The organism is Salmonella sp. 741265050_HSA (genome assembly GCF_046569445.1).
In the GTDB taxonomy this organism is placed as follows: domain Bacteria; phylum Pseudomonadota; class Gammaproteobacteria; order Enterobacterales; family Enterobacteriaceae; genus Salmonella; species Salmonella enterica.
In genome coordinates, this window is the sequence record NZ_JBKFSV010000006.1 from 57,672 (window position 1) to 170,148 (window position 112,477).

The 112,477-nt window shown below is 51.6% G+C and carries 104 protein-coding genes, 1 tRNA gene, 1 pseudogene and 1 other annotated feature (1 of these 107 running past the window's edge); of the genes and pseudogenes, 51 read left to right on the plus strand and 55 right to left on the minus strand.

The genetic code is table 11. The features are described 5' to 3' along the window. On the minus strand, nt 1–659 hold the 5' portion of the coding sequence (gene tal / locus ACLD4F_RS13105; RefSeq protein WP_000130175.1) for a transaldolase. The gene continues 295 nt to the left of window position 1, outside the view; the window shows 659 of its 954 coding nt (coding positions 1–659); it begins with the start codon at nt 657–659; the stop codon falls past the left edge of the window. Nucleotides 660–927: 268 nt separating this feature from the next. Here tal and ACLD4F_RS13110 point away from each other — a divergent pair, with 268 nt between their 5' ends. Both ACLD4F_RS13110 and yaaA read left to right on the plus strand, forming a co-directional pair. Next, nucleotides 928–2,358, plus strand: a complete 1,431-nt coding sequence (locus ACLD4F_RS13110; RefSeq protein ID WP_079944428.1) for an alanine/glycine:cation symporter family protein — start codon at nt 928–930, stop codon at nt 2,356–2,358. 78 nt (nt 2,359–2,436) lie between these two features. Continuing rightward, nucleotides 2,437–3,210 (plus strand): peroxide stress protein YaaA, encoded by a 774-nt coding sequence (gene yaaA, locus ACLD4F_RS13115; RefSeq protein ID WP_000906175.1) that lies wholly within the window; start codon nt 2,437–2,439, stop codon nt 3,208–3,210. Between the two features lie 93 nt (nt 3,211–3,303). Here the strand turns inward: yaaA and thrC are convergent, their stop codons facing one another. From thrC to yjjY, 6 genes are all read right to left on the minus strand, one after another. Continuing rightward, complete coding sequence (gene thrC, locus ACLD4F_RS13120) at nt 3,304–4,590, minus strand: threonine synthase (RefSeq protein ID WP_411010875.1); 1,287 nt, start codon at nt 4,588–4,590, stop codon at nt 3,304–3,306. Nucleotides 4,591–4,593: 3 nt separating this feature from the next. Further along, nucleotides 4,594–5,523: a homoserine kinase gene (gene thrB / locus ACLD4F_RS13125; protein WP_000241685.1), complete on the minus strand. Its 930-nt coding sequence runs from the start codon at nt 5,521–5,523 to the stop codon at nt 4,594–4,596. A 1-nt stretch (nt 5,524) separates the two neighbouring features. Beyond that, nucleotides 5,525–7,987, minus strand: a complete 2,463-nt coding sequence (thrA, locus tag ACLD4F_RS13130; RefSeq protein ID WP_001264677.1) for a bifunctional aspartate kinase/homoserine dehydrogenase I — start codon at nt 7,985–7,987, stop codon at nt 5,525–5,527. 25 nt (nt 7,988–8,012) lie between these two features. Further along, nucleotides 8,013–8,133, minus strand: a sequence feature (Thr leader region). Next, a complete protein-coding gene (gene thrL, locus ACLD4F_RS13135) occupies nt 8,069–8,134 on the minus strand; it encodes a thr operon leader peptide (protein ID WP_001575544.1) in 66 nt (21 codons plus the stop codon). Its footprint overlaps the feature before it by 65 nt. Before the next feature lie 213 nt (nt 8,135–8,347). Continuing rightward, nucleotides 8,348–9,034, minus strand: coding sequence for a tRNA/rRNA methyltransferase (locus ACLD4F_RS13140; protein ID WP_001266769.1), 687 nt, complete (start codon nt 9,032–9,034; stop codon nt 8,348–8,350). Between the two features lie 399 nt (nt 9,035–9,433). After that, the gene (yjjY, locus tag ACLD4F_RS13145; RefSeq protein ID WP_001541509.1) at nt 9,434–9,574 is read right to left on the minus strand and encodes a protein YjjY; all 141 of its coding nucleotides are present in this window, start codon (nt 9,572–9,574) and stop codon (nt 9,434–9,436) included. A gap of 95 nt (nt 9,575–9,669) precedes the next feature. Between yjjY and arcA the strand changes: the two genes are divergently transcribed. The 8 genes from arcA to sthE all read left to right on the plus strand — a co-directional run bounded on the left by arcA (nt 9,670) and on the right by sthE (nt 17,945). Next, on the plus strand, nt 9,670–10,386 hold the full coding sequence (gene arcA / locus ACLD4F_RS13150; protein ID WP_001194359.1) for a two-component system response regulator ArcA: 717 nt from the start codon (nt 9,670–9,672) through the stop codon (nt 10,384–10,386). 266 nt (nt 10,387–10,652) lie between these two features. Beyond that, nucleotides 10,653–10,967 carry a hypothetical protein gene (locus ACLD4F_RS13155; protein ID WP_000749516.1) on the plus strand — a complete coding sequence of 105 codons (315 nt, stop codon included), beginning with the start codon at nt 10,653–10,655 and terminating at the stop codon, nt 10,965–10,967. 384 nt (nt 10,968–11,351) lie between these two features. Then, nucleotides 11,352–12,023, plus strand: a complete 672-nt coding sequence (locus ACLD4F_RS13160) for a winged helix-turn-helix transcriptional regulator (RefSeq protein ID WP_000811635.1) — start codon at nt 11,352–11,354, stop codon at nt 12,021–12,023. Between the two features lie 338 nt (nt 12,024–12,361). Continuing rightward, nucleotides 12,362–12,907, plus strand: coding sequence for a fimbrial protein (locus ACLD4F_RS13165; protein ID WP_000482239.1), 546 nt, complete (start codon nt 12,362–12,364; stop codon nt 12,905–12,907). A gap of 70 nt (nt 12,908–12,977) precedes the next feature. Further along, nucleotides 12,978–13,661, plus strand: a complete 684-nt coding sequence (gene sthA, locus ACLD4F_RS13170) for a fimbrial biogenesis chaperone SthA (RefSeq protein ID WP_000680512.1) — start codon at nt 12,978–12,980, stop codon at nt 13,659–13,661. Nucleotides 13,662–13,706: 45 nt separating this feature from the next. Further along, entirely contained in the window at nt 13,707–16,244 is a 2,538-nt protein-coding gene (locus tag ACLD4F_RS13175) for a fimbrial outer membrane usher protein (protein ID WP_411010876.1), read from the plus strand. Nucleotides 16,245–16,261: 17 nt separating this feature from the next. Beyond that, entirely contained in the window at nt 16,262–16,819 is a 558-nt protein-coding gene (locus ACLD4F_RS13180) for a fimbrial protein (RefSeq protein WP_079944424.1), read from the plus strand. Between the two features lie 40 nt (nt 16,820–16,859). Beyond that, nucleotides 16,860–17,945, plus strand: coding sequence for a fimbrial major subunit SthE (gene sthE / locus ACLD4F_RS13185; protein ID WP_411010877.1), 1,086 nt, complete (start codon nt 16,860–16,862; stop codon nt 17,943–17,945). Between the two features lie 57 nt (nt 17,946–18,002). On the opposite strand, the gene creD is transcribed toward sthE, so the two are convergent. The 4 genes from creD to creA are packed head-to-tail and all read right to left on the minus strand — an operon-like array spanning nt 18,003 to nt 22,009. Then, entirely contained in the window at nt 18,003–19,352 is a 1,350-nt protein-coding gene (gene creD / locus ACLD4F_RS13190; protein ID WP_000920382.1) for a cell envelope integrity protein CreD, read from the minus strand. A 57-nt stretch (nt 19,353–19,409) separates the two neighbouring features. Next, a complete protein-coding gene (gene creC, locus ACLD4F_RS13195) occupies nt 19,410–20,834 on the minus strand; it encodes a two-component system sensor histidine kinase CreC (RefSeq protein ID WP_411010878.1) in 1,425 nt (474 codons plus the stop codon). Next, nucleotides 20,834–21,523 (minus strand): two-component system response regulator CreB, encoded by a 690-nt coding sequence (creB, locus tag ACLD4F_RS13200; RefSeq protein ID WP_001187046.1) that lies wholly within the window; start codon nt 21,521–21,523, stop codon nt 20,834–20,836. The genes creC and creB overlap by 1 nt, the downstream gene beginning before the upstream one ends. Before the next feature lie 12 nt (nt 21,524–21,535). Beyond that, nucleotides 21,536–22,009, minus strand: a complete 474-nt coding sequence (gene creA / locus ACLD4F_RS13205) for a protein CreA (RefSeq protein WP_000875811.1) — start codon at nt 22,007–22,009, stop codon at nt 21,536–21,538. A gap of 211 nt (nt 22,010–22,220) precedes the next feature. Between creA and robA the strand changes: the two genes are divergently transcribed. Further along, entirely contained in the window at nt 22,221–23,090 is an 870-nt protein-coding gene (gene robA / locus ACLD4F_RS13210; protein WP_000371685.1) for an MDR efflux pump AcrAB transcriptional activator RobA, read from the plus strand. Here robA and gpmB read toward each other — a convergent pair. Beyond that, on the minus strand, nt 23,087–23,734 hold the full coding sequence (gpmB, locus tag ACLD4F_RS13215; protein WP_000942363.1) for a 2,3-diphosphoglycerate-dependent phosphoglycerate mutase GpmB: 648 nt from the start codon (nt 23,732–23,734) through the stop codon (nt 23,087–23,089). The two genes, robA and gpmB, sit on opposite strands and share 4 nt — an antisense overlap. 48 nt (nt 23,735–23,782) lie before the next feature. Between gpmB and yjjX the strand changes: the two genes are divergently transcribed. Continuing rightward, on the plus strand, nt 23,783–24,298 hold the full coding sequence (gene yjjX, locus ACLD4F_RS13220; RefSeq protein ID WP_000554315.1) for an inosine/xanthosine triphosphatase: 516 nt from the start codon (nt 23,783–23,785) through the stop codon (nt 24,296–24,298). Between the two features lie 101 nt (nt 24,299–24,399). On the opposite strand, the gene trpR is transcribed toward yjjX, so the two are convergent. Both trpR and sltY read right to left on the minus strand, forming a co-directional pair. After that, complete coding sequence (gene trpR / locus ACLD4F_RS13225; protein WP_000192005.1) at nt 24,400–24,726, minus strand: trp operon repressor; 327 nt, start codon at nt 24,724–24,726, stop codon at nt 24,400–24,402. Between the two features lie 57 nt (nt 24,727–24,783). After that, nucleotides 24,784–26,721 carry a murein transglycosylase gene (sltY, locus tag ACLD4F_RS13230; protein ID WP_000373271.1) on the minus strand — a complete coding sequence of 646 codons (1,938 nt, stop codon included), beginning with the start codon at nt 26,719–26,721 and terminating at the stop codon, nt 24,784–24,786. Nucleotides 26,722–26,929: 208 nt separating this feature from the next. Between sltY and ettA the strand changes: the two genes are divergently transcribed. Then, nucleotides 26,930–28,597, plus strand: a complete 1,668-nt coding sequence (ettA, locus tag ACLD4F_RS13235; protein WP_000046770.1) for an energy-dependent translational throttle protein EttA — start codon at nt 26,930–26,932, stop codon at nt 28,595–28,597. A 117-nt stretch (nt 28,598–28,714) separates the two neighbouring features. On the opposite strand, the gene nadR is transcribed toward ettA, so the two are convergent. The 3 genes from nadR to serB all read right to left on the minus strand — a co-directional run bounded on the left by nadR (nt 28,715) and on the right by serB (nt 32,532). After that, nucleotides 28,715–29,947 (minus strand): multifunctional transcriptional regulator/nicotinamide-nucleotide adenylyltransferase/ribosylnicotinamide kinase NadR, encoded by a 1,233-nt coding sequence (gene nadR / locus ACLD4F_RS13240; protein ID WP_001532645.1) that lies wholly within the window; start codon nt 29,945–29,947, stop codon nt 28,715–28,717. A 150-nt stretch (nt 29,948–30,097) separates the two neighbouring features. Continuing rightward, on the minus strand, nt 30,098–31,480 hold the full coding sequence (gene radA / locus ACLD4F_RS13245) for a DNA repair protein RadA (protein ID WP_001029710.1): 1,383 nt from the start codon (nt 31,478–31,480) through the stop codon (nt 30,098–30,100). An 83-nt stretch (nt 31,481–31,563) separates the two neighbouring features. Continuing rightward, the gene (gene serB / locus ACLD4F_RS13250) at nt 31,564–32,532 is read right to left on the minus strand and encodes a phosphoserine phosphatase (RefSeq protein WP_001132983.1); all 969 of its coding nucleotides are present in this window, start codon (nt 32,530–32,532) and stop codon (nt 31,564–31,566) included. A 116-nt stretch (nt 32,533–32,648) separates the two neighbouring features. Between serB and ACLD4F_RS13255 the strand changes: the two genes are divergently transcribed. Next, nucleotides 32,649–33,293 carry a YtjB family periplasmic protein gene (locus ACLD4F_RS13255; RefSeq protein ID WP_000090067.1) on the plus strand — a complete coding sequence of 215 codons (645 nt, stop codon included), beginning with the start codon at nt 32,649–32,651 and terminating at the stop codon, nt 33,291–33,293. Between the two features lie 33 nt (nt 33,294–33,326). After that, a complete protein-coding gene (gene lplA, locus ACLD4F_RS13260) occupies nt 33,327–34,343 on the plus strand; it encodes a lipoate--protein ligase LplA (RefSeq protein WP_411010879.1) in 1,017 nt (338 codons plus the stop codon). 84 nt (nt 34,344–34,427) lie between these two features. Here the strand turns inward: lplA and ACLD4F_RS13265 are convergent, their stop codons facing one another. The 5 genes from ACLD4F_RS13265 to deoC all read right to left on the minus strand — a co-directional run bounded on the left by ACLD4F_RS13265 (nt 34,428) and on the right by deoC (nt 39,555). Then, nucleotides 34,428–34,919 carry an REP-associated tyrosine transposase gene (locus ACLD4F_RS13265; protein ID WP_000073956.1) on the minus strand — a complete coding sequence of 164 codons (492 nt, stop codon included), beginning with the start codon at nt 34,917–34,919 and terminating at the stop codon, nt 34,428–34,430. A gap of 206 nt (nt 34,920–35,125) precedes the next feature. Then, nucleotides 35,126–35,845, minus strand: coding sequence for a purine-nucleoside phosphorylase (deoD, locus tag ACLD4F_RS13270; protein ID WP_411010880.1), 720 nt, complete (start codon nt 35,843–35,845; stop codon nt 35,126–35,128). Between the two features lie 209 nt (nt 35,846–36,054). Continuing rightward, nucleotides 36,055–37,278 carry a phosphopentomutase gene (deoB, locus tag ACLD4F_RS13275; protein WP_079944421.1) on the minus strand — a complete coding sequence of 408 codons (1,224 nt, stop codon included), beginning with the start codon at nt 37,276–37,278 and terminating at the stop codon, nt 36,055–36,057. A gap of 51 nt (nt 37,279–37,329) precedes the next feature. Then, nucleotides 37,330–38,652, minus strand: a complete 1,323-nt coding sequence (gene deoA / locus ACLD4F_RS13280; protein ID WP_411010881.1) for a thymidine phosphorylase — start codon at nt 38,650–38,652, stop codon at nt 37,330–37,332. A gap of 123 nt (nt 38,653–38,775) precedes the next feature. After that, complete coding sequence (gene deoC / locus ACLD4F_RS13285; protein ID WP_001519713.1) at nt 38,776–39,555, minus strand: deoxyribose-phosphate aldolase; 780 nt, start codon at nt 39,553–39,555, stop codon at nt 38,776–38,778. 259 nt (nt 39,556–39,814) lie between these two features. Here deoC and ACLD4F_RS13290 point away from each other — a divergent pair, with 259 nt between their 5' ends. Continuing rightward, nucleotides 39,815–41,365 (plus strand): YjjI family glycine radical enzyme, encoded by a 1,551-nt coding sequence (locus tag ACLD4F_RS13290; protein ID WP_411010882.1) that lies wholly within the window; start codon nt 39,815–39,817, stop codon nt 41,363–41,365. After that, entirely contained in the window at nt 41,337–42,200 is an 864-nt protein-coding gene (locus ACLD4F_RS13295) for a YjjW family glycine radical enzyme activase (protein WP_001064943.1), read from the plus strand. Before ACLD4F_RS13290 ends, ACLD4F_RS13295 begins: the two co-directional genes overlap by 29 nt. A gap of 32 nt (nt 42,201–42,232) precedes the next feature. On the opposite strand, the gene ACLD4F_RS13300 is transcribed toward ACLD4F_RS13295, so the two are convergent. The 8 genes from ACLD4F_RS13300 to ACLD4F_RS13335 form a co-directional block, all read right to left on the minus strand. Beyond that, a complete protein-coding gene (locus ACLD4F_RS13300) occupies nt 42,233–43,006 on the minus strand; it encodes a metal-dependent hydrolase (RefSeq protein ID WP_000119005.1) in 774 nt (257 codons plus the stop codon). Continuing rightward, nucleotides 43,003–44,076 (minus strand): patatin family protein, encoded by a 1,074-nt coding sequence (locus tag ACLD4F_RS13305; protein WP_000531538.1) that lies wholly within the window; start codon nt 44,074–44,076, stop codon nt 43,003–43,005. Before ACLD4F_RS13305 ends, ACLD4F_RS13300 begins: the two co-directional genes overlap by 4 nt. A 123-nt stretch (nt 44,077–44,199) precedes the next feature. Next, a complete protein-coding gene (locus ACLD4F_RS13310) occupies nt 44,200–44,361 on the minus strand; it encodes a DUF1328 domain-containing protein (RefSeq protein WP_000490276.1) in 162 nt (53 codons plus the stop codon). Nucleotides 44,362–44,489: 128 nt separating this feature from the next. Next, the gene (osmY, locus tag ACLD4F_RS13315) at nt 44,490–45,107 is read right to left on the minus strand and encodes a molecular chaperone OsmY (protein ID WP_000178963.1); all 618 of its coding nucleotides are present in this window, start codon (nt 45,105–45,107) and stop codon (nt 44,490–44,492) included. A gap of 401 nt (nt 45,108–45,508) precedes the next feature. After that, nucleotides 45,509–47,098 carry a peptide chain release factor 3 gene (gene prfC, locus ACLD4F_RS13320; protein WP_000175965.1) on the minus strand — a complete coding sequence of 530 codons (1,590 nt, stop codon included), beginning with the start codon at nt 47,096–47,098 and terminating at the stop codon, nt 45,509–45,511. Nucleotides 47,099–47,189: 91 nt separating this feature from the next. Further along, nucleotides 47,190–47,867, minus strand: coding sequence for a pyrimidine 5'-nucleotidase (gene yjjG, locus ACLD4F_RS13325; RefSeq protein WP_000870686.1), 678 nt, complete (start codon nt 47,865–47,867; stop codon nt 47,190–47,192). Nucleotides 47,868–47,888: 21 nt separating this feature from the next. Next, nucleotides 47,889–48,335, minus strand: coding sequence for a ribosomal protein S18-alanine N-acetyltransferase (gene rimI, locus ACLD4F_RS13330; RefSeq protein ID WP_001092434.1), 447 nt, complete (start codon nt 48,333–48,335; stop codon nt 47,889–47,891). Continuing rightward, the gene (locus tag ACLD4F_RS13335) at nt 48,280–48,717 is read right to left on the minus strand and encodes a DNA polymerase III subunit psi (protein ID WP_000203996.1); all 438 of its coding nucleotides are present in this window, start codon (nt 48,715–48,717) and stop codon (nt 48,280–48,282) included. The genes rimI and ACLD4F_RS13335 overlap by 56 nt, the downstream gene beginning before the upstream one ends. 102 nt (nt 48,718–48,819) lie before the next feature. Between ACLD4F_RS13335 and rsmC the strand changes: the two genes are divergently transcribed. Both rsmC and ACLD4F_RS13345 read left to right on the plus strand, forming a co-directional pair. Beyond that, on the plus strand, nt 48,820–49,848 hold the full coding sequence (gene rsmC, locus ACLD4F_RS13340; RefSeq protein WP_001272293.1) for a 16S rRNA (guanine(1207)-N(2))-methyltransferase RsmC: 1,029 nt from the start codon (nt 48,820–48,822) through the stop codon (nt 49,846–49,848). A gap of 190 nt (nt 49,849–50,038) precedes the next feature. Continuing rightward, nucleotides 50,039–50,125, plus strand: a tRNA-Leu gene (locus ACLD4F_RS13345). A 31-nt stretch (nt 50,126–50,156) separates the two neighbouring features. Here ACLD4F_RS13345 and ACLD4F_RS13350 read toward each other — a convergent pair. Continuing rightward, nucleotides 50,157–50,393, minus strand: coding sequence for a DUF1435 domain-containing protein (locus ACLD4F_RS13350; protein ID WP_000941878.1), 237 nt, complete (start codon nt 50,391–50,393; stop codon nt 50,157–50,159). Between the two features lie 250 nt (nt 50,394–50,643). Between ACLD4F_RS13350 and ACLD4F_RS13355 the strand changes: the two genes are divergently transcribed. The 3 genes from ACLD4F_RS13355 (at nt 50,644) to ACLD4F_RS13365 (ending at nt 53,226) form a co-directional block, all read left to right on the plus strand. Then, nucleotides 50,644–51,708 carry a GGDEF domain-containing protein gene (locus tag ACLD4F_RS13355; protein ID WP_023218115.1) on the plus strand — a complete coding sequence of 355 codons (1,065 nt, stop codon included), beginning with the start codon at nt 50,644–50,646 and terminating at the stop codon, nt 51,706–51,708. Between the two features lie 120 nt (nt 51,709–51,828). Further along, a complete protein-coding gene (gene fhuF / locus ACLD4F_RS13360) occupies nt 51,829–52,617 on the plus strand; it encodes a siderophore-iron reductase FhuF (protein WP_108638916.1) in 789 nt (262 codons plus the stop codon). 150 nt (nt 52,618–52,767) lie between these two features. Then, the gene (locus tag ACLD4F_RS13365; protein ID WP_000058276.1) at nt 52,768–53,226 is read left to right on the plus strand and encodes a YbaK/EbsC family protein; all 459 of its coding nucleotides are present in this window, start codon (nt 52,768–52,770) and stop codon (nt 53,224–53,226) included. Nucleotides 53,227–53,276: 50 nt separating this feature from the next. Here ACLD4F_RS13365 and bglJ read toward each other — a convergent pair whose 3' ends face one another. Together bglJ and ACLD4F_RS13375 are read right to left on the minus strand one after the other, a co-directional pair. Beyond that, nucleotides 53,277–53,951, minus strand: coding sequence for a DNA-binding transcriptional activator BglJ (gene bglJ, locus ACLD4F_RS13370; RefSeq protein WP_000431546.1), 675 nt, complete (start codon nt 53,949–53,951; stop codon nt 53,277–53,279). Next, nucleotides 53,912–54,637: a helix-turn-helix transcriptional regulator gene (locus ACLD4F_RS13375; RefSeq protein ID WP_076936325.1), complete on the minus strand. Its 726-nt coding sequence runs from the start codon at nt 54,635–54,637 to the stop codon at nt 53,912–53,914. The genes bglJ and ACLD4F_RS13375 overlap by 40 nt, the downstream gene beginning before the upstream one ends. A 711-nt stretch (nt 54,638–55,348) precedes the next feature. Here ACLD4F_RS13375 and ACLD4F_RS13380 point away from each other — a divergent pair. The 6 genes from ACLD4F_RS13380 (at nt 55,349) to opgB (ending at nt 61,084) form a co-directional block, all read left to right on the plus strand. Beyond that, entirely contained in the window at nt 55,349–56,125 is a 777-nt protein-coding gene (locus ACLD4F_RS13380) for a threonine/serine exporter ThrE family protein (RefSeq protein WP_001674846.1), read from the plus strand. After that, nucleotides 56,116–56,589, plus strand: coding sequence for a threonine/serine exporter (locus ACLD4F_RS13385; protein ID WP_000511329.1), 474 nt, complete (start codon nt 56,116–56,118; stop codon nt 56,587–56,589). Before ACLD4F_RS13380 ends, ACLD4F_RS13385 begins: the two co-directional genes overlap by 10 nt. 92 nt (nt 56,590–56,681) lie before the next feature. After that, the gene (dnaT, locus tag ACLD4F_RS13390) at nt 56,682–57,221 is read left to right on the plus strand and encodes a primosomal protein DnaT (protein WP_000098573.1); all 540 of its coding nucleotides are present in this window, start codon (nt 56,682–56,684) and stop codon (nt 57,219–57,221) included. A 2-nt stretch (nt 57,222–57,223) separates the two neighbouring features. Next, entirely contained in the window at nt 57,224–57,961 is a 738-nt protein-coding gene (dnaC, locus tag ACLD4F_RS13395; protein WP_000799924.1) for a DNA replication protein DnaC, read from the plus strand. 57 nt (nt 57,962–58,018) lie between these two features. Continuing rightward, nucleotides 58,019–58,510 (plus strand): DUF2501 domain-containing protein, encoded by a 492-nt coding sequence (locus ACLD4F_RS13400; RefSeq protein ID WP_024797791.1) that lies wholly within the window; start codon nt 58,019–58,021, stop codon nt 58,508–58,510. A gap of 282 nt (nt 58,511–58,792) precedes the next feature. Continuing rightward, complete coding sequence (opgB, locus tag ACLD4F_RS13405) at nt 58,793–61,084, plus strand: phosphatidylglycerol--membrane-oligosaccharide glycerophosphotransferase (protein WP_411010883.1); 2,292 nt, start codon at nt 58,793–58,795, stop codon at nt 61,082–61,084. Between the two features lie 133 nt (nt 61,085–61,217). Here opgB and ACLD4F_RS13410 read toward each other — a convergent pair whose 3' ends face one another. The 7 genes from ACLD4F_RS13410 to ACLD4F_RS13440 form a co-directional block, all read right to left on the minus strand. Continuing rightward, nucleotides 61,218–62,228, minus strand: a complete 1,011-nt coding sequence (locus tag ACLD4F_RS13410; RefSeq protein ID WP_411010884.1) for an SIS domain-containing protein — start codon at nt 62,226–62,228, stop codon at nt 61,218–61,220. A 17-nt stretch (nt 62,229–62,245) separates the two neighbouring features. Further along, nucleotides 62,246–63,307, minus strand: coding sequence for an SIS domain-containing protein (locus ACLD4F_RS13415; protein ID WP_000075417.1), 1,062 nt, complete (start codon nt 63,305–63,307; stop codon nt 62,246–62,248). Nucleotides 63,308–63,319: 12 nt separating this feature from the next. Further along, nucleotides 63,320–64,168, minus strand: coding sequence for a PTS system mannose/fructose/sorbose family transporter subunit IID (locus tag ACLD4F_RS13420; RefSeq protein WP_000178065.1), 849 nt, complete (start codon nt 64,166–64,168; stop codon nt 63,320–63,322). Continuing rightward, the gene (locus tag ACLD4F_RS13425; protein ID WP_000228866.1) at nt 64,146–64,925 is read right to left on the minus strand and encodes a PTS mannose/fructose/sorbose/N-acetylgalactosamine transporter subunit IIC; all 780 of its coding nucleotides are present in this window, start codon (nt 64,923–64,925) and stop codon (nt 64,146–64,148) included. Before ACLD4F_RS13425 ends, ACLD4F_RS13420 begins: the two co-directional genes overlap by 23 nt. Nucleotides 64,926–64,950: 25 nt before the next feature. Further along, nucleotides 64,951–65,412: a PTS sugar transporter subunit IIB gene (locus ACLD4F_RS13430; RefSeq protein WP_000634729.1), complete on the minus strand. Its 462-nt coding sequence runs from the start codon at nt 65,410–65,412 to the stop codon at nt 64,951–64,953. A 14-nt stretch (nt 65,413–65,426) separates the two neighbouring features. Beyond that, on the minus strand, nt 65,427–65,849 hold the full coding sequence (locus tag ACLD4F_RS13435) for a PTS sugar transporter subunit IIA (RefSeq protein WP_000820693.1): 423 nt from the start codon (nt 65,847–65,849) through the stop codon (nt 65,427–65,429). Between the two features lie 101 nt (nt 65,850–65,950). Further along, a complete protein-coding gene (locus ACLD4F_RS13440; RefSeq protein WP_411010885.1) occupies nt 65,951–68,716 on the minus strand; it encodes a sigma 54-interacting transcriptional regulator in 2,766 nt (921 codons plus the stop codon). A gap of 136 nt (nt 68,717–68,852) precedes the next feature. On the opposite strand from ACLD4F_RS13440, the pseudogene ACLD4F_RS13445 reads away from it, so the two are divergent. Then, nucleotides 68,853–68,927 (plus strand): annotated as a pseudogene (locus ACLD4F_RS13445) (GNAT family N-acetyltransferase); the annotation flags it as partial. A gap of 111 nt (nt 68,928–69,038) precedes the next feature. Here ACLD4F_RS13445 and tsr read toward each other — a convergent pair. Next, on the minus strand, nt 69,039–70,700 hold the full coding sequence (gene tsr / locus ACLD4F_RS13450; RefSeq protein WP_000919512.1) for a methyl-accepting chemotaxis protein: 1,662 nt from the start codon (nt 70,698–70,700) through the stop codon (nt 69,039–69,041). A 366-nt stretch (nt 70,701–71,066) separates the two neighbouring features. On the opposite strand from tsr, the gene btsT reads away from it, so the two are divergent. The 3 genes from btsT (at nt 71,067) to yjiA (ending at nt 74,482) form a co-directional block, all read left to right on the plus strand. Further along, nucleotides 71,067–73,217, plus strand: coding sequence for a pyruvate/proton symporter BtsT (btsT, locus tag ACLD4F_RS13455; protein ID WP_000379929.1), 2,151 nt, complete (start codon nt 71,067–71,069; stop codon nt 73,215–73,217). Nucleotides 73,218–73,311: 94 nt separating this feature from the next. Next, entirely contained in the window at nt 73,312–73,515 is a 204-nt protein-coding gene (locus ACLD4F_RS13460; RefSeq protein ID WP_000460616.1) for a YbdD/YjiX family protein, read from the plus strand. Between the two features lie 10 nt (nt 73,516–73,525). Further along, nucleotides 73,526–74,482 (plus strand): GTPase, encoded by a 957-nt coding sequence (yjiA, locus tag ACLD4F_RS13465; protein ID WP_000187838.1) that lies wholly within the window; start codon nt 73,526–73,528, stop codon nt 74,480–74,482. A 115-nt stretch (nt 74,483–74,597) separates the two neighbouring features. On the opposite strand, the gene ACLD4F_RS13470 is transcribed toward yjiA, so the two are convergent. Further along, on the minus strand, nt 74,598–75,566 hold the full coding sequence (locus tag ACLD4F_RS13470; protein ID WP_080108422.1) for a hypothetical protein: 969 nt from the start codon (nt 75,564–75,566) through the stop codon (nt 74,598–74,600). 141 nt (nt 75,567–75,707) lie between these two features. Between ACLD4F_RS13470 and hsdR the strand changes: the two genes are divergently transcribed. From hsdR to symE, 4 genes are all read left to right on the plus strand, one after another. Then, nucleotides 75,708–78,137: an EcoAI/FtnUII family type I restriction enzme subunit R gene (gene hsdR, locus ACLD4F_RS13475; RefSeq protein ID WP_411010886.1), complete on the plus strand. Its 2,430-nt coding sequence runs from the start codon at nt 75,708–75,710 to the stop codon at nt 78,135–78,137. 70 nt (nt 78,138–78,207) lie between these two features. Then, nucleotides 78,208–79,677: an N-6 DNA methylase gene (locus ACLD4F_RS13480; RefSeq protein ID WP_411010887.1), complete on the plus strand. Its 1,470-nt coding sequence runs from the start codon at nt 78,208–78,210 to the stop codon at nt 79,675–79,677. Then, the gene (locus tag ACLD4F_RS13485) at nt 79,677–81,416 is read left to right on the plus strand and encodes a restriction endonuclease subunit S (protein WP_023218595.1); all 1,740 of its coding nucleotides are present in this window, start codon (nt 79,677–79,679) and stop codon (nt 81,414–81,416) included. The genes ACLD4F_RS13480 and ACLD4F_RS13485 overlap by 1 nt, the downstream gene beginning before the upstream one ends. A 215-nt stretch (nt 81,417–81,631) precedes the next feature. Continuing rightward, nucleotides 81,632–81,952 carry an endoribonuclease SymE gene (gene symE / locus ACLD4F_RS13490; RefSeq protein ID WP_080210130.1) on the plus strand — a complete coding sequence of 107 codons (321 nt, stop codon included), beginning with the start codon at nt 81,632–81,634 and terminating at the stop codon, nt 81,950–81,952. Nucleotides 81,953–81,996: 44 nt separating this feature from the next. Here the strand turns inward: symE and ACLD4F_RS13495 are convergent, their stop codons facing one another. Next, nucleotides 81,997–83,850 carry a DUF262 domain-containing protein gene (locus tag ACLD4F_RS13495; protein ID WP_080210131.1) on the minus strand — a complete coding sequence of 618 codons (1,854 nt, stop codon included), beginning with the start codon at nt 83,848–83,850 and terminating at the stop codon, nt 81,997–81,999. A gap of 135 nt (nt 83,851–83,985) precedes the next feature. On the opposite strand from ACLD4F_RS13495, the gene ACLD4F_RS13500 reads away from it, so the two are divergent. Next, nucleotides 83,986–84,906, plus strand: coding sequence for a DUF5655 domain-containing protein (locus ACLD4F_RS13500; RefSeq protein WP_080108417.1), 921 nt, complete (start codon nt 83,986–83,988; stop codon nt 84,904–84,906). A 76-nt stretch (nt 84,907–84,982) separates the two neighbouring features. Here the strand turns inward: ACLD4F_RS13500 and yjiS are convergent, their stop codons facing one another. After that, nucleotides 84,983–85,147 (minus strand): DUF1127 domain-containing protein YjiS, encoded by a 165-nt coding sequence (yjiS, locus tag ACLD4F_RS13505; protein WP_000397917.1) that lies wholly within the window; start codon nt 85,145–85,147, stop codon nt 84,983–84,985. Here yjiS and ACLD4F_RS13510 point away from each other — a divergent pair. Beyond that, nucleotides 85,114–85,257 carry a hypothetical protein gene (locus ACLD4F_RS13510; RefSeq protein ID WP_079944412.1) on the plus strand — a complete coding sequence of 48 codons (144 nt, stop codon included), beginning with the start codon at nt 85,114–85,116 and terminating at the stop codon, nt 85,255–85,257. The two genes, yjiS and ACLD4F_RS13510, sit on opposite strands and share 34 nt — an antisense overlap. A 94-nt stretch (nt 85,258–85,351) precedes the next feature. On the opposite strand, the gene ACLD4F_RS13515 is transcribed toward ACLD4F_RS13510, so the two are convergent. Continuing rightward, entirely contained in the window at nt 85,352–86,722 is a 1,371-nt protein-coding gene (locus ACLD4F_RS13515; protein ID WP_079981626.1) for an NAD-dependent succinate-semialdehyde dehydrogenase, read from the minus strand. Between the two features lie 180 nt (nt 86,723–86,902). Continuing rightward, complete coding sequence (locus tag ACLD4F_RS13520; protein WP_001523711.1) at nt 86,903–87,856, minus strand: Rpn family recombination-promoting nuclease/putative transposase; 954 nt, start codon at nt 87,854–87,856, stop codon at nt 86,903–86,905. Nucleotides 87,857–88,334: 478 nt separating this feature from the next. Here ACLD4F_RS13520 and mdtM point away from each other — a divergent pair, with 478 nt between their 5' ends. From mdtM to hypT, 7 genes are all read left to right on the plus strand, one after another. Next, nucleotides 88,335–89,576 carry a multidrug efflux MFS transporter MdtM gene (mdtM, locus tag ACLD4F_RS13525; protein WP_001188918.1) on the plus strand — a complete coding sequence of 414 codons (1,242 nt, stop codon included), beginning with the start codon at nt 88,335–88,337 and terminating at the stop codon, nt 89,574–89,576. Between the two features lie 86 nt (nt 89,577–89,662). Next, on the plus strand, nt 89,663–90,934 hold the full coding sequence (locus ACLD4F_RS13530; RefSeq protein WP_411010888.1) for a DUF445 domain-containing protein: 1,272 nt from the start codon (nt 89,663–89,665) through the stop codon (nt 90,932–90,934). 219 nt (nt 90,935–91,153) lie between these two features. Continuing rightward, on the plus strand, nt 91,154–92,338 hold the full coding sequence (locus ACLD4F_RS13535; RefSeq protein WP_076728050.1) for an MFS transporter: 1,185 nt from the start codon (nt 91,154–91,156) through the stop codon (nt 92,336–92,338). A gap of 871 nt (nt 92,339–93,209) precedes the next feature. After that, entirely contained in the window at nt 93,210–93,881 is a 672-nt protein-coding gene (locus tag ACLD4F_RS13540; protein WP_000068752.1) for a nucleoside recognition domain-containing protein, read from the plus strand. Further along, entirely contained in the window at nt 93,878–94,339 is a 462-nt protein-coding gene (locus ACLD4F_RS13545; RefSeq protein ID WP_000211979.1) for a YjiG family protein, read from the plus strand. The genes ACLD4F_RS13540 and ACLD4F_RS13545 overlap by 4 nt, the downstream gene beginning before the upstream one ends. 12 nt (nt 94,340–94,351) lie before the next feature. Beyond that, a complete protein-coding gene (gene iadA, locus ACLD4F_RS13550; RefSeq protein ID WP_079942468.1) occupies nt 94,352–95,524 on the plus strand; it encodes a beta-aspartyl-peptidase in 1,173 nt (390 codons plus the stop codon). A gap of 118 nt (nt 95,525–95,642) precedes the next feature. Next, nucleotides 95,643–96,551, plus strand: coding sequence for a hypochlorite stress DNA-binding transcriptional regulator HypT (gene hypT, locus ACLD4F_RS13555; RefSeq protein ID WP_000383509.1), 909 nt, complete (start codon nt 95,643–95,645; stop codon nt 96,549–96,551). Between the two features lie 5 nt (nt 96,552–96,556). On the opposite strand, the gene ACLD4F_RS13560 is transcribed toward hypT, so the two are convergent. Together ACLD4F_RS13560 and ACLD4F_RS13565 are read right to left on the minus strand one after the other, a co-directional pair. Further along, nucleotides 96,557–97,291: an aspartate/glutamate racemase family protein gene (locus tag ACLD4F_RS13560; protein WP_076728047.1), complete on the minus strand. Its 735-nt coding sequence runs from the start codon at nt 97,289–97,291 to the stop codon at nt 96,557–96,559. 238 nt (nt 97,292–97,529) lie between these two features. Further along, the gene (locus ACLD4F_RS13565) at nt 97,530–98,060 is read right to left on the minus strand and encodes an Hcp family type VI secretion system effector (RefSeq protein ID WP_411010889.1); all 531 of its coding nucleotides are present in this window, start codon (nt 98,058–98,060) and stop codon (nt 97,530–97,532) included. 716 nt (nt 98,061–98,776) lie between these two features. Here ACLD4F_RS13565 and trpS point away from each other — a divergent pair. Beyond that, nucleotides 98,777–99,790, plus strand: a complete 1,014-nt coding sequence (gene trpS, locus ACLD4F_RS13570; RefSeq protein ID WP_079944407.1) for a tryptophan--tRNA ligase — start codon at nt 98,777–98,779, stop codon at nt 99,788–99,790. Here the strand turns inward: trpS and uxuR are convergent, their stop codons facing one another. Beyond that, nucleotides 99,791–100,564 carry a Uxu operon transcriptional regulator gene (uxuR, locus tag ACLD4F_RS13575; protein ID WP_000841654.1) on the minus strand — a complete coding sequence of 258 codons (774 nt, stop codon included), beginning with the start codon at nt 100,562–100,564 and terminating at the stop codon, nt 99,791–99,793. Between the two features lie 349 nt (nt 100,565–100,913). On the opposite strand from uxuR, the gene ACLD4F_RS13580 reads away from it, so the two are divergent. Then, nucleotides 100,914–101,579, plus strand: coding sequence for a dienelactone hydrolase family protein (locus ACLD4F_RS13580; RefSeq protein WP_079944406.1), 666 nt, complete (start codon nt 100,914–100,916; stop codon nt 101,577–101,579). Between the two features lie 16 nt (nt 101,580–101,595). Here the strand turns inward: ACLD4F_RS13580 and ACLD4F_RS13585 are convergent, their stop codons facing one another. From ACLD4F_RS13585 to ACLD4F_RS13595, 3 genes are all read right to left on the minus strand, one after another. Next, nucleotides 101,596–102,057: a DUF302 domain-containing protein gene (locus ACLD4F_RS13585; RefSeq protein ID WP_001654330.1), complete on the minus strand. Its 462-nt coding sequence runs from the start codon at nt 102,055–102,057 to the stop codon at nt 101,596–101,598. 204 nt (nt 102,058–102,261) lie between these two features. After that, the gene (locus ACLD4F_RS13590; protein WP_079944405.1) at nt 102,262–103,173 is read right to left on the minus strand and encodes an STM4504/CBY_0614 family protein; all 912 of its coding nucleotides are present in this window, start codon (nt 103,171–103,173) and stop codon (nt 102,262–102,264) included. Between the two features lie 359 nt (nt 103,174–103,532). Next, a complete protein-coding gene (locus tag ACLD4F_RS13595; protein WP_023209285.1) occupies nt 103,533–104,141 on the minus strand; it encodes a DUF1062 domain-containing protein in 609 nt (202 codons plus the stop codon). A gap of 487 nt (nt 104,142–104,628) precedes the next feature. Between ACLD4F_RS13595 and ACLD4F_RS13600 the strand changes: the two genes are divergently transcribed. The 3 genes from ACLD4F_RS13600 to ACLD4F_RS13610 all read left to right on the plus strand — a co-directional run bounded on the left by ACLD4F_RS13600 (nt 104,629) and on the right by ACLD4F_RS13610 (nt 107,650). Then, nucleotides 104,629–104,886, plus strand: coding sequence for a YjhX family toxin (locus ACLD4F_RS13600; RefSeq protein ID WP_001054380.1), 258 nt, complete (start codon nt 104,629–104,631; stop codon nt 104,884–104,886). A 4-nt stretch (nt 104,887–104,890) separates the two neighbouring features. Then, the gene (locus tag ACLD4F_RS13605) at nt 104,891–106,522 is read left to right on the plus strand and encodes a class I SAM-dependent methyltransferase (RefSeq protein ID WP_079944404.1); all 1,632 of its coding nucleotides are present in this window, start codon (nt 104,891–104,893) and stop codon (nt 106,520–106,522) included. 411 nt (nt 106,523–106,933) lie between these two features. After that, complete coding sequence (locus ACLD4F_RS13610) at nt 106,934–107,650, plus strand: YebC/PmpR family DNA-binding transcriptional regulator (protein WP_000532939.1); 717 nt, start codon at nt 106,934–106,936, stop codon at nt 107,648–107,650. A 196-nt stretch (nt 107,651–107,846) separates the two neighbouring features. Here the strand turns inward: ACLD4F_RS13610 and ACLD4F_RS13615 are convergent. Continuing rightward, nucleotides 107,847–108,946, minus strand: a protein-coding gene (locus tag ACLD4F_RS13615; protein ID WP_350427308.1) for an IS3 family transposase whose coding sequence is annotated in 2 segments (ribosomal slippage) — nt 107,847–108,691 and nt 108,691–108,946 — 1,101 coding nt in all. Because the reading frame shifts where the segments join, the coding sequence is not laid out codon by codon here. 201 nt (nt 108,947–109,147) lie between these two features. Between ACLD4F_RS13615 and ACLD4F_RS13620 the strand changes: the two genes are divergently transcribed. After that, a complete protein-coding gene (locus ACLD4F_RS13620; RefSeq protein WP_001581717.1) occupies nt 109,148–110,527 on the plus strand; it encodes a DNA cytosine methyltransferase in 1,380 nt (459 codons plus the stop codon). A gap of 31 nt (nt 110,528–110,558) precedes the next feature. On the opposite strand, the gene ACLD4F_RS13625 is transcribed toward ACLD4F_RS13620, so the two are convergent. Together ACLD4F_RS13625 and ACLD4F_RS13630 are read right to left on the minus strand one after the other, a co-directional pair. Next, nucleotides 110,559–111,251, minus strand: a complete 693-nt coding sequence (locus ACLD4F_RS13625; protein ID WP_411010890.1) for a SinI family restriction endonuclease — start codon at nt 111,249–111,251, stop codon at nt 110,559–110,561. Nucleotides 111,252–111,346: 95 nt separating this feature from the next. Then, nucleotides 111,347–112,477, minus strand: a 1,131-nt coding sequence (locus tag ACLD4F_RS13630; protein ID WP_411010891.1) for a tyrosine-type recombinase/integrase, incomplete at its 5' end; no start/stop codon positions are given.

Here is a 112,477-nt window from a genome sequence, read left to right on the forward strand (position 1 = left end):
GTTTCGTAACCATGCTGTTTGTAGTACTCGTAGATTTCCGTTACGGAAACCACGCCCGGATCTTCAGCTGGCGCATAGTCTTTCTTGTCGGTATTGGCTTTATACCAGTCAAGAATACGACCTACGAACGGCGAGATCAGGTAGACGCCCGCTTCGGCGCACGCACGCGCCTGCGCGAAGGAGAACAGCAGCGTCAGGTTACAGTTGATGCCTTCTTTTTCCAGCTGTTCGGCTGCGCGAATGCCCTGCCAGGTGGACGCCAGCTTGATCAGGATACGATCGTTGCTGATACCCGCATCATTGTAGAGTTTAATGATACGTTTTGCTTTGGCGATAGACGCTTCAGTGTCATAAGACAGACGCGCGTCAACTTCGGTAGAAATACGCCCCGGCACCAGCTTCAGGATTTCCAGGCCAATATTCACCGCCAGCTTATCGGTCGCGTCAACAACCTGCTGCGCGCGGTCGCTGCTCTGCTGTTTCGCCCAGGCGACAGCATCGTCAATCAGCTTACGATATTCCGGGATTTGCGCTGCGTTAAGAATGAGAGAAGGGTTAGTTGTAGCATCCTGCGGCTGGTACAGCTTCATTGCCGCGATATCTCCGGTATCAGCCACTACGGTGGTGAACTGACGAAGGGAGGTCAATTTGTCCGTCATGATAGAGTTTCTCTTTAAACAGCTTGTTAGGGGATGTAACCGGTCTACCCTGATGATAACACGACGCACTCACAGCGCAACCGCCTACATGCACCTGGCTGCCCTTGTGCACTGTTTGCGTATCTGCCGACGGTTGATGCGCAATTAAAGGATACCGCCGTATTTATGGTAAACTGCCGTTAATATTAGTCTGACAAGGTCATCTACATCATGGGTCACGCTTATACAGGATTATCAAAGCGTGCCGGCATCAACAAGAGGGACGTTAATGCCTGAGTTTTTCAGTTTTATTAACGAAATACTCTGGGGCTCGGTAATGATTTACCTGCTGCTCGGCGCAGGATGTTGGTTTACCTGGCATACCGGATTCATTCAATTTCGTTATATTCGCCAATTTAGCCGCAGTCTGAAAGGCAGCCTTAGCCCGCAGCCAGGCGGCCTGACGTCATTTCAGGCGCTGTGTACCAGCCTCGCGGCGCGGATTGGCAGCGGTAATCTGGCCGGCGTGGCGCTGGCTATCGCCGCAGGCGGTCCCGGCGCGGTATTCTGGATGTGGGTCTCGGCCATCATTGGCATGGCGACCTCCTTCGCCGAGTGTTCGCTTGCCCAGCTTTATAAAGAACGTGACCCGACAGGCCAGTTCCGCGGCGGCCCGGCGTGGTATATGGCGCGTGGGCTGGGAATGCGCTGGATGGGCGTGGTTTTCGCCCTCTTTCTGCTCGTCGCCTACGGGTTGATTTTTAATAGCGTGCAGGCGAATGCCGTCTCACGCGCGCTCCATTTCGCCTTCAACATTCCGCCGCTTATCTCCGGCATTGCTCTGGCGTTCTGTGCCCTGTTAATTATCATCCGCGGCATAAAAGGCGTCGCCCGCCTGATGCAATGGCTGATTCCCCTCATCGCGTTATTGTGGGTCGCCGGCAGCGTGTTCATTTGCCTCTGGCATATTGAGCAAATGCCTGGCGTTATCGCCTCGATAGTCAAAAGCGCATTTGGCTGGCAGGAAGCCGCGGCAGGCGCAGCCGGATATACGCTCACTCAGGCTATTACCAGCGGTTTTCAGCGTGGGATGTTCTCTAATGAAGCGGGAATGGGGTCAACGCCTAATGCGGCCGCAGCGGCAACGTCGTATCCCCCTCACCCTGTCGCGCAGGGGATTGTGCAAATGATTGGCGTATTCAGCGACACCATTATCATCTGTACCGCCAGCGCGATGATTATCCTGCTGGCGGGGAATCACGCGTCCCACTCGTCAACAGAAGGCATTCAGCTTCTCCAACATGCAATGGTTTCGTTGACCGGTGAATGGGGCGCCAGTTTTGTCGCGCTTATCGTCATTCTGTTCGCGTTCAGTTCTATCGTCGCCAACTATATTTACGCCGAAAACAATCTGTTTTTTCTGCGGTTACATAACGCAAAGGCCATCTGGCTATTACGCCTTGCGACGCTTGGCATGGTTATCGCCGGTACGCTTATCAGTTTTCCGCTGATATGGCAGCTCGCTGACATGATCATGGCCTGTATGGCCATTACCAATCTGACGGCGATTTTGTTGCTCTCACCGGTGGTGTATACCCTCGCCGGCGATTATCTGCGACAACGGAAACTGGGCGTAAGACCGCAGTTCGATCCGCGGCGCTTCCCGGATATCGAACCACAACTGGCGCCAGATACCTGGGATGCGGCATCGCGCGATTAAGCCGACAATCACAACCATCGGTCAACTCTGCGGCGTTTTTTTGCTAAAGTCGCAGAAAATTCCCTGCAAGGACTGGATATGCTGATTCTGATTTCACCTGCAAAAACGCTTGATTATCAAAGCCCGCTGGCCACGACCCGCTATACCCAGCCGGAGCTATTGGATCACAGCCAGCAGCTTATTCAACAGGCCCGCCAGCTTTCGGCGCCGCAAATTTCCAGGCTGATGGGAATTAGCGACAAACTGGCGGATCTCAACGCCACGCGTTTTCATGACTGGCAGCCTCATTTTACGCCGGATAATGCACGCCAGGCGATTCTGGCGTTCAAAGGCGATGTTTATACCGGTCTACAGGCGGAAACGTTCAACGACGCGGATTTTGATTTTGCTCAACAGCATCTGCGTATGCTCTCTGGCTTGTATGGCGTATTGCGCCCGCTGGATTTAATGCAGCCTTATCGTCTGGAGATGGGGATTCGCCTGGAGAATCCGCGCGGCAAAGATCTTTATCAATTCTGGGGCGATATCATTACCGATAAGCTCAACGAAGCGCTTGAGGCGCAGGGCGATCGGGTGGTGGTGAATCTGGCCTCCGAGGAATATTTTAAATCGGTGAAGCCAAAGAAACTGAATGCCGAACTGATTAAGCCCGTGTTCCTTGATGAGAAAAACGGCAAGTTTAAGGTGGTAAGCTTCTACGCCAAAAAAGCGCGCGGACTGATGAGCCGTTTTATTATTGAAAACCGCTTAACGAAGCCGGAACAGCTTACCGCGTTTGACCGTGAAGGGTATTTCTTTGATGAAGAAACCTCCACTCAAGACGAGCTGGTCTTTAAACGCTACGAGCAGTAACGACATCGCCGGATGGCGGTTACGCCTTATCCGGCCTACAAATCGACACCACCCCATAGGCCCGGTAAGCGACAGCGCCACCGGGCGCAATGGTTACTGGCGGGTCATCATCAGCTTACGCAGGGCGGCAAAATCCGCAGGCAGATGATGTGAAAGCAGCGGCAGATCGGCGCGTTCGGCGAGCGCTTCAGGCAATGCCAGCGTTTCTCCCAGAATGGACTCCACGCTTTCTTTAAACTTCGCCGGATGCGCCGTTCCGAGAAACAAGCCATACTCGCCAGGGTTTAACTGGTCGCATAATGCCCGATACGCCACCGCCGCATGAGGTTCCGAGATATAACCTTTCGCTTTCAGCTCGCGCATCGTCTGTTGTGTCGTAGAATCATCCACCGCCGCATAGCCCAGCTCAGTCAGGCGCCAGATTTTACGGCGGAATAGCTCCTCCACGCGCGGCCAGTTATTCGGCTGGCTGACATCCATCGCATTCGACAGGGTCGCCTGCGTCGCTTTCGGCGCCCACTTTCCGTCATGCAGAAAACGCGGCACAGTGTCGTTGACGTTGGTGGCGGCGATAAAACGTTTCACCGGTAGGCCTAACGACTTCGCCAGCAGCCCTGCCGTCAAATCGCCAAAGTTGCCGCTGGGGACGGAGATCACCAGTTGGTTACGCGCCCCCTGCGGCAGTTGCGCCACGGCTTCAAAGTAGTAGCAAATTTGCGCCAACAGGCGGCTGATATTAATCGAATTAGCCGAATTCAGCCCCAGCGCCGTTTTCAGTTCTTCGTCATCAAATGCCTGTTTCACCAGCGCCTGGCACGCGTCGAAATCGCCGTCGATCGCCACGGTTTCAATGTTGCCGCCCAGCGTACAGAACAGTTTTTCCTGCAACGGACTGATTTTACCGCGCGGGTAGAGAATGACGACCCGCACATTTTCCAGGCCATAGAACGCGTGAGCCACCGCCGCGCCGGTATCGCCTGACGTTGCGGTCAGAATCGTCACCGGTTTGTCGCCGCTGATATGCGTCAGCATTTGCGCCATAAAACGCCCGCCGAAGTCTTTAAAGGCCAGCGTCGGACCATGGAACAGCTCCAGGCAGCCGACATCGCTTTCTACCTGCGCTACCGGCGCCGGGAAAGCAAACGCCGCGCGGACACGCTCTTCCAGAATTTGCTGCGGTATTTCATCGCCAATAAATGCCGAGAGGATCTTTGCGCTACGGCTGACAAAGTCCTGGTTGAGCATCTCATCAATTTCCGTCAGGCTAAATTCCGGCAGATCGTGCGGAAAAAAAAGTCCCTGCTGTTTGCCCAGTCCTTGCGTGACGGCCTGCGCAAAGCTGACCTGCTCATTATGGTCTTTCAGATTATAGAGTTTCATTGATTATCCCACTACTCGTGCGCCCGCCGTATCCAGCCGGCAAATATGAACGAAGCCTTCCTGATTTTGCAGATAATGTTTGCTCAGCCAGTCCGCGACGCGCTGCGCCGTCTCCGGTTTATCACATAGCGCAAACAGCGTCGGCCCCGATCCTGAAATCCCGCTCGCCAGCGCGCCGATCTCCGATACCGCCTGCCGCGCCTGGCTAAAGCCCGGCAGTAAACGCGCGCGGTATGGTTCGGCAATAACATCTTTCATCAGCGCGGCGGCAAGCTGCGGCTGCCGCGAGTAACAGGCGTGAATAAAACCGGCCAGATGCCGTCCATGCGCAATGCAATCCTGACGGCGATACTGCGCAGGCAAAATGGCCCGTGCTTCTGCGGTGGAAACTTTAATGCCCGGATAAGCCAGTACCCATAGCCACTCATCAAAGCCCGGCACCTGCTGACTAATAATGCCGTTTTCTTCAATCATCAACTGCATACCGCCAAGAAAGCACGGCGCGACGTTATCGTAATGGATGCTGCCGGAGATACGGCCTTCCAGCTCGCCCATCAGCGCCAACAGACGCGTGTCGTTTAACGGTTTGCCGCAGTGCTCATTCATCGCGACCAGCGCGGCGACGACGGAACAGGCGCTGGACCCTAACCCGGAACCAATCGGCATATTTTTTTCCAGCGTCATCGCCACCGGGATGGTTTTCCCCAATGCCTGGCAAAAACGTTCCCAGCACTGATAAACAATATTTTCACGCGGCTCCGGCGGCAGTTTATCGGCAAATCGCCCCAGGTTATGCAGACGGAAATGGTCCGCTGCTTCAACGGATACCACATCGCCCAGCAACGTGCCGTCAACGGGTGTGACGGCCGCGCCCAACACGTCGAAACCGACGCTCATGTTCGCGCTGGAAGCCGGGGCATACACTTTCACCATGTTAAACTCCTAACTTCCATGAGAGGGTCCGTAACAGATCGGCAAACACGCCCGCCGCCGTCACATCATTGCCTGCGCCGTAGCCGCGCAGCACCAACGGCAAGGGCTGATAATAGTGGCTGTAGAACGCCAGCGCGTTTTCACCGTTTTTCACTTTGAAGAGCGGATCGTTACCATCAACTTCGGCAATCTTCACGCGGCACACGCCATCCTCTTCGATATTGCCCACATAGCGCAATACCTTACCTTCATCACGAGCTTTTGCCACACGGGCGGCAAACGCGTCGTCAAGCTGCGGCAGATGCGCCATAAAGGCGGTCACATCGCCGGAGGCGTCAAACTCGTCCGGCAACACCGGTTCAATCACGATATCGGAAAGCTCCAGCTCGCGACCCGTCTCGCGGGCAAGGATCAACAGTTTCCGCGCCACATCCATACCGGAAAGATCGTCGCGCGGATCGGGTTCGGTATAGCCCATCTCGCGCGCCAGCGCGGTCGCCTGTGAGAGACTCATCCCCTCTTCCAGTTTACCGAAAATAAAAGAGAGCGACCCGGAAAGAATGCCGGAAAATTTTTGCAGTTCATCACCCGCATTCAGCAGGTTTTGCAGGTTTTCGATCACCGGCAAACCGGCACCGACGTTGGTGTCATACAAGAATTTGCGCCGTGATTGCGCGGCGGCGAAACGTAGCTGATGGTAGTAGTCCATCGACGAGGTGTTCGCTTTCTTGTTTGGCGTCACCACATGGAATCCTTCACGCAGGAAGTCGGCATACTGGTCGGCCACCGCCTGACTGGAGGTACAATCAACAATCACCGGATTGAGTAGATGATATTCTTTCACCAGGCGAATTAAGCGTCCCAGATTGAACGGCGCGTTCGCTTGCGCCAGTTCCGCCTGCCAGTTGTCCAGATTCAGGCCATGCACATTGGTTAGCAACGCCTTTGAGTTTGCCACGCCGCACACGCGTAGATCGATGTGCTTGTTCTTCAGCCAGGTTTGCTGACGTTTAAGCTGTTCCAGTAGCGCGCCGCCGACGCCGCCGACGCCAATGACAAACACTTCAATCACCTGATCGGTATTGAACAGCATCTGGTGCGTTACCCGCACGCCGGTGGTGGCATCGTCGTTATTCACCACCACAGAAATGGAACGCTCAGAAGATCCCTGAGCGATCGCCACGATATTGATATTAGCCCGCGCCAGCGCGGCGAAGAATTTCGCTGAAATGCCGCGTAGCGTGCGCATACCGTCGCCGACAACAGAGATAATCGCCAACCGCTCAGTAACCGCCAGCGGCTCCAGCAGCCCCTCTTTCAGCTCCAGATAGAACTCATCCTGCATCGCACGTCGGGCACGCGCGCAGTCACTCTGCGGCACACAGAAGCTGATGCTGTACTCAGAGGAGGACTGGGTAATGAGCACCACCGAGATCCCGGCGCGAGACATGGCGGCGAAAACACGCGCCGCCATCCCAATCATCCCTTTCATTCCCGGGCCGGAGACGCTAAACATCGCCATGTTGTTAAGGTTAGAGATCCCTTTAACCGGCAGATTATCATCGTCGCTGGATGCGCCGATCAGCGTTCCTGGCGCCTGCGGATTGCCGGTATTTTTAATCAGACAGGGGATCTGGAACTGGGCGATAGGCGTAATGGTGCGAGGGTGAAGGACTTTGGCGCCGAAGTAAGAGAGTTCCATCGCTTCCTGGTAGGACATCGATTTCAGCAGCCTGGCGTCCGGCACCTGACGTGGGTCACAGGTATACACGCCATCGACGTCAGTCCAGATTTCACAGCAGTCAGCGCGTAAACAGGCGGCCAGCACGGCGGCGGAATAGTCGGAACCATTACGGCCCAGCACCACCAGTTCACCCTTTTCATTACCGGCGGTAAAGCCCGCCATCAGGATCATGTGATCGGCCGGGATCTGGCTGGCGGCGATACGGCGAGTCGATTCCGCGATATCGACGGTAGATTCAAGGTAATGGCCCACCGCCAGCAATTTTTCTACCGGATCGATCACCGTGACGCGATGTCCACGCGCCTCCAGGAGTCCCGCCATAATCGCGATCGACATTTTTTCGCCACGGCAAATCAGCGCGGCGTTGATGCTATCCGGGCACTGACCCAGCAGGCTGATACCATGCAAAACATGTTTGATCTGAGCGAATTCTTGTTCGACAACCATTTTCAACCGTGCAAGCGGGAATCCCGGCTGCGCGCTGGCAAGTCCTGCGAGCAGGTCAGAAAAAATACGTTCGGCATCGCTGATATTCGGCAAAGCATCCTGGCCGCCGATAGTTTTTTCAATCATCGCCACCAGATGGTTGGTAATTTTCGCGGGGGCGGAAAGTACGGTCGCTACCTGCCCTTGCCTGGCATTGCTTTCCAGAATATCGGCAACACGCAGAAAACGTTCTGCATTTGCCACTGATGTACCGCCGAACTTCAACACTCGCATGGTTGTTACCTCGTGATCTCTGGTCGAAAAAAAAGCCCGCACTGTTCAGGTGCGGGCTTTTTTCTGTGTTTCCTGTACGCGTCAGCCCGCACCGTTACCTGTGGTAATGGTGATGGTGGTAATGGTGGTGGTGCTGATGCGGTTCATGGATGTTGTGTACTCTGTCATTTTTATTTGTCTGTCTTGTATTCCTATATTGGTTAAAGTATCTGCCCGCCTAAGTCAATAAATTTTTAAATTGATCACATTCCGAAACTTGTTCATGTGCTGCTGGCGATATATTTATTTTCAACCAATTCCCCCTGTCACGGTCTCTTGCAACCAGACGTAATCTCTTATTATTTTAAAAATTACAGCACGTTATTTTGTTAGTTTTTTTTCAATATCATGGACCAAACGGTGCAACATTACCGTATCTCGCTGTCCCAGCAGGCCGATTCGCTGTTGTAGCCAGTCGGTTAATTTGTGGTCATCGGCTGCCTCCAGAGTCGTTAGCAGGCGTAAAAGGCGCGCGCGTAACGCCTGTAACTGCGATTCATCAGCAATATCAACGGATTCTGTGGTCTGTTGCATTAAACCTGCTAATTGATAGCAATACACCATGACTGCCTGACCCAGATTGAGCGAAGGGTAATCCGCCGCCATCGGCACGCCGGTCAATACATCCGCCAGCGCCAGCTCGTCATTGGTCAAACCGGAATCCTCACGGCCAAAAACCAGCGCGGCATGACGCATCCAGCGTGATTTTTCCTGTAATAAGGGAACCAGTTCAGCGGGCGAAGCGTAGTAATGAAATTTTGCCCGGCTGCGGGCTGTCGTCGCGACGGTAAAATCCACATCGTGGAGCGCGTCGGCAAGGGTGTGGAAAACCTCAATATTATCAATAATATCTCCAGATCCATGTGCGACCCAACGGGTGGCGGGCTCCAGGTGCGCCTGGCTGTCGACAATACGCAGGTCAGTAAATCCCATGGTCTTCATAGCCCGGGCGGCTGCGCCGATATTTTCCGCTCTGGCGGGAGCGACAAGAACGATTGTTACACGCATTTCATTACTCTTTTTGACTAATTTACAGGAAATTAGCTGGCGTTTGTAAGCATATTACGCTTCGCAAATTTACAAAATTTTAACGGATATCACTGAAAAAGCATTTTTGATTTCGTAAAAGACGCTACACTATTGCGTATCTGTACTATTGCTGTTTATGTTAACAGAACATCGTTATCCTGCTGTTTATTTAGGATAATTTAATTTAAAATAGATCCTGCTCTTTGGATTCATCGCATTTATTAGTTGGCTTACGTAACTAGTTGGAATATTGCAAATTTGTGATGAAAGCTAGCATTTAGCTACGATGATTTCATCAAACTGTTAACGTGCTACAATTGAACTTGATATATGTCAACGAAGCGTAGTTTTATTAGGTGTCCGGTACGTCTTAGCCTGTTATGTTGCTGTTAAAATGGTTAGGATGACAGCCGTTTTTGACACTGTCGGGTCCAGAGGGAAAGTACCCACGACCAAGCTAATGATGTTGTTGACGTTGATGGAAAGTGCATCAAGAACGCAATTACGTACTTTAGTCATGTTACGCCGATCATGTTAATTTGCGACATGCATCAGGCAGGTCAGGGACTTTTGTACTTCCTGTTTCGATTTAGTTGGCAATTTAGGTAGCAAACATGCAGACCCCGCACATTCTTATCGTTGAAGACGAGTTGGTAACACGCAACACGTTGAAAAGTATTTTCGAAGCGGAAGGCTATGATGTATTCGAAGCGACAGATGGCGCGGAAATGCATCAGATCCTCTCTGAATATGACATCAACCTGGTGATCATGGATATCAATCTGCCAGGGAAAAACGGTCTCCTGTTAGCGCGTGAACTGCGTGAACAGGCTAACGTTGCGCTGATGTTCCTGACGGGCCGCGATAACGAAGTCGACAAAATTCTCGGCCTCGAAATCGGCGCGGATGATTACATCACCAAACCGTTTAACCCACGCGAATTGACCATCCGTGCCCGCAACCTGCTGTCCCGTACCATGAACCTGGGTACCGTCAGCGAAGAGCGTCGTAGCGTTGAAAGCTACAAGTTCAACGGTTGGGAACTGGATATCAACAGTCGTTCACTGATCGGCCCGGACGGCGAGCAGTATAAACTACCGCGTAGCGAGTTCCGCGCGATGCTTCACTTCTGCGAAAACCCTGGCAAAATTCAGTCGCGCGCAGAGCTGTTGAAAAAAATGACCGGGCGCGAGCTGAAGCCGCATGACCGTACTGTTGACGTTACCATTCGTCGTATCCGTAAGCATTTCGAATCCACGCCGGATACGCCGGAAATCATCGCCACCATTCACGGCGAAGGTTATCGCTTCTGCGGCGACCTGCAGGATTAATTCGGCCCAAGCACCAAACCGTAAAAACAGCCGGTAAGTTATTCTTACTGGCTGTTTCTTATGCTCCCCTTCCGCTAAGCGGCCCCGCTTTCCCTCCTGACCTGCCGTTATGACGTACTCTTTTACATAAAAATTGTCGTATAGCGCTGTTTATCTCAGCTTGCGAAAGTTAAGGTAGTTTGTGTATTAACATTAAAGAGTAATACACGGGATTTGTTGGTCCCCAAAAAATAAGGGGATGCTCACAGGACGTGAGGTTTCACAGGATGAAAAAATCACCATTATGCTGCTACCTGTTTTGCGCAGCGATGTCAGCTTCATCAGCCGCGCTGGCTGCTACCGCGCCGGTCTCCGCAGGCGTTATTCATTTCAAAGGCCAGATTGTCGAATATGGTTGTAATCTTGCGCCTCACGATCGCAATATCGAGGTATCATGTTCGCGGAATAATATCCCCCATTTGCAGACAGTCGCCACACCGTCTGGAAACGCTATTTCGTTGATGAATGGAATCGCCACGGTACGGCACGTGTCGTTAAAAGATCATCCGGAGATTCAAAGTCTGATCGTCCAGTACCGCTAACCGCTTATGGCTCCCGCCGGGAGGAGTTCCGGCAGGCGGCGATTTCGCTCAGTAAAACGCCGCCCGCCTGCATTTTGTACTTTTCTCTCATTCGTATCCTCCAACAGCGATGTTCATCGCTTCGCTATCCTGTACGCTCTACGCGCTCGTTAAGCACGGTACCTATGATAGCTGCCATAAAATGATTGCAAATAAAATCATCACATTTACTATGGTTAACCTTAAAAACAGCGTTGTCGCTCATGCATTGATAAGGTGAATACATTGACTTAAATATTCTTGTTGGCTATTTTTATTTACTTAATTATAATTTTAAGTGAATATTAAATTTATGTTTACCTTTTAATAGTCAACCACTTTATCAGCCATAATAATGGGGAAGATATGAAGCAGTTAAACGGCGGGAATGTGTATCGTCCCACAGGGAAAGAAAAAAACCTGCAAGCCATTTTAAATATTCATCGGCACGTTATTCAAAACATATCCCCTGTCACTATTACGGCCGGTAAAACACTGGATATCAAGATTGATAATCAATCCCACATCCTGTTAATCACTAAAGGCGCTATTAAAGTATGTCGGCGTATCGACAGCATTGTAATGGGCTGCGGTGTCTCACCAATGATTTTAGGCCTTGTAGATGCCTATGCTGACTTATACCAGTTAGAAGAGAATTCAGACGTCTTTTTTATCGCCGAAACCACCTGTGAATATTATCCTGTCCCAGTAAAAGATTTTGTGGAAATAGCTGATGAAAAGCATCTCTGGCGTGACATTTCGAACATCCTGATGTACCGCATTGCTTTCATGACTAACCGTGACAGAAACCTTATCGGGCAGGACGCCTATAGCCAGATAAAAGCGCTGTTACTTGAACTGTGGTCGTATCCTGAAAGCTCACGATTTGAGATCAACGCACAGAACTTCATACAGCAGAGAACCGGGCTTTCACGCAGCCGTATCATGCAGGTACTTTCAGAACTAAAAGCGGGGGACTATATAAAAATACTGCATGGAAGACTGTTAGAGCTTCGAAACCTGCCGGTTTCATTTTAAACGGACAAGCGTCGTATATTCTTAAAAATAAAGCAATATAGAGTTAAATAAACCCTCCAGGAAATAATAACTATTATCAAAAAAGAGATCTTGCTCTATAAACCCAGTCATCAACCATACTTCTTTAGTGGTATTTTATTAAACTTTGTTACCGAGTCCGAAACTGGACTGCCGTTCAATATTGCATCAGAATTTTTATTGAGTTCATAGTTGATATACGTAGAATAGCCGCCTGCTTATCTACAGAACAGAAAGAAGCGCATACAGAGTAAAATATAATATTTTATTTTATATAGCTATCTTTATTTTTCAGCGAATAGAATCAGGCAACAATTAATATGTTTAATAAGAAAATTATCATCCTGGCAATGTTAACTGCCGTAGCATCCACACCGGTATTTGCCCAGAACACGATTACGTTCAATGGCAAAATTTACGATCAGGCGTGTACGGTTCAGGTTAATGGCTCCACGGATACCACCATTGATTTAGGTAATTACAGCAAAGAACGCATCGCGGAAAAAGGCGCCACAACCGATTACGTGCCGTTTACCGTAAGCCTGGTTAGCTGCCCGGAAGCAGGAACTGGCGTACCAACCCAGGCCATGTTCCGCTTCCACGGCGCAACAGATGATTCCAACCCAACGTACTTCAAAAACGCGGACGAAGGATCGGAAACGGGCGCCGCGGGTGTCGGTATTTCTATTCAGAACGCTTCACATAGCGATGTGACAGATAACACGGATGATGCCGCAGTAAACCTGCCAACCGACGGCTCGACAGCAGACTTTACCTATTACGCCGCCATGGCAAACGATGGTTCCGCAACCGTAACCGGTGGAGATGTTAGCACTCAGGTTACGTATACCGTTTCGTATCAGTAAGGCATTCTCATCCTGATGTGGACAGGCAGGATGCCAGTCCATAGCGTAAAACATCTTTACAGAGTAAAAAATGAAACACATAAAGAAATCCGTGTTGGCCGTATTACTGACAAGCCATGTTGCCCATGCCAGCATTGTTGTTGGCGGAACCCGACTGGTTTTCGACGGCAATAATGATGAGTCGTCAATCAATGTAGAGAATAAAGACAGCAAAGCGAATCTTGTTCAGTCATGGTTATCGGTTGCCGATCCCCAGGTCACAAATAAGCAGGCGTTTATTATCACCCCGCCTCTTTTTCGCCTTGATGCCGGGCAAAAGAACAGCATTCGGGTTATTCGCTCTGGCGCCCCTCTACCTGCAGATCGGGAGTCTATGTACTGGCTCAATATTAAGGGTATTCCTTCTATTGATGATAATGCCTCCGCGAACCGCGTGGAAATCTCCATTAATACCCAAATAAAGCTTATATATCGGCCGCCAGCATTAACAAAATCGACGCCTGATAGCCAGAGCCAGCAATTAAAATGGCAGACGGCAGGTGATGTTATTACCGTAAATAACCCCACTCCCTATTATATGAACTTTGCCAGTGTGACGCTTAACAGCCATGAAGTGAAATCAGCGACCTTCGTTCCGCCAAAATCATCAGCGTCATTTAAATTGGGTTCTACTGCCGCCCCTCATGGCACGGTAACGTGGCGATTAATCAGCGATTATGGGATGAGTTTAGAGCCGCATTCCGGTTCATTCTAGCCATTAACGACTTCACTTTACTTTTACCCTTTCAGGACTTTTACTGTGCAATTCTCCAGAGTAGAGCCCCGTTCTCAATTAGCGTTATCGTTTCTCTTTATATGCTGTTCCATAAAACCAGCGTTAGCGCATGATCATTTTAATCCATTATCGTTGGAAAATGATGAACCGGGCGTGGAGAATGTCGATCTATCGGTTTTCGAAAAGGGGGGGCAGGCAGAAGGCACCTATAATGTTGATATTTATATTAATAACGCCAGTGTTGAAACAAAAAATATTGCCTTTAAAAATAAAAAATCAGCAGATAATAAGCTCTCCCTACAGCCGTGTCTTAGCGTTGCACAACTCAAGCAGTGGGGCGTAAAAACAGAAAACTTCCCCGAGCTTCAAAATGACCCAAACGGGTGTACCGATCTTAGTCTGCTGGCTGGCACTGTAGCAAAGTTTAATGTCATCGGTAACCGGCTGGATTTAGCGATCCCTCAAATCGCGTTGATCGCCGACCCGCGAGAATTCGTCCCTACCAGCGAATGGGATGAAGGCATTAATGCTTTTTTGCTGAACTACAGTTTTACCGGATCGCAGGATCACGATATTGATGAAAACCGGACGGAAAATAGCGAATACGCTAACCTGCGCCCAGGTATTAACATTGGCGCATGGCGTTTTCGTAACTACTCAACCTGGAATCATGATAGCGATGGGCAAAATAGCTGGGACTCTGCCTACACCTATGTTTCTCGCGATATCGAATTTTTAAAAGGACAGCTGATCGCCGGGGAAAATAACACGCCCGCGGACGTCTTTGACAGTATTTCATTTAAGGGCGTACAGATCTCTTCTGATGACGATATGTTGCCGGACAGTATGAAAGGGTTCGCCCCGGTCATTCGCGGGGTGGCCAAAAGCAGCGCGCAGGTAACCGTTGAACAAAACGGTTATACCATCTACAAAACTAACGTTCCGGCGGGTCCATTCGCCATCAACGATCTTTATCCAACCGGCGGTTCGGGCGACCTGTACGTCACCATCAAAGAATCCGATGGTTCTGAACAGCATTTCATTGTGCCCTACGCCAGCGTTCCGGTATTACAGCGTGAAGGCCACCTGAAATACGACCTGACGGTAGGCCGCACGCGTTCATCAGATTCGCATTCCGCGCAACAGAATTTCGCAGAACTGACGGCCTTATACGGATTAGCAGGCGGCATAACCGCCTATGGCGGAATAGAGAGTACGCTGAGCAATGATGTTTATCATGCGGCGCTCATCGGGACAGGTTTAAACCTTGGCGATCTGGGCGCATTGTCTTTAGACGTCACCAATTCATGGTCAAAAATTAAAGCAGGCGATGTGGTTAGCGATACGCTTACCGGACAGTCCTGGCGTATTCGTTACAGCAAAGATATTCAGTCAACAGGCACCAATTTCACTGTCGCCGGCTACCGTTATTCGACCAAAGATTACTACGCTCTTGAGGATGTGCTGGATACCTATAGCGATAATAGTCACTATGATCATGTACGTAATCGCACCGACCTGTCGTTATCGCAAGACATTATCTACGGTTCCATTTCACTCACTTTATATAATGAAGATTACTGGAATGACACTCATACCACATCATTAGGTATTGGCTATAACAACACATGGCATAACGTAAGCTATGGCATTAACTATTCTTATACACTGAACGCCGATAATTCTCAGGATGAAGACGACGATACGGAAGACAGTAATGGCCAGCAAATTTCAATCAATATTAGTATTCCGTTAGATGCCTTTATGCCGTCAACGTATGCCACCTACAATATGAACTCCGCGAAAGACGGCGATACCACGCATACTGTCGGTTTAAACGGAACAGCGCTGGCACAGAAAAATCTCTCATGGAGCGTTCAGGAAGGTTATTCCTCTCAAGAGAAAGCCACCAGCGGTAATGTGAGCGCAACCTATAACGGGACGTATGCGGATATTAACGGCGGATATAGCTACGATAATCATATGCGCCGTCTGAATTATGGCGTTCAGGGCGGCGTACTGTTACATCGAAATGGCCTGACACTATCCCAGCCAATGGACGACACCATCATATTGGTTAAAGCCCCTGGCGCAGCGGGTGTCCCCGTGAATAACGAAACGGGCGTGGACACCGATTTTCGGGGTTATGCCGTCGTACCTTATGCTTCGCCTTACCATCGTAATGAAGTGTCTTTAGATACGACAGGCATTAGAAAAAATATTGAGCTCATTGATACCAGTAAAACGCTGGTGCCTACCCGTGGCGCGGTGGTCAGGGCTGAATATAAAACCAATATTGGTTACAAGGCATTGATGGTATTAACCCGCATAAACAATCTACCTGTTCCTTTTGGCGCGACCGTCTCGTCTTTAACAAAACCAGACAATCACAGCAGTTTTGTTGGTGATGCGGGGCAGGCCTGGTTAACCGGACTGGAAAAACAAGGGCGGTTATTAGTGAAGTGGGGACCAACAGCAGCAGACCGGTGTCAGGTCTCTTATCGTATACCGAGCTCCCCCTCCGCTTCTGGCGTAGAAATCTTACACGAGCAATGCCAGTGATTCTGGTGGGATAAAAGATGAATATGAACAGATTTGCTGCATTAGCCGCCCTGTTAACGTTCACGGGTATGGCGTTATGGTCGCCCTCGAGCAGCGCGGCATACAATACCGCAGATGCCGTAGACATTAACGTTACGGGATTAATTTATGCCGATCCGTGTACCGTGACGGTCCCCGACACGCTCTCTCTTGGACAATATGCCCGGGCGGATATCGCCGTGGCCGGTGGCAATACCGCCACCATTCCTTTCACCATAAAAATGACGAATTGCCCGGCAACGACCACAAAAGCCGCGATTTCATTTAATGGCGTACCTTATCCCGATCCGAATTATGCTTCTGCGATTTATGCAAACAACGCGGCCAATCCGGCGCAGGATTTAGGATTACAGCTTTTTAACCTGGACGGCAAAAGTCTGGTCAATCTGGCCAACAACGTCACTTACACGGTGGATATCAACAGTAATACCCATGAAGCCAATTTGCCTGTCGCCGCAAGGATGTATACCCCGTATGGAAAAGTCACGGCAGGGGATTTCACGTCCGTTGTGACGATCACTATCGCATGGCAATAACATCTTTCTATTTCACCTGGTATAAAAGCAGGAATTTTTCATGAGAAGGTTATATCTGGCGCTTATTCTGCTGTTCGCGTGTTCCGGTCATAGTTACGCCTCCTGTAAACGTTCCGGAAATGAAGGCGCGATCACTATCACCCCGCCGTCGCAGCTTGTGGTGGATAGCCACGCCTATACCGCAGGCGAAGTGTTGTGGCAATCGGGCTGGGTTTCCACCTCCGAAGTCACAATGGATGGCTGTAGTCGCGATTATAAGGTCGGTTTTTTATATGAACCCGGTAGCGCGCAGTCAAATACATCAGCGACAATCAATGCGAATGACGGGAACAACACGCCGGTATTTAGCACCGGGATTTCCGGCGTGGGCATTGCGATTAAAACCCAAACGAATGCTGGCCCTTACGATAATGTCATGCCAATCGATAATACCTACCATAATGGCGATGGCAATAAAACACACCATGCGATGGCTCCCGCCTACAATGTTGAACTGGTCGCCTTAGGCGGTCCGATCACCTCCGGTACCGCGACATTCCAAAGCCCACTGGCGCGCGTATCTTTTCGCGATAGCGCAACGGAAGACTCCGGCGGCGATATCCTGACCCATCTGTATTTGGGGAATACGCAATTGATTATGAAAGCGATGGGATGTCGGGTAGAAACACCTGCCATCACCGTTGATTTAGGCAGCGTCAATTTAGGCAGTTTCGCTAACAGTCAAACCGCGGGCACAGGCGAGCAGGATATCTTATTGACCTGCGAACAAGGCACCGCTATTTCCGCATCGTTAAGCGCCCAACCGGCCAGCGGAAACAATCCTGATAATTCAGTCATCCAGTTGAGCAATGCAAGCGCGCCAACCAGCGCAACCGGCGTTGGCGTACAGTTGGGTATTCAGGCGCCGGACGCCGGTTTCTTTACCGACAGTTTGCCAATCAATCAAAAAATTGATCTCTTTACTCACGCTATTACCACCAATGCCGATGGCAGCCAGACGGTTAACGGCGGAACCATGAATATGTCGACCACCCTGAAAATTAGCGCGCGCTACTATAAAACCGCCGCCACGGTAACGGCCGGGCAAGCGAATGCCACGGCAACATTAAACCTGACCTATAACTAACGGCATCACATTTTCTGGCGCTGCGCGGGAAAACGTTAACGCGCGCGCCCGTTAGATTTATTTCCACAAACGTAATTCGTCATCTTTTACTGGCGGTAATGACTTACGTTGCTGACAAGAGAGCGAATACCAGTCCAGATGGCGCGTCAGGAACATCACGCCGCCAAGCGCCAGTAGCAGAACGCCGGTACCCAGAAGCAACGAGCTATCTTCCGAACGCAGCAATCCCCACATTACGCCATCCAGCGCCAATAACGCTAACGTAAACAGCACGCTATTGCGCCATCCTTTCAGCACCGCCTGCAAATAAACGCTATTCATCAACGCGCCCACCAGGCTTGCGGCGATCCAGGCTGGCGTGAAACCGATATGTTCCGACAGTGCCAGCAACAGCAGGTAGAACATCACCAGCGATAACCCCACCAGCAGATACTGCATCGGGTGTAACCGCTGCCCCGTCAGGGTTTCGAAGACAAAGAAAGCCATAAACGTTAGCGTAATCAACAAAATGGCATATTTCGTCGCTCTGTCCGTCAGTTGATACTGGTCGGCTGGCGTCGATACAGCGACGCTAAACGCCGGTAAGTTGTCCCAATCCACCTTTTGCGCATCAGCAAACTGTTCGCCGAGATTCGTGGCAAACCGGCTGGTTTGCCACTGGGCCTGAAATCCCGAACCGCTGATTGCGCGTTTACCGGGAAGAAAATCCCCCACAAAATTTGGGTGCGGCCAGTTGCTGGTCAGGGTCATTTCACTGCTACGCCCGACGGGAACCAGTGAAAAGCTGCCGGTTCCGCTTAAATTTAGCGACATCGCCAACGTCAGGTTGCGCGTCGCCCACTGACTGTCCGGCAGCGGGATATGAATGCCCTCTCTACTTTCCGGTAAGCCGGTCCCCGGTTCTACAGTGAGCGTTTCACCATTCACCTGCGGCGCTTTTACTGCGCTGATACCGCGCGCATCGCCGACGCCCACGACGATAAAGGGCTTTCCAAGGGTAATGTTCGGTCTGTTCAGCTCATGCAGACGGGCCACATCAAACTCCGCCTTTATCGCCATATCGGTATGCCATACCTGCCCCTGATAAATACCTATTTTTCGCGCTTCAACGTTTTGATTGCCTTCGACCAATAGCGACTCCGGCAGCCAAAAATAGAGATAGCTGCGCTTATACTGGACCTCTTTCTCTTCTTCCAGCACGGTATAGAGCTCTGTCACCGGAACCGCCACCAGCGGGCCGACAACCTTTTGTGGGCCGCTGGTACTCTGACGAATAGCGGCTTCTACATGGCTTCGATAATCAGCACGTTCCACGATGGTGTGCCGTACCATCATCAGGGGAATTAACAGCAGGATCATGGCGCCGCCTAACGTAATCATTTTCCACAACAGGGGGGATTTCAACATAGCGTTCTCCTTTGCAATGCCAGCAGTGTAAGAACGCGATGTGGGGAGAATTTGAAGTTATGTGAAGTGACGGTGAAGTGTCAACGAGGCCAGCACGCCGCCTTCGGGACGATTGCACAACGTCACCTCACCGTTGAGGAGTCGCGCCGCCTCGCTGACAAACGCCAGCCCAAGCCCGCTGCTTTTACGCCCGTTTTCACGGGGCAACGAATAGAATCGGTCGAAAATGCGCGGCAGCGCAAAATCAGGAATACCACAGCCGGAATCCGTCACCTGCAGGATCGCTTTCTCCCCCATCGGCTGAGCGCTTAATGTGATAACGCCATTTTCAGGCGTAAAGTCGATGGCATTGTCCAACACATTGCCCAGCGCCTGCGCCAGAAGCTCCGCGTCGGCGACGACAACCAGCGAGGAAGGCCGTAGAGTAAGGGTGATCTTTTTTGCCGCCAACTGAATACTGCGCGCCTCGCTAAGCTGCGTAAATAGCTCATCAACAGCAACCGGCGCGAGAGGGATATCCTGTCGGTTTTCCAGCCGCGCCTGGCGCAGCAGGGTTTCTACCAGCGCCTGCATTCGCGTATTTTGCGCCAGTATATTCTCTGTAAAGCGGGTAACCACATCCGCGGGCGGTCCTTCACGCAGAATCTCCGCCGCGCCGCGTATCGCCGCCAGCGGACTTTTCAGCTCATGAGTCAACGCATACACGTACTGCTCAATCTCATTCTTGCCTTCCAGCTTAATGCGCATACTCTCCAGCGCCTGCGCCAGTTTACGCAGCTCGCTGCTGCCTAATGCAGGTAACGCAAGCGGGCGGTTTTCGGTGACAGAATCCGCATAGCGCGTCAACCGGGCGATGGAGCGGTTAATCCACCAGACCATCCCCGCGCCAATTGCCAGCGCAATTCCCAGTAAAACGGCGCTGGCCCACAGAATGCGCCGTTCGCTGCGCTTAATCACCGGCGCCATTGCCGCATTCGGTTTACCGACAGACAGGACGCCGATAATCCGTCCATCGCTGATTATCGGCGCGGCTACGTACATCACGGTGCTATTGGGATCGGCAGCATCTTTTGCCGTGCTGCGGGCGCCATACTGTCCGCGCAGCGTAAACCAGACGTCATTCCAGCGAGAATAATCCTGCCCCACCGCTTTGTTTTCCGAATCAAACAACACCTTACCCTGCGCATCCGTCATGTAGACATGGTATTCATTGCGCACTTTGACGATCCCGCTGATATTGGCGCGAAACGGGCGATGTTGCAGTTGGGCGAATGCCTTCGCCAACTGGCCGTCAGTCGGGTTGCCGGAAAGGAGATCGTCGCGGGCCAGCGCCGCCAGCAGCGTCGCGGTGTCAATCAGCGTCCCTTCCGTCGCGCGGCGGACGCCCGGCTTTATCTCCTGAACGAAGATAGACAGCACAAACACGGCGGCGACGGCGACAATAAGAAAGTAGCCCAGCAGCAAACGCATTCCGATGCGCATCAGACGCTCCTCAGGCTGTATCCCATTCCACGATGCGTGTTAATTGGCGAGAGATCCGGGTTGATCGCGCGTAGTTTAGCGCGCAGGGTTTTGATGTGTGTATCGACCGTCCGATCGAAGGTCTCCTGGGCATCAGACCAGACAATATCCATCAATTGCTGGCGCGAGTACACGCGCTCCGGCGACAGCAGCAGGGTTTTAAGGAGCAGAAACTCATAACGCGTCAGCGAGAGCGGCGTACCAAACCAGGCGATCTGCGCCGCCGGTTCATTGAGTTCAAAATGTCCGGTACGCACCACCGGCGACGGCGCAGCAAACTTTTTCACCCGGCGCAGCAGCGTGCGCACGCGGGCGCTCACTTCGCGCGGCGAGAACGGCTTGGCGACATAATCATCTGCACCGATCTCCAGACCAAGCAATCGATCCACTTCATCGCTACGGGCAGTCAGGAAAAGAATCGGCAGCGCAGGATGGCGTTCCAGCAACTGCCGACACAGCTCAAAGCCGCTGATATCCGGTAGTCCCACATCGAGAATCACCGCATCCGGCCGTTGCTGACGCGCTTTTTCCAGCGCGGGCAGCCCGCGAGCGAATAGCTCAACGGTAAACCCTTCCAGTTGCAGGGTGTAGATGAGCGTATCGGCGATTCCCTGTTCATCCTCGACTAACCAGACCTGCGGTTGCTGCATACTCTTTCCCTGTTATTGTCGCCACGGCATGACCGGCACCGCGCTGATGGCGTTCTTCGGCGACCCGTCGACCACTTTGTCGGAATAGGCCAGATACGCCAGCGTGTTGCGTTTCTCATCATAGAAACGCACGACCTGCAATGACTTAAATATCAATGAGGTGCGTTTTTTGAAAACCACCTCTCCCTGCGCCTTGCCGTTCTTAATTTTGTCGCTCAGTTCAATAGGCCCGACCTGCTGGCAAGAGATGGCGGCGTCAGACGTATCTTCCGCCAGCCCCAATCCGCCTTTTATGCCGCCCGTTTTCGCCCGGCTAACATAGCACGTCACGTTTTTGACATCAGGATCGTCAAAAGCTTCCACCACGATTTTATGGTCAGGACCGAACATTTTAAATACCGTATCGACTGAACCAATTTGTTCCGCGCGGGCGCTCTGCCCCAGCAGCAACAAAATTGAGAAAAGTACTAAGCTCTTGTATTTCATATTGTTACCATTCATAAAAGTTACGTTGCGTAATTATTAGACATTCTAAAATAAAATGGTTATAGATCACAGGATTAGAATAATTACCTGTCACGTTGCCTAAAAAAAGCATTTAAGCTCAAAAAAAACACTGAATGCTAAAAGAACAAAAAATGCTATTATCCTCTTACCTGATATCGGGTGCTCGTTGTTGAAAGGATGGGGATATTTTATGGATCAGGCTGGCATAATTCGCGACCTGTTAATCTGGCTGGAAGGTCATCTGGATCAGCCGCTGTCACTTGACAATGTGGCGGCAAAAGCAGGCTATTCCAAGTGGCACCTGCAGAGAATGTTTAAGGACGTGACGGGCCACGCCATTGGCGCTTACATCCGCGCCCGTCGTTTATCGAAATCAGCAGTGGCGCTGCGTTTGACCGCGCGTCCAATTCTGGATATTGCTCTTCAGTACCGCTTCGATTCTCAGCAAACCTTTACGCGCGCCTTTAAGAAACAGTTTTCCCAGACGCCAGCGCTGTATCGTCGCTCCTCGGAATGGAGCGCCTTTGGCATTCGCCCGCCATTACGGCTGGGCGAGTTTACCGTGCCGGAACATCAGTTCGTTACGCTGGAAGATACGCCGCTCCTTGGCGTCACGCAGAGCTATTCCTGCTCGCTGGAACAGATTTCCGACTTCCGCCACGAAATGCGCGTGCAATTCTGGCATGATTTCCTCGGTCATTCGCCAACTATTCCGCCAGTGCTTTATGGGCTTAATGAAACGCGCCCCAGCATGGAGAAAGACGATGAGCAGGAAGTATTCTATACCACCGCACTGCCGCAAGAGCAGGCCGATGGCTATGTTCAGTCGGCGCATCCTGTGCTGTTGCAGGGCGGTGAATACGTCATGTTCACCTATGAAGGGTTAGGAACCGGCGTGCAGGATTTTATCCTGACCGTTTACGGCACCTGTATGCCAATGCTGAATCTGACCCGTCGTAAAGGACAGGATATAGAGCGATACTACCCGTCAGAAGATACCAAAACCGGCGATCGCCCTATCAACCTGCGCTGCGAATTTCTGATCCCGATTCGCCGTTAACGCTGTAGCTCATCCAATGCAGGGGCGTCCAGATGCGAAACGTCCCCTGCGGTTTCTACCACCCACCCAGACGCCAGCCACTGACTTTCCTGGTAATCGATGCGGGAAATAGAGCAGTTTCGCAAACGTAACCGGCGTTCCGCCCAGGCGGGTAGTCCCAGTATAGTACTGACCAGACAGCCCAACGCGATACCGTGACTGACCAATAAAGGTCGGCTGCCCTGCGGTAGCTCCAGACAGGACGCCAGCGCGGCATGAACGCGATCACTCAACTCCTGCATCGATTCCCCGCCGGGAATGCGGCCATCCTGCGTGCCGTTGACTAACTGACGACGCCAGCCCTCTTCTTCTTCCGTCAGCGAATCGATCTGGCGCTTTTCCAGCACGCCCATATCGAGCTCGCGCAGGCGGGAGTCAAAGGTGATATCACATCCGCACGCCTGGGCGATAATCTCTGCCGTGCGTTTTGTGCGGCCTAAATCGCTGCTGATGATATGGGTGATGCCGAGGCTGCGGGCACGTTCTCCTACCTGCATGGCCTGCTGCTCGCCTTTTGCTGTCAGGGGACTGTCCGATTGGCCCTGAATACGTCGCTCGGCGTTCCACTGCGTTTCACCGTGGCGAACAAGGTATACCTGTAACATGTTTTTTTTCCGTTATACTGCGATAAATTTTTAAAACTGAGCTTAATTATGCACCAGGTTATCTCTGCGACCACCAATCCTGCCAAAATTCAGGCAATTCTACAGGCATTTGAAGAGATTTTCGGCGAAGGATCGTGCCATATTACGCCCGTCGCCGTCGAGAGCGGCGTACCGGAGCAGCCCTTTGGAAGCGAGGAAACGCGTGCTGGCGCACGAAATCGCGTGGGTAATGCGCGACGCCTGCATCCACAAGCTGATTTCTGGGTAGCCATTGAAGCCGGAATTGACGATGACGCCACCTTCAGTTGGGTGGTGATTGATAACGGCGTTCAGCGCGGTGAAGCGCGATCGGCCACGCTGCCGCTGCCCGCCGTCATTCTCGACAGAGTCCGCCAGGGGGAAGCGCTTGGCCCAGTGATGTCGCAGTACACAGGTATTGACGAGATTGGTCGCAAAGAGGGCGCCATTGGCGTATTTACCGCCGGAAAATTAACGCGCTCCAGCGTTTACTACCAGGCGGTGATCCTGGCGCTCAGCCCGTTTCATAACGCGGTGTATCGATAATTATTTACGCTATGTTGTAGGCCTGATAAGCACAGCGCCATCAGGCATTTCGCAGCGATGTTGCCGGATGGCCGCTTCGCCTTATCCGGCCTACAAGCAAATCAGGCGCTTTTCAGCAGTATCTGCTCAAGCCAATGACGCAGTTCAACCGGCGCGGATTTCAGACTGTTTGACCCGCGCGTGATGGTGGCGATGCCCGCCCCCAGCTCGGTTTTCAACTCGCGCTGACTCATTTCGCCACGCAGCAACTCCTCAATAATGCGCACGCGCGTTCCCAGCGCTTCACGCTCGTCCGGCGTAAGCATCAGTTGTAATAAAGGCAGATGCAGATCCTCTGCATATGCCTGACGGAGTAACTCCACAAAACGAAGCCACTCCTGATTACGTTGTTCGGCGATAGCCGATGAATAAGGGGAATGCTGGGTCATGTTATACCGCCGTTTGTACTGTTACACGAGTACAAATGATAACATAACCCGTCTGCATTAATACCGTTGCTGCCACTCAGAGTCGCTCATTAAGGCCTCTTTCTGCCCCATAAAGTGGCGATAGTAAGCGTCATAGGCCAGAACGTTTTTCACGTAGCCGCGCGTTTCCGAAAAGGGAATGCTTTCGACAAACGCTACGGCATCGATACGCCCGGCGCTATTGCCAAGCCAGGTGCGCACGCGCCCCGGCCCGGCGTTATACGCCGCCGAGGCGAAAATACGGTTATTACCAAACTGCTGATAGACATACTGCAAATAGCTGGTGCCAATGTTGATGTTGGTCTCCGGCTCCAGCAGTTGGCCGGGGCCGCGGTAGTCCGGAATCGAAAACATTTTCACCGTATGGGTGGCCGTTCCCGGCATAATCTGCATTAAGCCGCTGGCCCCTACCGGCGATTTTACTTTCGGGTTCCAGGCGCTCTCCTGGCGGGCAATCGCCATGGCATAGCTTTGTGAGATATCTTTTCCGCGGGTATAGCGGGTAAAAAGATCGTTATACGCCAGCGGGAAACGCTCCTCCAGATGATCCCACAGTTTTCCGGCGATCGTCGCCTGTACGCTCAGATCCCACCAGTGCTGGTTAAACGCATAGCGCGCCAGCTGCGCCTGTTCAGATTTACTACGGCTTTTTACCAGATTCGCCCATTCGCTGCGCGCCGTGTTATCCAGGTTCCAGTACATCAGCTCCCGTACACGCGCCATCTCCGGCCCCTGCGTCAACGCGCTGTTTACGTTGGCGGGCGCTTTATCGATTTTAAGCGTGTACTCTTCGCCTAAACGCTGCGCCGCGACCATCGGATAAAAACCGCGCTTCTGCATTAAAGCATGAAGGATCTCTTTCGCTTCGGCGTCACGACCGCGCTCCAGCAATAAATCCGCCTGCCAGTAACGCCACTCGTCTTTCTCTTTCGCCTCCATTGGCAGTCGGGCAAGCCAGGTATTGAGACCGCGACGATCGCCCATCCCCAGCGCCATACGCACGCGCCGCTCGATAAGCGACGTCGATTGCGAGCGCATAATCGCGTCATCGCGCCATTTCGCCTGCGCATCGGTCACATCGTTGCCCATCAGTCGCCAGGCAACGATATCGCGCAGCGCCTGCGTTTGTTCCTCATTAAGTTTCTGCGCCTGTACCAGCGAGGGGATCATCAGACGCGCATTTTCCGCGTCCTGGCGGGCGACGCTGGCAAACGCGACTTCCGCCATCTGGCGGGTAAAATCGGTGGCGCCGGTGGTGCGTGCGAAGGTCAACACGTTATTAGGATCATTAGCGAGGGTAATGATCGCTGAGGCGATCGTTTGATATTCCGCCGGCATCTGTCCGGCCAGCACCGTAACCAACCCCGTATTCCCGGCTTTCATCGCCAGCCGAATACGTTCCAGATACGCCAGCGGGTCTTGCTTGCCGGAGGCCCGCCAGACGCTGAACAGTTTATCGCAGGCATTCGGCTGACTTTTGCCGGTCAGCCAAAGGTCTTTCGCGCCCTGCCAGGCCGCTTCCGTTTGCCCGGTACTCCATTTCGCGTAGTAATAGTTACATTGCGCTTCCGTGGTGCCGGGTTTCTCCGGGCTAAACGCCAGCAAGCCGCGCCAGTCTTCACGACGCGCCAGCTCATTGACGAAGCGTGATTGCAGCGTACGCGCAGGCGGAAGCGTAGGATTGGCGCGCACAAACTGCGTGACAGCAATCGCCGGTTGGTTCATCAAATCGTCGGTGATCTTACGGTATTCCAGATACGGGTAGAGCGGATAATCTTTCAGACCCGGCATCATCTGCTCTACCACATCCATCTGGCGGTTGTCCCAGGCCTGCTTAATCTGCGCATAGCGGTTACGCTGCTCTTCCAGTGAGTCGGCCCGCGCGAGGTGACAAAAGGTCAGCAGGCATACGCTGGCGGCGACGAGACGCCAGACAAATGGTTTGGCTCTATCCACAAGCTCTTCCTCAATTGTTATCCAATGCAGCATCATGCCGCGTAATGAATTTATGCTAACCAGTCATAGCCATTTGCGCCACGTTACGGACACTTTTTTACTTTTATTGCGAGTGCGATCTGCTGGCTGGGCTTAGGCAGGGAAAAAGGCTACACTTCGCCTTTGACATCTATTCACCATCACGATAAACATAGAGGCGAAGTCCAACGTGGCTCAATTCGTTTATACCATGCATCGTGTCGGCAAAGTGGTTCCGCCGAAACGTCATATTCTGAAAAACATCTCGCTGAGCTTCTTCCCTGGCGCCAAAATCGGCGTGCTGGGCCTTAACGGCGCCGGTAAGTCCACCCTGCTGCGCATCATGGCGGGTCTCGATAAAGATATCGAGGGCGAAGCGCGCCCGCAGCCCGGCATTAAGATTGGCTACCTGCCGCAGGAACCTCAGCTAAACCCGGAACATACGGTACGCGAGTCGATTGAAGAGGCCGTTTCGGAAGTGGTTAACGCCCTCAAACGTCTGGATGAAGTGTACGCGCTGTATGCCGATCCGGATGCCGACTTCGACAAGCTGGCGGCAGAGCAAGGCCGGCTTGAAGAGATTATCCAGGCGCACGACGGTCATAACCTGAACGTGCAGCTTGAGCGCGCTGCTGACGCCCTGCGTCTGCCGGACTGGGATGCCAAAGTCGAAAAACTGTCCGGCGGCGAGCGCCGTCGCGTGGCGCTGTGCCGTCTGTTGCTGGAAAAGCCGGATATGCTGCTGCTCGACGAACCCACCAACCACCTGGATGCCGAATCTGTTGCGTGGCTGGAACGTTTCCTGCACGACTTCGAAGGCACCGTCGTGGCGATTACCCACGACCGTTACTTCCTCGATAACGTCGCCGGTTGGATTCTGGAACTTGACCGCGGCGAAGGTATTCCGTGGGAAGGCAACTACTCCTCCTGGCTGGAGCAGAAAGATCAGCGTCTGGCGCAGGAAGCGTCTGCCGAAGCGGCGCGCCGTAAATCCATTGAGAAAGAGCTGGAGTGGGTGCGTCAGGGCGCGAAAGGCCGTCAGTCGAAAGGTAAGGCGCGTCTGGCTCGCTTTGAAGAACTGAACAGCGTTGAGTATCAGAAACGTAACGAAACCAACGAACTGTTTATTCCACCAGGACCGCGCCTGGGCGACAAAGTCATTGAAGTCAGCAACCTGCGTAAATCCTACGGCGACCGCGTACTGATCGACGACCTGAGCTTCTCGGTACCGAAAGGCGCTATCGTCGGGATCATCGGGCCAAACGGCGCGGGTAAATCGACCCTGTTCCGCATGATGTCCGGTCAGGAGCAGCCTGATAGCGGCACCATTACGCTGGGTGAAACCGTCAAGCTGGCCTCGGTCGATCAGTTCCGCGACGCGATGGACAATAGCAAAACCGTCTGGGAAGAAGTGTCCGGCGGGCTGGATATCATGAAGATCGGCAATACCGAAATGCCAAGCCGCGCCTATGTAGGCCGCTTCAACTTCAAAGGCGTCGATCAGGGCAAACGCGTTGGCGAACTGTCCGGCGGTGAGCGCGGTCGTTTGCATCTGGCGAAGCTGCTGCAGGTGGGCGGCAACGTCCTGCTGCTCGACGAACCGACGAACGACCTGGATATCGAAACCCTGCGCGCGCTGGAAAACGCCCTGCTGGAGTTCCCTGGCTGCGCGATGGTTATCTCGCACGACCGTTGGTTCCTTGACCGTATCGCCACCCACATCCTGGATTATCAGGATGAAGGTAAGGTGGAATTCTTCGAAGGCAACTTTACCGAATACGAAGAGTACAAGAAACGCACGCTGGGCGCCGAGGCGCTGGAGCCGAAGCGTATCAAGTACAAGCGTATTGCCAAATAAATGTCTGAATGCCGGGTGGCGCTTGCGCTTACCCGGCCTACAAACCCAGCGATTCCAGTACGTTGTGAAACTGTAGGCCTGATAAGACGCGGTAAGCGTCGCATCAGGCATTGGTTCTTATCCCTGCTCGCCCATCATCTCTTTCACCAGTTCCACACAGCGCAAAAAGCGGCCATCGTAATCAGCCTCTTTAACGTGAACGAACTCAATGTTGTTCTCTTTCAGCATCTCGACCAGCAGGTTCTGGAACGCTTTGCGATCCACTGAACTGCCCAGGCTTCGCAGTCCGTCAGCTATCCACGGCGTATTATTCTCCAGCAAAATCACCAGGTCGAAGCGATACTCGTCGATCAGCGCCTGGACAAACGGATGCTCGCGCCCTTCGTATTTTTTGCAAAATGCCTGGGTGGTGACGAAATCGGTATCGATAAACGCCACTTTATTCGCATATTTCACTGCAAAATCAATATATTGCGCATGACCCAGCGCAATTTTATCGTAGTCGGAATACTGTAACGCCATCTCATCGCCGCCCAGATGCGAAAAGACATAGTCGCGGCCATATTCCCAGGCGCTGGTGGTATTAAAAATATTGGCGAGCTTATTGACCAGCGTAGACTTGCCGCTTGATTCCCCGCCCAGAATCGCGACGGTACGCACGAAAAACGGCTTCACTTCGGTAGGAATATATTCCCAGTAACGAAACGGATTTTCGCGGATTTGCGCCCCGCTGATATTCATAAACGTGCGTTCAGGATCGACCAGCACCGTCTCAATCCCTAAATGCTCAAGGTACTGCGGCGCATCAGCCTCTTCGGAAGTGTAGATCCAGCTCGGCTGTATTCCCTTCTCTGCCATAAACGCTTTAATGCCGTTGCTCCAGACGTCCCAGCCATGCGGATAAGGCTCCATCCCCTCTTCATTAAAGGCGTGGATACGAATATTTTTTTGGTATTTGAAGGTTTGCAATAACCAGCGCAGGCGATCCGACACGGTGGGCTGCTGCGACATGGCGCTATCCTCAAACAGCCCACGGTCGCGCGTATCGTCATAACCCATAATGATGTGCAACTCATCCACCTGGCTACAGGCGCGCTGGATCAAGTAGATATGTCCGGTATGCAATGGATAAAATTTACCGAACACCACGCCAATGTTTTTCTGCCGGCGGGGAAACTCCAGCCCGAGAAAACGGTGTAGCGCCTCCAGTTTTTGCGCGCTGGGGCTTTTGATTTTGGCGTTAAGTAACTGACTCAGATACCCCTTGGTCATACCGCTGGCGTCAGCCACCTGTTGCAGAGTGCAACCTTGCTGCTTAATCGCGGTTTTGAGATAGTCGAACGATGACACAAGAGCCTCCTGCTGGAAAAATCGCATAACACTGCCTGATGGCGCTTCGCTTATCAGGCCTACAACATCAATCCGTATCAATCCGTAGGCCGGATAAGACGCATTGCATCGCCATCCGGCAAATTATACAACATCACTACATACAGAGAATTATAAGTCGTCAAACACGCTTAACGCATCTGCGAGCTTTTTAACACCGAACACCTGCATGCCTTCCGGCGGCTTTTTCGGTACGTTGGCGGCAGGCACAATCGCCCGACGAAAACCGTGTTTCGCCGCCTCGGAAATACGCTCCTGCCCGCTCGGCACCGGACGAATCTCGCCTGCCAGCCCCACTTCACCAAACACCACCAGATCCTGCGGCAACGGCCTGTCACGCAGGCTGGAGACCATCGCCAGCAGTAAAGCCAGATCCGCGCTGGTTTCGGTGACTTTCACGCCGCCGACCACGTTGACGAAGACGTCCTGATCCGACATTTGCAGACCACCGTGTCGGTGCAGCACCGCCAGCAGGATTGCCAGACGGTTTTGTTCCAGACCGACCGCCACGCGTCTGGGGTTCGCCATCATCGAGTGATCGACCAGCGCCTGAATCTCCACCAGCAACGGTCGCGTACCTTCCCAGACGACCATCACTGAACTACCGGAAGTGACCTCATCGCCGCGGCTTAAAAAGATGGCGGACGGATTGCTCACTTCGCGCAACCCCTGTTCGGTCATGGCGAAGACGCCCAGCTCATTGACTGCGCCAAAGCGGTTTTTGTGGCTGCGCAGCGTGCGGAAACGAGAATCGGCGTCGCCGTCGAGCAATACTGAGCAATCGATACAGTGTTCCAGCACTTTCGGCCCCGCCAGCGACCCGTCTTTGGTGACGTGGCCGACCATCACGATCGCCACGCCGCGCGTTTTGGCGAAGCGCGTCAGGTAGGCGGCCGTTTCGCGGACCTGGGCGACGCTGCCTGGCGACGACTGGATGTCCGCCATATGCATCACCTGTATGGAGTCGATCACCATCAGTTTCGGCTGTTCTTCTTCGGCAATCAGGCAAATTTGTTCGATGCTGGTTTCCGACAGCATATTCAGATTCGCCGTCGGCAGGCCAAGCCGATGCGCGCGCATCGCCACCTGCTGTAGCGATTCTTCGCCGGTGACGTACAGCGTTTTCATCTGCTCGGCGAGCTTGCACAGCGTTTGTAGCAGCAACGTTGATTTGCCCGCGCCGGGATTACCGCCAATCAAAATGGCGCTGCCGGGTACCACCCCGCCGCCCAGCACGCGGTCAAACTCTTTAAAACCGGTAGAAAAGCGCGGCAGTTCCTCAAGACTGATGTCAGACAGTTTCTGCACTTTTGATACGCCCGCACTGCCGGCGTATCCGCTCAGACGTTCGTTACGCGCCACCGTCGGCGATGCGGCAAGGCGCACCTCGGTAATGGTGTTCCAGGCATGGCAGGCGCTGCATTGCCCCTGCCAGCGCGGGTAATCGGCCCCGCATTCATTACAAACAAAGGCGCGTTTGGGAGCTTTTGCCACGTTTTACCTCTTTCGTTAACGCTGTTGCCGGATGGCGCTGGCGCTTATCCGGCCTACGGTCGCCTTGCCATTGGGCAGGTTAATCATTTCTGGTTCATGCTGCCGGAGAGAATGCAAAACACGCCCATCAGGTCAGCGTGGCGGATCGTAATCTCCGTCTTTTCGTTTACTTTTGGCTTGGCATGGAAGGCAATACCTAACCCTGCCGCTTTGATCATTGGCAGATCGTTAGCACCATCGCCAATCGCCACCGTCTGCGCCAGCGGGATGTCATGCTCTTGCGCCAGACGAAGCAAGGTATTGGCTTTATACTCAGCATCCACAATATCGCCGATAACGTGGCCGGTAAATTTACCGTCCATGATCTCCAGCTCATTGGCGACTGCCGCCGTCAGACGTAGCTGGTCACGCAGATAGTCGGCGAAGAAAGTGAAGCCGCCGGAGGCGATAGCGATTTTCCAGCCAAGCGCTTCCAGTTTTAGCACCAACTGCGTTAATCCTGGCATTAGCGGCAGATTCCCGCGCACCTGGCGCAAAATATCGGCATCCGCGCCTTTCAGCGTCGCCACGCGGCTGCGCAGGCTGGCGGTAAAATCAAGCTCGCCGCGCATCGCGCGCTCCGTCACTTCAGCCACCTTCTCACCGGTACCGGCCAGCTTCGCGATTTCATCGATACACTCAATTTGGATCGCCGTGGAATCCATATCCATGACCAGCAGCCCCGGCGTGCGCAGATGCGGAATTTTACCCAGCGGCGCGACATCCAGCTGCGCCTCATGCGCCAGCCGCGTCGCACGCGGCGTTAGCGACCCCGCCAGACGAATGACCTGATAATCCTCCACGCACCAGGCGGCGACAATCACCATTGCGGCGCCCAGTTTGGTCTGATATTGAGTTAAACGCTGCTTATCCAGCCCGCGCCCATACAGCAGCCAACCGCTGCGGCCTGCATGGTAATCCAGAGGCATCACCTCGTCGCCGCTTAAAGAAAGAGGCAAACCAGGCCATAAAGAGACATCTTCAGGCAGATCGCACCAGGTAATGTTAGGCATTAAAGCTCCTGTAAATCGTTCAGGCCGGTAACCGCCCCGCGGAAAATAACGCATGAGGCTACCTTGTAACCATCGCTTCTGGCAACATTAAGCCTCAAATTTTCAGCAGGTGGAATATGGCTCGCGCAAAACTGAAATTTCGGCTGCATCGTGCAGTCATTGTATTGTTCTGTCTCACACTGCTCGTCGCGCTCATGCAGGGCGCGTCCTGGTTTAGTCAAAACCACCAGCGACAGCGCAACCCGCAGCTGGAAGAGCTGGCCCGCACGCTGGCGCGCCAGGTGACGCTCAACATCGCCCCGCTGATGCGCAGCGAAACACCGGACGAAAATCGCATCAACGCCGTGCTGCGTCAGCTCACGCAAGAGAGCCGTATTCTGGATGCTGGCGTCTATGATGAACAGGGCGATCTTATTACTCGCGCTGGTGAAAGCGTCAACGTGCGCGACAGGCTGGCGCTGGATGGCAAAAAAGCGGGCAGCTATTTTAACCAACAAATTGTCGAGCCTATCCAGGGGAAAAACGGCCCATTGGGCTACCTGCGTCTGACGCTGGATACCCACACGCTGGCCACCGAAGCAAAGCAGGTCGATAACACCACCAACATTCTACGCCTGATGCTGCTACTCTCGCTGGCGATAGGCGTGGTGCTGACGCGCACCTTGCTACAAGGTAAACGCACCCGCTGGCAGCAGTCGCCCTTCCTGCTAACGGCCAGCAAGCCTGTTCCGGAAGAGGAAGAGCGTGAGGAAAAAGAGTAAAATGACGGCTTAATAAAGGTAAGGAAAACCACCATGACAACATTACGCCTGCTTATTTCTGACTCTTATGACCCCTGGTTTAACCTGGCGGTCGAGGAGTGCATTTTCCGCCAGATGCCCGCCACCCAGCGCGTGCTGTTCCTGTGGCGCAACGCGGATACGGTGGTGATTGGACGCGCGCAAAACCCGTGGAAAGAGTGTAATACGCGGCGTATGGAAGAAGATAACGTCCGTCTGGCCCGCCGTAGCAGCGGCGGCGGCGCGGTATTCCATGACCTCGGTAATACCTGCTTTACCTTTATGGCCGGTAAACCGGAATACGATAAAACCATCTCCACCCATATTGTGCTCGCGGCGCTGAATTCGCTGGGCGTTATGGCCGATGCTTCGGGACGCAACGATCTGGTCGTAAAAACGCCGGACGGCGATCGCAAAGTCTCCGGTTCAGCCTATCGCGAAACCAAAGATCGCGGCTTCCATCACGGTACGCTGCTGTTGAACGCCGACCTCAGCCGTCTGGCGAACTATCTGAATCCCGATAAAAAGAAACTTGCGGCGAAAGGGATTACCTCCGTTCGCTCCCGCGTGGCCAATCTTACCGAGCTATTACCGGGTATCACCCATGAACAGGTCTGCCAGGCGGTCACGGAAGCCTTTTTCGCCCATTACGGCGAACGCGTCGACGCGGAAGTGATTTCACCGGATAAAACGCCGGATCTGCCGAATTTTGCCGAAACCTTTGCGCGCCAGAGCAGTTGGGAGTGGAATTTCGGCCAGGCACCGGCGTTCAGCCATCTGCTGGACGAGCGTTTCACCTGGGGCGGCGTCGAGCTGCATTTTGACGTCGAGAAAGGTCATATCACCCGTGCGCAGGTGTTTACCGATAGCCTGAACCCGGCACCGCTGGAAGCGCTGGCGGGGCGGCTGCAAGGGTGTTTGTACCGCGCGGATGTGCTGCAACAGGCGTGCGAAGCGCTGATAGCGACGTTTCCGGAACAGGAGAGTGAGTTGCGGGAACTGGCGAATTGGGTCGCACGGGCCGTGCGTTAAAGAATTGCCGGATGGCAGCTACGCCTTATCCGGCCTACAAATGAGTGCTTTCTGTAGGCCGGATAAGCAACGCGCCATCCGGCATTACCGCCACTCACCAGCGTCAAGATCCCTCACCTCCCCCGCCCAATCAACCGGGTAAACGCCATTGCGAACATCACGATGAAAGGTCGAAAACGGCCAGTCCTGCACCCGCCTTACCCAACCGTGCTTCACGGGGTTGAAGTAGAGGTAATCGGCATGTCGGCGAAAATCCTTTTCGTCGCGAATCGCGTGCTCCCAGAATCGTGGCTGCCACACGTCATGGCGCATTATCGATTTGGTAAATAACTTTTTAAGCTCCCGCCAGCGAGATGAAAAGTCACAATCGTTCTCAGGAAGCGTCCAGATGCAATGCAGATGCTCAGGCAACACGACAAAAGCATCAATTTGAAAAGGCTTCGTATTTTTCACTCGGCGAATAGCAGAGCGTAATTCCGCAATCTGGCGGACAAGTAAATCACTTTTCCGGTTTTTCAGATTAACCGTGAAAAACCAGGTGCCACCGTTAATGTAATAACGACGATAGTTCGACATTTTGTTCATTCCTTAAACAAAATCCAAACGTAACGGGTTAATAGCAAAAGGCAATGCGGAGAGGGTAATTCGGGAATGAGGCTCGCAGTATAAACAGCAGATTGCCGGATGGCGGCTACGCCTTATTCAGCCTACAAGTCGATCCGGTAACAACCGCAGGCCGTTGTAGGCCCGGTAAGCGAAGCGCCACCGGGCACAGCACAATCTTACTCTTTATCGCCCAGCAGTACGGATTCCAGTGCGATTTTGATCATGTCGTTGAAGGTCGTCTGACGCTCAGCGGCAGTGGTCTGCTCATGGGTACGGATGTGGTCGGACACGGTGCAGATAGTCAGCGCTTTCGCGCCAAACTCAGCTGCTACACCGTAGATACCCGCCGCTTCCATCTCTACGCCCAGTACGCCGTATTTTTCCATCACGTCGAACATTTCGCCGTCCGGAGAGTAGAACAGGTCTGCGGAGAACAGGTTGCCCACGCGCGCGTCTACGCCCAGCGCTTTTGCTGCGTCAACCGCGTTACGCACCATGTCGAAGTCAGCGATAGCCGCGAAGTCATGATCTTTAAAACGGATACGGTTCACTTTGGAGTCGGTGCAGGCACCCATACCGATCACCACGTCGCGCAGTTTGACGTCCATGCGCACAGCGCCACAGGAGCCGACGCGAATGATTTTCTTCACGCCGAAATCGGTGATCAGCTCTTTGGTGTAGATGGAGCAGGACGGGATACCCATACCGTGGCCCATCACGGAGATCTTACGGCCTTTGTAAGTCCCGGTGAAACCTAACATGCCGCGAACGTTGTTCACTTCGCGGACATCTTCGAGGAAAGTCTCAGCCATGTGCTTCGCACGCAGCGGGTCGCCCGGCATCAATACGACGTCAGCGAAATCACCCATTTCTGCATTAATATGTGGAGTTGCCATCTTCAGTTCCCTTTAAATTTGTTGTTATTGCCTGATGGCGGCTACGCCTTATCAGGCCTACAAAACGTGTGTAAAAACAGTGAAATACCCTAAGGATTTCGCGTTGTAGGAAGGCGACGAATTCGTGAATCCCCGGGAGCATAGATGAACTATGTGACCGGGGTGAGCGAATGAAGTCAACGCATCTACAGCGCGAAAGACAACAGGTATCACAGCATGTTTTTACCGTAGTCCATCGGCGATGTACCAAAGTAGGTCGCCAGCGTCTGGCCGATATCCGCGAAGGTTTCACGGTGACCTAAAGAGCCCGGTTTGACTTTTGGACCGTAGATCAGCACCGGAATGTGCTCACGGGTATGGTCAGTACCGGTCCAGCTCGGGTCACAGCCGTGGTCAGCGGTCAGGATCAGAATGTCATCTTCACCCACCAGCTCCATCAGCTCCGGCAGACGGCGGTCAAACAGCTCCAGACCTGCGGCGTAGCCCGCGATGTCGCGACGGTGGCCCCAGGAAGAGTCGAAGTCAACGAAGTTAGTGAAGACGATGGTTTTATCGCCCGCTTCTTTCATCTCTTTGAGGGTCGCGTCGAACAGCGCGTCCAGACCGGTCGCTTTCACTTTCTTAGTGATGCCGCAGTTGGCGTAGATGTCGGCAATCTTACCGACGGACACCACGTGGCCCTGTTTTTCATCGACCAGTTTCTGCAGCACGGTCGGCGCTGGCGGTTCAACGGCCAGGTCGTGACGGTTACCGGTACGCTGGAAGTTACCGGCCTTGTCGCCGATAAACGGACGCGCGATAACGCGGCCAATGTTATAGCCGCCTTCGGTCAGCTCTTCACGGGCGATTTCGCACAGCTCGTAGAGTTTATCCAGGCCAAAGGTCTCTTCGTGGCAGGCAATCTGGAACACGGAGTCAGCGGAGGTGTAAAAAATCGGCTTGCCGGTTTTCATGTGCTCTTCGCCGAGCTGGTCCAGAATAACGGTGCCGGAAGAGTGGCAGTTACCGAGATAGCCCGGCAGGTTGGCGCGTTTCACCAGCTTATCCAGCAGTTCCTGCGGGAAGCTGTTTTCGTGATCGCTGAAATAGCCCCAGTCGAATAGCACCGGTACGCCGGCGATTTCCCAGTGGCCGGACGGCGTATCTTTGCCGGAGGACAGTTCGTGCGCCCATGCGTATGCGCCAATAACGTCCGCGTTGCCGTCCATGCCGGCGGCAATTTTACCGGTAGAGCCTTCATGCGCTTTCACCAGACCCAGACGAGTCAGGTTAGGCAGATTCAACGGGCCTTTACGGCCATTGTCAGCGTCGCCTTTGGCGCAAGCTTCTGCGATGTGGCCCAGAGTGTCGGAACCTACGTCGCCAAAACGATCCGCGTCTTCAGTAGCGCCGATGCCGAATGAGTCCAGCACCATAATAAATGCACGTTTCATATCTTCTCCGTACTTAGTGCTTCAAAAATAATTGATCAGATCAGTATACAACTATTCAGTAATTCGACGATAGACCGAAGGTGTGCTTGCTGGCGCTTTATCGTCAAGGATAATTGCCGCTTTGACGGCCTTCGCCGCTTCCTGCCAACTGGTTTCGTCTTTGGCATGAATCACCGCCAGCGGGCGCTGCCCGTCGATGCTGTCGCCCAGACGGGCCATGTCGGTAAAGCCAACGCTGTAATCAATGGTATCAGACGCCTGACGACGCCCACCGCCCATCGAGACGACCGCCATCCCCAGCGCACGCGTATCCATTGCGCTGATAAACCCTTCGGTATCAGCATATACCGCTTTGCTCAACATGGCGGTCGGCAGGTATTTATCGTAATTCTCAACGAAATCGCTCGGCCCTTTCTGCGCGGCCACCATACGACCAAAGACTTCTGCCGCTTTACCGTTATCCAGCACCGCCTGCAGTTTGGCACGCGCTTCGGCGTCGTCTTTCGCCAGCTGGCCGGAGATCAGCATCTCCACACATAGCGCCATAGTGACGTCAAACAAGCGCGGATTGCGGTATTCACCGGTCAGGAACTGCACGGCTTCACGCACTTCCACCGCGTTACCGGCGCTTGAAGCCAGCACCTGATTCATATCGGTTAACAACGCCGTAGTGCGAACTCCCGCGCCGTTTGCCACGCCGACAATCGCTTCAGCAAGGGCTTCAGAAAGTTCATAGGTTGGCATAAACGCGCCGCTGCCGACTTTGACGTCCATTACCAGCGCATCCAGCCCTTCGGCCAGTTTCTTGGCGAGGATGGAACCAGTGATCAGCGGAATAGAGTCCACCGTCGCGGTAATATCGCGGGTGGCGTAAAAACGTTTGTCCGCCGGTGCAAGCGAGCTGGTTTGCCCAATAATCGCCATACCCACGTCTTGAATAATTTCGCGGAAACGGTTGTCGTCCGGGAAGATATCGAAGCCCGGGATCGCTTCCAGTTTGTCGAGCGTACCGCCGGTATGTCCAAGGCCGCGACCGGAGATCATCGGCACATAACCGCCGCAGGCCGCTACCATTGGCCCCAACATCAGAGACGTCACGTCCCCTACGCCGCCGGTCGAATGCTTATCGACAATCGGGCCATTGAGATTCAGGCTTTTCCAGTCAAGGACAGTACCGGAATCCCGCATCGCCATGGTCAGCGAAACACGCTCCGGCATGGTCATATCGTGGAAGAAGATGGTCATCGCCAGGGCGGCAATCTGCCCTTCAGAGATAGTATTGTCACGAATACCATTGATAAAGAAACGAATTTCTTCGTCACTCAACGCATGACCATCACGCTTTTTACGAATAATTTCTTGTGCGAGAAACACGGTACCCTCCTGAGGGAAAAGAGTAGAAGGCTTACATCGCCGGATGGCGGCTAACGCCTTATCCGGCCTACAGGCCTGGATTTGTAGGCCGGATAAGCGCAGCGCCATCCGGCAAATCAGAGCTTAGTAGCTGCTGGCGCTCTTACCGTCGCCGTGACCCAGCGCCTTCAGCAGGCTTGCCAGCAGGCTGGATGCGCCAAAGCGGTAGTGACGAGAATCTGCCCAGTCAGCGCCAAACAGTTCGTCTGCAATCGCGAGGAATTTCTGCGCGTCTTCCGCCGTACGTACGCCGCCCGCCGGTTTGAAGCCAACGGTTTTGGAAACGCCCATGTCGCGGATCACTTCCATCATGATGCGCGCGCTTTCCGGCGTAGCGTTTACCGGCACTTTACCGGTAGAGGTTTTGATGAAATCCGCACCGGCTTTGATGGAGATTTCAGAGGCTTTACGAATCAGCGCCTCTTCTTTCAGCTCGCCGGTTTCGATAATCACTTTCAGCAATACGTTCGCTGCGGCACAAGCGTCTTTACAGGCTTTTACCAGGTCAAAACCCACCTGCTCGTTACCGGCGATCAACGCGCGGTACGGGAATACCACGTCCACTTCGTCAGCGCCGTAGGCGATCGCCGCACGGGTTTCCGCCAGCGCAATATCGATGTCATCATTGCCATGCGGGAAGTTAGTCACCGTTGCAATGCGGATGTCCGGCGTACCTTGTTCTTTCAGAGTTTTACGCGCAATCGGGATAAAACGCGGGTAAATACAAATCGCCGCCGTATTCCCGACCGGGGTTTTTGCCTGATGACACAACGCGATCACTTTTTCATTGGTGTCGTCATCGTTCAGAGTGGTCAGATCCATCAGTTTGAGCGCACGCAGGCTGCTTGCTTTTAAATCAGTCATGACATTCTCCAACGGCATTGCCGTATAAAATTTCACCTTGCGAGTCTGTTAATATTCTAACATTCACTCGCGATTACACTTCGATATACATCACAGTTAATGAAAACTACGTACAAATTTGCATTACTGTAATGAGATCTGAATCAAATTATCCCGCCGTCACCGTCTGTTCTTCGAGCGATAAGCGCATCAGGATCAAAGTCGGTTTGCCGCCGTTTTCTACAATAGCGCATCGTCCCGGCATAAAGAGGAAACGAAGATGCCTGCCTCATGCGAAACTGCGCTCCAGCAGCGTTGCCAGCAAATTGTGACCAGCCCGGTGCTCACGCCTGAACAAAAACGCCATTTTCTGGCGCTGGAAGCTGAAAACGCCCTGCCTTATCCCCCCCTGCCGGAAGATGCCCGCCAGGCGCTGGATGAAGGCGTCATTTGCGATATGTTTGAGGGGCACGCCCCCTTCAAACCGCGCTACGTGTTGCCCGATTACGCCCGATTTCTGGCTAACGGTTCACAGTGGCTGGAACTGGAAGGCGCGAAAGATCTGGATGATGCGTTATCCCTACTCACCATTCTGTATCATCACGTTCCTTCCGTGACGTCCATGCCGGTTTATCTCGGCCAGCTTGATGCGTTGCTGCAACCGTATGTTAGAATTCTAACACAAGATGCGATCGATATTCGAATAAAACGTTTCTGGCGTTATCTCGACAGAACGCTGCCAGACGCCTTTATGCATGCCAATATTGGCCCTGCCGATACGCCTGTCACACGAGCGATTTTGCGCGCTGATGCCGAGCTAAAGCAGGTGGCGCCTAACCTGACGTTTATCTACGATGCGGAAATCACGCCGGACGATCTGCTGCTGGAGGTCGCCAAAAACATTTGCGAATGCAGTAAGCCACACATTTCCAATGGCCCTGTAAATGATAAAATTTTCACAAAAGGCCATTATGGCATCGTCAGTTGTTATAACTCGCTACCGCTTGGCGGCGGCGGCAGTACGCTGGTACGTCTCAACCTGAAAGCCGTGGCAGAACGCAGTACGTCTGTCGATGACTTCTTTTCACGCACGCTACCGCACTACTGCCGACAGCAGATCGCCATCATTAATTCACGATGTGAATTCCTCTATGAAAAGTCACATTTCTTTGAGAATAGCTTTCTTGTACAGGAAGGTTTGATCGATCCCGAACGTTTTGCGCCGATGTTCGGTATGTACGGGCTGGCGGAAGCCGTGAACCTGCTGTGCGAAAACGCGGGCCTGAACGCCCGTTACGGCAAGAATGAAACGGCAAACGAGCTGGGCTACCGTATTAGCGCCCAACTGGCGGATTTCGTCGAAAATACGCCAGTGAAGTATGGCTGGAAGCAACGGGCGCTGCTCCATGCCCAGTCTGGCATCAGTTCCGATATTGGCACTACGCCGGGCGCACGTCTGCCGTATGGCGATGAACCGGACCCTATCACCCATTTGCAAACCGTCGCGCCGCATCATGCCTTTTATCATGCCGGGATCAGCGACATTCTGACGCTGGACGAAACCATCAAGCGTAATCCGCAGGCGCTGGTTCAGCTTTGTCTTGGCGCGTTCAAAGCCGGGATGCGGGAATTTACCGCCAATGTCAGCGGCAACAATCTGGTGCGCGTCACCGGTTATATGGTGCGCCTGTCGGATCTGGCGAAATTTCGCGCCGAAGGCTCGCGCACGAATACCACCTGGCTGGGAGAAGAAGCCGCACGTAATACCCGCATCCTGGAACGACAGCCACGCGTAGTCAGCCATGAACAACAGATGCGCTTTAGTCAGTAAGATCATTGCGTTTTCCTGCGTCGATGGGCCAGGCAGCCGCCTGGCATTATTCTTACAGGGCTGCAATTTGCGCTGCAAGAATTGCCATAACCCGTGGACGATGGGACGCTGTAACGACTGCGGGGAATGCGTATCGCAGTGTCCGCACCACGCCCTCAGCGTTGATGGCGGGAAAGTGGTATGGCGGTCGGACGTCTGCGAGCAGTGCGATACCTGCCTGAAAATGTGCCCACAGCAGGCAACGCCAATGGCGCAGACCATGAGCGTTGACGATGTGCTGCGTCATATTCGTAAAGCATCGCTGTTTATTGAAGGTATTACCGTCAGCGGCGGAGAGGCGACCACGCAATTACCGTTTATTGTGGCGCTATTTACGGCGATCAAAGCCGATCCGCAGTTACAACGACTGACCTGCCTGGTGGACAGTAATGGTCAGTTAAGCGAGACCGGCTGGCAGAAACTACTGCCGGTTTGCGACGGCGTAATGCTCGATCTGAAAGCCTGGAAGAGCGAGTGTCATCACCGTCTGACCGGACGTGATAACACGCATATTAAGCACAGTATCCGCTTTCTTGCTGCGCAGGGAAAACTGGCGGAGCTGCGGTTGCTGGTTATCCCGGGTCAGGTGGACTATGCGGCGCATATTGATTCACTGGCGGCGTTTATTACTTCGCTGGGCGAGGTTCCGGTGCGCCTGAATGCCTTTCATGCGCATGGCGTCTATGGCGAAGCGAAAGCCTGGCCAGGCGCGACGCCGCAAGAGGTAGAACGGCTGGCAGACGGATTGCGCGCGCGTGGGGTGGCGAAGCTGATTTTGCCGGCGCTATATTTGTAAGCGTCGCCTGCCGGACGGCGGCTGCGATGCCCTCAGAGCCGAAATAAGGTAATGGTATTGCGATACAGCGTATCGGCTATCACCTCTGCGGGCTCCGGACGTAATTCGCAGAGCGCATCAAATACGCGCGCCGCCTGCTCCGGGCGATTCGGCTGCCCCTGAAACCCCTTTAGCGGCATATCCGGCGCATCGGTCTCCAGCAACAGCGCGTCCAGCGGCAACCGCGCCATAACATCACGGGTTTTACTGGCGCGCGGGTAGGTGATGGTGCCGCCGACGCCGATTTTATAGCCCAGTCGCACAAAGCGTTCGGCCTGTTGCAGACTGCCGGCAAAACCATGCACCACACCGGTTCGCGGCAGATCCTGGCGCTTTAAATGCATCGCCAGTTTGTCATGCGTGCGCCGCGAGTGCAGGATCACCGGCAGATCGTAGCGTTTTGCCAGTTGCAGTTGCGCGTCTAAAAATCGCTCTTGCCTGGCGAACTGCGGATCGTCGCGATAAAGATCGAGACCGATCTCGCCTACCGCCACGACGTTCTGTTGTTGCGCCAGCGCCTGTTGCAGCTTATCAGGATCGTCATCGGCATGACGCTCAATCACAATGGGGTGCAATCCCAGCGCAGCATAAAGCGACGGGAAACGCGCCGCCAGCGCCAGCACGCGGGGAAAGTGAGCCGCCTCGGTCGCCGGCACGATGATTTTTTCAACGCCCGCCTCACAGGCACGCTGAATACTGGCGCGCTCATCGCCCGTAAAGGGCGGGAAATCAAAATGGCAGTGTGTATCAATAAAGCGCCAGCTCACGCCAGATCCTCGTCGGTAAATGTGGTGTCGTTTGCCTGCGGCGCGCTAATGACCTCCGCCACATGCGTATCATTGGCCACCGGCGCCGGAGGCACGACCACCGTTTCCGGCACGGCAATCCGCGACGAATGGCGCAAGAGAGGCGGCGTTGCGGCGAGCAATTTACCAACGGTGGCAAGGAAATAACGCCCGCATAATTGCCCGGTTTTGTAATCCTCACGCAGCGCCGGGATACGGCTGCCCAGCGCCATGCTGTGCAGCGGTTTCGGCGGATAAATTTCAATGATCCGCAGCTTACCCGGCGGCTTTTCAATAAATTGTTGGATCGCGCTGTAGGACGTTTCATGATGCTGCACCAGGTTGACCAACGGCTGTAGACTGCTCTCTCCCAGCCAGCGCTCCATACGCTTAAACCACTGCGGCGTGTAATACATTTGCGAGGGTACGGTGCGGATCACCACAATGGTTTTCGCCCCCCGCTTTGCCGCCTCCTGAACCGGAATGGCGTCGCTAATGCCACCGTCCAGATAGTTGATGCCCTCTAACGTAACGCCGGTACGGTAGAAACCCGGTATGGCGCTGGAGGCGCGAATGATATCAAGCCAGTTTTGTTTTGTCGGCGAGAAATAGCCCGGCGTGTAATCATCCCCCCGGCAGGCGCACATATAAAAGGATTTTCCGCTGTCAAACAGGCGCGCTGCGGTATCCATCTGCAGCGGCATCCGGGCGGCGGTGGACTCCACCAGCCAGTCGAGGTCGATAAGGTTTCCTCCGCGTACAAATCGTAGCGGATCAAAAAATTCGCGCCTGGTGGTATAGCGCATAATGACTTTACGCCCGTAGCCGGGCTGGTTGCAGAGATACGCCGAGAGATTTTGCGCACCGGCTGATGTGCCGAAGTAGAGATGGAAAGGATTAAACTGCGCACGCATAAACTCATCCAGCACGCCTGCGGTAAAGATGCCCCGCTGCCCCCCGCCCTCACAGACCAGCGCCATACGGCCTGGCCGGAACGGTGTTAATGATAACGGCGCAATATTGCCGAGCGTAACCGGTATTCGCTGGCCCACCTCTGCCTTCCTGTTTTTCATTTTTTTCCAGGCTGACAAGGTAACGCAAAACGTTAACGGCTAAAACCGTAAAAGCCAGTCCGCTGGACTGGCTTGATAGCAATATATCTTTACAGCTGCCTGCTAGGGTCGTTTACGGCCCATGAACAGGCTGACCAGGAAGAGCACGATCCCGACAACGAAGACGATTTTCGCCGCGCCGGCAGCCGTACCAGCCAGTCCACCAAAACCCAATGCGGCGGCAATTAACGCGATAACCAGAAATATAATGCCCCAACGAAACATAAGCCTCTCCTTTACCATAGTTAATGTCGACCGCTAAATATGAGCGCTCAGGCTACTCATTCGCGATATTTTTAGTGTGGTGCACATTACGCCTCCCGACAAACGTCGGGAGGACGAATTACGACGAATTACTGAACTTTCAGATCGTTTTTAACACTTTTTACGCCATCAACGGCTTTCGCGATGCTTTCAGCGCGGTCGCTTTGTTCCTGAGTTTCAACAGTACCGGAGAGCTGTACGACGCCATCGGTCGTTTCCACTTTTACTTTACGGGAAGGGACGAGATCGTCCGCCAGCAACTTGGCTTTGACTTCACTGGTCGTGGCCGTATCGCCGGCATAACCTTTCACGGAACCTTCTTTATTGTCGCGAACGTGAAGTTTGTCGCTAACGGAGGTCACGCCTTCTACGCCTTTCGCCACTTTCACGGCGGCTTCAGCCTGCGCCTGGCTTTCTACAAAGCCGCTCAGGGTGACGACTTTCTGATTGGTTTCGACAGAAATATCGGTGCTTTTAATATTGTCATGGTCTACCAGCGCAGCTTTGACTTTCGCAGTGATAGCGCTGTCATCCATGAAGTTACCGACTTTATTCATAGAGCTATCGACTTTTTGCCCTGCGGTTTCGGTTCCGCTTTGCGCCTTGTCCGTTGTTGCGTTTTCTGCAAAGGCAGAACCTGTCGCAACAGCAGAGGTCAACATTACGGCCAGCAGAGTTTTAGAAATCTTCAGTCTTGTCATAGTCATCGATTTTGTCCTGTATAGTTTGCTCGTAATTTGAGCTCAGGCAACACGAGGTTGCATTGCTGAATGCGGTGAAACTCACCGGTTTCTGAAGTCAATGACTGGCATCACATTCGTGAATTTGTAACGACGCGTCGCCTGCCACCCTTCCGTTTCAGTTATTAATATCGTGACTGAAACAAATCTCAGCTTTAAGCTCTCATATTCACGCATTGAACAGGCATTAAAGCCGACATTTATGTCATCACTTTGTTAAATATAGATCACAATTTTAAAATCGCTTGTCGGTGCGTATAAAAAACAGGCAGATCGGAGAAAAAACGCGGGATTTAAGAACATTCCGTAAGCGGTTAAAAAGGCAGGGAAAGTACGAAGGCGCGACGGATGCCGCGCCCGGAAAGGGATCAGTGTTCGCGCGTTTTACGGAACTGAACGTCAGGGTAACGTTCCTGGGTCAGGTTCAGGTTAACCATCGTGGGGGCGATATAGGTGAGGTTGTCGCCGCCATCCAGCGCCAGCTGCGTTTCATTCTTACGCTTAAACTCTTCGAATTTCTTCGCATCGGCGCTTTCCACCCAGCGCGCCGTCGCCACGTTGACGGATTCATAAATCGCCTCAACGTTGTATTCGCTTTTCAGGCGCGCGACAACAACGTCAAACTGCAAAACACCCACGGCGCCGACAATCAGATCGTTGTTGGAGATGGGACGGAATACCTGAACCGCCCCCTCTTCAGAAAGCTGCACCAGCCCTTTCAGTAGCTGCTTCTGCTTGAGCGGATCTTTCAGGCGAATACGACGGAACAGTTCCGGCGCAAAGTTCGGGATACCGGTAAACTTCATCATCTCGCCCTGGGTGAAGGTATCGCCGATCTGAATGGTGCCGTGGTTATGCAGACCCAAAATATCGCCCGGGTACGCTTCTTCAACGTGCGAACGATCGCCCGCCATAAATGTTAACGCGTCGGAAATCACCACATCTTTGCCGGTACGGACCTGGCGTAGCTTCATGCCCTTCTCATACTTACCGGAAACCACGCGCATAAACGCCACGCGGTCGCGGTGTTTCGGGTCCATATTGGCCTGAATTTTAAAGACAAAACCGGTGAACTTCTCTTCTGAGGCTTCCACCGTGCGGGTATCGGTTTGACGCGGCATCGGCGCGGGCGCCCACGCCACTAAACCATCCAGCATATGGTCAACACCAAAGTTACCCAGCGCGGTACCGAAAAATACCGGGGTAATTTCCCCTGCCAGGAACAGCTCTTCATCAAACTCGTTAGACGCGCCCTGCACCAGTTCCAGCTCGTCGCGCAGTTGCTGCGCCAGGTCTTCACCGACGGCGGCGTCCAGATCCGGGTTATTCAGCCCTTTAACGATGCGCACTTCCTGAATGGTGTGGCCCTTACCGGTCTGATACAGATAAGTTTCATCTTTATAAAGGTGATAAACGCCCTTAAACAGCTTGCCGCAGCCAATCGGCCAGGTGATCGGCGCGCAGCCGATTTTCAGCTCATTTTCCACTTCATCCAGCAGCTCCATCGGGTCGCGGATGTCACGGTCGAGTTTGTTCATAAAGGTCAGGATCGGCGTATCGCGCAGACGGGTAACTTCCATCAGCTTACGAGTCCTGTCTTCAACGCCTTTTGCGGCGTCGATCACCATCAGACAGCAGTCCACCGCCGTCAGGGTACGGTAGGTATCTTCGGAGAAGTCTTCGTGCCCCGGAGTATCCAGCAGGTTCACCAGACAGTCGTGATACGGGAACTGCATCACCGAGGTGGTGATGGAGATACCACGCTGTTTTTCCATCTCCATCCAGTCAGATTTTGCATGTTGGCTGGAGCCACGGCCTTTTACCGTACCGGCGGTCTGAATCGCCTGTCCGAACAGCAACACTTTTTCGGTAATGGTGGTTTTACCGGCGTCCGGGTGAGAAATAATGGCAAAAGTGCGGCGTTTGGCCACCTCTTGCAAATAAGGAGACAACGTCATAGTCAAATCTTCTTGAGTAAGCGCGGCGTTTGACCACGCATGTTGAATACGAAAAATGCGGCTATTTTACCCATCAACCTGGGGGAGGCAATCAGTGTTTACACAGGAGCTGCTCCAGTTCGCTTAATGACGCCACAGTCCAGGTTGGATGAATACCCGCGGGCTGCTCGCGATGATGCGCGTTAAGCCAGCAGGTCGACAGTCCGGCGTTAATGCCGCCAAGAATATCGGACTCCGCGGTATCGCCAACCATTAATACGCGCGAGCGGTCAGGGTTCCCCGCCTGCTCCAGGGCGTAGTTAAAGATTTTCGGATCGGGCTTCGCGACGCCAACCTGCTCGGAAATCACCAGCAGATCGAAATACTCGCGCAGCCCGGTGCGCTCCAGACGAGTTTGTTGTAGCGCGGTAAAACCGTTAGTAATAATACCGATTTTAGCCTGCCCGCGAATCGCATTAAGTAGCGAAACCGCGCCCGGCAAAGGAGAGCAGATCTCCGCCATCGCACTAATAAAAGCGTCATTCAGCAGCCCCGGCGCAACGTTTAGCCGTTCAGCCCAACTTTGAAAGCGCGCGTGCTGCAATTGTAATGAGGTAATCGCGCCGTTCTGGTAATCCACCCATAGTGGCTTATTCACGGCCTGGTAATCCTGGAAATCCTCAGCGGTAAAGGTGACGCTATAGTCAAGGAACATCCGCTGTAAGCCGGTGAAAGAATCAAACGTAAACAGCGTTTCATCGGCATCAAAGAAAATCCAGTCCCACTTCATCATTACACCTTGCCTCTTTTATTACATGCTTATCGGTAACGCCATGATGATGGCGTCCTCATGCCCTTGTGCCGTGGGATAGTAATTGCGGCGAATCGTCGCCTCGTTAAACCCCAGACTTTCATACAGCGCGATGGCGGCAGCGTTAGAGGCGCGTACCTCCAGCCATAGCGTTACAACACCGCGCTTTTCCAGCTCATCAATCAGATGCTCAAGCAGCATACGCCCCAGTCCCCGACGCTGAAAATCCGGATCGACGGCAATATTGAATAGCGTCGCTTCGTCCAGCACCACCTGTGTAATGGCAAACGCGGCCATTCTGTCAGCAGCGGTCAGCTTAAGGTTGAGATACCGTTCGCCCTGGTTGCCGAAAAACGTTTTTTCGCTCCACGGAAACGCATGAGCGCGTTGCTCAATCTGCCAGGCTGCGGGGAGATCGGTCGTGCTGAGGATAGAAATCGTGTTCATGTTCGCAGATTTGTTGCCATAGTGCGGCGCGTGCCGCCGGGTTTGCCCGGAGTTCATTAAACGCCGGCGTCGTGACCTGAGCGCCTTCGAGTTGGAGCGGCGCGTCAGTTCCTAACCGCCAGCTATTACAACGGCTGCCCTGCGGCAGCATGGCGACGCGCTCAGGCGCCAGGGGTAAAACCTGATCGGGACTCACGGTCAACGCGCGTAAAATATCGCGCATTAGCGGCTCGTTCAGCGCGGGTAATTCCTCTGCAACCACGATCAGACGAACGTGCGCGGGAAGGGAAATCGCAATCTCGCCCTGTAGCGCGCCAGGACGTCGCAGCGCCCACTGCGTAATACCCAGTTGCTGTAACTGCCAGTCTCGTCGGGATGTCATAGCGAAACGCTCCTGTAATCAGGGGCGCAAATATAGCAAATCTGTCGAATCTCCGCCATCAAACTACTATAATCGCCGCCAGTCTGAATTAAGGAGCATTCCATGTCTGCTTTTACCCCGGCAAGTGAAGTCTTGCTGCGCCACAGTGATGATTTCGAACAAAGCCGTATTCTTTTTGCCGGAGATTTGCAGGATGACCTGCCCGCGCGCTTTGAATGCGCCGCCAGCCGCGCGTATACGCAACAGTTTCACCACTGGCAGGCGTTAAGCCGCCAGATGGGCGATAACGTCCGTTTTAGCCTGGTCGCGCAAGCCAGCGATGTCGCTGACTGCGATACGCTGATCTACTACTGGCCGAAAAATAAACCCGAAGCGCAGTTCCAGTTGATGAATATTTTGTCGCTGATGCCGGTGGGCAGCGATGTTTTTGTTGTGGGTGAGAACCGCAGTGGCGTACGCAGCGCCGAACCGATGCTGGCGGACTATGCGCCGCTGAACAAAGTAGATAGCGCGCGACGTTGCGGCCTTTACCATGGTCGTCTGGAAAAGCAGCCGCAGTTTAGTCTTGAATCCTGGTGGGCCGAGTACAACATCGACGGGCTGACCATCAAAACGTTGCCGGGCGTATTCAGCCGCGACGGACTGGATGTTGGTAGCCAACTGCTGCTGTCTACGCTGACGCCGCACACCAAAGGTAAAGTGCTGGATGTCGGCTGCGGCGCTGGCGTGCTTTCCGCCGCGCTGGCCAGCCATTCGCCGAAAGTGCGCCTGACGCTGTGTGACGTCAGCGCTCCGGCGGTGGAAGCCAGCCGCGCCACGCTTGCCGCTAATGGTCTTGAAGGCGAGGTATTCGCCAGCAACGTCTTTTCGGAAGTCAAAGGACGTTTTGACATGATCATCTCCAACCCGCCGTTCCACGACGGAATGCAAACCAGCCTCGATGCGGCGCAAACGCTCATTCGCGGCGCAGTGCGCCATCTGAACAGCGGCGGAGAGTTACGCATCGTGGCGAACGCCTTTCTGCCCTATCCTAAGATTCTGGATGAGACTTTTGGCTTCCATGAAGTCATCGCGCAAACCGGGCGCTTTAAGGTTTATCGTACCGTGATGACCCGTCAGGCGAAGAAATAGTTGGCCTGATAAGCGCAGCGCCATCTGGTTGCATGTGCCGGATGGCGACGCCAGGCGTCTTATCCAACCTACGTCTCGCGCCCATTTTTGCAGCAATCAATCTATCCCATGCAATTAACTATTGACGAATAGCTGAAAACCACTAGAATGCGCCTCCGTGGTAGTGATTCTTTTCAAGAATCGATGGTATGCGAAGGTGGCGGAATTGGTAGACGCGCTAGCTTCAGGTGTTAGTGTCCTTACGGACGTGGGGGTTCAAGTCCCCCCCCTCGCACCAATTATCTTATCCTTCCTTTGTCCCTTCATTTTCATCCCTGATTCCAGTTCATCATTGCCAACATCATGCCGCCAATAAGCGCTATACACGATGGCAGCAGTACAAAATGCCGTAATTGTTTGTGATACAACATCAGCGCAGACAGTAGCAATCCTGATACAATCAACAGCTTCAGCGCATAAGCTGACAGGCCGATAAACGCCAGTCCAACAATAATCACTCCAGGCAATAATACGCCCCATCCGCTGCCTAACGTTCGCTGCAACATGGTTTTACCTCTGGAATTGATAATGATAACCAATATCATATGATATATTTTCTCATTTGTCAGCCAGGGAGGAAGCTAAAGAGATGAGTTTTACTTAACGGTTGATGACACGTATTCAGTAAGGTGATAAATTGTCCGACTGTTAACGTAAAAACAACAACACCTCGCTTTAGGCGACCTTTTCTCATACGTTATTTTCATGTTGGCGCCCGATTCCGTGTATATCACCGATAAATAACGACAATTACCCATGACAACACCATCCTGGCGGTCGCTTCGTATTAAGAAGTATCAGTTTTCTTTACGTCTTTTCTTGTTTCTCAACGCCGTGTCGGCGCTATTTACTCTCGTTTTCCCCCTTTATCAGATCAATGTATTTTGCACGCCAATGATCGGGATAGTGGTCCTGAGCGTATTACTGTTGATATGGCATGGGAAATATGGACAAAAAAGAATTAATCTCCCCTTTATCTCCCTACTCTTTGGGGGAATATGGGCGGCGCATATTGCGCTAAAGTATCCGGCGTTAGGCCATTATGATTTCTCTTTTTTACTGATCTCCCTGCTTAGCGTTCTGTTTATCGGCTCGATAGCCTTTGCCGCGAATATCGTCGCGTTTACGCTCTATTCGCTACCGCCAGTCGCGGTCTGCCTGTGGCTGAACGGTAATGAACAAGGTTTGCGAATTGTCTATTTGCTGGCCCTGCCAATGGTGGGAATCGCTATTCAACATGTTATCCAGAAACGCTACGATAATTTTGCCCAACAGCTCATGTTTAAGCTGCTGGCCGAGCGGGAAACTCTCAATGGCCTGAGTATGCTTGATCCATTAACCGGCTTATATAACCGCCGTGGCCTGCAAAATCGGCTGGATACGTTACAGGCGCCGGGCAGCCATGAACACTACGTCCTGCTATTGGATATCGATCATTTCAAAGCGTACAACGATCACTACGGTCATATGATGGGCGATCAGGCGTTAATCCGCGTCTCAGCGGCAATTCGGGACGCCGTGCGATCGCGCGATGTCGTCTGCCGTTTTGGCGGGGAAGAATTTCTGGTGTTGCTGACCACCGCCGAACCACAGCAAGCCCGCGCTACCGCAGAACGTATCCGACAGGAAGTATACGATCTTAAAATCCCGCATATGTTTAACGAAAGCGTCGCCACCAATGTCACTGTCAGTATCGGCATTGCGCCCCTGACGGATCGCAATATCGGAGACGCTATCGAAAAAGCGGATAAAGCGCTCTACGAAGCCAAGCATCTTGGACGTAACCACATTCTGGTCAGCGACGACATGCGCGCCCTATGAATCCTGTTGGCGTAATCGTGCTACGCCAACAGCGTTAACCATAAACCGCTTGCCATCGTTTATCGCTATCGATAGGATTAGCAATCATTATCATTTAGATTAACATCATTAAACTGCGCTATGGCCTACCGTTCCGCACCGATTGCTGACGATATTATCTGGCGAGCCGCTCCCCAGCCGGAAGACGCCTCGCTGGCGGACGCAGTACGCGAGACGATCGCCTCTACCCGTGAGCACCTGTTGGACTTCATTCGGCTGGATGAAACGCCGCCGCCAACGGCGATGACTCTTGCCCAGTGGACGCGCCCCGCGACGTTTCGTTCATTGCTGGCCGCCTATTCCGATCACATCTATCGACACACGCCAGGCCTGCCACGTGAAAATAAGCCGTTACTCTCCCTGTGGGCGCAATGGTATATCGGGCTGATGGTGCCGCCGCTGATGCTGGCATTACTGACGCAAGCGCGCGCTATCAATGTCTCGGCAGAACATATTCACGTTGAATTTCATGAAACCGGGCGCGCCGCGTGTTTCTGGCTTGATGTGCATCAGGATAACCTGGCAACGGAGCGTTCCCCGGAAGAACGAATGGAAACGCTGATAGTCTCCGCACTACAGCCGGTCATTCAGGCGCTGGAGGCGACTGGCGACATCAACGCGAAACTTATCTGGAGCAATACCGGTTATTTAATCAACTGGTATCTGACTGAGATGAAACCGCTGCTTGGCGAAGCCCTGCTGGCAACGCTACGCCAGCGCTGTTTTTTTGAAAAGCAGCTATCCGACGGTCAGGATAACCCGCTGTGGCGGACCGTCGTAATGCGCGACGGTCTTCTGGTACGCAGAACCTGCTGCCAACGTTACCGCTTACCTGACGTACAGCAGTGCGGCGACTGCACGCTAAAGTAAACCGCTTTACGTTGCCTTCAGTTATCGTCACGGCTTACTGCTGCTGGCCTGTCACATTATTATATTTACAGCGGCGCTCTCCGTATGCCAAATTACGTTTTGCCATTTTTGGGTCTACCGTGGCTATTGGTAAGGTCTCAGGAGAGAAGAATGAGTCTGCAATCTGTACGGCAATTTCTGGCCGATCATGCTCCCGATATTGAAATTATCGAATTAAATCAAAGTACAGCGACTGTCGAACTGGCAGCCAAAGCGCACAACGTAGAGCCAGGGCAGATAGCTAAGACGCTCTCGCTTAAAGTAAAAGACACCATTATCCTGGTGGTCGCGAAAGGCGATGCCCGCCTGGATAATAAGAAGCTTAAAACCACTTTCGGCGCAAAAGCCCGTATGTTGAGCAGCGATGAAGTGGTCAATGCAACCGGACATCCTGTCGGAGGCGTATGTCCCTTCGGGCTGGAGCACCCGCTGCCCGTTTATTGCGACATCTCTCTGAAGGGGTATAACGAAGTCTTGCCTGCCGCAGGCGCCACGCACAGCGCGGTACGCATCACGCCGGAAAGAATGGCTGAACTGACATCGGCGACCTGGGTAGACGTGTGCCAATAACGTGCCTGACACCCGGATTCCCCGAACAAGCACGGCGCATCCGGCACGGGCTATACCCGATGCTGGAGCGCGGTAGCATCTCCGGCGCGCAGATATAACAGAATATCCGCCGCATCGAGTAACCCGGCATCAGAACTCACGCCCAGCTTGGACATCACATTAAACTTATGCGCCCGGATAGTCTTAATGTTACGTTCTAACTGGACGGCAATTTGCGGCATTGAGTAGCCGTTCGACATAAAACGCAGAATCTCCCGCTCGGTTGGACTAAGCATACAATTCTGGTGAAGTTCCCAAAGATTGTCTGTACGCTCCGTTGTCCGCCGGGCGCTATTAAGCGATGTAAATAAGGCATCCTGTAAAACATCCAACGGAGACGCTTTGCTGATGACTCCATCCAGCGGCAGCGGGGATAGCGCGCTGATTAAGCGGGCTTCAGCATCATCATCGGCAATCACCAGACGTCGCATATGGGGATAATTTATCGCCAGTTCCGTCAGGCTGGATAATCCTGTCCGGCGTTCAGTTCTTAACGCAGAAAGAGAAAAAATAACGGCAGAAAACGGCGTCTTTAGCGCAGCCTTATAAAACGCGGATGGTTTTGAAAAAATATGAAGCGTATGTCGGCAATCCGGCATTGCATCAAATAGCCCTTTAATACCAATGGTGCTCATCACGCATTTTTCTACGAGCGCAACATTTCTCTTGCTGATTCTGTTTTCCATTCCATGGTTTCTCCATATACCGAAGGTAGGTTCAATTCTCTGGCTCCCTGAGAACTGTTTATCCATGCATACATCTCTGCATTACTGTGTATTGATAAGCGTCGCATGGCGCTATTTTTTTGGGCGCTAATTGTTTTATTACTTTTTTTAAGTAACGCCGCAATTTGGTTAATGCCCCACCCTTTTCCTAAAAGGCGTAATACTTTTCGTTCAGACAGCGTAAGGACAATCGGCCTGTCGCGGGACTCCTGAATTTCAGACGGCACCTGAGGCGATAATAACGTTTTGCTTATTCTTTCTGAGCGAGCGTTTCCCGCACGGATAACGCTAATAAGATTCTCAATTGGCTCTTCGTCTGAAAGCAAGGTGCTGACGGGGCCCATCAGGAGATCAACCGCATGTGGATAGCTGGATTTAGGAACCAGAAATACCCAATGTATGTCGCGATATTGCGAGAGTAAGCTATAAAAATATTCGCAGATAGCACGGGGAGAGGCATTGTTAACTGCTAAATCAGCAATAACTAAATTACTTCGGCGTAGTTGTAACAGCGTTAGCTCTTCTATCGTACGGCAATACGCCAGTTTATAATCGGGGAAATTACCTGTTATAGCCCCTTTAAGGCCTTCCTGTATAAGGGGGGTTTTACTGATAATAAGTCCATTTTTGCAGCATCCTGGCAGCATAATTCCTCCGCACCCACGCCGCCCCTTTTCATTGTCCCATTAATAAAAATACTATTAACAATGAGCGCAAAGAAATATAAGCCGAGTGGATTAATTATCCTTGTTTTATTTTTAAAAATATAACATTGATTGCGCTACAATCCACATAGCACAAAAACATGAAATCACTATCGCATAGTTACTCATAAAACCAGAAGCAAGACAATTAAATTAACTAAATTTGCACATTAGTAATTCTAACGAAACTCATCATATTAATAAATTTAAAATATGAGTTCATCCTTCATTCATATTGCTGAATCCTAAATTAAAAGCCCAACAATACTGACTGCCTCCCATAAAATTCATGTAATATCTGCAAATTACACTATGTCATGCCTACTTTTACGCCTGCTGCTCACGCCATTGTTGTAAAACGATTAATGCATATCGTTGATAAAATTCACCACATCATTGATTCAAAAATGAACGGCCAGGCAGGCATAATGTCTCTACTCTGGAAACGGACATACGAGAACCGTCGCCCATAAGGATATCCTGCCTGTGACAAAGCGCACGTCTCAGGAAAATTATGCGTTGCGCCTGGCGGTTGACGTTTTTATCAACAAGAAATTGATCTTAACCAACGCCACCATGCCTGCGCTTCGTGTTAAAAAGAAAGCCTCTGTCATAGTGGCGGCGCATAGAATGTCTTTTCGGACAGGACGAGTCATGCAAGAAGAGCAATCAATTCAACGAGCAGTAACACGGTTATGTATTCAATGCGGGCTGTTTTTATTGCAGCACGGGGCGGAAAGCGCACTGGTTGATGAGCTTTCCACCCGCCTCGGTTTGGCGCTCGGTATGGATAGCGTCGAAAGCGCGATCTCCTCTAACGCCATTGTCCTGACGACCATTAAAGACGGACAATGTCTGACATCGACACGTAAAAACCAGGATCGCGGCATTAATATGCACGTCGTCACGGAGGTTCAGCATATCGTTATCCTCGCGGAACATCGTCTGCTGGATTACAAAGGCGTGGAAAAACGCTTTAGCCAGCTCCGCCCGCTGCGTTATCCGCGCTGGCTGGTGGCGTTTATGGTCGGTCTCTCCTGCTCCTGCTTTTGTAAGCTGAATAATGGCGGCTGGGATGGCGCGGTTATCACCTTTTTCGCCAGTATGATAGCCATGTATATTCGCCAGATGCTGGCGCAGCGGCATTTACATCCGCAGATCAATTTTTGCATTACCGCCTTTGTCGCTACCACGATTTCCGGACTGATGCTCACCCTTCCCGCCTTTAGCCAGACGCCCACTATCGCCATGGCGGCGAGCGTACTGCTACTGGTGCCGGGCTTTCCGCTGATTAATTCCGTCGCAGATATGTTTAAAGGACATATTAATACCGGGCTGGCGCGCTGGGCTATCGCCAGCCTGTTGACACTGGCCACCTGTGTGGGCGTAGTGATGTCAATGACAGTATGGGGGCTACGAGGATGGGTATAATCGACTTTTTACTGGCGCTAATGCAGGACATGATCTTGTCTGCGATCCCCGCCGTCGGGTTTGCGATGGTCTTTAATGTTCCCCACCGGGCGCTTCCGTGGTGTGCGCTACTGGGGGCGCTGGGTCATGGCTCGCGTATGCTGATGATGAGCGCTGGCTTTAATATCGAATGGTCGACGTTTATGGCTTCGCTGCTGGTCGGCAGTATTGGTATTCAGTGGTCACGCTGGTATCTCGCTCACCCTAAAGTGTTTACCGTCGCGGCCGTGATCCCGATGTTTCCGGGGATTTCCGCCTATACCGCGATGATTTCCGCAGTAAAAATTAGCCATCTGGGCTATAGCGAACCGATGATGATTACGCTGCTAACTAATTTTCTGAAAGCCTCTTCCATCGTTGGCGCGCTCTCAATTGGCCTCTCTGTACCGGGATTATGGCTGTACCGCAAACGCCCCCGCGTGTGATCGGTGGAACACCGCCTGCTGTTCTTACAGGTCTGTGTGGTACTATAAAAACAGTCGCCCTTCTCGGTTGTTGTTCCATATTGAGAAACATTATGTCTTCCAGAATTTTAACGTCGGACGTCATCGGTATTGACGCCCTTTTACACGATCATCATGCTGTGCTGGCGAAGTCAACGGGCGGCGCGGTAGCGGTATTCGCTAATAATGCGCCTGCGTTTTATGCCGTGACGCCTGCACGCATGGCTGAACTGCTGGCGCTTGAAGAAAAGTTATCACGTCCGGGAAGCGATGTGGCGTTAGACGCGCAATTTTACGAAGAACCCGAAGCCGCCCCCGTGGCGATTCCCTGCGGAAAATTCGCCATGTATCCCGCCTGGCAACCGGATGCGGATTTTCAGCGTCAGGCAGCCCTTTGGGGCGTGGCGCTTCGGGAGCCGGTCACCGCAGAAGAGCTGGCGGCGTTTATCGCCTACTGGCAGGCGGAAGGCAAGGTTTTTCACCATATCCAGTGGCAGCAAAAGCTGGCGCGCAGCGTGCAAATCAGCCGTTCCAGCAATGGCGGAATGCCGCAGCGCGACATCAATAGCGTCAGCGAACCTGACAATCATATTCCACCAGGTTTTAGGGGGTAACGATGAAAAATGTTGGCGACCTGATGCAGCGTCTACAAAAAATGATGCCTGCGCATATTACACCGGCGTTTAAAACGGGCGAAGAACTGCTGGCGTGGCAGAAAGAGCAAGGCGAGATCCGGGCGGCGGCGCTGGCGCGGGAAAATCGGGCGATGAAAATGCAGCGCACCTTTAACCGTTCCGGCATTCGACCGCTGCATCAAAACTGTTCGTTTGATAACTATCGGGTTGAGTGCGACGGACAAATGAACGCGTTAAGCAAAGCCCGACAGTACGTGGATGAATTTGACGGCAATATCGCCAGCTTTGTCTTTTCCGGCAAGCCGGGAACCGGTAAAAACCATCTCGCCGCGGCTATTTGTAACGAGCTGCTGCTGCGCGGAAAGTCGGTACTGATTATCACCGTAGCGGATATTATGTCAGCGATGAAAGACACGTTCAGCAATCGGGAAACCAGCGAAGAGCAGTTGCTTAACGATCTGAGTAACGTTGATCTGTTGGTGATCGACGAGATCGGCGTGCAGACCGAATCCCGCTATGAAAAAGTGATCATCAATCAAATTGTCGATCGTCGTTCCTCGTCAAAACGTCCCACCGGCATGTTGACGAACAGCAATATGGAAGAGATGACGAAAATGCTTGGCGAACGCGTCATGGACCGTATGCGTCTCGGCAACAGTTTATGGGTTAATTTTACCTGGGACAGTTACCGCAGCCGGGTGACAGGTAAAGAGTATTAAATTGCAACGTGCTCCAGGGCGAGACTACGCCTGGCAGGCATAACACAGGTGATTACCATGAATACAGCGAAACATGTTCTGTGCTGCGCGGCGGTCGCCTGCGTACTGTTTTCCACCAGCGGTATCGCCGCCTCCTGGCAGGATTCGCTTTCCAGCGCCGCCAGTCAGTTAAGCGCTCAGGGCGCGAACTCACAGCAGGGCGGGATGTCGCTTTCGGCGCTAACCGGTCTGCTCAGCAACGGCGCCCAGTCGCTCAGCGCCGATAATATGAATAATGCCGCCGGTATTTTGCAGTACTGCGCCAAACAGAAGCTGGCGTCCGCTACCAACGTGGAAAACGTTAAAAATCAGATTCTGAACAAGTTGGGGTTGGATACTACACAGCAGGAGCAGGACACTAACTACCTGAACGGCCTGCAAGGGTTGCTCAAGACGAAGGACGGCCAGCAGTTGAACCTCAATAATATCGGCAGTACGCCGCTGGCGGAAAAGGTGAAAACCAAAGCTTGCGATCTGGTGTTGCAGCAAGGGCTGAATTTCCTTTCCTGACTGCGTTTTTCTGACCGTGCGCCACGCTGGGACGTCCTGATAAAAGCCGTGTTTTGGCCCTTTACCCGCCAGCACGGCATTAACCCGACTTTTCCTTTCGTCTTTTCCTGTTATTAACCGCTATGTCAGGAAGTGATGCCGATCAAAAAAACAACTTTCTAAACTCATTCTAAATAATAGCGCCGTGTAAAGTCATTAGAATTGCAGCAATGTGACATCGCTATTACATTGTTAGAAATTTTTTCCTGCCAGCGATAAGCCTGGTTTATTGAGGATCGTCAGTTGTCCGAGTTGCTCTCTGTCGCTCTGTTTCTCGCCTCTGTGCTGATATATGCCTGGAAGGCGGGCCGTAACACCTGGTGGTTTGCCGCCACTCTCACGGTGCTGGGACTTTTTGTCATTCTGAATATTACCCTGTATGCCAGCGACTATTTTACCGGCGACGGGATCAACGACGCAGTGCTTTATACGCTGACGAATAGTCTGACGGGAGCGGGAGTCGGCAAATATATTCTGCCGGGAATCGGCATTGCCCTGGCGTTAGTGACGGTATTCGGCGCGCTGGGATGGGTACTACGCCGCCGCCGTCACCATCCGCATCATGTCGGTTACAGCCTGCTGGCGTTACTGCTGGCGTTGGGTTCGGTCGACGCCAGTCCGGCGTTTCGCCAGATTACCGAACTGGTAAAATCACAAATGCGCGATGGCGATCCGGATTTTGCCGTTTATTATAAAGAACCAGCAAAAACCATTCCTAATCCGAAGCTCAATCTGGTCTATATCTACGGCGAGAGCCTGGAACGGACCTATTTTGATAATGACGCGTTCCCCAATCTCACACCAGAGTTGGGCGCGCTGAAAAATGAGGGGCTGGATTTCAGCCATACCATGCAACTGCCGGGAACGGATTACACCATCGCCGGGATGGTGGCTTCCCAGTGTGGTATTCCGCTGTTTGCGCCGTTTGAGGGCAATGCCTCAGCGTCGGTGTCCAGCTTCTTTCCGCAGAATATCTGCCTCGGCGATATTCTGAAAAACTCCGGCTACCAGAACTATTTCGTGCAGGGCGCTAACCTGCGTTTTGCCGGGAAAGACGTGTTCCTGAAATCACACGGATTTGATCATCTGTACGGCGCTGAAGAGCTGAAAACGGTGGTGGCAGACCCGTCTTATCGTAACGACTGGGGCTTCTACGACGATACGGTGCTTGATGAGGCATGGAAGAAATTTGAAGCGCTTTCCCGCTCAGGCCAGCGTTTTTCGCTGTTTACGCTGACCGTAGATACTCACCACCCGGACGGGTTTATCTCACGCACCTGCAACCGCAAACGCTACGATTACGACGGCAAGCCCAACCAGTCCTTTAGCGCCGTAAGTTGCAGCCAGGAAAACATCGCCGAGTTTATAAACAAAATCAAAGCGTCACCGTGGTTTAAAGATACCGTTATCGTCGTCTCTTCCGACCATCTGGCGATGAACAATACCGCCTGGAAATACCTGAATAAGCAAGATCGCAACAATCTGTTTTTCATTCTGCGCGGCGATAAACCGCAGCAGGAGACGCTGGCGGTCAAACGCAACACGATGGACAACGGCGCAACGGTGCTGGATATTCTCGGCGGCGATAATTTTATCGGTCTGGGACGTAGCAGCCTTTCCGGGCAGTCGCTGTCGGAAGTGTTCCTGAATGTAAAAGAGAAAGTGCTGGCGATGAAGCCGGATATTATTCGCCTGTGGAATTTTCCGAAAGAGATAAAAGCGTTCACTATCGATCGGGACAAAAACATGATCGCGTTTTCCGGCAGCCACTTCCGCCTGCCGTTACTACTGCGCGTATCGGATAAGCGTGTTGAACCGTTACCGGAAAGTGAATACTCCGCTCCGCTGCGGTTCCAGTTGGCCGACTTCGCCCCGCGCGATAATTTCGTTTGGATCGATCGCTGCTACAAAATGGCGCAGCTATGGGCACCGGCGCTGGCGCTCTCCACCGACTGGTGCGTCTCGCAGGGGCAGCTTGGCGGGCAGCAAACCGTACAGCATGTCGATAAAGCGCAGTGGCAGGGTAAGACTGCGTTTAAAGACACGATGATCGATATGGAGCGCTACAAAGGCAACGTCGATACCTTAAAGATTGTCGATAATGATATTCGTTATAAAGCCGATAGCTTTATCTTTAATGTCGCGGGCGCGCCGGAGGAGGTGAAGCAGTTTAGCGGCATTTCCCGGCCGGAGTCCTGGGGGCGCTGGTCAAATGCGCAGTTGGGCGATGAGGTTAAAATCGAATATAAAGCGCCGCTGCCGAAAAAGTTTGATCTGGTGATCACCGCCAAAGCCTTCGGCGACAACGCGAATCGGCCAATTCCGGTACGCGTAGGCAACGAAGAACAGACGCTGGTGCTGGGTCACGATATGTCCACTATCACGCTGCATTTCAACAACCCGACGGACGCGAATACCTTAGTCATTGCGCCGCCCGCTCCCGTCGCCACCAACGAAGGTAATATTTTGGGCCATTCGCCGCGCAAATTGGGGATTGGCATGGTGGAGATCAAAGTGGTGAATGTTGAGAGTTAAAAGAGAAGGTCATATATGCCGGGTGGCGGCTGCGCCTTACCCGGCCTACACATCATCTTTATCAATAAACTGGCGCACAGGCCTGATAAGCGAAGCGCCATCAGGCACTGTATATGCTACACGCCCCTTTCTGTTAATAATCGAACTGACGGTAGTAACGACGAATATCCAGACTGTGGCCGGTATATTTCTCAAAGTGCGCCGCCAGTCGGTCAACTAACAATGTCGAAACAACACACGGCGCCATGATCCAGCGGAACTCATCATCAATACCGTCCAGCGCATACGCTTTCGGATCAATCACCACCAGGTTATCGGTAATCTGACTGGCGAAGCGCTCAACGCGTTCATCCAGCGCGCGGCATTTCCCTTCCCCTTTCACCAGAATGAGCGGCACCTCTTTTTCCAGCAGCTCCAGAGCGCCGTGGAAAAATTCCGCAGAGCTGACGGGGCGCGTGCGCTTCCACTGCATCTCTTCCAGGATACACATGGAGAACAGATAGACCTCGCCCCACATCTCCGCGCCGCCGACCCACATCATATAATCGCTGTTATGATAACGGCTGGCGATAGCATCAGCCTGCGGATCAAATTTTTGTTTCGCTTTCAGCAGATTCGCCGGCAGAATTTCCAGTTGGCTGGCGAAGCGATCGTAACTGGCGAATTCGTTATTGCGCGACAGCACGCGGAAAAACAGCCAGTACAGCAGCATATATTCATATTCCACGCCATTTTTGTGACGCATCGGAATATGCCATGTCGCCGCCTGCGCCAGCGGAGAGTCCGCATTTTTGGTAATGGCGACTACGCGTATTCCCTGCACTTTACACCACTCGGCGATCGCCACCGATTCTTTGGTATCACCGGATTTAGACAGCGTAACAACCACAGAGTCTTTATTCAGCCGCTTATTTCCTTTATGAATTAATTCTGCCGCCTGCTCAACATAAACCGGCAACGTTGTTAATTCTTTGGCAAATTCATTAATTGCCATCATTGGCGCCAGTGAACCGCCAACAGAGGCGAAAAATAAAGAACTGAACCCGGCCTGATAAATCTCGTCAGCAACCTGTTCTGCCTTCTGGCGCGCAGCGATGATCTCACGAGCACTCGTCAGGTACTCGCCCTGATTAAAACCCAACATATTTTTCTCCTGATTGTTCAGATTTTACTTTTTAAAACGCGATCGAAATCGTCAAAAATGCGTACCGAAAGGTCGATGCCTTTCAGTGAGGCGATATGAAACGCCATGAGTTGTACCGGTACAATCAACAGTAATGGCGAGAAATGGTGATCAACCGCTACATCCAGCGCAAGCGTCTGGTCATCCTGCGCCGCCTTCGCCAGCGTGAGAGTAAAGGTTTTGGCGACCGCAGGCGTCATATACTCCCGTAGCGCCCTGGAGCGCGCGTCGGGCCGGTCCTCAAAGAAGAACATCACGTGTTCCGCATTGGCTTCCAGATACGGGCCGTGCATATAGGCTTCCAGCTCAAACCCGCTTGAGGGAACACGCACCGTCTCGGTAAATTTAGTTTCCAACTCTTTTGCCACCCCAACCAGCGCGCCGTAGCCTATCGCCACAAAACGCGTCCCGTTTCGTAAAACGGACTGGTGCTGGTGAATAAACGCTTCCGTACGCACGATAACCAACGGCAGGGTTGCCGCGATGCGTTGAAGCTGCGCCACATACTCCTCGACCTGCGATTCCGTCAGCCGCTGCTGCTGACGGGCAATTAACAACGCGATAAGCAACAGATTCAGTACCGTCGCGCTAAATCCACGGGTAACAAAGCCGACGGACTCAATCCCGGTCAGAATATCCAGTGGATAATCGCTGGCCTTGCCAAAAGGGCTTTGCGGATCGGCGGTCAGAGCGAATACCGGACGTCCCTGCGCCTGAACTTTACGCATCGCCTCCAGGGTAGAAGCGCTTTTCCCGCTCTGGGAAATAGCAATAACCATATCGGCTTGCGGATCGCTATTCTCATAATGACTAAAGGTGTACGGCTCTTTAATATCGATAGAGATACCGCAGCGCTCAAAGAAATAACGGGCGCAAAAGGCGGCATTCAATGACGATCCGGTGGCTAATATCAGGATTCGTCGTAACGTTTTTTGGCTGGCGAACCGCGATACTTCTTCCAGCGACTGGCGATGGCGGAGAATAATATTCGCCAGGACGTCAGACTCTTCGTTAATATAGGTCAGCATGGTTGGTGACATTGTGTATCCCTCTTAAAATAACCCTATCCAGGAACCGAAAATTCCCACCAGCGCAATACCGCCAATGATGGTTAACGGTTTCACTTTTTTCCCTAACAGCCAGTACACAATGGCGAAGCTAATTAACGGCAGCAGACAAGGCATGATGTCGTTAATAATGTCCTGGACATGGGTTTTCGCCTCTCCCGTACCAAACGTAATGGGAATGGTGATATCAATCATGGAGGCCGTCATCGCGCCAACCACCATCAGACCGATAATCGACGCGCCATAGGTTAGGCTTTCCATCATTCCGCTTTGCTGAATACGTTGCAGTACGCCGGTTCCCAGCACATAGCCCCAGCGGGTAAAGAACCATCGGGCCAGAATATGCGGTACGTTAAACACCAGCAGAAATAAAATCGGCCCCAGAATATTGCCTTTCAGCGCCAGACTGGTACCGATGCCAGTGGCGATAAGACGCAATGTTCCCCAGAAAAAAGAGTCGCCAATACCCGCCAGCGGCCCCATTAACGACGCTTTGACGTTATCGATAGAACTGGCGTCCATCTCTTTCTGCTGGCTATTTTTCTCCTCCATCGCTACGGTAATTCCGAGGATCAACGTCACAATGTGCGGCGTGGTATTAAAGAAAGCCAGATGGCGTTTTAGCGCTTCGGCAAGATCTTCTTTTCGGCTATACAGTTTCTTTAATACCGGAATGAGCGTATAGACGAACGCCAGGTTCATTTGTCGTTCATAGTTCCAGGAAAACTCCATCTGGAATGACCGCCAGAAAACGCGGCGTAAATCACGCGCGGTGACCAGACCAGTGGTTTCCGCCTGCTGGCGGTCTTTATCAGAAATCATCTTCATCGTCATGAGACGCTCCTTGCGCAGGTGCCGGTTGCGAGGCCGCAAATTTCGGCATATTGACCATCACGACGGCGACGATCGCGCCAAGAATCGCAATACCCGTCACCGGAATTTTTAAATACGCCATTAAGACGAAACCGAGGAAAAAATAGGGGGCGACCTTTTTATTAATTAATAAGCGCGCCAGCATGGCAAAACCCAGCGCGGGAATAATACCGGTGGCAACGCTTAATCCATGTTTAATAAATTCTGGAATGGCATCCAGAAAACCTTTAACCATATTCACGCCCGCTAAATAAGAGACCGTGACGATAATCCCCAACGTCAGCGACAGCCCAATGCCGGAGATTAAATGCATACGCTCAATGCCCCGGGTATCCCCTACCTCAGCGTAAGCATCGGCTTTATGACAGAGCAACGGAATAAACATTCCGTTATAGATATTTTTCACAATTAACGCCAGTGTCGCGATAGGCAAACCTAATAACAGCGCGGTTTCCGCCCCGGCGCCGGAATTAATCGCAAAGGCCACACCTAAAATACCGCCAGTGACCACATCCGGCGGCAGCGACGCGCCCACCGAAAAGGAACCGATAAACGCCAACTCCAGCGTCGCGCCCATCACAATTCCGGTTTCCATGTCGCCCAGCACCAGTCCGGTTAACAGTCCGGTCACGATAGGTCTGGAAATCAGCGACGTCCCTAATGCATATTCAGACTGGGCGATAAACGCCACCAGTCCAAGTAAAAGCGCCTCTACCATAATATGTCCTCAGGAGGGTATCCGCTCAGGCAAAAAGTTGTTTACGATCGTTAGGCACCAGCCGAATTTCTATCTCTACTCCGCCAGCCGCCAGCTCCCGAAGTTGAGTCATTTCATCCGCTAACAGATTGATGGCTTTAGCAATATTCTGGCTCCCTTCACGTACCTTCGTGCCGCCTAAATTAATACTTTTAATGTCGGGTAATTCGCGCGCCAGCCGGTACGCATCCGCCACGGATTCAACAACAATAAAAAGTTTATATTTATCGGTAACGCCGCTTTTTATCGCTTCAATTGAATCGGCAATATTTTTAATAACCAGCTTCACCGCGGGCGGCTTCGCCATTTTAATGGTGGTTTTACGCAGGTCATCATTAGGTACGCTGTCGTTGGCAATTAAAATACAGTCGGCGCCAACGTACTGCGTCCAGGAAAAGGCGACCTGTCCATGTAATAAACGATGATCCACCCGTAAAAAAACAATCATGACGCTTCCTCCCCTTAAAAATCTTTATCGCTTTGCATGGCGCTGGTGATAGTTTGATTGCAGTACTGAATATTTTCTTTTGAATCCGCTAACGCCGTCATTATGGTATGCGTGGTATTGCCATCGTTTTCCGACATAAAGAGATCGATAACCAGCGGCAGGTTAATCCCTGCCAGCAGATGAAAATTTTCCCGTGATAAATAACGGACAAATTCATTATTCACGCTGCCGGCAAAAATATCGGTCAGCGCAATAATTTCATCTTCCGGCGGGATCCGGGCAATTAGCGTATCTACCTGCTGGCTTAAATCCACGCTCTCTTCAACGTAAGCGCACAGCGTCCAGACATTTGACCGTTTGCCTAAAATCAGCTCCACGGAGTTTAAAACCCCGCTGGCCAGCGTGCCGTGGCTGGCGAAAATATAATGTCTCTTCATCCTGACCTCTAAAACACATTCCACTGTGATAAAAGAGAGCAAGCGGCGTGCCAGAAAAAGTGGCGCGCCGAAAAAAGATGCGGGTTAACAGAGAGGAATCGTTAAAACTGTTGATCTTGCTCGATAAGTTCTGTTTCGAAGGTCAGAATATTATGGATATAGCCAAGCTCGGCGGTGGGGATTTTGACACTGTAGTTACTCTCAATGACACTAAACGCTTCCCGTAGCCGATTCAGTTCCTGTTCCGGACACTGTTGTCCACTATAAGCAGTAATGCCCGCATGGCGGATCAGACGCTCAATCAGGCAACTAATATGCACATAGAGCGCCACCTTTCTTTCATTCGAGACGGTAACGCCCGCCAGATGCTCATAGCGCAGCAGAAACTGCTCAACGTGGTTGATGACTTTGCTGGTGTCGAGGATGGTGACGGATTCGATCACTCGTCGGAGCGAGAAGTTTTTCAGCAGCAGGTTATTGATCTCCGCCACCTGCTCCGGCGTGGTCAGCGAACCAAACAGCCGCATCAGATAGTGATTCCCCTCGCCGGAGATCAGCGAGTCGAGCGAAATCCACGGCACGCTGGCGATGTGCGGATCCAGCGTGCCGACTATCGCCAGTACGTCGTAGCGCATAAATACCGGCTCCTGGGTTTTATTGCTCGCCAGCATCGCATAATCGCAGGCGACGACGTCAATCTCCAGCGCCTGCGGAATACTGGCGCTCAGTAATGCGCAAAGATTAGTCGCCACACCGATACCGGTCGCGCAGGTGGTCAGTATGGCGCGCGGTTTGTTGCTTTTCGGCCAGTAGAGCTGATACTCGACCGGCACATCCCGGGCGATATCGCGGGCGATCTCTTCAATAAAATGCCCCTGTAAAATACGCTCCCCGACATACAGGGCCATGCTGGTCGATACGTTGTTGATAATCGTCACCGGCGTGGAAAGCGCGCGATCAAAATGACGATGAATGGCCTTGAGCGATCCCATATCCACCAGAATCATCAGGCCAGAGGCGAGCGGGTGCCCTTCCAGATAGCGCATCACCTGCTGCGCTATCGCCTCCGGCGTGACGTCCAACGGCATATCGAACGATTCAAAAATCGTATTTTTCAGTAACCGGTTGGCGACGTTGGCGATACTGCTGGCGGTGGCATAGCCGTGCGCCAGAATCACCGCATGCGTCACCTGTTTTTGGTTGTTAGCCCCCTGTTTATGCAGCCAAAGCGCCAGCAGCAGCATATCAATGCGTCTCGGCTCCAGATCCAGCTTCTGGCCCAGCGTCTCCAGAATTTGTAAACAGAAGCTGTACAGCAGCGGATATTTCTGGGCGAGGAAGGCGTCCAGTTGGCGGATCTGCTCGCTGTTGAGACGAGAAGGCGCCAGTGCGGTACGATGGATTAAATAGTGGCTAAGCGCGTAAATACAGTTGCCGTTAAGCTGCATATTGAAACGCTTCTCCAGACGATAAAACTCTTCCCGCACCTGGCTTGTAATTAACAGCAACCGCTGGGAGTGCACATTATCGTCGCCGGTAAAAATCAGACGATCGAAGAGAACTTCAATTTCATCGCCCATTCTTTTTTGTACCGTCTCCCACCCCTCTTTCCCGCTACGTACCAGCTCGTACAGCGCCAGCACATGACACTGCGTATCATGGATCATGCCCTGCATCTCGTCGCGGGCGCGCAGCAGCCAGGTCAGGTTCGTGTCGGGCGAGATGCTCACCGGCGTGTCGTCCGCCAGCGATTCATTTAGTGACGGCAATGCCGACAGCATGGCATCCGGCAGATCGTGCAGCGACACGGTAACGGTTTCCTGCCCAGGCTTTTTCGCCCATGCCGTCGCCACCGCATACTTCACCACATTTTTCAGTTCGCCGACGTTGCCGCGATAAACATACTGATTGAGGATCTGCAACAAACGCGGTTTGAGGATAAGCGTGGCCGAGAGTTTTTTCGCCTCCGTCCAGAAAAACAGTAAGATCAGCGCCTCTTTTTCCTGGCGGCTGCGGTGCTGGAGATCCGGCAGGTTGACCTGAATCGGGATGCGCCGCAAAAATGTCGTCAGAAAGGTACTGTGTATCTCTTCGGTCGTCGCAAATACCAAACGTACCGAAACCGGATGCCCCTGCGCGGTGTCGCCTACCCGATAAATTTCACCACGATCGAGCCAGGTAAAGAGCTTCTCCTGCCCTTCGGCGCTCAGCCGGTGGACTTCATCCAGAAATAACATGCCGCCGTCAGCCGCCTCGAACGCGCCCGGTCTGTCGCTCTGCGCGCCGGTAAACGCGCCCTTCACATAGCCAAAAAGATTCGCCGCCAGCAGTTCGGGATTGCTCGCATACTGGGCGCAATTAAAACTGATAAATGGCGCATCCGGCGACAGAAGCGCCTGGGCGATGGCATATTCGTGCATGAGCTGCGCCAGATAACTTTTCCCGGTGCCGCTTTCGCCGGTCATCAGTAGCGGCAGTCCGCCGTCGGGATAAAAAAGCGCGGTTTTCAGTTGCTCAATCGGGCGCTTCAGGCTTTCGTTATGGCCAATCAACAGGGAAAAGTGATCGTCCGGCGCGCACTCCTGTTCCCCGTGCGCTAACAGCTCCGCGACGCTGGCGTATTCATTACGCGAAAGGGTAAAAAACTGTTGGCTAAATGCCTGCTTATGCAGGAAATAGACGGGACGGGTATTGATTTTGCAGAGCACGCCCTGCGCCACCAGTTGGTTCAGATAATGGCTGGCGGTATTGCGCTGCATATTAAAACGCTTCGCCAGATAGCGCGCGGTAAACACCTCACTGACATTTTCCGGATCAAAAAAATCCGTTTGGTTCATCAGGAAAGCAAGCAGGGCATCTTTGCGCATCGTATCCTCTCACGATTATCACATCAGCAATTATGATGCCGCGAAACAAGGCTCTCCTGTCGTGCAATCTCTTGCTTTATTCATTTTTTGTGGATCACCGCACACCTTCACTCAACGTTGGATTAGCGCGCGATATCAGAAAAGAGAGGAGGAAGCGGCGCACGGCCTGGCGTATAAATCACGCTGCGCCATGCGCCTGATGCTGGTTTAAAATCGGCCTGCGCGGACTGCCAGGCCTGATAAGCGAAGCGCCATCAGGCAAAAGTGTGAACATCTCATCCGGCCTACGATCATCTGTAGGCCGACTGTTCACCATACGCCCTTAAAACGTTTCCCAATTATCGCTGCCGTCGGCCACAGCGGCCTTTGGTGACGACACGGCTGCCGGGGTTTTTACCGCTGCCACATCACGCGCACGCTGCTGTTGCTGTTGAATACGGAACACCGCGACGGCCTGGGTCAGACGGCTGGCTTGCTCTTCCAGCGCCGCAGCCGCAGCGGCGGACTCTTCCACCAGCGAGGCGTTCTGCTGCGTTACGCGATCCATCTCCGCTACCGCCAGGCCCACCTGGTCGATACCACGGCTTTGCTCGTCAGACGCCGAGGCAATCTCGCCCATGATATCGGTTACGCGGGTAACTGCATTGACGATCTCATCCATGGTTTCACCGGCGCTTTCGACCAGCGTCGACCCCACATCAACACGGCTCACGGAATCCTCAATCAGACTCTTGATCTCCCGTGCCGCCTGCGCGCTACGCTGGGCCAGATTACGGACTTCACCGGCTACCACCGCGAACCCGCGTCCCTGCTCGCCTGCGCGCGCCGCTTCTACCGCCGCATTCAGCGCCAGAATATTGGTCTGGAAAGCAATACCGTCGATTACGCTGATAATATCGGCGATTTTCTGCGAACTGGAGGCGATATCGCGCATTGTTTGTACGACGTTATCCACCACTTTGCCGCCTTTTTGCGCTGTTTCAGAGGCGCTCAATGCCAGGTGACTGGCCTGACGGGCGTTTTCGGCGTTCTGTTTCACGGTCGCGGTCAGTTGTTCCATACTGGCGGCGGTCTCTTCCAGAGACGCTGCCTGCTGCTCAGTACGGGAAGAGAGATCGTTGTTGCCCATCGCAATCTCGCTGGCGCCGCTATAGATCGCATTCGCGCCGTTACGTACATCGCCAACGGTACGCATCAGTTCACTTTGCATATGACGCAGGTTTTCAGCCAACTGCCCCATTTCGTTAGAGCCTTCCACATCAATACGTTTCACCAGATCGCCGCTGGCGATATGACGAATACTTTCAATCAGACGATTCATCGGGGCGATAAGCGACAGTTTGATGCCGAACCAGACGGCGATAATGACCACCAGAACGGCAATCAGCACACTGACCAGTACCCACATCGCCTGGTTGTAGGAACTGTTGTTATCCTCAACAGCAATATCGTACAGACGATCGTTTTGCTGCATATAGGCCATGTACTGCTTCTCAAAAGCGTCCTGATAGCTTTGAGTCGGTTGATCAAAAAACTCGTTAATCTTACCCGCGCCAAGAAGCTGAATAAGCTCCGCCAACGCGCCGTGGTAGATATCATAGGTTCGTTTGATCTCAAGGAAAGCCGCTTCACTCTGACGTGGATCGCGCGGTAACGCCTCATACTGCGCCCAGTTTTTTTCGGTGAGCTTCAGCGTATTGGTCGCCCCCTGCATCAGTTCAGCGACAGTTGCGCCGCTGCCAATATTGCTCTGGTCCATCATCCAGCGGATACCCGCGCGATTCAGGGTATTACGCGTTTGCAACAGCTCCACCCAGGTTGCATTCAGGGCAGACTGCTGCTGACGAATGGTTTGCAATACGGTGAAGTTTTCTTTGTCATTCTTCAGCGAGTTGAAGAACAGCCCGCCGGATGTCAGTTGTAAAAGGCCAAATAGCGCCAATACCAGCAGTAAGCTGGTAACAATTTTAATTCGCTTTAACATGTTTTCTCTTTCCGCTAGACAGATACAGAATTTTCGGCCTGGAAAGGGAAAACTTTATGGGATGCGCGCCATTAATATCACGATTAGCTCAGTTAAGTCGTTATGACGCCCCGCGTAACGAGGATCGTCCCATTTTATATCGTGATCTCAATCACATAAAATAGCCCACGCCCTCCTCTGCGAAACCGCTTACCGGTACGTCCGACCGCTTAAACCGCCATACAACCACTCACTGATTTACCTAACTTTACGCGCGCGATGATCTGGCAAGATCCTCTCAGCATAGCAGTCAATCTACCTCCTCAAACACGAACTCAATATCCACCCAGCTTCGGCTGATAATTAAACTTACAACCAGGTTTTACTATGGATACGAAAAAGATATTCAAGCACATACCCTGGGTGATTCTCGGAATCATCGGTGCTTTCTGCCTCTCGGTTGTTGCCCTACGTCGGGGTGAACACGTGAGCGCCCTGTGGATCGTGGTCGCTTCCGTTTCCGTCTATCTGGTGGCTTACCGCTACTACAGCCTGTACATCGCCCAGAAGGTCATGAAACTCGACCCGACGCGCGCGACGCCGGCGGTTATCAATAACGACGGCCTGAACTACGTGCCGACTAACCGCTACGTACTGTTTGGTCACCACTTCGCCGCCATCGCCGGCGCAGGTCCGCTGGTCGGGCCGGTATTGGCCGCGCAGATGGGCTATCTGCCGGGGACGCTGTGGCTGCTGGCGGGCGTAGTGCTCGCGGGCGCAGTGCAGGACTTTATGGTGCTGTTCATCTCTTCCCGCCGTAACGGCGCCTCTCTTGGCGAGATGATCAAAGAAGAGATGGGTACCGTTCCAGGCACCATCGCGCTGTTCGGCTGCTTCTTAATCATGATCATCATCCTCGCGGTGCTGGCATTAATCGTGGTTAAAGCGCTGGCCGAAAGCCCGTGGGGCGTCTTCACCGTCTGCTCAACGGTGCCGATTGCGCTGTTTATGGGCATCTACATGCGCTTCCTGCGTCCGGGACGCGTAGGCGAAGTCTCCGTTATTGGTATCGTGCTGCTGGTGGCGTCTATTTACTTCGGCGGCGTGATTGCCCACGACCCTTACTGGGGCCCGGCGCTGACCTTTAAAGACACCACCATTACCTTCGCGCTGATCGGCTACGCCTTTGTTTCCGCGCTGCTGCCGGTATGGCTGATCCTCGCCCCGCGCGACTATCTCGCTACCTTCCTGAAAATCGGCGTGATCGTCGGTCTGGCGCTGGGGATTGTGATCCTCAACCCGGAACTGAAAATGCCGGCATTGACGCAGTATGTCGACGGTACTGGCCCGCTGTGGAAAGGCGCTCTGTTCCCGTTCCTGTTCATCACCATCGCCTGTGGCGCCGTCTCTGGCTTCCACGCGCTCATCTCTTCCGGTACCACGCCGAAACTGCTGGCCTGTGAGACCGATGCGCGTTTTATCGGCTACGGCGCGATGCTGATGGAGTCCTTTGTTGCGGTGATGGCGCTGGTGGCGGCCTCGATCATTGAACCGGGTCTCTACTTCGCGATGAACACCCCGCCGGCAGGTCTGGGCATTACCATGCCAAACCTGCACGAGATGGGCGGCGAGAACGCGCCGCTGATTATGGCGCAGTTGAAAGACGTTACCGCACATGCAGCGGCGACCGTCAGCTCCTGGGGCTTTGTGATTTCCCCGGAACAAATCCTGCAAACGGCGAAAGATATCGGTGAACCGTCAGTATTGAACCGCGCAGGCGGCGCGCCAACGCTGGCAGTAGGTATCGCGCACGTGTTCCACAAAGTCCTGCCGATGGCGGATATGGGCTTCTGGTATCACTTCGGTATTCTGTTCGAAGCGCTGTTTATCCTGACCGCGCTAGATGCGGGTACCCGTTCCGGCCGCTTTATGTTGCAGGATTTGCTGGGTAACTTCGTCCCGTTCCTGAAAAAAACCGATTCTCTGGTCGCGGGTATCATCGGTACCGCAGGCTGCGTCGGTTTGTGGGGCTATCTGCTGTATCAGGGCGTGGTCGACCCGCTGGGCGGCGTGAAGAGCCTGTGGCCGCTGTTCGGTATCTCTAACCAGATGCTGGCCGCCGTGGCGCTGGTGTTGAGCACCGTGGTACTGATCAAAATGCAGCGCACCAAGTACATCTGGGTGACGGTAATTCCGGCGGTATGGCTGCTGATCTGCACCACCTGGGCACTGGGCCTGAAACTGTTCAGCGCCAACCCACAGATGGAAGGTTTCTTCTACATGGCAAACCTGTATAAAGAGAAGATTGCCAACGGCACCAACCTGACCGAGCAGCAGATTGCCAACATGAACCATATCGTGGTGAACAACTACACTAACGCTGGTTTGAGTATTCTGTTCCTGGTAGTGGTGTACAGTATTATCTTCTACGGTTTCACCACCTGGATGAAGGTACGCAACAGCGATAAACGTACCGACAAAGAAACCCCGTATGTGCCCGTGCCGGAAGGCGGCGTGAAGATCTCTTCACACCACTAAAACTGATGCCGGGTAGCGCACAGCGATCCCGGCTAGTGTAGGCCGGATAAGGCGCAAGCCGCCATCCGGCTTTATTCATTAACAGGACGGCAGAATGTTTGATACTTTAGGTCAGGCAAAAAAATATCTCGGCCAGGCGGCAAAAATGTTGATTGGTATTCCGGACTACGACAACTATGTCGAGCACATGAAAACCAACCATCCCGACAAGCCGTACATGACCTATGAAGAGTTCTTCCGCGAACGTCAGCAAGCACGTTACGGCGGCGATGGCAAAGGCGGTATGCGCTGTTGTTAATGGAGAGACTATGACCCCGATTGCAGTTACCCTACTTACCGGTTTTCTTGGTGCCGGCAAAACCACCCTACTACGCCATATCCTCAACGAACAACATGGTTTTAAAATTGCCGTTATCGAAAACGAATTTGGCGAAGTCTCCGTTGACGATCAACTGATTGGCGATCGCGCCACACAGATCAAAACCCTGACTAACGGCTGCATCTGTTGTACCCGCTCCAACGAGCTGGAAGATGCGCTATTAGACCTGCTCGACAGCCGCGACCGCGGCGATATTGCTTTCGACCGCCTGGTGATTGAATGCACCGGCATGGCCGACCCCGGCCCGATTATTCAGACCTTTTTCTCCCATGACGTATTATGCGAACGCTACCTGTTAGACGGCGTGATTGCGCTGGTCGACGCGGTGCACGCTAACGAGCAGATGAACCAGTTCACCATCGCCCAGTCGCAGATAGGCTACGCCGACCGCATTCTGTTGACCAAAACCGACGTGGCAGGCGACAGCGAGAAACTGCGCGAGAGGCTGGCGCGTATCAACGCCCGCGCCCCGGTTTACACCGTGGTACACGGCGATATTGACCTGAGTCAGTTGTTTAATACCAGCGGCTTTATGCTGGAAGAGAACGTGCTGGCAAGCCAACCGCGTTTCCACTTTATTGCCGATAAACAGAACGATGTGTCATCAATTGTGGTGGAACTGGATTACCCGGTGGATATCAGCGAGGTTTCGCGGGTGATGGAAAACCTGCTGCTGGAATCAGCGGATAAACTGCTGCGTTACAAAGGGATGCTGTGGATCGACGGCGAACCCAACCGCCTGCTATTCCAGGGCGTGCAGCGTCTCTACAGCGCCGACTGGGACAGACCGTGGGGCGACGAAACGCCGCACAGCACGCTAGTGTTTATCGGGATCCAGTTGCCGGAAGACGAGATCAGAGCGGCGTTTGCGGGGTTAAGGAAGTAACCCGCATCAAGGCCATCACAGAATGATGGCCTTCAGAGCAGATATGGCACTCTCTATTCACCGTTACCATATTATATCTTCCACCAGCGCACCACTACATAATGATAAATACAAACTACCTTAACCACGAGGGGATATTATACTCCGGCAAAGGCTCCACACTATAAGTATCTCTCCTGTCGCTCCCTTTTTTGCAGGTGATCTCATAGAAACCCCACTTATCATTTTTATCCGAATAAAACACAGTATATTTATCAGTATTAAAACCAAAATATTTTTCGTTTTTATTCTTCACTTCCAATTCACCGCACTTTGCTTCATTGCGCCATTCATGGTTGATGGTCTTTTTTAGTACAAAATAAGCGACATCACCAATCAACATAGGAACAAGCAGAAACAAAAACATAGACATAATAAAAGCTCCTGTTAATGTAAAAATTCGATACCCTTTTGCTTTATCACCGTAACGCAGAAATAGCCCATAGCAAATAGGTTGTGATAACCACAGGAAAAACATAAGAAATGCGGTGGCTTTCCAACAATATTCTAACCATGGAGAAGAGGATAGCTCCAGATTACTGATTTGCCAGAAAATGCTGGCAGAGTAACTACTAGTAAAAGCAAAAACACCTGAAAATGCGGTAACCGCCAAGCCGATTATCTTAAAGGTTTTTGCTGTATTATTTCTGGCAAAATCTAAAATAGTCAAAATGCTACTAATGAGGATAGAGACTGAAAATAAAATAGCTAACCAATACGTTATGGTGTTGACAAACACATTAGCAGACAACAACAAAAGCAAAAAAATTGACCATGCAGTTAGCGATAGAATACCAGCAAACCGAGTCAATAAATGATCATTGTCTGTGCGTACAAAGAAACTGATATATTCCCTAACTCGATTTACTTGAGTGAAAGAGAATATTAGAACAGATACAAAGAGAAATGCAACCAGGTAACTTTTTAAAGGAAATTTATAGGGGATTAAATAGATTGCGATCACGCCATAGACAATCACCGCAGAATCTAATTTTTTCTGTTTAAAATGTTTAAGAAAGGATCTCCAAATCTTAATAACTTCCATATTAAAACCTTATATGTTGGGTACAGAATTCACGAATTCATCTAAAACAGAGACTTAACACCAATAATGCACACAGAGTGTAATGATTTCATCTGATTTTGTGTGTAGAATTTGCGCATCGCTATTCGATGAGAATCCCCAATGGCTGACCTGAACCTGAGTACCCTGACGGAAGCAGACATCATTACCAAACGCGTTATGCCCGCCATCCTTGATGCTGGCTGGAACGACACAACGCAAATCAGACAAGAGGTCAAACTCCGGGACGGTAAGGTCATCGTGCGCGGCAAAGTCGCGGCGCGTAGAACGGTGAAATCTGCCGATATCGTGCTCTACCACAAATTAAACATGCCGCTGGCGGTGATCGAAGCTAAAGCCAATAAACATGAAATCGGCAAAGGCATGCAGCAGGCGCTGGGTTATGCCCACCTACTGGATGTTCCCTTTGCATTTGCTTCTAACGGCGACGGCTTTATCTTCCACGATAAAACGGCAACTGGCGCAATTGAGCGAGAAATTACCCTCGACGAATTCCCAACGCCTGATGAATTGTGGCAAAAATACTGCCAGTGGAAAGGTTACACCGCTGCACAAATGCCGATCGTCACCCAGGACTATTACAACGACGGCAGCGAAAAGCGGCTGCGCTACTACCAGCTTCAGGCCATCAACAAAACGCTGGAGGCTGTGTCTAACGGGCAAAACAGATTGTTGCTGGTGATGGCGACGGGAACCGGTAAAACGCTGACGGCGTTTCACATCATCTGGCGTTTATGGCAGTCAGGCGTTAAAAAACGCATCCTGTTCCTGGCAGACCGAAACGTCCTTGTTGACCAGACCCGACTTGATGACTTTCAGCCTTTCGGCTCCGCGATGACCAAAATCACCGGGCGCACTCTCGACCCCGCTTTCGAAATCCATCTTGCGCTCTATCAGGCGTTAACCGGCAATGAAGAGCATCAAAAAGCGTTTAAGCAGGTTTCGCCGGATTTCTTTGATCTGATTATCATCGACGAATGCCACCGCGGCAGCGCCTCTGAAGACAGCGCCTGGCGTGAAATTCTGGATTATTTCAGCTCCGCCACCCAGATTGGTATGACCGCCACGCCGAAGGAAACTCACGAGGTCTCCAATAGCGACTACTTTGGCGATCCTATTTACACTTATTCGTTGAAAGAAGGGATCGAGGACGGATTTCTCGCCCCTTACAAAGTGGTTCGCGTCGATATTGATGTTGATTTACAGGGATGGCGGCCCGTACGCGGCCAGAGCGACCTCAACGGTGAACTGATTGACGACCGAATCTATAACCAGAAAGATTTCGACCGCACGATGGTCATCGACGAGCGAACTGAACTGGTGGCGAAAACCATTACCGATTACCTCAAACGCACCAATCCGATGGATAAAACCATCGTGTTTTGCGAAGACATTCCGCATGCTGAACGCATGCGCCGGGCGCTGATCAACCTCAACCCGGAGATGGTAAAACGTAACGATAAATATGTGATGAAAATCACCGGGGATGACGAAGAAGGGAAAGGCCAGCTGCAGAATTTCAGCGACAAGAAAAAAGAATGGCCGGTGATTGTGACCACCTCAGAACTCATGACTACCGGCGTAAACGTTAAGACCTGCAAACTGATCGTGCTGGACCAAACCATCCGCTCGATGACCAAATTTAAACAGATCATTGGCCGGGGTACCCGCATCGAAGAAAACTACGGCAAGCTGTGGTTCACCATTCTTGATTTCAAAAAGGCCACTGAACTGTTTGCCGACGAGCGCTTTGACGGTATCCCGGAAAAAGTGATGGAAGCCACGCCAGATGACATTGCCGACCCGGACTCCGGCTTCAACGAAACGCTGGAGGAAGAAACGCCTGACGTCTTTGCCGACGAAGATATCAACGGAGCAGACGAAGATCCTGCCTCCTACACCACCAGCCCGATGGACGACTCCGGCCCGTTGCCGGAAGAGGAAGACAACCGGGTCCGTAAATTCCACATTAACGGCGTCACCGTTGGCGTGGTCTCGCAACGCGTCCAGTATTACGACGCCGACGGCAGGCTGGTCACCGAATCCTTCAAAGATTACACCCGAAAAACCGTGCTCAAAGAGTGCGCCTCACTGGATGATTTTGTCCGGAAATGGCAAGATGCTGACCGCAAAGCGGCGGTGATCAAAGAGCTTGAATTACAGGGTATCCTTTGGGATGTTCTGGCGGAAGAGGTCGGCAAAGATCTTGACCCGTTCGACATGCTCTGTCATGTGGTGTATGGTCAGCCGCCGCTCACGCGCAAAGAGCGCGCAGACAATGTTCGCAAGCGTAATTATTTCACCAAATATTCCGATGCCGCGCAGACTGTACTCAGCAATTTGCTGGACAAATATGCCGATGCGGGCGTGGAAGAAATCGAGAATATTCAGGTGCTGAAGCTCAAACCGTTCGACCAGATGGGCACTCTGCAGGAGATCATCACCGACGGCTTTGGTGACAAAGGCACCTATATGCAGGCAGTGAGCGACCTGGAAAGCGAAATTTACCAGCTTCCTCCCCGCTCCGCCTGAACATCCTGATTACGCCACCTGCGGCCCGTCTGCCGCAGGTGGCTTTGTTTTTTTATAAAGGGACGACCCCATGTCAATCAGCTCGGCTATCAAATCATTACAAGACATCATGCGCAAAGATGCAGGCGTCGATGGCGACGCACAGCGTCTGGGTCAGCTCTCCTGGTTATTGTTCCTGAAGATCTTCGACGCCCAGGAACAGGCGCTGGAAATCGAGCAGGAAAAATACAGGCTGCCGATGCCGGAGCGCTACCTGTGGCGCAACTGGGCGGCCGATAACGAAGGGATCACCGGCGATAAACTGCTGGCGTTCGTCAACGACGACCTGTTTCCGACGCTAAAAGATCTGCCCGCGCAGATCGATATCAACCCGCGCGGCTATGTGGTTAAGCAGGCGTTCAGCGATGCCTACAACTATATGAAAAACGGTACCCTGCTGCGTCAGGTGATCAACAAGCTGAACGAGATCGATTTTACCCGCGCCAGCGAACGTCATCTGTTCGGCGATATCTACGAACAGATCCTCCGGGATTTACAGGCCGCAGGCAACGCGGGTGAATTCTACACCCCACGCGCCGTGACCCGTTTTATGGTCGAGCGCGTCGATCCGAAACTCGGCGAATCGATTATGGATCCGGCCTGCGGCACCGGCGGCTTCCTCGCCTGCGCGTTTGATCATGTTAAAAATCATTATGCGCACACGGTCACCGACCACCAGATCCTGCAAAGACAGATCCACGGCGTGGAGAAGAAACAGCTACCGCATCTGCTTTGCACCACCAATATGCTGCTGCACGGCATCGAAGTGCCGGTACAGATCCGCCACGATAACACGCTGAACAAACCGCTCTCCTCCTGGGACGAGCAGATGGATGTGATTATCACCAACCCACCGTTCGGCGGCACCGAAGAAGACGGCATCGAGAAGAATTTCCCGGCAGAAATGCAGACCCGCGAAACGGCGGATCTGTTCCTGCAACTGATTATTGAAGTGCTGGCGAAAAACGGCCGCGCGGCGGTGGTGCTGCCGGACGGCACGCTGTTTGGCGAAGGCGTGAAAACCAAGATCAAAAAGCTGCTCACCGAGGAGTGCAACCTGCACACCATCGTGCGTCTGCCGAACGGCGTGTTTAACCCGTACACCGGGATCAAAACCAACCTGCTGTTCTTTACCAAAGGCCAGCCAACCAAAGACATCTGGTTCTACGAGCACCCGTACCCGGCGGGCGTGAAGAACTACAGCAAAACCAAACCGATGAAGTTTGACGAGTTCCAGGCCGAGATCGACTGGTGGGGCAACGAGGCCGACGGCTTCGCCAGCCGCGTCGAAAACGAGCAGGCGTGGAAGGTCAGCATCGACGAGATAATTGCCCGCAACTTTAACCTCGATATCAAGAACCCGCACCAGGTGGAAACCGTCAGCCACGATCCGGATGAACTGCTGGCGCAGTACGCGAAGCAGCAGGAAGCAATCCAGACCCTGCGCCACCAGCTGCGCGATATTCTCGGCGCGGCGCTCTCCGGCAAGGAGGCCAACTGATGGCGGTGGAAAAACTGATTGTTGACCATATCGACACCTGGACCACGGCGCTGCAAACCCGCTCCAGCGCCGGGCGCGGCAGCTCGGGTAAGATTGACCTGTACGGCATCAAGAAGCTACGCGAGCTGATTCTGGAGCTGGCGGTGCGCGGCAAGCTGGTGCCACAGGATCCGAATGATGAACCGGCGTCCGAGCTGCTGAAACGCATTGCGGCGGAAAAAGCCGAGCTGGTGAAGCTGGGGAAAATTAAAAAACAGAAGCCGCTGCCGGAGATTAGCGAGGAAGAGAAACCGTTTGAGCTGCCGATTGGGTGGGAATGGGTACGGTTAGGTGATCTTGGATTTACGCAAACAGGAGGAACTCCGTCAAAATCTAAACCTGAATATTTTGGGAAAGATATTCCTTTTATTAAACCAGCAAATATCACTTCTCAAGGTGTCGATTACCAAGATGAAGGCTTAACAATACAAGGTGCGAATGAGCTTGGAAGACTTGCACCGGCTGGTTCAGTCTTAATGGTTTGTATTGGTACAATAGGAAAGTGCCAAGTTGTAAATCGACCATGTACATTTAACCAACAAATAAATTCAGTTACACCATTTATAGAGAATTCTGAATTTATATTTCTTTGTTTATCTTCAGCATATTTCCAATCGTTAGCTTGGTCTAAATCGTCAAGTACAACAATTGCTATACTTAACAAAGGAAAGTGGGAATCTTTATTATTACCACTCCCTCCATTAGAAGAACAATTAAAGTTAATTAAAACCGTTAAGAAACTCACGTCCCTCTGCGACCAACTGGAACAGCATTCCCTGACCAGTCTGGACGCCCATCAACAGCTGGTTGAAACCCTGCTAACCACGCTAACCGACAGCCAGAATGCCAATGAACTGGCCGAAAACTGGGCGCGTATCAGCGAACATTTCGACACGCTGTTTATCACCGAAGCCAGCATTGACGCGTTAAAACAGACCATTCTGCAACTGGCGGTGATGGGCAAACTGGTGCCGCAGGATCCGAACGACGAACCAGCCTCTGAACTGCTCAAACGTATTGCGCAGGAAAAAGCGCAATTGGTGAAAGACGGGAAAATTAAAAAGCAAAAACCATTGCCGCCGATTAGTGATGAGGAAAAACCGTTTGAGCTGCCTGAGGGGTGGGAATGGTCTAGATTAGATCATGTTGCATCGAAGATTACCGATGGTGATCATAAAACTCCACCACGCATTGCTGAAGGTTATAAATTACTTTCAGCCAAAAATATTCGCGATGGTTTTTTAGACTATGAAAACTGTGACTATATTTCAGAGTCTAGCTATATAAAATCCCGTGAAAGATGCTTACCTGAGAAAGGTGACCTATTAATCGTTTCGGTTGGCGGAACAATAGGAAGATCATCATTAATTACTGGCGACTCTGAATTTGCACTCGTACGTAGTGTTGCAATAATAAAACCATTAATTATTGAGCCAAATTTCTTAAAAATAGCTATGGACTCTCAGTTATTACAATCTATGATTCACTCGCACAAACGCGGTGGAGCACAACCTTGTTTATATCTTGGCGAAATAAGCAAATTTCTATTCCCTGTACCTCCATTAAAAGAGCAAAAAAGAATCGTTAAAACAGTTGATATATTCATGGGAATCCTTGAAACCTTAACTTTAGCATTCCAATCCGCCCAACAAACCCAGCTCCACCTGGCCGACGCTCTCACCGACGCAGCCATAAATTAACCGGCCCTCACAAACCAATAAAGCGGCTAAATAGCCGCTTTATTCCCATCACCAGAAATAATCCATCCCTGCATCCACGCCGTTATTTTCATTCATTTTCAGCTGGACTTTCCTTCTATTCCCTGATGATATATCCAGGTATTTTTCGCAAGACGCCCGTGCTGCAACACGAGCGCCTCGCTAATCACAATCACTATTTAACGAGAATAGCCATCATGACTACCCCGCATTCTATTGCAGAATTCACCAATCCAGAAGTCTCCCCGGCAAATAACCGTAAAGGCACCGTCAGTTATGCGAGCCGCTTTGAAGATCACCAGCATATTCCGGCGATTATCATGAAAGGCCAGTGGCTGGAAGCCGCCGGTTTTGCCACCGGCACCAAAATCGATATCAAAGTGATGGAAGGCTGTATCGTACTGACCGTGAAACCACCAGAGCCTGAGCTGGTTGAGTCTTTACGGCAAGTAAGCAAGCTGTCAGTACGTAAACAAAAGCAAGTTCAAACGTTTATCCGCGTGATTTCTTCTAAATAGGCAAGAAACCCAGGTGCGATTTAATTCGTACCTGGGTTGCAGTATCAGGCATCAATCTCGTCTGTTGCTGTCTCTAATTCAGCAACGTCATCCTGACTGATATTTTTCCCCATTGCCGCTTCGATCAATTTCAGCAATTGTTTTTTTCGATCGGCAAAAAATGCCTCGAAACTATCCTGCCGTAACAACGAAGGCTCAATAAAGTGGCTGCGTAGGATCGCATCCATCTCGGCATCCTCCAGACCGACCTGCGGATGCGTCTGGATCTGCGACAGATACTCAGCCGGAGATCTCCCACCAATCATTCGGTTGGCCTTATAGGAGATTGATGTTTTATTAATGATAGAGTTATACACTGCTGGACTAATACTATTATTCTCGCACCATATCTTGGGGAAAATATGGTGAATATCGAGTGCAATCTCGCCATAATCTAACTTTTGGATCGTCGACTTCCAGAAAAAGTCTTGAGCACCATTGCGTAGGATCAACACGCTTAGCGCTTTATACGCGGCGCTCAATCGGGAACGTAACGTCAATAAACGCCCGGGCTGGAATGATGCTTCATAAATGGTACGCGGTTCTTCACCGTCCCTCTCAATCCAGTTTAGTAACTCTTCCACATCGTTTGCGATACGTGTTTCTACCGCGCCGCCGTACAGTTCCCCCAGGACACCGCACCAGAACCAGCGCGCCAGTTTGTCATAAATTTTGGGCTCCAGCCAATTGCCTTGTAATTGCGATAATACTGCCGCCAGCGGCACAAGCTGCGTACGATAAGGAAGATCCCATGAGTGCATAAAACATTCATGATGGAGAAATTTAGCGGCAAGTAAGAAGCCTTTTTCCACATCGTCGGCCCAGCAATGATAATCTTCAAGAGAAAGCGCTAAGACTGAAACTCGTTTAGCACTTACTGCAGTAACTGATTTCCCTGTCTTCCCTTCGGCCAGATCGGCACGCCGTTTTTTTAGCGTATTCAATATGCTGATAGCCTGTAAAAAGTCAGTCGGCTCTACGCCCTGTAGGATAGCTTCTTTATTCAGTACATTTCGGCGGCCAAATTTTTGACGCAAATTACTGCCAAACCAGTCATCCCGAAGATTAAACCCATCAGCCGCAAAACTGGCGGTCACCAGTTCAAACACGGATAGTGGAACACCACCGGTATTAACCTTTTCAAACACCAGGCAAACGGCCTCTTTGCTAGTTGATTTACCCAATTTAATAACAGGCAGCAAATAGTTCCTAAAGGCATTCAGAATTTTTTCACGGAACTGCATATAAGTGAAAAACTTTTCTTGTGAACACTTATATAAATGACTTTCCCATGCATCAGAGTTGATAATTTGGTTACAAGGGAAAAATAATGCTTCGCACTCTTTTTGCACGGTAGAAAAATCCATTTCAACCGTTTCCCCAAATGAGTTAACAAAAGTTTTTATATCACGACCAAAATTCATCGTTACTTTTTTAGACTTTTCAACAGAAATAAAAGCTTCATCAAGCCTATTGTCCAGAGCGGCCTCAATATCAATATAATAAAAACGGTCTATCTGCTTTCCTTTCTCGTTAAAAGTCTTAACGGGCGTATCCAGCATCAGGACTTGAGTCAAGGATGTTAAACGTTGCTGGCCATCCAGAATCAACATCTCAGGCTCGGTTTTCTGCAATTCTACATTTTCAACGGGACGCACCTGGAAACGAACTTCTCCCCCAGTCTCCAGCAGCATAACCGCACCAACGGGAAAAGAACGGGCAATACTGACCAGCAAAGACCGCACATGCTCATCATCCCAAACCCAACCACGCTGGAAATCAGGCAACTGTACCCGTCCATCAGTAATCTGCCCCAGGATATCTTTTAAAGCAATTTTCGTCGTGTCAAACGTACTCATTCTGGCGCTCCTGCCATTTTCTCTTTTCAAATTAATAAATTACCACAAATAACATATCCTCAGACTCAATTTTATGCTTTCTGATTCTACTCTGTGCAGTATCATACCCGGTAATATGAAAGACAGGAGGGATCCATGAGCGATATCCAGCTTTTCCGCCTCGGTGGCGGGAAAGTACAAGAACTGCCGGGCAAAGCCGCAGCCATTGAAAAAGATCTGCAAATGCTGATCGAATCCCATATGGAAACGTTCCTTGGCGTCCGCTTTCTCGAGACCGAATACCACACGGGTAAAACCCATCGTGGGCGAATTGATTCCCTCGGCCTCGACGAAAATAACTGCCCGGTGATTATTGAATATAAGCGCCACAGCAATGAAAACGTCATTAACCAGGGGCTCTTTTATCTCGACTGGCTGCTCGATCATAAAGCGGAATTTCAGTTGCTGGTGATGGAGAAAATAAATAAAACCGCGGCCAAAGCCATTGACTGGTCCGGCACACGGTTAATCTGTATTGCCGCCGATTTTAATAAATACGACGAACATGCCGTTCAGCAAATCAACCGCAATATCAACCTGATTCGCTATAAGCTTTTTGCCGACGACCTGTTAATGCTGGAACTGGTTAACGCCGTGGTCGAAAATAGCCCTCAGTACATCATCGCGAACGGTTCCGTCAGCAGCGGTAAACGCCATACCCGCACGCAGCGCGAACAGCTCTCTTCGGCCTCTCCCGCGCTGCTTTCATTATATGAACAGCTAAAAAGCTATGTGCTCTCACTCAGTGATGAGGTTCAGTTTAAAGAGCTTAAGCTCTATGACGCCTTCCATCTCATTCGTAACTTTCTGTGCGTGGCTGTTTATCCCGTGACCGACCCACACCTACGCCTGTGGCTGAAAATTAATCCACAGCATATCCAGCTTGAAGAAGGATTTAGCCGGGACGTCACAAACATTGGCCACTGGGGAACCGGCGACGTCGAATTGATTGTGCGTAACGAACACGATCTGGATAAAGCCAAACTGCTGATCGAGAAAGCCTGGCAGGAAAATTAGCGTTCCAGGATATCCGCCTACTGGAGAGGTTAAGATAAGATTATCCAGCCTTTCCAGTTTTACTGGCTCTTATCTGTTATTCCACATCCTTCCTTTCCAACCCAATATCCCTTAACTGCTCGTCACTCATTCGCCGCAGCGCCTGACAGGCCCGCTTACGCAGCCACCACCTTTTTAGCGCCCGTCTGAGCTGCACAAAGCCAATGAATGGTTGTCTGGGGCGGTTCTCGTAAAATTCCATACCGGCCTCCGCATAGAACAGAAAATGCGGGCATCATGAATGTCTGTACAAACAATATCGGGATAAAAAGCACGGTTAGTGCAACGTGGATAAATAAGGGGGGCGATTGAAGGTGTTTTGTTCGCTTATTTCGTTCTGATTTAAGATCCGCGTCCTTCGCTGCAAAAAGCCAGGCCCCTCCCGTTTTCAGAGGGGCAACAGGGATTAGCGGCGCACCACTACCAGCTTCTGGTTCACAAACTCCTTAATCCCCAGATCCGATAGCTCGCGTCCGAAGCCCGAACGCTTAACGCCGCCGAACGGCAGCTCCGCTGCGGTGTCGGTCAGCCAGTTGATATAAACCATCCCGGTTTCAATCCGGGAGGCCATGCGTTTAGCACGCTCAATATCCTGACTAAACACTGCGCCGCCCAGGCCGTAGTGGGAATCGTTGGCGAGTTTTACCGCCTCGTCATCGTCTTTCACCACATACATCTGCGCCACCGGGCCGAAGAACTCTTCAAAGTACGCCGGGTTGTCACGCGTAATATTGGTCAGAATCGTCGGCTCAAAGAAGTTGCCTTTGCTTTCCAGCGGCTTGCCGCCAACGTGCAGCGTCGCGCCATTTTTCACCGCTTCCTCGACCTGTCTGGTCAGTGTATCCAGAGCATCTTTCGACGACAGCGGCCCTAGTTCGGTAGAAGCGTCCATCTGATCCCCCACCTTCACCTTCCTGAATGCCTCGGTGAACTGGCTGAGGAATTGATCGGCGATTTTCTCATGCAGGATAAAGCGCTTCGCCGCCGTACATACCTGCCCCGCATTAGTGAGCCGTGCCTGCACGCCAATTTTCACCGCTTTCTCAAGATCGGCATCGTCCAGCACGACGAACACATCGTTCCCGCCCAGTTCCAGCGTCGATTTTTTAATGTGCTTCGCCGCCTGTGCCGCCACGGCGCTCCCCGCTTTTTCAGATCCGGTCAGCGCCGCGCCCTGCACGCGCGGGTCGGCGATGATATTCGCCACCTGATCGGAGGAAATAAACAGGTTGGTCCATGCGCCTTCCGGCGCGCCGGCTTCACGCACCAGATGAGCAAACGTCTCGGCGCAGTGCGGTACGATGCTGGCATGTTTCGCCAGCACCGGGTTACCTGCGGCCAGGTTCGGCGCCAGCACACGCATCAACTGATAGTACGGGAAGTTCCACGGCTCAACAACCATGATGACGCCAATCGGATGATGTTCTACCCACGCGTCGCCAAACTCGGTTTTATAAGGCACCGGGGCAAGAAACTGCTTCGCGTTATCTGCATAATAGCGAGCGATCTGCGCACACAGTTTGACTTCGCCACGGCTCTGCTCGATGAGCTTGCCCATCTCCTGGCTAGCGATTTTTGCCAGTTCTTCAACACGGCTGTCGATCAAGTCAGCCAGCTTATGCAGTACCGGCAAACGTTGGTCAATCTCTCCCCTGGACCAGTCGGAGTGATAGAGCGCGTCAGCTTTTTGCAGCGCGGCTTCAATATCCGCGTCCGTGTGCGGGGGATACTCTTTAATGAGCTGATTATTGGCAGGATTCACTGTCTGGTAAGCCATATCACATGTCTCCTTGTTATCGTCATTAAGGCAGCCGGAAATGCCGCTCAGAACAATAAGGGTAGTAGAGATGGCTGGCGCTATCGGTAAAGTTCGGTATATTCGTGAGGTTATCAGCGATAATTATAGAGAGCGTTGCCCGGCGGGCACCGGGCCTGCAACATTCAGACTGGAACCGCGTTAGTGGCTAACATCCTGAAGCTCTTCAGCCGTAAGGCCGGTGAACCGCTGGACAGTCTCGCGGTCAAGTCCGTCCGCCAGCATCTGTTTGGCGATACGCAATGCGGCAACGCGCTGACCTTTTTCCAGCCCTTTTTCCAGCCCTTCCTCCAGACCAACCTGTCTTCCTTGCCGTTCCCCTTTTCTGCGATCCGCTGCACGGATCCTCTCTATCAGCGTCATCAGTCTCTCCTTAGTGTGCGGGACATGCCCTACCACATCACGAATAAACGTGGTGAAACGAGGCGTATGTCCGTGCTGAATCATAAGATAATTAAACAGCGCTTTAAGCTGCCTGTCATTAGCGCAACCAGTAACTAACAGCGAAGCAATCCGTTCAACCAGTCCCAGCAGGTCCCGCTGGCGGATATGTTTTTGGATGAGCTCCAGCAGCGCAATGCGGCGGTGCTGCATAATGTCATCATCCGATACCACCGTAATATCGACCAGCGGAAAGGCAGCGGCATAGAGTCTTCTTGCCACTTCCGGGTTCGCAAACTCATCCAGCCAGCACAGCGAAAAAGGATACGGGCTATCAACACCGTGATAAAACAGCATCGGCACCACCAGCGGAAGATGCTTATGCCCCGCATCCAGATGCTGTTGCATTGCCGCCATCGCATACCGCATCAGCCGAAACGCCATATGCGCATCCGGCGTACTCTGATGTTCAATCACGACATAGATATAACCGTCGCCCTCGCGCGTTTTCAGCGACCAAAGCACATCGGAATAATAGGCTCGCAGATTTTTTTCAATAAAACTGCCGGGCTCCAGCTTTAGCGTCCGCAGGTCGCAAAGCTGGCGTAACGACACCGGCAGATGAATCTCCATAAAATCGCGGGCGGTTTCCGGGTGGCGCAAAAAGGTTTTAAACACCGCATCATGCGGTGTTGAGGTCGTCGATTTTTTCATGGTGCTCCGTCACCCCAAACCAGGATGCTGCGACTCTACCTCCTGAAAATTCCTTTCTCATCCGTACCTTTTCAGCATTGCGAGGCGCGACGAAAGATAAATCCTGTTATCTGTAATGCACATGCATTTTCGGAACTGAACACGCAAAATACCAGCCTGCGCGCCCTGCCTTTATCTTTATTAACCAGACAAACTCTTTTGATTAACATCAAAATTTAATTACACTTAATGTGTATATTTTCCGTGCAACGTAAATTTCCCGAGGTGTGATGTGCTGATTGTTATCTGTAATCGCCACACGTTCTGACGAGATTCAGAACGCGTCTCTTCCTGTCTGTGTTTTCACCGGCAGCGTTTTTGATTACATGAAATTCAGTACATCCGCAGCCGCTGTTTCCATCGCCTGCCTGACGTCACGACGACGGTATTGAGTTTCGCTGTCCCATCATAGGGTTCTCCGACATGGAGCGCATTTTTTATGCAACGGATTATTCAGTTTTTCTCCCAACGCGCCACAACGTTATTTTTCCCGATGGCGCTGATTTTGTACGATTTTGCCGCCTATCTGACGACGGATCTGATTCAGCCTGGCATCATTAACGTCGTGCGCGATTTTAATGCTGACGTCAGTCTTGCGCCGGCCTCGGTCAGTCTCTATCTGGCGGGCGGAATGGCGTTGCAATGGCTTCTGGGGCCGCTATCCGACAGGATTGGCCGCCGGCCAGTGCTGATTGCAGGCGCATTAATTTTTACTCTCGCCTGCGCGGCAACGCTGTTGACGACCTCAATGACACAGTTTCTGGTTGCCCGTTTTGTGCAGGGCACCAGCATTTGCTTTATCGCAACGGTCGGCTACGTCACGGTACAGGAGGCCTTCGGTCAAACCAAAGCCATTAAGCTGATGGCGATTATTACCTCCATTGTGCTGGTCGCTCCGGTTATCGGCCCGCTCTCCGGCGCGGCGCTGATGCACTTCGTTCACTGGAAGGTACTGTTCGGTATTATTGCGGTGATGGGACTGTTGGCGTTGTGCGGCCTGCTGCTGGCGATGCCAGAAACGGTGCAACGCGGCGCGGTGCCGTTCAGCGCGGTGAGCGTACTGCGCGATTTTCGTAATGTGTTTCGCAACCCGATTTTTCTCACCGGGGCGGCGACGCTGTCGTTGAGCTACATCCCGATGATGAGCTGGGTGGCGGTGTCGCCGGTGATCCTGATCGATGCCGGCGGGATGAGTACTTCGCAATTCGCCTGGGCGCAGGTGCCCGTATTCGGCGCGGTGATCGTGGCCAATATGATCGTTGTGCGCCTGGTGAAAGATCCGACCCGACCGCGTTTTATCTGGCGCGCCGTACCAATTCAGTTAAGCGGGCTGGCGACATTGCTCCTCGGTAATCTTCTTCTGCCGCACGTCTGGCTTTGGTCTGTGCTGGGCACCAGCCTGTACGCGTTCGGCATTGGAATGATTTTCCCGACGCTGTTTCGCTTCACGCTTTTCTCCAACAACTTGCCAAAAGGGACCGTTTCAGCCTCGCTGAACATGGTGATTCTGACGGTGATGGCGGTGTCGGTCGAAGTTGGCCGCTGGCTGTGGTTTCACGGCGGGAGACTGCCATTTCACCTGCTGGCAGCGGTGGCCGGGGTGATTGTGGTCTTCACCCTGGCGACATTATTACAGCGCGTGCGCCAGCATGAGGCGGCAGAACTGGCCGCTGAGAAGTAAACACTCTGCCGGATAGAGGCTTATCCGGCACAGGATAATCTGATGTTTTTTGCACGTTCTTGCCGTCTGGCTCTATCCTTAACCCTATGAATAAAATCGCCGAACTCAAACGCGCCAAACGCCTGGCGCTCTCACTGTTGCTGATAGCCGCCGCGACGTTTGTAACCACGCTTTTCCTGCCGCCCAGTTTTTGGGTGCTGGGCGTAAAAGCTATTGCCGAAGCGGCGATGGTTGGTGCGCTGGCGGACTGGTTTGCCGTGGTGGCGCTGTTTCGCCGCATTCCCATTCCGTTTATTTCACGACATACGGCGATTATTCCCCGTAACAAAGACCGAATCGGCGAAAATCTTGGGCAATTTGTGCAGGAGAAGTTCCTTGATACGCAGTCGCTGATCGCGCTAATCCGCCGCCATGAACCCGCGCTGCTTATCGGAAACTGGTTCAGCCAGCCGGACAACGCCAGCCGGGTCGGGCAGCATCTGCTGCAAATTATGAGCGGCTTTCTGGAACTAACCGATGACGCCCGTATTCAGCGGCTGCTCAAGCGAGCGGTGCATAAGGCGATTGATAAAGTGGATCTTTCCGGCACCAGCGCCCTGATGCTGGAAAGCATGACCAAAAACGATCGTCACCAGGTGTTACTCGATACGCTGATCGCCCAGCTTATCGCCCTGTTACAGCGTGACAGCTCCCGAACATTTATCGCCAGACAGATCATACGCTGGCTGGAAACCGAGCATCCGTTAAAAGCGAAGATTCTGCCGACCGAATGGCTGGGAGAACACAGCGCTAAACTGGTCTCCGACGCGGTGAATTCTCTGCTGGATGATATCAGTCACGACCGCGCGCATCAGATTCGTCATGCCTTCGATCGTGCGACGTATAAGCTGATCGATAAACTTAAACATGATCCGGAAATGGCTGCCCGGGCAGAAAACATTAAAAGTTACCTGAAGGAAGATGAGGCGTTTAACCGTTATCTCGGCGAGATCTGGGCGGATCTGCGCCAGTGGTTAAAAACAGATATCAACGCCGAAGACTCGAAGGTGAAGCAGCGCATCGCTCATGCCGGACAATGGTTTGGCGAGACGCTGATCGCCGACGACGCATTACGCGCTTCGCTTAACGGTCATCTGGAACAGGCCGCGCACCGGGTCGCGCCGGAATTCGCCGCCTTCCTGACGCGCCACATCAGCGATACCGTAAAAGGCTGGGATGCGCGCGATATGTCGCAGCAGATTGAGCTTAATATCGGTAAAGATTTGCAGTTTATCCGCGTGAACGGCACGCTGGTCGGCGGCGCTATCGGTCTGGTGTTATATTTACTGTCGCAAATACCGGCACTGCTCAGTATCTAAGAAGGGGAAGGCGCAATTCTCGTTCAGATTAACTGCCAAACCCCGCACGTGGGAGGCATTAATTTAATGCCATTTCCCACCGATGCCCCTCTTCTCAATCCGTTATTCGCCTGCGCTTCACTTTCTTTTCTTGCAAATTTGAAACATTAATTTTACTTTTTATTATCATTTACAACAACAATTCGGCATTCCTGCCTTACTTTAGCAAAGAGAAAAACCATGGTTCATGCTCAGAGCGCTTCACCTCGCCATCCCATTTTTACGGCGCTTTTCGGTATGATGGTATTGACGCTGGGGATGGGAGTTGGCCGCTTTCTGTATACGCCAATGCTGCCGGTAATGCTGGCGGAAAAGCAGCTAACGTTTAATCAGCTCTCCTGGATTGCCAGCGCTAATTATGCAGGGTACCTGGCGGGAAGCTTACTGTTTTCCTTTGGCCTTTTTCATCTCCCCTCTCGTCTACGCCCCATGCTGCTGGCTTCGGCGGTCGCCACCGGTATTCTTATTCTGTCTATGGCGATATTTACTCAGCCCGCGGTCGTCATGTTGGTGCGCTTCCTGGCAGGCGTCGCGAGCGCGGGAATGATGATTTTTGGATCAATGATTGTGTTGCATCATACCCGCCATCCGTTTGTTATCGCCGCGCTCTTTTCCGGCGTCGGGGCCGGGATTGCACTGGGTAACGAATATGTCATTGGCGGTTTACATTATGCGCTTTCGGCCCATTCGCTATGGCTGGGGGCCGGAGCGCTCGCCGGTATATTGCTATTAATCGTGGCAATGTTGATTCCCCCCCGCGCTCATGCGCTGCCGCCTGCGCCCTTAGCAAGAATCGAAAATCAGCCTATGCCCTGGTGGCAACTGGCGCTGTTGTACGGTTTCGCCGGATTCGGCTACATCATTGTCGCTACCTATTTGCCGCTGATGGCGAAAAGCGCGGGCTCTCCACTACTCACGGCGCACCTTTGGTCGTTGGTCGGCCTGGCGATCATTCCCGGCTGCTTCGGCTGGCTGTGGGCGGCAAAACATTGGGGCGTCCTGCCATGCCTGACCGCGAATCTGTTGATCCAGAGCGCCTGCGTGCTGCTGTCTCTCTCCAGCGACTCGTTGTTGCTGTTAATACTGAGCAGTATTGGTTTTGGCGCCACGTTTATGGGCACAACCTCGCTGGTGATGCCGCTTGCCCGACAACTCAGCGCGCCGGGTAATATTAATTTGTTAGGCCTGGTGACGCTAACGTATGGTATTGGGCAAATTCTCGGTCCGCTCGCCGCCAGTCTGTCAGGCAATGGCGCGTCGGCAATTATCAACGCCACGCTTTGCGGCGCCGCGGCGCTCTTTTTTGCCGCGCTGATCAGCGCCGCGCAGCAGATAAAACAAAAACGGTTTGTGATACGTGAATAAGCGGTAGAGTAAACCCGCGCTATCTGCACCGGGTTGTATCTTTAACGCTGTTCGCGGCGCAATGTGGATCTGTTTTTTAATAGCACATCCTCAACACGTTATTTCAGGGTAAAGATGCCACTAAAAACTATACTTATTCTATGGTTATTAGTGCTATCAATCTGCCTATTATTTTATATACCCTTCATACTTCAAGTGGCTTCTGTGCTGGCTACGGATTACCCGGCCCATCCATGGGCCTCGCCCTGACGGGCCGTTGCTCACCCCAGTCACATAGTTATCTATGCTCCTGGGGACTCACTCCCTTGCCGCCTTTAAGCAACTCGAATTATTTTGGGTATATATCCCATTATGATGATTATCGCGCCCTTTCAAATCATCACAATTATAAATAAATCACATCATGAAATTAATTAGATGATTCGTTTTTTATTACCTGCCCGTAGGATTCTTAGGGCGCAAACTGACCCATCAGCGGCTACTGACCTGATCGTGACAATTCCTCTTAAGGCGTGAAAAATTACAGTAAAAAGTAAAATTTAGGTTAAAAAACCCTATTTTTTAACAACGATAATTAAGTGGCGTGAAATTGACTAACGTCAAATTTATTTCCTCTTTTTCCTGCTCCCGGCTCCGGTCTGCGTCAACACCTGTTTCTTTGCTTTTTTACCTCGCGTTATACCGTCCACGGTTCCCCGCGCCTCCGGCAGTAGCGAGGATGGTGATTTTTCGCGCTGCTATGCAAGAAACGCATAGCACGATACATACTTGCATTTTGTCCTTACCCTTATGGCTGATAAGGTCTTTCTGTTTCGGGCTTTTTGGCCTGTGGCTACAACCAACACATCATCAAAAAAATTCGGGGATCGCTATGGCGCAACAAGTGGACGGGGCGGCCATGCCGCTTGATACAGAAAAGGTCGGGATAAAGGGATACCTGGCGTTTTTTCTCACCATTATTTTCTTTTCCGGCGTATTTTCCGGAAGCGAAGGCTGGTGGCGCGTTTTTGATTTTACCGTACTCAACGGGTCATTCGGTCATGTGACCGGTACGCAGACCTTTCGCGGCGCGGGCGGAACGGGCGCGAAAGATGGCTTCCTTTTTGCGCTGGAGCTGGCACCGTCGGTTATCCTTTCTCTGGGTATCATCGCGATTACGGATGGGCTTGGCGGTCTGCGGGCGGCACAGCAATTGATGACGCCCATCCTGAAACCATTGCTTGGCATTCCCGGCATTTGCTCACTGGCGCTGATCGCCAACCTGCAAAATACCGACGCCGCGGCGGGTATGACCAAAGAGCTGGCGCAGGAAGGCGAAATCACCGAACGCGATAAAGTGATTTTTGCCGCCTGGCAGACCAGCGGCAGCGCTATTATCACCAACTATTTCTCCTCCGGCGTTGCGGTATTCGCCTTTCTGGGAACGTCAGTCATCATTCCGCTGGTGGTCATTCTGCTATTCAAATTTATCGGCGCAAACCTTTTGCGCGTCTGGATTAACATCGAAGAACGCCGTCACCCTGCGCAAGGAGCCCAATCATGACGACTCAGGTACGTAAGAATGTCATGGATATGTTTATCGATGGCGCACGCCGCGGTTTTACCATCGCCACGACCAACCTGTTACCCAATGTGGTCATGGCATTTGTCATTATTCAGGCGCTGAAAATTACCGGTCTGCTCGACTGGGTAGGCCATATCTGCCAGCCCGTGATGGCGTTGTGGGGGCTTCCCGGCGAAGCGGCTACAGTGCTTCTGGCTTCGCTGATGAGTATGGGCGGCGCCGTTGGCGTGGCGGCCAGTCTGGCTACCGCCGGCGCGCTAAGCGGCCACGATGTTACCGTACTACTGCCAGCCATTTACCTGATGGGAAACCCGGTACAGAATGTCGGCCGCTGTCTCGGTACTGCCGAAGTCAACGCCAAATATTACCCGCATATTATCGCAGTCTGCGCCATCAATGCGCTGCTGTCGATCTGGGTCATGCAGCTTATTGTTTAATAAGGAGTTATCATGCCTGATTTATCCGCCGCGGAGTTTACCTTGTTACAGGGTGCGCACCTGTTTGCGCCAGAAGACCGGGGCATCTGCGATGTTCTGCTCGCGAATGGCAAAATTATTGCCGTCGGCGCTGACATCCCCGGCGATATCGTACCGGACTGTGCGGTAATTAATCTTAGCGGCCGTATGCTGTGCCCGGGCTTTATCGACCAACACGTTCATCTGATCGGCGGCGGCGGCGAAGCAGGGCCGACGACGCGGACGCCGGAAGTCTCCCTGAGCCGCCTGACGGAAGCCGGGATAACAACGGTCGTCGGCCTGCTTGGCACCGACTCCGTCAGCCGTCATCCCGCGTCGCTGTTAGCCAAAACGCGAGCGCTAAATGAGGAGGGGATCACCGCCTGGATGCTCACGGGCGCTTATCACGTTCCGTCGCCGACCATTACAGGCTCGGTAGAAAAAGACGTCGCGCTGATCGACCGCGTCATTGGCGTGAAATGCGCAGTCTCCGACCACCGTTCCGCCGCGCCCGGCGGGAATCAACTCGCCAGCATGGCCGCCGAATCACGCGTTGGCGGCCTGCTGGGCGGCAAACCCGGTGTCAGCGTTTTTCATATGGGCAGCAGCAAAAAAGGGTTACAGCCGCTATATGACATCCTGGAAAACAGCGACGTGCCGATCGGTAAACTGTTGCCTACCCACGTCAACCGTAGCGAATCGCTTTTCGAGCAGGCGCTGGCGTTTGCGCTTAAAGGCGGCGTAATCGACATTACCACCAGTATCCCGGATCCCGTCGCGCCGGCGGAGGGCATTGCCAGAGCGGTAAAAGCCGGCGTCCCGCTTTCCCGGGTGACGCTCAGTTCAGACGGTAACGGCAGCCAGCCGCTATTTGACGCTGCCGGAAATCTGACGGGCATCGGCGTCGCGGGCTTCGAAAGTTTGCTGGAGACGTTGCAGACGCTGGTTAACCACTACGGATTCAGCCTGACCGATGCTCTGCGCCCGCTGACGACCAGCGTAGCCGCCTTCCTCAGTCTGGACGACAAAGGCGAAATCCGTCCCGGTAACGATGCGGATCTGCTCGTCTTTAGCGCAGATTTACGCATTGAGCAGGTGTATGCGCGCGGCAAACGCATGGTCAATGAGGGGAAAGCCTGCGTAAAAGGTACCTTTGAACCGGCGTAATTCCCGCTAGTTTCAGGCTGCCCCATCACGGCATTCTGAAAGAGGACGGGATAAGCGGTTGTCAGCCGCCCGAATGGACGTAGAATGCCCCTTCGGGCGGCTGACAGGATAACGGTAAATGGATGTAACTGGAGCAGGTTTGCACAATATTGAGACAAAATGGCTATATGATTTTCTGACGCTGGAAAAGTGCCGCAATTTCTCTCAGGCCGCCATTATCCGCAACGTATCGCAACCCGCTTTTAGCCGGCGGATTCGCGCCCTGGAACATGCCGTGGGCGTTGAACTGTTTAACCGACAGGTCTCGCCGCTACAGCTTTCCGAACAGGGTAAAATCTTTCACTCCCAGGTTCGCCACCTGTTACAGCAGCTGGAAAGTAATCTAACCGAACTGCGCGGCGGCAGCGATTATACGCTGCGTAAAATCAAGATTGCCGCCGCCCACTCGCTCTCCCTCGGCCTGTTGCCGACCATCGTTAAGCAGATGCCGACGCAGTTTACCTACGCCGTTGAGGCGATAGATGTCGACCAGGCGGTGGATATGTTACGTGAGGGGCAAAGCGATTTTATCTTTTCTTATCACGATGAAAACCTGCAACAAGCACCGTTTGATAATATCCGCCTGTTTGAGTCGAGACTGTTTCCGGTTTGCGCCAACAATGGCCGGGGCGAGCCGCGCTATACGCTTGAGCAGCCGCACTTTCCCCTGCTTAATTACAGTCAGAACTCCTATATGGGCCGGCTGATAAATCGTACCCTGACTCGCCATGCTGAACTGAGTTTCAGTACATTTTTCGTCTCTTCGATGAGTGAATTGTTAAAACAGGTTGCGATGGACGGCTGCGGAATCGCCTGGTTGCCCGAGTATGCTATCCGTCAGGAGATTACCGACGGACGCCTGATAGTGCTTGATGCCGACGAACTGGTTATCCCGATTCAGGCTTATGCTTATCGCATGAATACCCGCATGAGTCAGGTAGCCGAAACATTTTGGCGCGACCTGCGTGGGCTTCAGGCCGCGCTGTAAACACCTCAGGCGGTAAGGCGTTGTTCCCCGGTCAAAGAGGCGCGGGTGTCTGGCCAGGACTCATACCAACGAATCGCCGCGCGCACCAGCGACGCTGTGGAATCAATCATCGGGCACGCTATCGCGCGTTCATGTCCGGCCACAATAAGCGGAATTTCGGTACACCCCATAATAATTGCCTGCGCGCCACGGGCAATAAGGCTATCGATTTGCGGCAGCAGTAGCGCTTGCGCCGCAGTTTTATCGCCACGTTTAAGCGCATAAATAGCCTGCATTACCAACGCCTGCCCCGCGTCTTCTGGCTGAATTAACGTCAGCCCCCGCGCCAGAGCTTTCTTTTGATATAACCCGGTCGCCAGCGTCGCATTGGTCGCCAGCAGACCAACGTGCCGCGCCGATGGCGGAATATCCCCCAGGGTAGCGTCCAGAATGCTGATCATTCGCGCTTTCGCGACGTTCTGTAAATCATCAAACCAATAATGCGCAGTGTTGCATGGGATAACGATACACTCCGCCCCGGCGTCTTCCAGCATATGCAGATAACGCTCCAGATAACGGTATGGCGAAGGCCCGCCGGATAACAGACATGCTGTACGATCGGGAATATCAGGAATAGAGCTGACAATGAGCGGGATATGTTGTTGATCACAACTGGCATGTCGTAATTCAACAAATTTTTCCAACATATCCGCCGTTGCCGCAGGTCCCATCCCCCCCAGTATCCCAATGGTGTGTTTCATCGCTTTTCCCGCTTATTTACGTCAAGGTCAGAAACACACTATCAACTTGATGTGTATATAAAAAATGCCGTTTTATTAGCGGCTATGCGTAAAAATCATAACGGGTGTAATGGCCACGCGTTATCGCCTTTTCAGGCAATCGATTGGTTACATGTGCGCTCATCGACCTTCGCAAGCCGCTAAATGCCATTTCGCTATACCGCATTGCCCACTGCGAGTCCGCAAACTTGTTTTGTCCTCATCGCCACAGCGCCTGTCGGTGAAGGGGCCGCCGTGTTTTGCTTTTCGACGCTAATGCGGGAATATCCCAGCGAATATGGCTATAAACCAAATCCACGGTCTCCGTGGCGCTGCCTTCGGCGTCGCCATGATTGCTCATGCGTGAAATTCGCACATTGGTGAGCGTATAAATAATAAATGGCAGCATTGCGCCCTTATCACTACGGCATAATGTCAGCACGCCTTCTTTCACCGTTTTCCCGTTACAATAGTGCTCATAGAGGCCAGGCGTAGCAAGATCGACAGGCTTTGTCAGCGTCAATCCTCCAATATATGTCCCTCTCACTTCGTCGGACTCCCGTTTCGTCGGGTTGTGGTTGTAAGCAATAAGTTTTATTTGGTTTTCAAAACCTTTGATCCGGCTTTCGCCTTCAATACCGTCCAGTTTTAAATAGATGGCGTCCATCCCCCCTCCGTGATTATCATGCGGCAAAGCAGGCTGACAAGGACAGAACGCTAATAATGAAAGAACGTTCCATTTTCCAGCCATTTCGTTGGTGTCTCTGTATACCAGATTAAATACCGACAATCTGCTATAACTGGATTCTTGCTAAATACCTTCTGCCATCAACAATCCATTTTACAATAGCGCTACTGACCTGAAATCTATTACGCCTGGCATTCAAGCATCGTTTCCTGAATAACCATAGCCGCTATAAGAACCATATCAAAAAAGAAATATCAATATCATTTCTTATTTTTATCCGAGAAATTACTTAATTCCACAGAATCGGAATATAGACAATTCTTATTCCTTTTCACATCAATGGGTTTTTAGACTTTTGTCATATCGAAAACAACCATTCCAATAGAACATATTTACTATGTGAATATATTTAATGTTTTTATCGCGCACAGTGTTATCACAGTAATAAATGATTTGCATCAAAAATGCGCCTTTCAGCGCCACGTATTTTTGGGCAGCAAATTATAAAATCGCGTTTCAAAGTCAGTAACATGTTCTCTGTTCAGGCGATATGACTTTATGCCCGGACGACACGCCAGCCGCTTTACCCTTACGTTTAGTCGTGATACGTTAGATCACATGAACACGAAACGATCCAACGCTACGCAACGTCATCTCCGCTGGTGGCTGCCTTCCTGAAGGCGGCACGGATCACTATCCCTCTTTAAGTAGCCGCCGAAAGGCGGCTACTGTGTTTCGGGACGTCTTTCGGCTTTACAGTAAGCATAAAGGAGTCCTTAATGAACACCCTTCCCATCATTCTGACTGGCGATCGCCCTACCGGCTCGCTGCACCTCGGCCATTATGTCGGTTCACTGCGCCAGCGCGTCGCGCTACAGCAGGATCACCAACAGTATGTCCTGATTGCCGATCTGCAGGGACTCACCGATAACGGCAGTAATCCGCAAAAAATCCGCGATAATATTCCGCAAGTGTTAGCTGACTATCTGGCCGTCGGCATCGATCCCGCGCTAACGACGATCTGCCTGCAATCCGCGTTACCCGCCCTCGCCGAATTAACGGTGCTGTATATGAATATTGTTACCGTCGCCCGAGTGGAGCGTAATCCTACGGTAAAAAATGAGATTGCCCAAAAAGGCTTTACCCGTTCCCTGCCGGTCGGGTTCATGGCGTATCCCATTAGCCAGGCGGCAGATATCACCGCCTTTAAGGCCGAAATGATACCGGTTGGCGACGACCAATTGCCCATGATTGAGCAAACGAATGAGATCGTTCATAAGATGAATAGTCTTTTCTCCTCGCCGGTATTGCGACCCTGTCAGGCGCTCCTGAGCGATACGGGCCGTCTGCCCGGCATTGACGGCAGCGCCAAGATGTCGAAATCGCTCGGCAATACCCTGCTTCTTTCCGCCAGCGAAGAGACCATCCACCGTGCGGTCAGCGCGATGTACACCGATCCCAATCATTTAAAAATTAGCGATCCGGGAAAAATAGAAGGTAACGTCGTCTTTACGTGGCTGGATGCGTTCCATCCGGATAAAGCCAAAGTCGCGGCGATGAAAGCACATTATCAACAAGGCGGATTAGGCGATCGTGTCTGTAAAAATGAGCTGGAGACCTGCCTGCAAGAACTGATCGCGCCCATACGCGAACGACGGGCAACCTTTATTGCAGATAAGGGAATGCTAATGGAATTGCTGAAAAAAGGTAGCGAGCGGGCGCATGAGGTCACTCAAAAGACGCTACAGGAAGTGAAACGTGGACTGGGTCTGCCCACGCTATTCCAGGTATAATCAGGCATCAACGTTGTCCAGCGGCCATGACTCAAACAGATAGCCATCAAAGTAGATGTCATCAACATTGGAAAACTCCAGCAGACGCTGCTTCACGTTTTCCAGGTGCTGCCACATCGCCAGCTTCGCTGCGCGGGCGTCTTTCTTAATTAACGCCGCGAGGATCTGCTTATGATCGACCAGCCACTCCTTACGGTAAAGCGTATCGCCCAGATGGCTATGAAGCTGGAGCCACATCGGATTATTTTCACGCCATTGCCAGGACTGACGGAAGAGCTCTACCAACATACTGTTATGGGTCGCTTCGGCAATGGCCAGATGAAACTGCATATCGCCGCTTTCTGAGCCGCCCGGCGCGCTGGAGGCGAGCTCTCGCTCTTCCAGTTGTAACGCCTGGCGCATTTTAATGATGTCCTCGCGGGTGGCCTGCAGAGCGGCAAATTCAGCGATATTGCTTTCCAGCAACTGACGCGCCTGTAACAGTTCAAACGGCCCGGCGTCATTACAGTGATTGACGTCAGCGCCTTCCATCTCGTTATTATCCGCGCTGTCGAGCACGTAGATCCCGGCGCCGCGGCGGACTTCAACCAGACCTTTAATTTCCAGCATGATCAGCGCTTCACGCACGACGGTACGCGTCACATTGAGCCTCTCAGCGATCTCTCTTTCCGGCGGCAAGCGCTCCCCGGGGCGGTACGGCGTCTGAACAATCAGATCCCGTATCATTGCGCCCACTTCCTGGTAAGGTCTTTGCTGAGAAGTGTTTGATTTCATATTGGTCGTGCCCGTCCGATGCGATTTCCCGGTATCAGACTATAGCATTTGTAAAGAGGGATAGCACGCGTAGCACACCAAAAACGCGAAACTGGTCAACCAACAAAATAATAATGCGCCCCGTTTCGCTAGTGAGGCCAGATGAAAGGAAAGGCAATAGACAATACACGACTGATGTTCCACCTTTAGCCCTGATGCCTGAATATGAACAGCATATTGGTTTACCAATATAAAATTTATCAACCAAAAATCAGGCCATAAAATGTGTCTGTACATTGACAGGAACAATGCCTCTGACATAGCGTGATCGGCGAAAATCCAGCCGCTCTCTTTGTATCAAGAACGCGTTATGATAAAAGACACCGTGTTTTTCGCCCCAGGCGTATCCGGGGGAAGCAACGCCTCCAGTTTGTCGAGCCGCCATCGCCGGGCAGCGATTATTCTGCATGAAATTTATGGTATTAACGCTCATATCCAACGCGCAGGCCATGAATGGATGACGCGCGGATTCGACATCTATATTCCCGCGCTGTTTCCTCACCATACCCCCTTTCGCTATGAACAGCAGGAGGAGGCTTACCGTCACTTTTCAGCAAATGTCGGCTTTGATCCCGCCGTCGTTACCACATTACTCCACGAGCTCAGAACGCAGTACGAGACGCTAATCGTCGTAGGATATAGCGTCGGCGCAACGCTCGCATGGCTAAGTGCAGCCAGTGGGTTATGCGATGGCGTCATTTGCTATTACGGTTCCCGTATACGCCAGTACCTTCATCTTGCGCCTCTCTGTCCGGCACTGGTTATTATCGCGCGTTATGAGCCGGCGTTTGATCCCCTCGCCATGCGACAGGCGCTGGAAAAGCGCCCCCGGGTGCAGTGTAAAATGTACGATGCGCGGCACGGGTTCTGTGATGCTGATAGCGCCACCTTCGATGCCGCCTTATCGCATCAGGTAATGGACGATGTGACCGCATTTATTCGCGACATCACTCGTGCAAACACATCGCCCGATTGAAGCCAGATTTTCCGCTTCAGTGGAGACTTTTTTCAACGAGCTGTTCCAGTTTTTTCAAAGCCTGTATATCTGCGGCATCAAGACCATAACGTTGCAGCGTTTCAGCGGGATGATAACTGACTAACGTTCGCCCATCGGCTTGCTGGCTAATGAGCACCCGAAACGGTAAATCCAGCGCCAGTTCGGGATGCGCCAGCATGAGAGGCGTTCCGCCTTTAGGATTGCCAAAGACCAGAACCGTTGTCGGCGGCATTTTCAGGTTAACATTCTGTGCCGCTCTGGCATGATCAAATTCCCCAAATAACACCAGACCGTGATCGGCGACAGCGTGCATCAACCGCGCTCGGGTCTGCAAATAGTCATAAGCGCTGTAGGTTTTAACCATGGTTATCGCTCCATCCTCCGTTGCAAAGCCAGGCCTTATTAAGATTAACATCAGGGTTACCGCCAATAAAAAAGGCTTTAAAATAGTACTCATTCTTCTCTCTCCCTGACCCAATACCCATGAGTAAATACGACACAGATGATATGCTGTTTAAAAATCAGTCATCGTACTGTACCCCTTATTATTGCACTGAACAGCTCATCACTAAAAAAACAGACGGCAGAACAAAAAATTCCGACGTCTGAACAAATTTAAATAACGATGATCCAGTCTGACTGAGCGACAGCGCGATCATTATTATGGCGCGACACCATCTTCTTCAGCCCGCTGGGTAAGAAAGAATATACTCCGCTCAGTAAGATAATAAATACTACAGGCCAACTCTTCAGAGATACGGAGCATCATTGCGTAGTGATGATGCGATTTTTCTGGCGCCATCGGCAGAAATATTTCTGACTCCAGCACGTCACTTAAAAAATGAAATTTATGTACATATTCAGCAGATATAACGCCTCTCGCCATCAGATTAGCCATTAGTGTATTTAAACTATCTTGTTCATGATATACGATACCTTTTCTCTCATGAATTCTGAGAATAACGCTTCTGAAGGCTGCATGACATTCCCTTACGACACAGGCAAAATCATTAAGTATCAGGCGATTATACGCTTCCATAAGATCATATTCGACAAAGCCATACTCTCCAGGAGAGTACAAATAATAACATATGTTTTTAAGCCGTTTTATTCTGCGCAGCCTTACAATTCTACCATTTTCATAGCGATATTTTAAACTATGCTCATGAAATATATTGTTTAATTCACTAATCGCCTTATCCGGTTCTAACCCAAGCGTAACTTCATAGGTCCGAAGGTAAGTATCTATATAGTTAAAAGCAAGCTCAATGGTATCAATATGCTTTCTTTTATCATCTGTTTTTAATAACAGATTACTCATTTCATCCAGATATGACGTTGAATGCGCATATAAGGTGAATAAGCCATACTCTTTGCGCAACGTTTTACATATTCTTCGATAAACTTCGTCAGAATGACTATTATGATAGCAGTATAATGTCATATCATAAAAAGAGGAGCAATTCCCTAACGTATTAATAATCAATAAGATTATTTGCTCGCGTATTTCTAACGGAATATCTTCATATAACAGATCGCTATGCCTTAGTGAGTATGGTCTAAAGGTGTGCATTCCTCCCCCTGTAACCGCAACAGAAAAAATTACGCTATGAATAGCGCCACATTACTCTAATTAAGTGGTTCAGGTATTAATATCAGCTCAACAGTGAGCCATTTTTTCTTATTTTTTAATGGTGTTGCGTGAATATTTATTTACTCTACAGATAATTGTAACCCTGTAACCCATCGCCCTTTGTCATTCTGCTGATCATCACTGGTGCGAAAATCTGGATTATCCATGGCATTCAGCCTTCACTGAATGCCACAGACAAGGGTTATTCAACTAAAGCTCACCTGTCCCTTAATCCTTCTTTCATTCCGTTACGTCGTTGCCATACCAGCACACTTAAACGTAAGGTGAGCTTATTATTTTTATCGACGGGTCAGAACAATCCTTCGCCGGTCATACAGTGTTTCAACAGAGAGCTGCAAATCATATTTCGCATTCTTCAGTTTTCGCGATTTAAGCATTTTCATCGTGACGCCACTTATTTGCCCTGTTTCAATCCGTCTCTTGATTTCGGCTGCGCTTAACAGGAGTTGCTTCTTCAAAATCGCCAGCAGGCTGACCTGAAAAGAACGGGAAATCCTGACGCTAACACTGACCTGCTTGTGGGAGGCGATACTGACCAGCCACCGTTCCTGAATGTGAAAATCAGGCTGCCCCGATAATTCAGCATTGTTTCGCTTCAGGATCGCGTTGTCATAAGCAAAATATTGCACCGTGGCAGCATCATTCGCCATCAGTCGGCCATAAAGATCGCGGTTAATTTTGCTGACTGGCAGACGCGAGAACAGGGAGATATTCCAGGTGTAATCGCAGTGTGTGCATTTATAGATACTCCAGACATCGAGTACCTTCTTTTGCGAATTAACCCGAAATGCCCCAGAAGGCGTGAAGTCCCGTTTTACGCTGCATGAAGGGCAACGTTTCGCTATGCGCTGATACCCCACAGGAGTGACAGTCCATATGACTTTCATAACGTACCTTTTTTAACCCATACAAAACCGGATCCGAACTCAGCGGACCATAAATGTTTATGTATGAAAAATATTTAAGTGATATTTTTCAGTGGGTTAAAAAAAGATTTCCAACGCAACAACCCTGTCAATGGCTAAAAAGATACGTCGAGACTATCAAAGCGGCCATTATCGGGTATATGAGTTTAATCAATATTCATTATGGTAATTGTGGGATCTATTCAACTGACTTACTAAACGCATGATCCTCCCTTTGAGATCACACTTTTCACTCCCGGTAATTCACTTACAGAAATCAGGTGTTATCATTCACGACGTAAATACCTTTCAACTCAACCCGAGGCTTTGATGCTGGAGAATATCATCATCTGATAATCAGTTCCCCGACCTTTTCAGGCCGGACTGATTATCAATGCGCCGAAATCGAATGCGGACACCGCAGTGTGTTTGCACGTTTTGCCTATGATGATTACACAGGTTCTTCAGCATGAATTTATCCCGTCAGGAACAACGTACCTTACACGTTCTCGCCAAAGGCGGACGCATTACGCACATCCGCGATGCGTCAGGCCGCGTCACCGCCGTTGAGTGCTATAGCCGCGAAGGGCTGTTGCTCGCCGATTGCACGCTCGCTGTATTCAAAAAACTCAAAACCAAAAAGCTGATCAAATCCGTTAACGGTCAGCCCTACCGCATTAATACAACCGGGCTGAACAACGTTCGCGCCCAGCCTGATAATCGCTAAGGAGATGATGATGGATATCAGCGCCGTTATTTTTGCAACGCATCGCATTCGGCTATTACCCGATGAAGGCAAAATCCCCTGGGACGAGCCAGCCTTCAGCCAACGCATGCTGGAAAATCATCTGTCGCAGGACCACGACTGGGCCAGCCGCCGGCTAACCGTGATTGAGCAACAGGTAACATGGATTACCCGTCAGTTACCCGGTGGCGCCCGCATTCTGGATCTCGGCTGTGGACCCGGTTTTTATACCCGCCTGTTAGCGGAGCGTGGGTTTCACTGCACAGGCGTAGATTTCTCTCCGGCATCCATCACATGGGCTCGCCAGCAGGCGCAAGCCGCAAACCTGAATATTGACTACATTCAGCAGGATATTCGTACATACCACCCCACGGAACCTTTTGATTTCATTATGATGACGTTTGGGGAACTGAATGTCTTTAGCGCTGCGGATGCGCAAAGCCTCATCAGTCATTGCGCGCAGTGGTTGAAACCGGACGGCAAACTGCTTGTTGAAGTGCATACCTTCGATGAAGTTAAACGCCAGGGCATGGCGCAGCCAGGCTGGCAGCGTTGTCCGCACGGCCTGTTTCTTGCCGTGCCTCATCTGCTGTTAACGGAAAATGCCTGGGATGAAGAGGCCCAAACCAGCTCAACGCAGTTCTGGGCGATAGCGGAAAACGGCTGTACCACCCGTTTCGGCAGTCAAATGAAGGCCTGGCGCGATGATGAATATATCAGCCTGCTTGGTGATGCTGGCTTCACTGTGTTGCAGCGTCCGGACAGTCACACCTGGCCGGTCGGCGAGACTTTTGCAGGCAAGCTGTTTGCGCTGCTGGCTGAAAAAGCATCCACTTCTGAGGGTATTGCCCTCAGTAAAAGGAATAACCCAATGGATATCCCACGTATTTTTACCATTAGCGAAAGCGAACACCGTATCCATAATCCGTTTACAGCGGAAAAGTACGCCACGCTGGGCCATGCGTTACGCATGAAGCCAGGCACGCGGATTCTCGATCTCGGTAGCGGTTCGGGTGAGATGCTCTGCACCTGGGCTCACGATTACGGTGTTACAGGTACTGGCATTGATATAAGCCCGCTTTTCACCACACAGGCAGAACAACGTGCAGAAGAGCTCGGCGTCAGTGAATACGTACATTTTATTCATAACGACGCGGCCGGTTATATCGACGAGGAAAAATATGACGTGGCGGCCTGCGTAGGCGCCACCTGGATTGCGGGCGGTGTCGCGGGGACAATAGATCTGCTGGCCAAAAGCCTCAAACCTGGCGGGCTCATTCTCATCGGTGAACCGTACTGGCGTCGGATCCCCGCAACGGAAGAGATCGCCCACGCCTGTGGCGTCTCATCCGTCGCCGATTTTCGTCCCCTGCCCGAGTTGGTCGCCTTTTTCGACCAACTCGGCTATGACGTAGTGGAAATGGTGCTGGCGGACCCGCAAGGCTGGGACAGATATGAAGCCGCGAAGTGGATGACCATGCGCCGCTGGCTGGAGGAAAACCCTAACGATGAGTTTGCGCAAGAGGTTCGAACAGAACTGACGGTAGCCCCCAAACGTCACGTCACCTGGACGCGAGAATACTTTGGCTGGGGCGTATTTGCGTTAATCGCGCGATAACGTGAAGCAGGAGGTATAGCCTACAAGAGGTATACCTCCATTTAAAAGTATGCAACAAATTAACGCGGCTCAAGGCGGGAATATATCGCCTTAATTTCGCCATTAAGTTTCTGCCACAATATGTCGCAAGACGTGCAAGCGTTCCACCTCATCTGATGAACGAAACCACCATCAATAAGACGTTATTGCTGCGATTCAATTATTAAAAATAAAAAAAGAACCAGAAGAAAATTAAAAAATGACTTACCCACCATATTAGCCATTGTTAAAATCAAAGTAATCCCCCGTAAAAGCTGGATGTTTTTATTTCTCATAGACGAGAATTTATATATTATGATATAATACGGCAGAAAAACATGCAGGTTATTAATCTGCCATTAATGTAAATAATTTTTTGAGGAGATGTTTCCAGTGGGACGTAAATGGGCAAATATTGTTGCTAAAAAAACAGCTAAAGACGGTGCAACGTCTAAAGTATATGCAAAATTTGGTGTAGAAATCTATGCTGCGGCTAAACAAGGTGAACCAGACCCGGAATCAAACTCAGCTTTAAAATTCGTTATTGAACGTGCGAAACAAGCACAGGTTCCAAAACATGTTATTGATAAAGCCATTGATAAAGCCAAAGGTGGCGGAGATGAAACGTTCGTGCAAGGACGTTATGAAGGCTTTGGACCCAATGGTTCAATGGTTATCGCTGAAACGTTGACGTCTAATGTTAACCGTACGATTGCTAATATTCGCACAATTTTTAATAAAAAAGGCGGGAATATCGGAGCGGCAGGTGCTGTCAGCTATATGTTTGACAATACTGGAGTGATCGTATTTAAAGGAACAGACCCTGACCATATTTTTGAAATTTTGCTTGATGCTGAAGTTGATGTTCGTGATGTAACCGAAGAAGAAGGAAACATCGTTATTTATACTGAAGCTACAGACCTGCACAAAGGAATTGCAGCGCTAAAAGCAGCTGGAATTACTGAATTTTCAACAACAGAATTAGAAATGATTGCTCAATCAGAAGTTGAACTTTCACCAGAAGATTTAGAAATCTTTGAAGGACTTGTTGATGCCCTTGAAGATGATGATGATGTGCAAAAAGTATATCATAACGTTGCAAACCTCTAATTATAAATTAAACAAATCTGTCTCTATGGCAGATTTGTTTAATTTATAAAGCTGTTATAAAAAAGTCTATCTGGCCAGATATATAAGTTTTTAAATTTATGTTTATGAGTCGCTGTAAATAGACCCGTTTTAGTTCCATGCTTTTTTTGAGATCCCGGCCAAATTGACCCTGGCCCAAATTCAGTACAGTGCTAAATCAGAGACCTTCGTCTTTCCGGAGACTTCGGATAAATTCAGCCGGAGTCATGTCATTTAATGATGAATGCGTTCTCTCATGATTGTATTCCCTGCGCCAGTTGTCGAGTTTTTCCTGCGCATCTTCCAGTGACAGGAACCAGTGAATGTTCAGGCATTCATCCCGCAGACTGCCGTTAAATGATTCAATAAACGGGTTATCTGTCGGCTTTCCGGGGCGCGAGAAATCCATTGTGACGCCGTGTTCATACGCCCATTTATCCAGACTTTTTGAGATAAACTCGCTACCGTTATTCGTCTGGATACGTACCGGCAGCCGCTTATCCGGCACCCGCAGTACCTCCATTATTCTGACCACATCCTCGCCTTTTAACGATTTTCCGGCATGGATCGCCAGGCATTCCCGACTAAAATTATCCACTACAGTCAGCGCCCGAAAACGCCGCCCGTTAAACAGATTATCTGATACAAAATCCATACTCCAGCACTGATCGACATGCGTCAGGACCGGGTGCTGCTGACGGCGTGCTGCACTGACATGTCTGCGGGGGCGTTTTCTGCGCAGGTTCAGGCCTTCCGGACAATAAATCCGGTGGGTTTTCTTGTGGTTAACAGGCCATCCCTCCCGGCGCAACTGAATATGAATACGCGGGCAACCGTAGCGTATCCGGGTTTCCGCTATTTCCCGGATACGCAGGGTTATCGCCCGATCGTCACGCCGGCTCTGCCAGTGGTAAACGGTTCTGCTCTGCATCAGCAACCCGCATCCCCGCCGGACGCTGATACGGTAAGCCTCCAGCAAAAATGTCACCGCCTGGCGCTTCTGAGCCGGCCTCAGAACTTTTGCTTCAGTACCTCCTGCAGCATCTCCTTGACCAGACTCAGCTCAGCGACCAGCTTCTTCAGCCGCTGATCCTCATCCTCCAGTTGCCGCAGACGCCGCAGTTCGGTCACGCCCGGCCCGGCAAATTTTTTCTTCCAGTTGTAAAATGTGGCCTCAGAAATTCCCATCTCTCTGCAGACTTCCCCGACGCGGGTGCCGGTTTCAGCCTGTTTCAGGGCAAATGCAATCTGTTCTTCGGTATAACGGGTCTTTTTCATGACAATGCGCTTCTCTGTGAGATGGAAGAAAGACCGGAAACTTCAGTTTAGACTGGCACTGTTTACAGGGGGAAGGTCATCAGGCGCGGCAGGTTGGTATTATTCAGCCGTTATTCAAATCGTTGTAATAATTTTATTGACTACAAAACGCACTTGGTACATAATTTTGTTTCCAATTGGAAACAAAAAGAATGCATGATAATGAATGACATCATTACCGTAACAGAAGCAGCACAGTTGCTTGAGCTAACTCCTCAACGTGTAAGAACTATGTGCAAGCAGGGAAGCATTGATGCATATCAATCCGGTAGAACTTGGTTAATAAAAAGTTCAAGTGTTGAAAAGTTGATGCTTGTTAATAGCCTAAGCGATGCTCAAAATAGCTACAGCATGTTGGCCTCTGAGCCAAAAAACAAACCAAAAGCGTTAAGTTTTTTCAGTGGGGCTATGGGGCTAGACCTTGGTATAGAACAAGCAGGGTTTGAAACCCTACTAGCGAGTGAAATAGATAAAGCCGCAAGAGATACTATTTTATCTAATAGACCCAACATGGCCCTTATCGGAGATATTCGTGATTACACAACAGAGGATATTTTAAAATTAGCTGGAGTTTCTTCTGGTAATGAAATTGATTTGATTATGGGCGGCCCACCGTGTCAAGCGTTCTCAACAGCGGGAAAACGTTTAGGTCTAGAAGATGAGAGAGGGAACGTTTTCATTAAATATTTAGATGTCGCCTTGGATATCAGACCTAAGTATATTGTAATCGAGAATGTTAGAGGGTTATTATCTGCGCCAATGAAGCATAGGCCGCACAATGAACGTGGTGAAGGTTTGCCACCTTTAAAATCTGAAGAACAGCCTGGTGGAGTACTTCATTATATTATCAGAATAATAAAAAGTGCAGGATACTCTGTTTCTTTTAACTTATATAACTCTGCTAATTTCGGCGTTCCTCAAATTAGAGAAAGGGTAATAATAATATGTTCGCGGGACGGCAGTAGAGTTCCCTTTCTACAACCAACACATAGTGAAAAAGGTGAATATGGCCTTCCAAAATGGATAACGTTGCGTGAAACCATAACTAATTTAAAAAATATCACGCATGAGCATGTGCTATTCCCAGAGAAAAGATTAAAATATTACAGACTTTTAAAAGAAGGTCAATATTGGAAACATTTACCTGAGGATTTGCAAAAGGAAGCATTAGGTAAATCGTTCTTTCTTGGCGGAGGTAAAACAGGTTTCTTACGACGAGTTGCATGGGATCGTCCATCACCCACATTAGTGACGCACCCAGCGATGCCAGCTACTGACCTTGCTCATCCAGATGAATTGAGACCATTATCAGTTCAAGAATATAAAGTGATCCAACAATTTCCTGAAGAATGGGTTATCAAAGGTAAACTTCTGGATAAATACAGACAATTGGGTAATGCTGTGCCCATTGGTTTAGGGTTAGCTGTTGGAAAAAACATTTTAGATCATATGAATGGAAGGAAAATCGAGTCATTCCCAAATTTTCGTTACTCTCGATATAAAAACACTTCTGACTTGGATATATTTGGAGAGTTGGTCTAAATTATTAGGAAGGGGAATCCCCCTTCCATTGTTATTTGATTTTTCGTAAGTAGCTTTCAACAAAAGCTCTAAAATCATCTTCATTGAGGTCTTTGGATGAAACTTCGTCAGGGAAATTTTCCCAATTTGTAGCATCTCTTTGTGAGAATGTTCTAAACCATTTTTTAATTGGCGTATTGTCGCGAATTTTGCTACTTGAAGAGTTCTCAGTATTATCTCTATTTTTTACTTGTAGAAGACCCCACTCATCTTTTTCATTGTCATAATGAATAAAATCTACTGCTTTTACACTTGTTCCTGAACACCATATCCATCCACATGGCTCTAATTTTTCAGCAAGATATCTTTCCAGAAGATCTCCAACAATGTTTTCAGAAGCCATAGAGAGTCGATGTTCTTCTTTAATTCTATTGAGATTTTCTTGCGGTATATCAAAGCTTACATTAAGGACTAAACTGACAACCTCATCAGGGATAGTAGTAGGTGGCGTTGGCTTTTTCGGAAGCCGACTTTCATTGAAATTTTGAGCTAAATATTCTATATGTTCTGCTTTACCAAAGTTTTTTCTAACTTGTTTCGAGCGCGGATTTGAACAACTTTCAGGAAATCTTGAAAGAAATTTAATTAAAAGCTGGAATTTTTCAGAAATTTCAGGATTAATATTATCCATTTTCTGTTTTGCCAACTCTTCAGCATTCTCGACGAAAAACACTGCCTCTGACATCACAACCTCCTTATGTATTAAGGCAGTATAATTCTTTAAATCAAAAAGTTACAGTTAAAACTAGCATGACCTATTCATTTACATCAGGTGAATTATCACCTGCTTGCAAACTCAAACGGCCTGACCATATCGTTAAGATTGATATCAAGATAATCAGCCCACCACAGAAGCATGAGCCTCCGTTCATCAACATGCTCCGCAAGATAGATGTAAGCAGCGCGGACGTTGTTATGCTCCTGATGGCTCATTTGTCGCTCAACAGCATCCCTTGACCATAAACCTGATTCGACTAACGCACTACAGGCCATCGCCCTAAACCCGTGTCCACAAACATCCGTTTTAGTGTCGTAGCCCATTGAGCGCAGAGCCTTGTTAACAGTGTTCTCACTCATCGGCCTATCCGGCTGGTGATCACCAATGAAGACCAACTCGTAATCCCCACTGATTTGTTTTATCTCTTCTAATATTTTCAGTGCCTGACGGCTTAGAGGTACAAAATGAGGGCTACGCATTTTAGAACCACGATGTGAGTACTTTATACCCTTTAGAGGTTCTCGTTCTGCAGGTATCGTCCAAAGCGCATTTTTAAAATCGATTTCTTCCCATCTTGCAAAACGCAGTTCACTTGAACGTATGAATACCAGCAGTGTTAGTTTCACTGCCAATTTAGTCAACTTTCGACCTTTAAAGCATTCGATACGATCGAGCAATTCGGAGAAGCGTTCGAAATCCAGAGCTGGACGATGCACTCGTTTAGCCACGGCTACCGCACCAGCCATGTCTTGAGCCGGGTTATAATCAAGCAGACCATTTTGTACCGCGAAACGCATGATAGCAGTTGTACGTTGTTGAAGACGAGAGGCAACTTCATATCGTCCGCTCGCCTCAACTACCTTTATCGGGGCGAGTAAATCTCTTGTCTTCAGCTCCGAAATTTTCCGCTGACCTAACGCAGAGAAAAGATTATCCACTAAGCTTTTAAGCACCCGCTCACTATGGGACTCCGACCATTTTTTGCTACAGGATGCATGCCAATCTCTTGCTACAGCCTCAAAGGTTAGTGCTCCGCTTTCTTCAATCTTGTCCTCTTTTTTCTTTTGAGAGGGATCGATACCATCAGATACCAGTTTCTTCGCGGCATCGCGCCTCTTACGAGCCTCTGCCAATGAAACCATTGGATAAACCCCTAACGCCAGCATCTTCTGTTTGCCACTAAAACGATATTG

Excerpts from the sequence above, each read along its gene's own strand:
- ACLD4F_RS13110 (WP_079944428.1), top strand. The coding sequence starts at position 928 with ATGCCTGAGTTTTTCAGTTTTATTAACGAAATACTCTGGGGCTCGGTA.
- yaaA (WP_000906175.1), top strand. The coding sequence starts at position 2,437 with ATGCTGATTCTGATTTCACCTGCAAAAACGCTTGATTATCAAAGCCCG.
- thrC (WP_411010875.1), bottom strand. The coding sequence starts at position 4,590 with ATGAAACTCTATAATCTGAAAGACCATAATGAGCAGGTCAGCTTTGCG.
- thrB (WP_000241685.1), bottom strand. The coding sequence starts at position 5,523 with ATGGTGAAAGTGTATGCCCCGGCTTCCAGCGCGAACATGAGCGTCGGT.
- thrA (WP_001264677.1), bottom strand. The coding sequence starts at position 7,987 with ATGCGAGTGTTGAAGTTCGGCGGTACATCAGTGGCAAATGCAGAACGT.
- ACLD4F_RS13140 (WP_001266769.1), bottom strand. The coding sequence starts at position 9,034 with ATGCGTGTAACAATCGTTCTTGTCGCTCCCGCCAGAGCGGAAAATATC.
- yjjY (WP_001541509.1), bottom strand. The coding sequence starts at position 9,574 with ATGACTAAAGTACGTAATTGCGTTCTTGATGCACTTTCCATCAACGTC.
- arcA (WP_001194359.1), top strand. The coding sequence starts at position 9,670 with ATGCAGACCCCGCACATTCTTATCGTTGAAGACGAGTTGGTAACACGC.
- ACLD4F_RS13155 (WP_000749516.1), top strand. The coding sequence starts at position 10,653 with ATGAAAAAATCACCATTATGCTGCTACCTGTTTTGCGCAGCGATGTCA.
- ACLD4F_RS13160 (WP_000811635.1), top strand. The coding sequence starts at position 11,352 with ATGAAGCAGTTAAACGGCGGGAATGTGTATCGTCCCACAGGGAAAGAA.
- ACLD4F_RS13165 (WP_000482239.1), top strand. The coding sequence starts at position 12,362 with ATGTTTAATAAGAAAATTATCATCCTGGCAATGTTAACTGCCGTAGCA.
- sthA (WP_000680512.1), top strand. The coding sequence starts at position 12,978 with ATGAAACACATAAAGAAATCCGTGTTGGCCGTATTACTGACAAGCCAT.
- ACLD4F_RS13180 (WP_079944424.1), top strand. The coding sequence starts at position 16,262 with ATGAATATGAACAGATTTGCTGCATTAGCCGCCCTGTTAACGTTCACG.
- sthE (WP_411010877.1), top strand. The coding sequence starts at position 16,860 with ATGAGAAGGTTATATCTGGCGCTTATTCTGCTGTTCGCGTGTTCCGGT.
- creD (WP_000920382.1), bottom strand. The coding sequence starts at position 19,352 with ATGTTGAAATCCCCCCTGTTGTGGAAAATGATTACGTTAGGCGGCGCC.
- creC (WP_411010878.1), bottom strand. The coding sequence starts at position 20,834 with ATGCGCATCGGAATGCGTTTGCTGCTGGGCTACTTTCTTATTGTCGCC.
- creB (WP_001187046.1), bottom strand. The coding sequence starts at position 21,523 with ATGCAGCAACCGCAGGTCTGGTTAGTCGAGGATGAACAGGGAATCGCC.
- creA (WP_000875811.1), bottom strand. The coding sequence starts at position 22,009 with ATGAAATACAAGAGCTTAGTACTTTTCTCAATTTTGTTGCTGCTGGGG.
- robA (WP_000371685.1), top strand. The coding sequence starts at position 22,221 with ATGGATCAGGCTGGCATAATTCGCGACCTGTTAATCTGGCTGGAAGGT.
- gpmB (WP_000942363.1), bottom strand. The coding sequence starts at position 23,734 with ATGTTACAGGTATACCTTGTTCGCCACGGTGAAACGCAGTGGAACGCC.
- yjjX (WP_000554315.1), top strand. The coding sequence starts at position 23,783 with ATGCACCAGGTTATCTCTGCGACCACCAATCCTGCCAAAATTCAGGCA.
- trpR (WP_000192005.1), bottom strand. The coding sequence starts at position 24,726 with ATGACCCAGCATTCCCCTTATTCATCGGCTATCGCCGAACAACGTAAT.
- serB (WP_001132983.1), bottom strand. The coding sequence starts at position 32,532 with ATGCCTAACATTACCTGGTGCGATCTGCCTGAAGATGTCTCTTTATGG.
- ACLD4F_RS13255 (WP_000090067.1), top strand. The coding sequence starts at position 32,649 with ATGGCTCGCGCAAAACTGAAATTTCGGCTGCATCGTGCAGTCATTGTA.
- lplA (WP_411010879.1), top strand. The coding sequence starts at position 33,327 with ATGACAACATTACGCCTGCTTATTTCTGACTCTTATGACCCCTGGTTT.
- ACLD4F_RS13265 (WP_000073956.1), bottom strand. The coding sequence starts at position 34,919 with ATGTCGAACTATCGTCGTTATTACATTAACGGTGGCACCTGGTTTTTC.
- deoD (WP_411010880.1), bottom strand. The coding sequence starts at position 35,845 with ATGGCAACTCCACATATTAATGCAGAAATGGGTGATTTCGCTGACGTC.
- deoB (WP_079944421.1), bottom strand. The coding sequence starts at position 37,278 with ATGAAACGTGCATTTATTATGGTGCTGGACTCATTCGGCATCGGCGCT.
- deoC (WP_001519713.1), bottom strand. The coding sequence starts at position 39,555 with ATGACTGATTTAAAAGCAAGCAGCCTGCGTGCGCTCAAACTGATGGAT.
- ACLD4F_RS13290 (WP_411010882.1), top strand. The coding sequence starts at position 39,815 with ATGCCTGCCTCATGCGAAACTGCGCTCCAGCAGCGTTGCCAGCAAATT.
- ACLD4F_RS13295 (WP_001064943.1), top strand. The coding sequence starts at position 41,337 with ATGAACAACAGATGCGCTTTAGTCAGTAAGATCATTGCGTTTTCCTGC.
- ACLD4F_RS13310 (WP_000490276.1), bottom strand. The coding sequence starts at position 44,361 with ATGTTTCGTTGGGGCATTATATTTCTGGTTATCGCGTTAATTGCCGCC.
- osmY (WP_000178963.1), bottom strand. The coding sequence starts at position 45,107 with ATGACTATGACAAGACTGAAGATTTCTAAAACTCTGCTGGCCGTAATG.
- prfC (WP_000175965.1), bottom strand. The coding sequence starts at position 47,098 with ATGACGTTGTCTCCTTATTTGCAAGAGGTGGCCAAACGCCGCACTTTT.
- yjjG (WP_000870686.1), bottom strand. The coding sequence starts at position 47,867 with ATGAAGTGGGACTGGATTTTCTTTGATGCCGATGAAACGCTGTTTACG.
- rimI (WP_001092434.1), bottom strand. The coding sequence starts at position 48,335 with ATGAACACGATTTCTATCCTCAGCACGACCGATCTCCCCGCAGCCTGG.
- ACLD4F_RS13335 (WP_000203996.1), bottom strand. The coding sequence starts at position 48,717 with ATGACATCCCGACGAGACTGGCAGTTACAGCAACTGGGTATTACGCAG.
- rsmC (WP_001272293.1), top strand. The coding sequence starts at position 48,820 with ATGTCTGCTTTTACCCCGGCAAGTGAAGTCTTGCTGCGCCACAGTGAT.
- ACLD4F_RS13350 (WP_000941878.1), bottom strand. The coding sequence starts at position 50,393 with ATGTTGCAGCGAACGTTAGGCAGCGGATGGGGCGTATTATTGCCTGGA.
- ACLD4F_RS13355 (WP_023218115.1), top strand. The coding sequence starts at position 50,644 with ATGACAACACCATCCTGGCGGTCGCTTCGTATTAAGAAGTATCAGTTT.
- fhuF (WP_108638916.1), top strand. The coding sequence starts at position 51,829 with ATGGCCTACCGTTCCGCACCGATTGCTGACGATATTATCTGGCGAGCC.
- ACLD4F_RS13365 (WP_000058276.1), top strand. The coding sequence starts at position 52,768 with ATGAGTCTGCAATCTGTACGGCAATTTCTGGCCGATCATGCTCCCGAT.
- bglJ (WP_000431546.1), bottom strand. The coding sequence starts at position 53,951 with ATGGAAAACAGAATCAGCAAGAGAAATGTTGCGCTCGTAGAAAAATGC.
- ACLD4F_RS13375 (WP_076936325.1), bottom strand. The coding sequence starts at position 54,637 with ATGCTGCCAGGATGCTGCAAAAATGGACTTATTATCAGTAAAACCCCC.
- ACLD4F_RS13380 (WP_001674846.1), top strand. The coding sequence starts at position 55,349 with ATGCAAGAAGAGCAATCAATTCAACGAGCAGTAACACGGTTATGTATT.
- ACLD4F_RS13385 (WP_000511329.1), top strand. The coding sequence starts at position 56,116 with ATGGGTATAATCGACTTTTTACTGGCGCTAATGCAGGACATGATCTTG.
- dnaT (WP_000098573.1), top strand. The coding sequence starts at position 56,682 with ATGTCTTCCAGAATTTTAACGTCGGACGTCATCGGTATTGACGCCCTT.
- dnaC (WP_000799924.1), top strand. The coding sequence starts at position 57,224 with ATGAAAAATGTTGGCGACCTGATGCAGCGTCTACAAAAAATGATGCCT.
- ACLD4F_RS13400 (WP_024797791.1), top strand. The coding sequence starts at position 58,019 with ATGAATACAGCGAAACATGTTCTGTGCTGCGCGGCGGTCGCCTGCGTA.
- ACLD4F_RS13410 (WP_411010884.1), bottom strand. The coding sequence starts at position 62,228 with ATGTTGGGTTTTAATCAGGGCGAGTACCTGACGAGTGCTCGTGAGATC.
- ACLD4F_RS13415 (WP_000075417.1), bottom strand. The coding sequence starts at position 63,307 with ATGTCACCAACCATGCTGACCTATATTAACGAAGAGTCTGACGTCCTG.
- ACLD4F_RS13420 (WP_000178065.1), bottom strand. The coding sequence starts at position 64,168 with ATGACGATGAAGATGATTTCTGATAAAGACCGCCAGCAGGCGGAAACC.
- ACLD4F_RS13425 (WP_000228866.1), bottom strand. The coding sequence starts at position 64,925 with ATGGTAGAGGCGCTTTTACTTGGACTGGTGGCGTTTATCGCCCAGTCT.
- ACLD4F_RS13430 (WP_000634729.1), bottom strand. The coding sequence starts at position 65,412 with ATGATTGTTTTTTTACGGGTGGATCATCGTTTATTACATGGACAGGTC.
- ACLD4F_RS13435 (WP_000820693.1), bottom strand. The coding sequence starts at position 65,849 with ATGAAGAGACATTATATTTTCGCCAGCCACGGCACGCTGGCCAGCGGG.
- ACLD4F_RS13440 (WP_411010885.1), bottom strand. The coding sequence starts at position 68,716 with ATGCGCAAAGATGCCCTGCTTGCTTTCCTGATGAACCAAACGGATTTT.
- tsr (WP_000919512.1), bottom strand. The coding sequence starts at position 70,700 with ATGTTAAAGCGAATTAAAATTGTTACCAGCTTACTGCTGGTATTGGCG.
- btsT (WP_000379929.1), top strand. The coding sequence starts at position 71,067 with ATGGATACGAAAAAGATATTCAAGCACATACCCTGGGTGATTCTCGGA.
- ACLD4F_RS13460 (WP_000460616.1), top strand. The coding sequence starts at position 73,312 with ATGTTTGATACTTTAGGTCAGGCAAAAAAATATCTCGGCCAGGCGGCA.
- yjiA (WP_000187838.1), top strand. The coding sequence starts at position 73,526 with ATGACCCCGATTGCAGTTACCCTACTTACCGGTTTTCTTGGTGCCGGC.
- ACLD4F_RS13470 (WP_080108422.1), bottom strand. The coding sequence starts at position 75,566 with ATGGAAGTTATTAAGATTTGGAGATCCTTTCTTAAACATTTTAAACAG.
- hsdR (WP_411010886.1), top strand. The coding sequence starts at position 75,708 with ATGGCTGACCTGAACCTGAGTACCCTGACGGAAGCAGACATCATTACC.
- ACLD4F_RS13480 (WP_411010887.1), top strand. The coding sequence starts at position 78,208 with ATGTCAATCAGCTCGGCTATCAAATCATTACAAGACATCATGCGCAAA.
- ACLD4F_RS13485 (WP_023218595.1), top strand. The coding sequence starts at position 79,677 with ATGGCGGTGGAAAAACTGATTGTTGACCATATCGACACCTGGACCACG.
- symE (WP_080210130.1), top strand. The coding sequence starts at position 81,632 with ATGACTACCCCGCATTCTATTGCAGAATTCACCAATCCAGAAGTCTCC.
- ACLD4F_RS13495 (WP_080210131.1), bottom strand. The coding sequence starts at position 83,850 with ATGAGTACGTTTGACACGACGAAAATTGCTTTAAAAGATATCCTGGGG.
- ACLD4F_RS13500 (WP_080108417.1), top strand. The coding sequence starts at position 83,986 with ATGAGCGATATCCAGCTTTTCCGCCTCGGTGGCGGGAAAGTACAAGAA.
- ACLD4F_RS13510 (WP_079944412.1), top strand. The coding sequence starts at position 85,114 with ATGGTTGTCTGGGGCGGTTCTCGTAAAATTCCATACCGGCCTCCGCAT.
- yjiS (WP_000397917.1), bottom strand. The coding sequence starts at position 85,147 with ATGGAATTTTACGAGAACCGCCCCAGACAACCATTCATTGGCTTTGTG.
- ACLD4F_RS13515 (WP_079981626.1), bottom strand. The coding sequence starts at position 86,722 with ATGGCTTACCAGACAGTGAATCCTGCCAATAATCAGCTCATTAAAGAG.
- ACLD4F_RS13520 (WP_001523711.1), bottom strand. The coding sequence starts at position 87,856 with ATGAAAAAATCGACGACCTCAACACCGCATGATGCGGTGTTTAAAACC.
- mdtM (WP_001188918.1), top strand. The coding sequence starts at position 88,335 with ATGCAACGGATTATTCAGTTTTTCTCCCAACGCGCCACAACGTTATTT.
- ACLD4F_RS13530 (WP_411010888.1), top strand. The coding sequence starts at position 89,663 with ATGAATAAAATCGCCGAACTCAAACGCGCCAAACGCCTGGCGCTCTCA.
- ACLD4F_RS13535 (WP_076728050.1), top strand. The coding sequence starts at position 91,154 with ATGGTTCATGCTCAGAGCGCTTCACCTCGCCATCCCATTTTTACGGCG.
- ACLD4F_RS13540 (WP_000068752.1), top strand. The coding sequence starts at position 93,210 with ATGGCGCAACAAGTGGACGGGGCGGCCATGCCGCTTGATACAGAAAAG.
- ACLD4F_RS13545 (WP_000211979.1), top strand. The coding sequence starts at position 93,878 with ATGACGACTCAGGTACGTAAGAATGTCATGGATATGTTTATCGATGGC.
- iadA (WP_079942468.1), top strand. The coding sequence starts at position 94,352 with ATGCCTGATTTATCCGCCGCGGAGTTTACCTTGTTACAGGGTGCGCAC.
- hypT (WP_000383509.1), top strand. The coding sequence starts at position 95,643 with ATGGATGTAACTGGAGCAGGTTTGCACAATATTGAGACAAAATGGCTA.
- ACLD4F_RS13560 (WP_076728047.1), bottom strand. The coding sequence starts at position 97,291 with ATGAAACACACCATTGGGATACTGGGGGGGATGGGACCTGCGGCAACG.
- ACLD4F_RS13565 (WP_411010889.1), bottom strand. The coding sequence starts at position 98,060 with ATGGCTGGAAAATGGAACGTTCTTTCATTATTAGCGTTCTGTCCTTGT.
- trpS (WP_079944407.1), top strand. The coding sequence starts at position 98,777 with ATGAACACCCTTCCCATCATTCTGACTGGCGATCGCCCTACCGGCTCG.
- uxuR (WP_000841654.1), bottom strand. The coding sequence starts at position 100,564 with ATGAAATCAAACACTTCTCAGCAAAGACCTTACCAGGAAGTGGGCGCA.
- ACLD4F_RS13580 (WP_079944406.1), top strand. The coding sequence starts at position 100,914 with ATGATAAAAGACACCGTGTTTTTCGCCCCAGGCGTATCCGGGGGAAGC.
- ACLD4F_RS13585 (WP_001654330.1), bottom strand. The coding sequence starts at position 102,057 with ATGAGTACTATTTTAAAGCCTTTTTTATTGGCGGTAACCCTGATGTTA.
- ACLD4F_RS13590 (WP_079944405.1), bottom strand. The coding sequence starts at position 103,173 with ATGCACACCTTTAGACCATACTCACTAAGGCATAGCGATCTGTTATAT.
- ACLD4F_RS13595 (WP_023209285.1), bottom strand. The coding sequence starts at position 104,141 with ATGAAAGTCATATGGACTGTCACTCCTGTGGGGTATCAGCGCATAGCG.
- ACLD4F_RS13600 (WP_001054380.1), top strand. The coding sequence starts at position 104,629 with ATGAATTTATCCCGTCAGGAACAACGTACCTTACACGTTCTCGCCAAA.
- ACLD4F_RS13605 (WP_079944404.1), top strand. The coding sequence starts at position 104,891 with ATGATGATGGATATCAGCGCCGTTATTTTTGCAACGCATCGCATTCGG.
- ACLD4F_RS13620 (WP_001581717.1), top strand. The coding sequence starts at position 109,148 with ATGAATGACATCATTACCGTAACAGAAGCAGCACAGTTGCTTGAGCTA.
- ACLD4F_RS13625 (WP_411010890.1), bottom strand. The coding sequence starts at position 111,251 with ATGTCAGAGGCAGTGTTTTTCGTCGAGAATGCTGAAGAGTTGGCAAAA.